Source organism: Anaerobacillus alkalidiazotrophicus (assembly GCF_001866055.1).
In genome coordinates, this window is record NZ_MLQS01000001.1 from 403,700 (window position 1) to 519,042 (window position 115,343).

Genomic DNA, 115,343 nt, shown 5'->3' on the forward strand with positions numbered 1-115,343 from the left:
TAACACGAAAGGTCATCTATTTACTTTTAGAATTTAACATCACCTTTCCAATGAAACAACTTTAATGGATATAATGATAATCTATCTCGAAAATGAATATTCTGGTGCATCGTTATCCGAAGTTAGTAAGTCTCAATCTGGGGACTTCTCATCAAGAATTTACAAGTTAACAGCGATTAACTCACCTATTCATCAACAAACAGCCTCTCAAGAAAAATTGGAAGTAAATTAACGCAAAACTAAGGCTTCCTACAATTTTGTAGAAAGCCTTAGTTTTTTCTTTGAAAGATTATACTTTAGTTGGAAAATCCAAATGAATACTTAGTTTGAGAGAAATACTTCTCGCCTTTTTCAAGCACAATGGATGGAAAATGGGGGTGGTTAATGGCGTCTGGTATTCCTTGAGTTTCTAAGCATAACCCTAAATATTTTCTAGACTGGGTTTGACCGATTTTGAAATGATCTTGTAGTTGAGTACCAGTGTACAGCACAACACACGGTTGATCTGTTTCAATGACTAGACGGCGTCCACTTTCTTCATCTATTAAAATAATTTCTTCCTTATTATTTTCATTTAATAGAAATGGGTGATCATACCCTTCCCCTGCTAGTTGATTTTGTGGATGTGAAGAATAAGAACCATCAACAATCTTTCTTCCTTCTCGGAAATCAAATGGTGTTCCTTCAACAGGTAAATGTTCACCAGTAGGTAGTAATTCATCATTTAACTCAATAAATTGATCACTCTTTAGCTGTAATTGATGATTTAATATATCGCGTTTCGCATTTCCACTTAAGTTAAAATACGTATGGTTTGTTAGATTAACGATCGTTGTTTTATCTGTTTCACCTTCATATGTAATAGTGAAAGCGTTATCCTCTGATAATGTATACGTAACTTTTACTTCTAGGTTTCCTGGATAGCCCTCTTCACTATCCTTACTTAAGTAAGTAAATATAACCGATCCTTCATGTTCATTTTCAATGACCCTTGAACTCCAAGCAACTTTATCAAAGCCTTCTATACCACCGTGCAAATGGTTATTATCTTTATTAGTTGCTAACTGATACGTCTTCCCATTTAACTCGAACTGACCTCTAGAAATTCTTCCTGCCACACGACCACATACGGCACCGAAGTATGGTGAATAATTTTGATAATCTTCTAACGTATCGAATCCTAATACGACATTTTCAATGTTTCCTTTTGCATCAGGAACCAAGATTTTAGTGATGATGCAACCATAGTCAATACAGGTTACTTCCATTCCATGGTTATTTTTTAGAGTATAAGCATAAATTGATTCGCTCTTTAATTCAGCAAATAAATGTTTTTTTATTTTCATATCTTACCTCTCCCTCTAACTATAGCATCACTAAAATTCTATAGTAAGTTGACCTTTTCCTACCGGATCTGCACTAAACAAGTCAAATAGAACTAATGTAACTGCTCCAATAGAAGTGGCGTAGTTCCCTAATTTAGAAGGAACAATTTCTGTTTTTCTTGCATCTTCTGTTAGTGCTTTTGAAGCGATAAGGCTTTGGATAGGATCTAAAATATAAGATCCTGCTTTAGAGACCCCACCACCTATGATCACTCGTTCAGGATTAATAAAGTTAACTAAATTCAATATCCCCACACCTAATGATTTACCTGTTTGAACTAAGATATCTTTAGCTACTATGTCACCTTTTTGTGCATATTGAAAAATCAGTTCACCAGTAATTTCATCTTTATTAACTACATCTTGAAGTAAAGAAGACTTGCCATTCGAAAGTTCTTCCTTTGCTTTTTCAACTAACGCTCGGCCACTTGCAACGGTTTCCAAACAACCATAGTTTCCACATGTACATTTCGTTCCATTAATATCAACAATCGTATGCCCTATTTCTCCAGCAATATTATTTTTCCCATGGTACAGTTGCCCGTTCATAACAATACCAGCACCTATACCAATTCCAACATTAATGCAGACGAGGTTTTCAAATCCGTAGCCATTTCCAAACCAGGCTTCACCTAGGGCAAATGCTCTCGCATCATTTTCTACATAAACAGGTAAATCAAACTCTTCTTCCAATTCTTTTTTTAACGGAATATTTGTTAGTTGTAAATTTGGAGCAAATAATGCTACTCCTTGATGATGATCAACCATCCCATGCATTCCAATTCCAATTCCTAATAACTTTGTTTTTTCTACTTTTGAATTTGCAATTAATGACGTAATCACATTTTTTATATTACTTAGTAGATCTTCCTTACTCAAACCTTTTTGAAAATTAATGCTAACACTTTCTTCAACTTCCGCATTTAAATCCGTTAATACTCCTCTAATTTTTTGCCCACCAATATCTAAACCAACGACATAAAAACTTTTCGAATTCATTGATAGCAAAATAGGTTTTCTTCCACCTTTCGATTCACCTACTTTGCTTTCTTTTACAAGCCCGACTTCCAATAGCTCATTCACAATATTTGTAACTGTTGGTGGTGTTAAATGAGCCTTCTTCGCTATTTCTGCTCGAGAAATTTGTTTATGCTTACGGATTAAATGCAATATTACCGAACGATTCATTGATTTCATTAATTTAAAACTACCTGTAAGCTGTGAACCCGACACATCGTTCCCCCCTTTCTCTATAATATAAGAAAAGTTCAAGCGCCTCGGCCACCTGCGACAGCTAATGATGCCCCTTTACATAAAGCGTACCCTTTAGCTTCATAATAAAGGGGCAAAGTGCCCTCGAGCGAGTAAGTCCTAAAGCTAAAAAACTTTCCAACTTCAGAATTTTTCTTATCTTTAAAGTATAAACCCTCTTATAAAATATATTAATAAATATTTTATAAGAGGGCATACCTTAATACAACAAATGCCATCAAGTTTTTTTGATTAACTACGTGATTTTCTAAAACCACATCATACTCTACCTACTAGGATGACAGTATAACTCAACGAAAGCATAATTTTAGTAACGTTATAGCTGTAATATAAACTTCCATATGGTGCGACAATACTTACACTTCAGACGCTTTCTTAATAAATTTTACAAAGGCTTCATTACCCGCTTCATCTCTCTTAAATACACCTGCATGTTCAAGAATAGTTGAGAAAATTTTACCTACCTCATCCTTTATTATTTGCTGAACATTATTTTCATTAAGATTACTATACTTTGCTTTAATTTGGTTTGCCCAATCTAGATGCTTACTAATATCTTCATGGCCCTTTATCTCATTCACGTAGTCCTCATTCAATAAAGCCTTAGCAAGAAATTGAAGCTCTTCTTTTAGTCTGCCTGGCAAAACTGCTAAACCCATAACCTCAATTAATCCAATATTTTCTTTCTTTATATGATGAACCTCTGTATATGGATGGAAAATCCCCATTGGATGTTCATCGTTCGTACGATTATTCCTTAAGACTAGATCTAGTTCAAATAGTTCTCCCCTTCTTCTAGCAATTGGTGTAATTGTATTATGAGGCGTATCCTCAGAAAAGGCATAAATATCAACATCTTCATCGGAATATTGCTTCCAAAATGAAAGAATATGGTCTGCTAACTGTACAACACTATCCTTATCCTCACTTTGAAGTCTAATTACTGACATCGGCCATTTAACAATACCAGCAGTAACATTAGGAAACTTTGAAAAACTAAATGTTTCTTGCATCTCTGCTTTAGCCATCGGGAATTCGTGGTAACCACCCTGGAAATGATCATGGCTTAATATCGATCCACCGACAATCGGTAAATCCGCATTCGAACCTAAGAAATAGTGTGGATATTGTTCAACAAATTCAAGCAATCTCGAAAATGTCTTTTTTGATATTTTCATTGGTACATGATGTTCTGAAAATAAAATAGAATGTTCATGATAGTACACATATGGCGAGTATTGTAAATACCACTGCTCATGCATAAGTGTTACTGGTATTGTACGTAAGTTTTGTCGTGCAGGATGATTTACACGTCCCAAATACCCAACATTCTCTTTACATAGTAAACATTTCGGGTATGAACTTTGTTTTAGGTGTTTTGCTGCTGCAATTGCTTTTGGGTCTTTTTCTGGCTTTGATAGGTTAATTGTTATTTCGATATCACCATATTCAGTTGGACTATACCAATGCTCATTTTTTGCAATTCGGTCAGTTCGAATATAATGACTTTGTTTTGATAATTGATAAAAATATTCCGTTGACTCTTCAGGACTATTTCGATATTTATCTTCAAAGGTTCTAATGACCTCAGAAGGTCTAGGAACAAAACACCCCATAATTTTCGTATCCAATAAATCACGATATGTGACGGTATTTTCTTGTAAACAACCATTAACAGCAGCCCAATCAAGAATTTCTTCTAAAATTTCTACGGGAGATTCAAGATTCTCACTTTCAATCTCAACATCTACTACTTCTTCAAGGCCTAATATATCTAATACCGAATTTCGGGTGTAATCTTTATCCCACTGACTTACTAAATTATTTTCAATCGCAAATTGAATTAACCTTTCGATCTGTAAGTGAATATTAACTGACATAATGACCTCAGTCCTTTCGAAAGTTAGTTTGACTGTTTTGGGTACCCACTAGGGTTTTTCTTAAACCATTCCCAAGCACTTAAAATGATTGTTTCTAAGTTTTCATATTTAGGACTCCAGCCCAGCTCTTTTATCGCTTTTTCTGATGATGCTACTAATTTCGCAGGGTCACCAGCTCTTCTAGGAGAAACAATCGCAGGAATAGGATGATTAGTCACTTTTCTCACCGCTTCAATAACTTCTTTAACACTAAATCCATTTCCATTTCCTAAATTATAAATAGCACTTGTTTCTTCTTCATTCAATTTATTTAACGCTAAAATATGGGCGTCTGCTAAATCCGTTACATGGATGTAATCTCTAATACACGTTCCATCTTCTGTATCATAGTCGTCACCGAATATTGAAATTGCCTCACGTTTTCCAAGAGCTACTTGTAAAATAATCGGAATTAAATGTGTCTCAGGGGAATGATCCTCGCCTAAAATCCCCTTCATATGCGCTCCTGCTACATTAAAATAGCGTAAAATGACATGTTTAATCCCATGAGCCTCATCAGCCCACTTTAGCATTTTTTCTACAGCCAACTTCGTTTCCCCATAAGGATTTGTAGGAATTGTTGGGTCTGGTTCTAAAATTGGAATGTTTTTTGGCTCGCCGTATGTTGCTGCTGTAGATGAAAAGACGATTTTCTTCACACCATGCTTTTCCATTACTTTCAACAGACACAGTGTCCCATAAACATTGTTATCATAATACTTTAATGGATCTGTTACACTTTCACCAACTAGTGAATCAGCCGCAAAATGAATGACTGCATCAATTTTAAATTCATTAAAAACCGTATCAAGAAACTTTTCATCTCGTAAATCACCAACGCATAATGTTGCTTTTTCTAATACAGCATCTCTATGACCATTTTGCAAATTATCAACAACGACTACATCTTCACCACGATCGAGTAATTCTGAAACTGTGTGACTTCCTATATAACCAGCACCACCACAAACTAAAATTGCCATTTTATTTTCCTCCTTAATAAGTTAATCTTATATCTTCCTTGCTCCATCACCAATTTGAACAACATAAAAATCAGCAGTTAGATTAGTTTTTTCCTTATAAATTTTACCGACATTTTCAATAAACTCATCTACTTTTTCGTCCTCAACAATGCTAATTGTACATCCACCAAAACCAGCACCTGTCATACGAGAACCTATAACCCCATTTTGTGACCATGCAGCTTCAACAAGAGTATCTAACTCAAAGCCAGTCACTTCATAATCATCTCTTAAAGAAATGTGCGATTGATTCATTAACTCACCAAAACCCTGAATATTACCATTTTTCAAGCGCTCAACCGCCTCAATTGTTCGTGCATTTTCATAAACTGCGTGTTTGGCTCTTTTTCTATCAATCTCATTTGTAATTGCAACTTTAAGTTGTTCAAATTTCTCTACTGTTAAATCTCCTAAAGAGTCAATAACGACAACTTCCTTCAATTGATTAAGAGCACGTTCACATTCTGATCGACGCTCATTATATTTTGAATCTAGTAAACCTCTTCGTTTATTTGTATTGGCAATTACTAATGAGGCTCCATCTAATTTAATAGGGCTATACGTATAATCTAACTTCTGACAGTCTAAAAGAACTGCATGATCTACTTTCCCCATACCAATTGCAAATTGATCCATAATACCGCAGCTCACACCGATAAATTCATTCTCAGCTTTTTGACTTAATTTCACCATATCCACTATGTTTATATCTAGGTCAAAAAGTTCCTTTAACATCACTGATGTTACAAGCTCAACCGATGCTGAAGAGGATAAACCTGCACCGTTCGGTATATTTCCGAACAATAGGACGTCGACTCCAGAATCAATATTTAGTCCAAATTCCTTGAATATCTTCATAACACCTTTTGGATAATTAGCCCAGTCATGTTCTTCTACATACACCAACTCTTCCACATTGAAACTAACGATGCCAATTTCCTCAAAGTTTAAAGAATACAGTTGTATATTTTTATCTGTTCGTTTTCTAGCAATTGCATAAGTTCCTACACTTAATGCACATGGAAAAGCATGTCCACCATTATAGTCTGTATGTTCACCAATTAAATTTACCCTTCCTGGAGCAAAGAAAGCTTCCAACTCCCCTCCTACCCCGAAAACCTTTTCAAATTGACTTATTAATTTTTCTTTCATCCCTTACACTCCTTTATTTATTGGTACATTCATATACTTTACTCATTCTTTATCAGTTTAATAGTAATTCAGAACAATTAAGACTTAGTTGTACGACAACCAAATACCTTAAGAAAATAGTTACTAAGTTATCATCCGCAACTTAATTAATTAATTTAATTAACTAAGTTAATTGTAATCGTTTTACTATTAATATTCAATAAGTAAATTTAAAAAATTATTGAATTAATACAAAAATCTTCTACCTATCTGTTAGTATGAAGCTAGACAGTTTCCGAGTTAGAAACTTATAAATTCTGATACTACAAAAAAACCTTAACCAAAATTGGTTAAGGAAATTTTTATGTATGGTACCGAGGGCCGGACTTGAACCGGCACGATAGTCACCTACCGCAGGATTTTAAGTCCTGTGTGTCTGCCAATTCCACCACCCCGGCAAAACTAAATAGACTTACAATAGAACTTGGAGGCGGCACCCGGATTCGAACCGGGGCTGAAGGTTTTGCAGACCCGTGCCTTACCACTTGGCTATGCCGCCTCAGTATTAAATTGGAGCGGAAGACGAGATTCGAACTCGCGACCCCCACCTTGGCAAGGTGGTGTTCTACCACTGAACTACTCCCGCAAAATGGCTGGGCTATCTGGATTCGAACCAGAGAATGACGGAGTCAAAGTCCGTTGCCTTACCACTTGGCTATAGCCCATTAATTAATAAAATGGGGCGATCGATGGGAATCGAACCCACGAATGCCGGAGCCACAATCCGGTGCGTTAACCACTTCGCCACGACCGCCATATTAACTTTGAATGGCAGGGGCAGTAGGAATCGAACCCACACTGGAGGTTTTGGAGACCTCTGTTCTACCGTTAAACTATGCCCCTATAAAATCTAAATGGTGGAGGGGGACGGATTCGAACCGCCGAACCCTAAGGAGCGGATTTACAGTCCGCCGCGTTTAGCCACTTCGCTACCCCTCCATATTATATAAATATACATATCATTAAGAAATACGTCAAGATTTACGAAGAATATAATTCAATATTACAATACACCTGGTGCCGGCCAGAGGACTCGAACCCCCAACCTACTGATTACAAGTCAGTTGCTCTACCAATTGAGCTAGGCCGGCATATATAGGTAAGTTATTTTTGCTCCACTTTAGTTACGCAAAAAAACACTGGTGGCTCGGGACGGAATCGAACCGCCGACACGAGGATTTTCAGTCCTCTGCTCTACCGACTGAGCTACCGAGCCATAGTTTTTTATTTGTTTTAAATGGCGGACCCGACCGGGATCGAACCGGCGATCTCCTGCGTGACAGGCAGGCATGTTAACCGCTACACCACGGGTCCAAGGTAATTTGGTTGCGGGAGAAGGATTTGAACCTCCGACCTTCGGGTTATGAGCCCGACGAGCTACCAGACTGCTCCATCCCGCGACAATAAAAATATAATGTTTCTATGCTTGCTTTTGATGTAACGACTCGCTCTTCCTCTACTAGTAATGCTCTGTAGCGGCTGTGTCGAGCTGCGGGGGTTATCCTTCGAAGCTATCTCATTGTGCTCCATCCCGCGATAATAAAGATATAATGTTTTGTGCTTGCTTTTGATGTAACGACTCGCTCTTCCTCTACTAGCAATGCTCTGTAGCTGTTGCGTCGAGCTGCGGGGGTTATCCTTCGAAGCTATCTCATTGTGCTCCATCCCGCAATAATAGTATGGTGGAGGATGACGGGATCGAACCGCCGACCCCCTGCTTGTAAGGCAGGTGCTCTCCCAGCTGAGCTAATCCTCCGACTCACAGGACGTGCTAGTACTTGCGTTGCAACAGGACGTTGCGATCTTAGCAAGTAGTCCTATATTGTTTTAATAAATAATGGTGACCCGTACGGGATTCGAACCCGTGTTACCGCCGTGAAAGGGCGGTGTCTTAACCGCTTGACCAACGGGCCATATAAAACGAGTGGCGGAGAGCGAGGGATTTGAACCCTCGAGACGGTTTTACACCGCCTACACGATTTCCAATCGTGCTCCTTCGGCCAACTCGGACAGCTCTCCATATGGCTCCACAGGTAGGACTCGAACCTACGACCGATCGGTTAACAGCCGATTGCTCTACCACTGAGCTACTGTGGAATAATATATAACCTAGCAACGTCCTACTCTCACAAGGGGAAGCCCCTAACTACCATCGGCGCAAAAGAGCTTAACGATCGTGTTCGGCATGGGAACGAGTGTGACCTCTTCGCTATCGCCACTAGATTATATTAAATTCAGAGATCATTCTCTGAAAACTAGATAACATACATATAAGTTTCTTGAGTGTGAATTCAATTCTTATTTTAGGATAAGTCCTCGACCGATTAGTATCTCTCAGCTCCACACGTCACCGTGCTTCCACCCGAGACCTATCAACCTCATCATCTCTAAGGGGTCTTACTGGATTAACTCCAAGGGAAATCTCATCTTGAGGGGGGCTTCATGCTTAGATGCTTTCAGCACTTATCCCTTCCATACGTAGCTTCCACCCGAGACCTATCAACCTCATCATCTCTAAGGGGTCTTACTGGATTAACTCCAAGGGAAATCTCATCTTGAGGGGGGCTTCATGCTTAGATGCTTTCAGCACTTATCCCTTCCATACGTAGCTACCCAGCTATGCTCCTGGCGGAACAACTGGTACACCAGCGGTATGTCCATCCCGGTCCTCTCGTACTAAGGACAGCTCCTCTCAAATTTCCTACGCCCGCGACGGATAGGGACCGAACTGTCTCACGACGTTCTGAACCCAGCTCGCGTACCGCTTTAATGGGCGAACAGCCCAACCCTTGGGACCTACTTCAGCCCCAGGATGCGATGAGCCGACATCGAGGTGCCAAACCTCCCCGTCGATGTGGACTCTTGGGGGAGATAAGCCTGTTATCCCCAGGGTAGCTTTTATCCGTTGAGCGATGGCCCTTCCATGCGGAACCACCGGATCACTAAGCCTATCCTGTACAAACTGTACCAAAATCCAATATCAAGCTACAGTAAAGCTCCATGGGGTCTTTCCGTCCTGTCGCGGGTAACCTGCATCTTCACAGGTAATATAATTTCACCGGGTCTCTCGTTGAGACAGTATCCAAATCGTTACACCATTCGTGCGGGTCGGAACTTACCCGACAAGGAATTTCGCTACCTTAGGACCGTTATAGTTACGGCCGCCGTTTACTGGGGCTTCAATTCAGAGCTTCTCCNNANGGATAACCCCTCCTCTTAACCTTCCAGCACCGGGCAGGTGTCAGCCCCTATACTTCGCCTTGCGGCTTCGCAGAGACCTGTGTTTTTGCTAAACAGTCGCTTGGATCTATTCACTGCGGCTCTCTCGGGCTTTAACACCCTATCAGAGCACCCCTTCTCCCGAAGTTACGGGGTCATTTTGCCGAGTTCCTTAACGAGAGTTCTCCCGAGCGTCTTAGAATTCTCTTCTCGCCTACCTGTGTCGGTTTGCGGTACGGGCACCTCTCACCTCGCTAGAGGCTTTTCTTGGCAGTGTAGGATCAGGAACTTCGCTACTTAAATTTCGCTCGCCATCACAGCTCAGCCTTCGCGAGAAGCGGATTTGCCTACTTCTCAGCCTAACTGCTTGGACGCACATATCCATCAGTGCGCTTACCCTACCTTTCTGCGTCCCCCCATTGCTCAAACGGTGAGGAGGTGGTACAGGAATTTCAACCTGTTGTCCATCGCCTACGCTTTTCAGCCTCGGCTTAGGTCCCGACTTACCCTGAGCGGACGAGCCTTCCTCAGGAAACCTTGGGCTTTCGACGGAGGGGATTCTCACCCCTCTTTTCGCTACTCATACCGGCATTCTCACTTCTAAGCGCTCCACCAGTCCTTCCGGTCTGACTTCACAGCACTTAGAACGCTCCCCTACCACTGACACCTAAGGTGTCAATCCATAGCTTCGGTGATACGTTTAGCCCCGGTACATTTTCGGCGCAGAGTCACTCGACCAGTGAGCTATTACGCACTCTTTAAATGGTGGCTGCTTCTAAGCCAACATCCTGGTTGTCTGGGCAACTCCACATCCTTCTCCACTTAACGTATACTTGGGGACCTTAGCTGATGGTCTGGGCTGTTTCCCTCTTGACTACGGATCTTAGCACTCGCAGTCTGACTCCCGAGGATAAGTATTTGGCATTCGGAGTTTGACTGAATTCGGTAATCCTGTGGGGACCCCTAGTCCAATCAGTGCTCTACCTCCAATACTCTTTCCTCGAGGCTAGCCCTAAAGCTATTTCGGGGAGAACCAGCTATCTCCGAGTTCGATTGGCATTTCACCCCTACCCACACCTCATCCCCGCACTTTTCAACGTGCGTGGGTTCGGGCCTCCATTCAGTGTTACCTGAACTTCACCCTGGACATGGGTAGATCACACGGTTTCGGGTCTACGACCACGTACTTACAAGCAATACGAAGTATTGCTACTTCGAAAGCATGTGCTTCGCCCTATTCAGACTCGCTTTCGCTGCGGCTCCGCCTCATCAGCTTAACCTTGCACGTAATCGTAACTCGCCGGTTCATTCTACAAAAGGCACGCCATCACCCGTAAATGGGCTCTGACTACTTGTAGGCACACGGTTTCAGGATCTCTTTCACTCCCCTCCCGGGGTGCTTTTCACCTTTCCCTCACGGTACTGGTTCACTATCGGTCACTAGGAAGTATTTAGCCTTGGGAGATGGTCCTCCCGGATTCCGACGGGGTTTCACGTGTCCCGCCGTACTCAGGATCCACTCTGGAGGAAACGAAGTTTCGATTACAGGGCTGTTACCTTGTTTCGCGGACCTTTCCAGATCGCTTCGTCTCTTCATCGCTCACGCGGCGTTGCTCCGTCAGACTTTCGTCCATTGCGGAAGATTCCCTACTGCTGCCTCCCGTAGGAGTCTGGGCCGTGTCTCAGTCCCAGTGTGGCCGATCACCCTCTCAGGTCGGCTACGCATCGTCGCCTTGGTAAGCCGTTACCTTACCAACTAGCTAATGCGACGCGGGCCCATCCTGTAGTGTTAGGTAAAACCCAACTTTTACTTTAGAACCATGAGGTTCCAAAGATTATCCGGTATTAGCTTCGGTTTCCCGAAGTTATCCCAGTCTACAGGGCAGGTTGCCCACGTGTTACTCACCCGTCCGCCGCTAATTTCAGGGAGCAAGCTCCCATCCATTCGCTCGACTTGCATGTATTAGGCACGCCGCCAGCGTTCGTCCTGAGCCAGGATCAAACTCTCCATAAAAGTGTTTGATAAAGCTCAAAATTTTAATCCATTGACGAGATATTTACTATCTCTTTAATTCGCTTGGCTGTGTGTTCAGTTTTCAAAGAACAATTGTTTCAAAGTTGTTTTCTACAACAAGAGTTTAAGTTTATCAAACCGAGCGTATCTTGTCAACAACTTTTTTCTCAGTAACTTCATTGCTAGATTAGCAACTTAGATAATGTACCATAGAAGCAAAGTAAATGTCAATACTTTTTTATGGTGGGCCTAAGTGGACTCGAACCACCGACCTCACGCTTATCAGGCGTGCGCTCTAACCAGCTGAGCTATAGGCCCATTGGAGCGGGTGATGAGAATCGAACTCACAACATCAGCTTGGAAGGCTGAGGTTTTACCACTAAACTACACCCGCATATAAAATCTCATGGTCGGGAAGACAGGATTTGAACCTGCGACCCCCTGGTCCCAAACCAGGTGCTCTACCAAGCTGAGCCACTTCCCGAAAAAATATAATTGATATGGCGCGCCCTGAGAGATTCGAACTCCCGACCTTTTGATTCGTAGTCAAACACTCTATCCAGCTGAGCTAAGGGCGCATGTTAAAACTTACAGTGTGATAAAATTAAATATAACCAAGTGCGGTCGAGAGGACTCGAACCTCCACGGGAGTACTCCCACTAGCCCCTCAAGCTAGCGCGTCTGCCATTCCGCCACGACCGCATATATAAACAGTAGACCTTGAAGTGAAGTTGTCCTAAAAATAAAAATGGTGCGGGTGAAGGGACTCGAACCCCCACGTCAAAGACACTAGATCCTAAGTCTAGCGCGTCTGCCAATTCCGCCACACCCGCATTTTTATCAAAACATGGCGGACCCGACCGGGATCGAACCGGCGATCTCCTGCGTGACAGGCAGGCATGTTAACCGCTACACCACGGGTCCTAAACATTTAGATGGTGGAGGATGACGGGATCGAACCGCCGACCCCCTGCTTGTAAGGCAGGTGCTCTCCCAGCTGAGCTAATCCTCCAGGTGAAACTTCTATAAGATAATCGCAACAAAAAAATGGTGACCCGTACGGGATTCGAACCCGTGTTACCGCCGTGAAAGGGCGGTGTCTTAACCGCTTGACCAACGGGCCATAAAAAATGGCGGAGAAGGAGGGATTTGAACCCTCGCGCCGCTCACACGACCTACACCCTTAGCAGGGGCGCCTCTTCAGCCACTTGAGTACTTCTCCTTATGGCTCCACAGGTAGGACTCGAACCTACGACCGATCGGTTAACAGCCGATTGCTCTACCACTGAGCTACTGTGGAATAATCACTTCCGACTTAGACTATTTTAACTTGCCCATGTCAGTTTGTCAACAATATTTTTCTTTTTAAAATTTCGCCCATCAATTTAGCGACTTTTTAAATTTACCATAGAAGACTGTTTAAAGTCAACTTGTTTTATAAGTTTTTTCTCTCCTTATTTTACCTTTACATTTCCCACATACATATTTCTTCGTATCAATCAAACGCTTCCTGTTAAACGTCGTTTTACAAGATGTACAAGTATAAACATGTAAAGTCTTACTTTGCCTTCTAGCTCCCGGAATAGAATCACAGTACATAGAGCCTCCTACTTTTGATAGAAGCTGCTGAAAATCTTTGTCTACATGACGATATCCCCTTTTTTGAATATGCAAGTGGTAATGACATAATTCATGTTTAATTATATCAATTAGCGCCTCTTTCCCAAAATGCTCTAACTGCTTCGGGTTTATTTCTATATTGTGATTCCCAAGAAGATACCTTCCACCAGTTGTACGTAATCTTGGGTTAAACGTTGCGCGATGTTTAAAAGAAATTCCAAAATACTTATTAGATATTTCCTCAACTAACAGCTGCAAGTCATGTTCATTCATGAATGTCTTTCCCCTTATTAGTTATTGTTTATTTGAAAATCAATCGTACAAGAACGAATTTAATTACTAAATTATTCTTAGCAAAAATCAAAAAAATCATCAACAATGACAACCTTCCGTTCATATACTATACATACTACCACATCATAGAATAATTCTATTATAAAAACTTTCAACTTAACATACTCGCTCTTAATCATTAAAGACTAGTCTTGTTTTTCATACACTAATAAAGGAAGGGGGACTTCCGGTGCCTGACTGGCTACAAAAGCAAATAAAAAATGCTTTCCTCGAAAAAAACACTCAACAAATCCGTTTGTTAAACCAATGCTGGTTTTACTACCATCGGAGGTATGAACCAAACAACACCCACAAAAAACAAACAAAATAGAGAGAAGAGGGGATAATGAAATCCCCTCTTCTTGTATAGGACCACTATCTAGAGGCTATAACCAGACTTTCAGTCAATTCCGATCGATAAGGTTCTACTCTACTAAATCTGTACTTTATATCTGATTTTCTGGTTTAAGCATCGTTAACGCAATACGTTGTTTCTTAATATCAACAGAATCAACCCAAACTGTAACAACATCACCCACAGAAACAACTTCCATTGGATGTTTGACAAAACGATTAGTTAATTTCGATATATGAACAAGCCCATCTTGTTTAACCCCAATATCTATGAAAGCCCCAAAGTCCACAACGTTTCTAACAGTACCTTGTAACTCCATACCACTCTTTAAATCTTCCATCTGTAAGACATCTTTCTTTAAAAGCGGTGTAGCAACCTCGTCCCTCGGGTCTCTTCTCGGTCTAATAAGTGCATCAATAATATCCTTTAATGTAGGGATCCCAATACCTAGCTCTGCCGCAACTTCTTGTAGATTAAGCTGTTTTAGCTGCTCGCTTAATTCAGCCGATCCGATTTGATCAGTCCTAGCACCTAATCGTTTCAAGATCTTCTTCGTCTCTTGATAGCTCTCAGGATGAATTCCCGTCTGATCTAGCGGCTCTTCCCCATCAGTGACTCTCAAAAACCCAATACACTGTTCATACGTTTTAGCACCTAATCGAGGAATTTTTTTCAGTTGTGTTCGATTAACAAACTTCCCTTCTTCTTCTCGCTTTTTAACAATATTATTAGCCACTGTTTTTGATAAACCAGAAACATATTGCAGTAGCGAACTCGAAGCAGTATTTACATTTACACCCACCTGATTTACAACCGTTTCAACAACAAAAGTCAAAGAATCGTTAAGCTTTGATTGAGTCACATCGTGCTGATATTGACCTACCCCAACAGATTTAGGGTCAATTTTTACTAGCTCCGCTAACGGATCCTGCAATCGCCTTGCAATCGAAATCGCACTTCGCTCTTCTACTTGTAAATCAGGGAACTCCTCTCTTCCTAACGGTGAAGCTGAGTAAACACTTGCTCCAGCTTCATTAACAATTAAATAATAAACGTCTTTATTCGTCTCTTTTATTACATCGGCAATAAACTGTTCAGTTTCCCTCGAAGCAGTTCCATTCCCGATAGCAATGACCTCTATAGAATATTTTTTTATTAAATCTTGAACAATTTGTTTCCCTTTTTCAACCTCATTCTTTGGCGGTGTAGGGTATATAACCGAAATATGTAATACCTTTCCAGTTTCATCGATAACCGCCAATTTACAACCTGTCCGATAAGCAGGGTCTACCCCTAATGCGACTCTCCCTTTTAATGGTGGTTGTAATAAAAGGTTCCTAAGATTTTCCGAAAATATGTGTATTGCTTGATCTTCTGCTTTTTCAGAAAGTTCTTTTCGAATTTCACGGTCAATTGACGGCTCAATTAGCCTTTTATAGCTATCAGCTATTGTCTCCTTGATATACGACGTTACAGGCGATTGCGAATTTTTTATATACTTCTTTTCAATCAACGTAATAATTCGATCTAATGGAGCAGATAGCGATACCTTTAATATCGCTTCTTTTTCACCTCTATTTAAAGCTAATATACGGTGCGGTACAATTTTTCCAATTTGTTCTTCATATTCGTAATACATTTCGTAAACGTTTTTTTCATCTTTTTCCTGGTCTTTTACAAGAGAGATGATTTTTCCTTCTTTATACGTCATTTGGCGTATAAGTTTTCGTATCTCTGCATCATCAGAAATCCACTCAGCAATAATATCTTGTGCTCCTGATATTACATCCTCAATTGTATGAACTTCCTTTTCCTCTGAAATATAATCTTTAGCGACCTCTTGAACATTCCCCTCAGCCGGAAATGAAAACAACCACTGAGCAAAAGGTTCGAGCCCTTTCTCCTTAGCAACAGTTGCACGAGTTCGACGCTTTTGTTTATAAGGGCGATAAAGGTCTTCCACCTCTTGTAATTTTGTGGCTTTCAAAATAGATTGCTTAAGTTCATCTGTCAGTTTATTTTGTTCCTGAATGATGCGGATAACTTCTTCTTTTCTTGTTTCTAAATTATTTATGTATGTCCACCTTTCAACAATAGTTCTAATTTGAACTTCATCTAGGGAACCTGTTAACTCTTTTCGATAACGAGCAATAAAAGGTACTGTATTACCTTCCTCTATTAAACCTATTACGCTTTCAATTGCTTTAATCGAAAACGATGTCTCTTTCGCGAGTAACTGAAGCATCTTTTGTTTTTTTTCTTCCATTTTACGCCAACTCCCTTCCTTCATATTTATCTATTTTATATAAACGATTAAAGAAAATAAAGAAAACAGCTAGACTTTTTTTACCAAGAGATACATAGTAACAAGAAAAGCGCAAGCGCCTTGGTCACGAGCAGCTGCTCCTGTGCCACTCCGTTTGCTCGTCGCAAAGCCGCTTCGAAGTAATCCAAGTAGTAGCTTCACTGGGGCGGCCTTTGACAGAAGCCGCTCTTTGGCTTCCCCGTGCTTCTGCGTCTACTAGTAAAGCTCTGAGGTAGGCTTCCTCGAAGCAGTGTTTTGTGCGGCGAGTAACCGCAGGAGCAAAGCTGCATGGAGATATTCAGAGGAGTATTTCATGTAGTAATTGAAGTCAGTTGCTTGACTGAAGTGACCGAGCTCGTAGGCTGCTTGCGCTAGACAGTTTCTAAGTTGGAAATTTTATACTTTTTTACCTTGACAAAAAAAGGATGACTTTTCATGTTAGTCACCCCCTTTAAAGAAATTCTTCACTGTTAGTTTGGCCTTGTCCATGATTAGCTTTCCGAAGCATCGGTTGGTAAGGATTTCTGTACTTTCTCCAACGCCCTTCTTTGCAAACGGGATACGTGCATTTGTGATATCCCTAACTTTTTGCCAATTTCCTTCTGACTAAGACCTTCATAATAAACACAATATAATATTTGTTTTTCCATATCATTCAACACCGAAAAGACTTTCTCAATTAATAGCTGCTGATCGGTTCTTTCATAACCAGTATCAGTTGCCCCAACTAAATCTAACAATGTCACAGTTCCACCTTCTTGATCAGTATCAATCGAACGATCGACAGAGAGGGCATGATAACTCCTTGACATTTCCATCGTCTCTAACACTTCTTCTTCTGTCACATCTAAAAAACCAGCTATTTCATAAACCTTTGGTGAACGTTGCAATTCTGTTGTTAGTTTTTCAACTGCATTCTTTATTTTTGGACCTAATTCTTTTATTCTTCTAGGCACGTGTACACTCCAGGTTTTATCTCTAATGTATCTTTTTATTTCACCTATAATTGTTGGTACAGCATACGATTCAAAACTGCGTCCATAAGATGAGTCAAACCTTCGCAAAGCTGCTAAAAGACCTATCATCCCCACTTGAATAAGGTCATCACCATAATCTTTACCTTTTGAAAACTTTCTTGCTAACATATACACTAACGCTTCATACCTTTTTACTAATATGACTTGTGTTTCTTCTGAATTCGACCGCTGAAAGTCTTTGATCAATTGTTCAATTTGATTGTCGATCTGTAGTTGTTGCTGAAAATCTTCCGACATTTTGTTCCACCTCACCTCTTTGTAGGAACTTAGTCATAACAACAATAACCCCAATATCATTTCTAATCTCAACTTTATCCATTAAGGTTTCAATTAAAAACAAACCCAGACCACCTTCTTTTAAATCAGCAATTGGTTTATTTGTATTAACTGGTCCAAAATCGCCCCTTGATTTCTCTAGAGAAAAACTCTGACCTCGGTCTGCTACCATAACTTCCAATCGGTCTGGATATACTCCGCAACCCACAGTCATTTGACCACCTTCATCGTTATATGCATGATCAACAACATTTGTACACGCTTCGGCTACCGCGATCTTAATATCTTCGATTTCATCATACGAATACCCTAACCGATTGGCTATTCCCGATATGGTTAATCGGATTACACCGACGTATTCAGGCTTCGCCGGTAATTTCATCTCTATATAATCAGATGTTTGGCTCACTTCTCTTCCTCCCTCATACTTTCATCGATGTTCATTACTTCATCTAACCCTGTAATATGAAATAATCTTCTCACTCGTTCAGTCATCCCAATGAGTTTAATAGAACTATCATGTTTGTGGGAAGATTTTAATGCTCCAATGAAAGTCCCCAATCCAATACTATCAATATAATTCACCTGAGATAAATCAATAATTATTTCATTTCCTTCTACTTCTGTTAAATGAAGGAGAGTTTCATTAAGTTTTTTCGCTGTATAAACATCTACTTCTCCATTTAGAATTAAGTACTGCTTTCCCACTTTTTCTATTTGTATAATTTCCAAATTCAATTTTGTCCCTCCTCACAATCACAATCTTTATATACCACTAATATGAATTTTTTAAACGTTTCTTCTAATAATCATTAAAGTAAAATCATCTTTCAAACTATAATTTTGGATTTTTTCTAACTCAGAATAAACGCTATCTACCATTTCTTGAGCAGATAAATGTATATATTTTTTTATTATCCTCGTAATCTCGACCCTTTCTAGAAATCCTTCATCAGTCCGGCACTCTGTGACACCATCAGAAAGAAGGATAATTAAGTCATTTTCCATTACTTCTCGTTCATACTCTATAAATTTTGCTTTTTTACTTAAACCGAGCACTACCCCCTTCGTAGTTAAGTCATAAAACTCTCCTGTTCTATGGCAATAATAAAGGCCCGGTTCATGCCCTGCACCTGAATACCGAAATACGTGTCCATTTAAGTCATACGAACCAAATACCATCGTTATAAACATATTAGAGCCAATATTCTGCTCAACAACTCTATTTAAATTTTCTAATAGAGCATTAGGTTGCAAGCGTAATTCAGGTAAACTTTCCAAAGCATATTTAATCATAGACATACAAAGGGCAGCTGGTACTCCTTTACCGATAATATCAGCAACAGCCACTCCTAGGTGCTCTTGTTCATCATGGATGAAATGATAGTAGTCACCACTAACGGCATTTGCGGCAACACTTTTAATGCCAATATCGAGTTTTGGTGTTTTAGGAACAACTTTCGGAAACAACTCTTGTTGCATCTTTGCTGCAACTGACAATTCAGAATCCAATTGTTTTTGCCGGTCTCTTAAACTTTGATGTTCTTGATAGGCTAATCCGTAACTAACCATCACTTCAAGTAGTAGGTCGTTTGTATCCACTACTTCCTTAGGTAAGTTAGGAAGTAGCTCTTTAATAACGGATACATGAAGACCCACCATATCCTCTGGCGAAACACTTTCTTTGGTTATATCGACAGAAAATTTTCGAGCTTCATGAAACGAACGTTGACTGTCTGTCTTTAAGTATTTTTCAATAATTGTTTTATAGTCCGCGCGTAGCTTCTCACTCTTTTTTTCCATAAGCTTCCCCTTTCAAATGAAGCCTTTTTTATTGATGCTATAGTTTCTCCATTCACCACAATTGTGAGCCTAATAATAAATTCAGCTGTTTCTATCATTATTTCATTTCTCGATTTAGGATGCAAAGATTTACATAGTAATTAACTCCTATTATCATCTATAACTTTTGTATCGTCAGAATACTCGGAATATTAAACGCAAATAAAAAAAGCTGCTCATTAATAGCAACTTTCCCTATCTGCATAATTCATTTATTAATGTAAAAAAATAATTAAAAATCAATTAGTCCTAAACTAATTTGTAGAGCTTCATTTACTCGGGACATCATATCATCATCTAGATGAGTAATCTTGTCTGTTAGACGTTGTTTATCGATTGTTCGAACTTGTTCCAATAGAATAACAGAGTCCCGATCAAAGCCATAGCGTTTAGCGTTTATTTCCACATGAGTTGGTAGTTTTGCCTTTTGAATCTGAGCTGTAATTGCTGCGACGATGACTGTTGGGCTAAACCGATTTCCTATATCATTTTGAATGATGAGAACTGGCCTTACTCCCCCCTGCTCTGAACCAACAACTGGTGAGAGGTCAGCAAAATAAACATCGCCACGTTTAACAATCAAAGTTTACACCCCACTTACTAAGTCAAGTGTACGCGTATGCTCCGCTTCCTCTTCGGCAAGAAATGCTTCTGAAGCAATGTTCAAATTAATTTTAGCCATTTCCATGTAACCCTGCTGCATAGTCTCTCGAATTTGACGCTTCTTTTTTTCACGAAGATACGCTTTTGTAGCTTGTGAAATAAATTCACTACGGTTTACATTTTCTCTTTTAATCAACCCATCAACCTCATTTAATAAATGTTGTGGTAAGCTAACCGTGATCCTCTTTGTGTTATCAGACACAAAAACACCTCCAACATACACCTACAACTAAATTTAGTTTATATCCATCAATAATCATAGCATTACAATTCAAGTTTTGCAAAGGTCTTTGTTATTTATCCCTAGATAAATGTTCGTCAAATTCTCGTACCATTCTTGTTATTTCTCGTATTCTTTATAAAACCTCATTATTTATTGTTACTATTTTCCTATCCTTTAAAAAGACTCTTGGAACACGGTAACTAATCATGCATGGGACCTCGTAATTAATCGTCCCAAGACGATCAGCCACTTCATCAACGGAAATTGCATCTCCCATTTGTTCTCCAATTAACGTAACTTGAGTACCGACTGGAACTTCTTTTGGCAATTTTACCATCATTTGATCCATACAAACCCTACCCACTATAGGAGCCCTTTCACCTTCGACGAGAACATAACCATTATTACTATTTTGACGTAGCCACCCATCGGCGTAGCCTACTGGTATTGTCGCAATCCATTCCTTTCCAATTGTTCTATAAGTAGCCCCATAGCTTATTCCTTCATTAGCATTAACTTCTTTTACATGAATTATTTTGCTATGAAATGAAAAAGCCTCTTTTAATAAGAAAGGAATTTCATCTTCAATTTCCTTAGACGGAGTGAGACCATACATAGAAATACCTACTCTTGTCATCGTAAACATTTTTGACGGAAATCTTATCGTTGCGGCACTGTTGCCACAATGAATGTATTGAACATTTACACCATAATCACGTAACCACTGAAGCATGTCTTCAAAAGAATTGTATTGTATTTGAAAATAATCTAAATCCTTTTCATCAGCTGTTGCAAAATGTGTATATATTCCTTCTAGATAATATTGTTTATTTTCATTTATACAATCAATAACAGCTTTTCCTTCATTTTTTGATCTTATACCAATCCTGCCCATCCCAGTGTCAATTTTCAAATGAAAAGTACAAGAAAGTTCTGAATAAAGATGTTGTTTCGCTTCTTCTAACCAGTCTGCTTGAAAAACAGTTAAGGTTATATTATGTTCTGCCGCTATATTTATATCACTCGGCCTTACCCATCCAAGGACTAAAATAGGTGCAATTATTCCCTGTTTCCTTAATGCGATCGCTTCATCTAATATAGCTACTCCTAAATAGTGGGCACCAGCTTCTAACGCAGCGCGTGCTACGTGAACTGCTCCATGACCATAGCCGTTAGCTTTAACTGCAGCCATGATTTTTACATCGTTAGGTAGGTTCCTCTTGATGCAAGTTACATTCTCACTTATTGCATCAAGATCGACTTCAACCCACGTATCTCGATAAAAACAGTTCAAGTTTTTCAAAACGTGCCCTCCTCTAACAATTAACATTTATATATGATAATAATAAAGCCATAATACAGCTTGTCAAGAATTTAAAGGAAAATTAATTATTAATTATTTTTAACTATAAATCTCCTTAGTAATCGTAATTATTTTAAAGTTAGAGGACCTTAGAACTGAAGGTAAAAACATCATTTCCTAGAAAAAATGCAGACCCCTAGTTTTGCGCTACAGAGTCTGCATTTCCTTTTTACTGTTTATCTAACTCATATTACGTAGAAAGACCAACTATAAACCTTGAGCCTCCTAGGTAAGAGACCTTTTAAAGTCAATAAAATTACTTAGAAATGAAGAGTGATTGGATACAATTTTATAAAGCTGAACTTCAATCAGTGGAGGTTTTCCTTCATCCCCCACTGATTGTTAGTTCAACTTATACCACGGGCATAAGAATAACTAATCATCAGCTTTCGCCGATGAAAGTTATTCTATATCGGACCTTTAGGGGCAGTTTATCCCCCACCTAAACTTCTCGATTTTCTTAAGTTTTGAGGTGGGGGTCTTACTTGCCCCTTAAGAGTGGGATAAAATCACAAATACTCACTGCTATCAGTTTCCTCAAAAATTGAAGTGAACTTTATTATTTTACTTCAGTTCCATAAACTGATCTCGCGATTGAAATCATTTCTTCCGTACTTAAATCCTTTGAAGCTAAGAAGAAATCTACACCGTCATAAGACCAATTAATTGATTTTGTTTGAGCTTCACTTGTAAGTGCCCCAACTGTAAACCCCAAATCTACAGGTTCTCCATCCGTAATATGCATTGGAGTACTTGCTTGCTGGACTCTGCTTTTTTGTTGAATTAACGTAAAATCTTGGTCACCGGTATATGTTAAAATTACTCTTTTCCCATCCTCAATATTTACTTCTTTTGAATCGTTTAACACCGTTCCATCTGGTACATACATCGGGAATGAAACAACTAGTGGCTCGTCACTTTCTTGGGCCATTGCTGGAAGACTTTCTAGTTGAGCCCCTGTCATATTACGATCCATATCGAAGTCACCTTCATTAAAGCTAGCATTTAGTTCGAAATCTTCAAACTCAACATTCACCAATACCTTTAACTCGACATCCATAATCTTAGCAGATACAGGTGTTAAATCTTTTTTATTTAAAGTAATTTCTTGTTGTTGTAAATTTTTATTTGTGTAATTTGTTTTAGTTTGGAATACATAGTGCTCGTCATTCGCTGTAAAGATTCGTTCCGGGTCCATTAAAATATCGTTTACAAGGGACTCATATAAGTAGACTTGACTGTTGTTTTCTGGCCAATCACTTTGGAAACGGAAACTTTTATTTAATGCTGGTGTCAAAACAAAAACACCCTCATCATTTCGTAAAATAATTTGACTTTGATCCTTGTTAGCGTTATTTAACGCTACACGATAATAATTTGGATTCTTATGCCAAATTTCAACAACATATTGCTGAGGATCTTTCCCTGTTTCAAGAGTCATCGTAGCCTCAGCTTTGTACCCTGTCATATTTTTTATATTTTCTCCTAATTCTTCGATGATATCTTCTTGTGTTTTCTCACCACAACCAGCTAACATCCCTAGAAGTACGATACACGAGAAAATAAGTGCTACCATTTTTTTCATTCATTCTCAACCCCTTTGTCTCATTTAGACGACAAGGGAGGGAATTCTATCGGTATTTGTGATAACGGTTTTGAATGCTATTCAAAACTTTCGGAATTATATTAATTAAATCAGATGCCATTACACTTAACGGGCTATAATCATGACTAATTAAATAATCCGCCGCCATACCATGAAGAAATATAGAGTTACTAATGGACGATTGCAAATCTTTTTGTTGCATAAGTAACGCAAGCACCATACCCGTTAATACATCGCCTGATCCACCCTTAGCCAAACTAGGATTTCCACTTGTATTAATGAACTGCTGTCCGCCTGGTGTTGTCACTACTGTATATGGACCTTTTAATACAAGATAAACTCCATATTTAACAGCAAAATCTCGAGAAACCTGAAAACGATTTTTCTCAACCTTAGCAATAGGCTCATTAATGAGATAAGCAAACTCACCTAAATGAGGTGTTAAAATAGTTGCACCTTTTCGTTTTGCTAAAATCGTTAAAAAGTCCTTCAAGTAAAAAAGACCATCTGCATCAATGACTATCGGTTTATCAAAATCATGTAAAAGAGTTTCTATAAACTCGCCATTATTATTTCGCCCAAGTCCAGGACCTACGGCGATTGCATCAAACCGATTCATTAATTCATTATCAAGATTTAAGCTGTTAATTTCACCGTTTATCGATGGACATAGGTGGAATGTCGACTCAATCAATTGACTTGCAACTGTGTTAATGATTGTGTCAGGTACCGCTAACGTGACTAATCCAGCTCCTAACCGATGGCATGCTTTAGCAGTCAATATTGGTGCTCCAGTCATAGTTCGAGAACCTGCAATAATAAGCCCTTTTCCATGACTTCCTTTATGTGATGATGGCTTTCTTACTGGCAAAGAACAGGCAACATTTTCTTCAGTCCAAAGAAACCGTTCACTATCAATTTGTTTAATAGCAAGCTTTGGTATGCCTATATCAACTATCGTCAAATCTCCGTAATATTCCCTGGAAGGAAAAGTGTAAGCACCAAGCTTCGGACACTGTAAAGTAATAGTACGAGATGCTTTTATTGCATCAGTAAACTCGTAATTCCCATTTGCGGGCAACCCACTAGGAAGATCGACAGAAATAATTTGACATTCTAACTGATTGACTTGTTCAATAATCTCCTTATATGGGTGACGCAAAGGACCAACTACCCCTGTCCCTAGCATTGCATCTATTACATGTGTTTTTCCCTTTAAATTTCTAACTAAATCCTCACAAGTAATTGTCTCATAGCTAGTAAACTCATATCCACACTTCTTAAACACTTCCATATGATAGCGTGCCGTGCCTTTCACCTTTTTCACGGGTGGAATTAGCCATACATCAACTTGATAGCCTTTTTCTAATAAAGACCTCGAAATAACAAAACTCACCACCATTGTTCCCTACACCAATGAGCACAGCAATTTTAGCTGTCTTTTTATTCATTAAATGTAAAATAGAACTTACGAATGCAAGACCTGCATTTTCCATTAGTAATTCTGCTTTTAATCCTATTTCTTCAATGGTATAGCGGTCAATTTGGTGCATTTCTTCACCAGTTACCACATTCAAAATAGTTCCCTCCTATCCGCACTACCACTATATGAGACTGTCCTAAACAATATGCAGACTAGCATGACAAGCTCGATAAAATTTCATATAGAAATGTAGCAAATAATATGTAAAAAGCTCTTATAACAAGCAAAGCACTTATTGAAATATTTTACAAAAAACGATTTACAACTCAATAATTACATTTGCCACGACATATTCTTTAGAATGCGAAATCGATAAATGAACTTTCCCATTTGTTTTTTCGGAAACGATAGTTGGTTTACCGCTTGTAGCCGATAAAATTTCAACATCCTTCCAAGAAAGATGTCTCCCAATACCAGTTCCAATTGCTTTTGAAAAAGCTTCTTTCGCAGCAAAACGTCCTGCTAAAAATTCTATTTTTCTTTTCTCTGTGAGTTTTTGAAAATTTTGTTCCTCTTTTTCAGTTAAGATACGTTTTATAAAATTAGGATGTCTATGTAACGTATCTTCAATTCTTTTTAACTCGACAATATCAATTCCCGTACCAATGATCATAAAATTTACATCCTTCCAATCATTTAATCATAAGCTTAGCTTCTATCGACCTTTCAGGGGCCATTGTCCCTACCTAAAAATACGTTTATTAGTGATGAGCTAAGTTCTTACTACCCTTTAAAGCAGGATTAAAAAAATTATTATTTAACCTTATTTCGCTTTTTGTAGCATTTATGAGATATTACCCAACTCGTTTTCCTAACATTTTATCACAGATAAAATCATAGAATAGAAAAAGCTTACTATTCATTTTGTCTCAATTATTACTGTAAACGCATGATTTTATGCTACAATAATGTTATTAAATCTAGGAAAAGGTGATCTACAATGTTTGTGAGAAATGAAAGTTTTCGTTCGTTCCTCAGATCCTACCCTGTTGTATCTGGAATTGTTACCCTCCATCTCATATTATTTTTATGGATGTTTTTATTTCCATCACTAGGTGGAAACCTTATATTTATTTTAGGAGTAGGACACAATTTATCAATTGCTCAAGGTGAATTATGGCGATTAGTAACACCAATTTTCATGCATATCTCACCAGCTCATTTCTTATTTAACTCATTCTCATTAGTATTATTTGGCCCTGCACTTGAAAGGTTACTTGGAAAATGGCGTTTTATTTCTATATATATATTAACTGGAATTCTCGCTAACGTTGCAACCTTTTATATTGGCGGTTTAGGATACTCACCTCACCTAGGCGCAAGCGGAGCAATATTTGGACTTTTTGGGATATACCTGTATATGGTCCTTTATAGAAAAGATTTAATCGATCAAGACAATTCTCAAGTGGTAATCACGATACTAGTAATAGGACTGATTATGACGTTTGTCAATGCACGTATTAATGTTTACGCACACATTTTCGGGCTGATTTCAGGTGCTGCTCTTGCACCAATTTTCTTATTCAAACTAAGAAGATACGTACCACAATATCGACATGTTTTTGATGAAGGCGAGATCAGTTTTAATCCTAACCGTTGGAAAAATAGACGTTTTAGCGCCGGAACAAAGAAAAAAGTATTTTGGATCATCTTTGTTTTACTTGTCATTTTAGGAGTAATTTTTAGATAGAGAAAGCCATGTCCAATTTATTTAGGACATGGCTTTTATTTATCTCGTTTAATACTTTTTCAATAAATATCGTAATGGAATAATTGAAACAAAAACAATTAATAATGCAGCAGGTGCAGCTAGGTGATAAATCGCCTCAGATGCTTCAAAATATACTCTAACCGCTAATGTATCAAAACCAGGTGGGCGTAACATTAATGTAGCTGGTAACTCCTTTATTGAGCTAACGAATACAAGTGCTCCTCCTGCTAAAACTCCCGGCAATATTGAAGGAAGTATTACCTTAAACATAACTTTCCAAGGAGGATGTCCTAGGCTTCGGGCAGCCTCATCAATGCGGGGGGATACTAGACTTAGCGAAGCTTCTCCTGCCTGCATTGCTTGTGGAAGAAATCGAACCACAAAAGCCAATGCAACCATATAAAAAGTATTATATAACATCGGGATGTGATTATTAAAGATAAACACGAAACCTAGTGCAACAATGACTCCAGGTAGAGCATATCCCGCATAACAAAGCTTATCAATAATTGTCGTAATAAAAGATGGATAACGGGTTTTTAAATAGATAATTGGTAACGCAACAAGCATACATAAGATAGCTGCTAATGCAGAAACTTTTAAGCTATTCCATGCAAAACCAAAAAATCTTCCATCTAAAGCACCCATTCGAACTCCAATATTTGACCAATATATAAGTACACTTATTGGCAAAAATACAGATACAAAAAATACAGAACTTACAAATACTAAAGCTAACGGCTTCCACTTACCTAATTTTAATATTTCTGGCTCTCGGAAAGTGTTAGAGGTTTGATAATATTTATTCTTTCTTCGTGTCCGTGCTTCAATCCACAATATTAAAACAGTTAGAACAATTAAAACTAAGCTTAGTACTGAAGCAGATTGAGTGTCAAAGCTCGCTCTCTGAAAGTAGATCGCTGCTGTGAATGTAACATATCGTAGCATCGCGATAGCACCAAAGTCAGAAAGGACATAAAGAGAAATAAGAATTGCCCCTGCACCAATGGCAGGTCGTAAAAAAGGCAAATTTACTTTCCAGAAAATCTTAGCTGTACTCATTCCTTGTGAACGAGCAACTTCTTCAAAATTACGATTCATTTTACGAAGGGAAGCACTCGTAATCAAGTAAACATACGGATACGTAAACATCGTTAAAACAAAGAATACTCCCCAAAATGAATATATATTAAGTGGGTAATTTCCAAATGTATCTACTAGCCAAGGCGTATCACGCCAAAAATTACGTATCCAACCACTTGGACCAAATACAATGATATACGTAACCGCCCCAACATAAGGCGGAATAACAAGAGGTAAAGCTAGGAGCCATTGCCAAACCTTACGTCCTGGTACATCCGTACGAACGACAATCCAAGCTAGTCCTACTCCAATTACAATGGCACAAATTGTGACAGCAACCGTAAGGGAGAATGTATTCCATAATAATTGCGGAATTCTTTCATCCAAGAGACGCATCCAACGATTAACTCCCGCAAAGAGTGAACGCCACATAACATATATAATTGGAATTGACATTACAATCGCAACAATTACTCCAAGAAGTAATAGAACTGGACCTGGAGGATTACCACGCCAAATCGCAAACCATTTTCTTCTTAAGATATGGAGAAGGGTTGGGGAAGACGTTTCCCCAACCTTAGCATTTTGATCATTATTTAATTTAGAATTTTTATCAATATCATTGTTCATAATGCCCTCTCCTATATGTTGCAAGTTATCTATAGTTATCTTAATTCTAGATCTAATCCAGATTGTTCGATTAACTCTTTTGTATCTTCAAAGTAATTACCTAACTCTTTAATTGGCATATCTTGAGCTTTTAATTCATTAAACGGAATAACATGTGGTTCTACTTCTGATGGGTAAACCGCACCATACTCTGAATTAACAAGAAGCTCTAAAGATTCACCAACAAATGCCACTTGATTTTCTGGTAATAATAACCACTCAAGAAAAGCAATTGCATTCTCTTGATTAGGTGCTCCACTTACTAAACCAACACCTGCTGCGTTAGCAACAACACCCATTTGACCTTCTTCTTGATCTAAGTAAACAAACCCTACATTGTTATCAGAAGGCTCTAATAATTGTTGGTGAAAGTAATAGTTGTTTACTAAACCAAAAGCATGCTCTCCAGCACCTACTGCACGACGAATGTCTCCGTGACCTTGATAAATACCTGCTGCATTTTCCTTAATTGCCTCAACCCATTCAGCAGTTTTTTCATCGCCCCACTCGTAACGAAGAGCTGAAACGTGACCAATCATACCACCGTTACCACCACGAGTAATTGCAAATTGATCTGCCCACTTGTCATCAAATAAATCTTCTACACTTTTTGGAACTTCTTCTTCAGAAATTAAATCTTTGTTATAAATAAATCCACGTGCACGAACTGAAAGTGCAAAGTATGCATTATCGTCTGCACGGAAATCTGCTGGAATTGTATCAATTCCTTCTGGGTTAGATGCTTCTAATAACCCTTCCATGTGTAGATATCCTAAAGCTCCTAGGTCATTTGAAATATAAATGTCTGCTTGAACATTTCCAGCTTCTTCAACAAGTTGAAGTGGTTCAGCACCATGTAAAGCTACAACTTCTACACCAGTTTCTTCTTGGAACTTGTCAAGTAATGGTTGAACAAAATTCTCGTTACGTGCTGAGTATACCACAATTTTCCCATCTAATTCTACTACTTCTTCCTCTGGTTGTTGCTCATCTTGTCCACTCTCTACTTCGTTCTCTTCTGGTTCTGCTGTCTCTTCTTGTCCACCGCATGCAGCTGCAAATAGTAGTCCGAGTGAAAGGATTGCAAAAAGAAACATTTTTAAAGATTTGTTCATTGTTATTGCCCCCTATGTATATTAAATTTAATTAGCGGAATGAAATTCATTCTCAACAACTTTCATAACATGAATTATATTGCTATTGATAATCATTGTCAATACATTTCGATGAAAAAAATTAGTGTTCACTAACCTTTCACTTTTTTTGTCAAATGTTTTGCTTATAGTCAGCACCCTAAAAGCTAAGAACATTCTTTCGTGATTTACTATCTTATTGTCGAAAAATAATGAAGCTTCATGGCGTGTTATTTTTTCCTCAAAATAAGAAAAAGTCTCCCCCATTAAGAGGGAAACTCCATCCTCAGGTTAATTACTCTACTACACAAACCAAGTCTGACTTAATATTAAATGAAACAACTGAACCTATTTCAATCTCTTGATCTATTGGCGCATAAATAACCATTGGATCTGATGAAGAATTTGATTGAAAATTTATATATAATTCTTGGTATTCGCCACTATAAGTGACTCTCTCAACTTTCCCACAATAATTCCCTGTTCCTTCGGCTACTATTTCGCAACCTTCTGGTCGAATCGAAAGTTTTACTGTTTCACATATTTCAGTTGTTTGATTTGGTAAGCATACTGTACCAATTGTTGTTGTTACATGTTTCATGTCCTTTTCTAGTTTCCCAGTAAGTAAGTTTGTTTTACCGACAAATTGTGCAACAAAGCAATTCTTAGGGCAGCGATACATCTCTCGCGGGCTAGCTACCTGCTGAATTACGCCATCTTTCATGACAACTACACGATCAGATACAGCAAATGCATCTTTTTGATCATGAGTAACAATAATAGCTGTAGTATTAGCTTTTCTTAAGATATTTGTAACATCAAAACGCATTTTTTCTCTTAATCCAGCGTCTAAATTACTAAAAGGTTCATCCATTAATACTACATGAGGACGAGGTGCTAAAGCCCTTGCCAAGGCAACACGCTGTTGCTGACCACCTGAAAGCTCACTCGGATAACGACTAGCGTAATCTGCCAAGCCTACAAGTTCTAAAACTTCGATAGCACGTAATTTTCTATCTTTTGTTTTCCATTTATTTAAACCAAACATTACATTTTTCTCAATCGTCAAATGAGGAAAAAGAGCGTAATCCTGAAATACCATACCAATTCCACGTTTTTCAGGTGGCAAAGAGCGGTGGTCATCGTACACAACTTGATCTCCAATTGATATTTTCCCCATACTCGGTTGCTCAAAGCCAGCAATCATTCTTAACGTTGTCGTTTTCCCACAACCACTGGGTCCTAATAAAGTAATAATTTCTCCTTGTTCGATCTTTAAATCCAATGCATCAACTGCTGGTTGTAATGAATTAGAAAAAAATTTCGATACTTGTTCGAGATGAATAAAGCTCACGATACTTAACCCCCTTTGACAATATGTATCTGCCTTTATCTCAAATAAACTCTGAATATAAAAGTCTAGTGATAATGATTTTCATTTTAACCCAATTATATCATAGGCTTTTTTTTAACGTCAATGTTGTTCAAGAGCTTGTCATATGTTTCGTCAACATTTCTACTGTTTTTACAAAGTGAGTGAGATACTTGTTCAGAGGCAAGGTAGTCAACTTCAAAATCCATAAATTTTCTTATAAAATATTAATCTTTATTCTGTTTATAAAGGCACAATTAACTATTTTTCATATACATATATCAAGACTTTTTAAAGCGAGGTCTCTTAATGGATAATTTGCAGTTCAACAAAAAAGATTATTCAATGTTTCATATAATAACTTTTTTCTCACTTACGGCAATTTTTATCGTTTCAAATCTTTATATCATGATACCTTTACTTGATAGTGTTTCCATTACTTTTTCAATTTCAACGACACAAGCAAGTCTTTCAATAAGTGCGTTTTCTTTTTTCTATGCTTTTGGGCTAATTTTTTTTGGGTCTTTATCTGAACGTTTTGGGTTAAAAGAAACGATCTCAGTTGGGCTTTTCATTCTTACAATTTTAATGATTGTTAGCTATTACATCAGTAACTTTTCGGCGTTTCTTATTCTTAGGGGATTTCAAGGGTTTTGGGCAGCGACGTTTGCACCTGTCTCTTTCATTTATATATTTAACGTACTTTCTTTAAAGCATCAAGGTATAACAATTGCCGTTATTAATACAGGATTCTTATCAGCTGGCGTTGTTGGACAACTGTTTAGTTCTTCTATACATCTTTTTTGGGGTTGGGAAGGAGTCTTTATTTCATTATCGTTACTTTATTTATTCCTTTTTATCTATTCATTAAAATGTTTACCTCGTCCTACAAAACCCGCTCAATCGAGGTCGGTCCATTTGCTAATTAGAACTTTATTAAAAATACCTTTTAGAAAAGACTTAAGAAAACTCTATTTTATAACATTTACAATCCTTCTAACTTTTGTAGCCTACTACACTGCATTAGAAAATTATTATTCTACTATACTTGGTTTACCCCCTGAAAATACACTGGTTATTAGGAGTTTTGGATTAACCGGGTTACTACTAACAATACTTTCAAACAAAATTAGTGGTCGAATTGGCTTTGAAAACACAATTTTCATGGGGCTAACTTTAATGTTAACAGGTGTATTATGCAGTACATCCTCAATCATTCTTTTTCTCATTTTTGGATCTGTTATTTTTGTTGCCGGAACATCAATCACCATACCTTCACTCATTTATATCATTAGTATAAAAGGTGCAGAAAATAAGAGCTTAGCAATTTCAATGTATAGCTTTATCTTATTAATTGGAGCTAGCTTCGGTAGTGGGATCACAATCATTACAAACTATTACGCAAAGCTTGCATTTTTATCGTTAATCTTACTATGTTCTCTACTATCAATATTAATGGAAAAAAGAAGTCAACTCGTTTCAGCAAGCTGAAACATCTGAAAATCCCACCTAACTACGCTTAGAGGTGGGGGTCTTTTACCCTAAAAAAAATGAGATAAATTCCTATAATGACTAGAACCTAAAGGTTAAACTTTTGTGTTCAAAGGAAGTGTTCGTATGAATGAAGATCAATTAACAGTTCTAATGATTAAGTATTTGAAAGAAAACAAAAAAAGTGCTTTTGAAAAAGTTCTTGATGAGCTCCAACCTTATGATATTGCTCAACTGTACCGTAACCTTCCTGAAAAACATCATTTAAAGTTTCTTTTATTTTTAACACCTAAAGAGATAGCGGACCTTATCCAAGAACTAGAAAGCGACTTACAAATTGAGATTATTCACCGGCTAGGTGTAGAAAAGTCATCAAAAATAATGGACTTGATGGAAAATGATAATCTGGCTGATTTGTTAAGTGAACTATCTGTTGAGAACATTCAAGAGTATTTATCAGTAATGAAAGCTGAAGATTCTACTTACATTCAGAATTTAATGAGTTACTCTGCTGATACTGCTGGCGGACTTATGACTAATCAATTTATGTCAATAAAAGATGACTATACTGTTCAGGATGCTGTGGATAAATTAAAATCATTCGCAGAAATGAATCATACCATTTACTACTTATATGTTATTAATGATGATAAACAGCTTGTAGGCGTTGTTTCATACCGCGATTTGGTATTAGCAGATACAAACGAGAGAATAAGTAATATTATGTTTAATCGTGTTATTTCTGTACCTGTAGATCTAGATCAAGAAGAAGTTGCCAACCTAATTGAAAGGTACGACTTCATAGCGCTCCCTGTTGTCGATGAAAACCATAAACTTCTTGGTATTGTTACCGTAGACGATGTCATTGACGTTGTGATCCAAGAAGCTAATGAAGATATTGAAAAATTATCAGCATCAGGAAAGGATATTGATTTCTATACAAAAGCAACCACTGCTGCTTTTCGAAGGTTACCATGGTTAATTTTACTATTATTTATCGGTTTAATATCTGGAAGTATTATTAGTGGGTTTGAAGAAACACTCGAGCAAGTAGTAGCATTAGTATTTTTCATGCCAATGATTGCTGGTATGACTGGTAACACCGGAACACAATCATTAGCCGTTGTTGTTCGTGGGCTTATCACTCATAAGTTAGATAAAAAAACGATCCTAAATCTAATTATTCGCGAGTTTGGAGTCGGAATAATCGTTGGAATTATTTGTGGATTACTCATAGCTATTATTGCTTTAGTATGGATGGGTTCAATCATCGCTCTTGTTGTTGGTATCTCATTAATACTAACTTTAATCATTGGTACACTCGCAGGAACTATCATACCGTTATTATTGTATAAATTGGGGGTCGACCCTGCTGTTGCCTCTGGCCCTTTGATCACAACATTAAATGATATCTTTTCGTTAATTGTCTATTTTAGTTTTGCAACGGCTTTTCTAGCTTATCTCTAATTAAGTTAGTATTACGGCACCCTCGAACCATTGCCTTCTATTGAATTAATTTTACGATACTACAATCAAAACATTATAAACATAATCACCTCATACTTTCGCATACAATACAACATGTCCTGTAAAATGAGGTTGATGATACATGTTTAATAAAAAAAAGTTGTTTGCTATTTTGATAGGAAGTTTTATCATAAGTCTCGGAATTAATAACTTTTTTGTTTCTTTTCATATTTTAGATGGTGGTATGATCGGTTTAGGCTTAATCTTTCACTACAAATATGATGTTAGTATTGGAATTTCTATTTTACTATTAAGTATTCCAATCTATATCGCTGCTTGGGTTTGGTACCGCGAATTTTTCTATAATAGTATTGTCGGTGTTGTTGTCTCTTCATTATTTATTGATATCTTTCATTGGCTTACTTTTAATACAGACGATGTATCTCCACTCGTCGCGGCTTTAAGCGGCGGTGCGCTTCTCGGTATAGGAGTAGGTATCATGTTTCTATATGATGTAAGTACAGGTGGCCTAGATTTATTTGGTCAGATGATAGCAGACATTACTAAAGTTAATGTAGGTATTATGATTTTCGTCATAGACTTACTCGTAGTCGTTGCAGGTGTTACAATTATTACATTTGATGAAATCATCCTATCAACAATTGCTGTTGCAGCTACAGGTGTAACAACGACAGCAATCGTCATGTTTAAGGAATCTACTTGGTAATATCCGACAATATATTTCCCAGGAAAACACAATTCAGCTAAAAATGAAAAAAATCGAGTACATAACTACTCGATTTTTTTTATTAATCAATTTTAAATTTGTTTACCTGGCCTTGTAGTTCTTTCGCCATTTCTAAAAGTTGTTCGGAAAATGCTGTAATTTCATTTAAGGATGTTGATTGTTGACTAACTGATGCGGCAACTTCATTAACTTGACCTGCTGCTTTCCTTGCAATATTAGCCATTTCCTCAAAGGATGCATTTACTTCCTCTGTACTTGCCGACATTTCTTCAGCTGTTGAAGTAAATAAGTCAACCTGATCTACTACATAACTAGCCGACTCCTTTATTTTTTCAAAGGCTTCACCAGATCGTTGAATTACAGTTACACCCGTATCTACCTCAGTAGTTACTTGATTCATTGCTTCTACCGTCCGCGAAGTTTCTGTCTGGATTTTTTGAACAAGTTCAGATATCCCCTCTAACGAGTCACTTGTTTGTTCCGCTAACTTTCTTACCTCGTCGGCAACTACTGCAAAACCACGTCCTTCTTCGCCAGCCCTAGCTGCTTCAATAGCAGCATTTAAAGCAAGTAAATTCGTTTGAGATGCAATTGCTGAAATGACCTCTATGATTTTACCAATTTCATTTGAATAATGATCCAACTTTTGAACTAGTTTCGTCGAATTGTTTACTGATTGGTGAATAGAATTCATTTGGTTAGATACAAGTTCTACCGTATTGATCCCACTCTTTGAATCTCCCACTGTAGTATGTGTTGCATCAGATACTTGTAAAGCAGTCTCTACAATATATTGTACACCTTGGGTTAAATCATCTATTGCCTGTGCACTTTCTTCAGAACTTCTAACAGTTGTTTTAGCCCCTTCACTAACTCCGTTCATCTCACTAATAATTCGCTTGTTATTTACACTCGCCTCATGGAAGCTATTAAACAATCTTTCTGATGTTTCAAAAAGCATATTTGTGTTTTTATTGATACTATAAATCATACTATTCATTTCGTTCACCATATGTTGAAATGCTTGACCTAAGTTACCAATTTCATCTTTACGATCGACGGAAAAATTTACTGTTAAATCGCCAGCCTTCACCTGATCGACTTGCTTCGTTAATTGTCTTAAAGGCGCAACCAAAAATCTAGTCATAAGGGCTAATACTACTACACTTATGAGCGATACCGCCATTGTTATCCACACGGCTCTTTTTCTACCATTCTCTAGATTTTCAGCTATATAAGTAGCATCAAAATCTGCACCCACAATCCCAATCACTTCTCCTGATGTATTTACTATTGGAGAGTATGCATATATTATTGAACCATATTCTTCGCTATTAACTAACTCTCCAACCATAGCTTGACCACTTTTAAATACCTCTTTAATTATAGGGTAATCTTCTATATCTTCTATATCACCAAGATTTGACGCATCTTCATCACCTATTGGAAACCCATCTACGACATAATAATACTCATCCGCTTCATTACTTTTAGCCATTGTGTAAAGGAATAAAAGACCATTTGTTTCGCGAATTTGATCTAGCCTCTCACGCAAATAATAATAGTAATCTGTTTCACCTTCTATTAATATCTCTCCAAACTTACGAGCATCAATGATTTTAGCAGTGCTTTCAGCCATTAATTTCGCTTGATTTCCTACTGATGATTCTACAATATTTTTTGCGTTGATAAACATTATTAATCCAACAAAAGAAACTGTTAAAATAAAAAAGATAGAAAAGAACACGATTATTTTTCCTTGAATACTTTTCACATTTCACCCTACTCCCATTATGTTCTAAAAGAATTTACCAATCTGCTCATCAAAACCATAGCCAAATTTACCCATGCGAAAATCACTAAAATAACAACATTATACATCAATAGCCCCAAAAATGGTACAAAAAATAAAGAGAAAGTGCAGACCTTTCCTTTTTATAGCCAAATTTACTCATTCATTCCTCTCAACATACTCAAATAAAAAAGATTGTCCATTCCTGTAAAAGCGCGGATCATAAATCCCTAACTTATCATCCTCATCAACTATAACAACAAACGGGGACCATTTATACAATGTTTTGGCTTCTGGTTTCTGTGAAAACAAATCGTTTAAGTCTGCTTGATCGTGGCTATATAGCACAACTTCTATTGCTTTTTCTGACCATAGATTAACTTTTGATATTTCAACCTGGCTTTCATTCTTTCCAATTAGCGTAAAGTTCCAAGGAATAAAGCTAGCAGACAACGCCTGTTGCTCGTAATGTTCATTTGTTTGTTGGTAGATAATATAACCTTGTCCAGTTTGTAAAGCAACGTGTATAAGAATTGCCATCCAAACAATACGGTAAACTTTAAACGACTGAAAATTCACCTTTTTAGCAAGGATAAAACCAAGTAAAATTATTATCCATATAACAAAATCTACTATTGGTATAGTACCAAAAGTAATTCTAGCGTTTGAGATAGGTTCGAAATACCCCGTACCCCAGGCATTAAATAAATCACTTGTATTATGGATAAACACAGATAAAGCACCCATTAAGAAAATACGGCGATCTTTAACTCGCCAAAATAAATAACATAGTAGAGTCAATACAATTGCCCATACTGGAACCAGAAATATTGAATGAGTAATACCGCGATGCCACATTTGATATTGACCTTCGGTGTCCCAAAGCCTTGATATAACATCGATGTCAGGAATTTGGCTACCGACAACAGTCGTAAAAAGTAACGCACGCTTTTTTTCTTTGGAAAATTTTCGTTTATCTACTGCTCCATATAAAGTTAAACCGAATAATGTGTGTGTAATTGTATCCATCCAGGTTACACCAACTCTTTTTTCTATATTTTATAATGAGAATAACCTCTTTTCATCAAGAGGTAGCTATTTGTTGATACTACTAATTTCGTTTCATATGTAAATAATACCAATTTTACTTTTTCATTTACAACTTTAATGAAAAAAAGCTTTCTCCTATTATCGAGAAAGAGCTTTAATTTTTATTTATTCATTGACTTAAGCGAATTTCATAATGTCCAAAAAAGAGCTGCAAAAAGCTATATCTAGTTATGAACATTTCAACGCAACTAGCTACAGCACATTACCTTAATGGAGTGAATAATGAATCCTGAAATTCATTATTTAAAACAAACAGAAATTTACGATCAATATGGTGAAAAACCAGTGGGATTATAGCCGCCCACTGGTTTTTAGACTAAACTATTGAATAAAGTTAATATAATTCGGAATTGGTACTAACTCCTTAACTTGATAGGGGCCAATTCGATCAATGTTTATGCCTTTGAATTGTACATATGAATGACCAAAATCTCTTACTGTAAACATGATCGCTTCTAACATCATTAAATTATCAATCGTATCTTCTATTATAGCGCCTTCTGAAAATGTAATTATGACAATATCACCATCTTCTTCTATTTCTTCGATAGCAACATCTTCTCGTATTGGAGCACTTAACCCAATTTCTAAATCATTTTGCTTCATCATTTCAAGTATCTCTGGCAAACTTTTATGTCCTTGATGTTCATGGTTTCCTGGTACTAAAAATTTATGATCCGTATTGCTATGAAAAACATAGTACCCTCGATTTGGTTGTTGTAATTTTATTTCATAAAGAGGTCCATATGGCCCCCAATTTACACCAGGTTTACCATCAGAAGTAAAATGAATTTCCGAAAATCGATGTTGGGAGAAAGTTTCCTTTAGTACTAACCTATACATTTCTGACTCTAGTGACGATAAGCTTTCTAAACTTTTTTCAGGGATATCAATGTTTACAATGCCATCATTTTCGATAGTAACAGTGTTGATTGGAATGGGCGGAAAACTTCCTATACCCCATCGCTCACCCCAAAATGTTTCCTTCGCTGCTAAAAATCTCTCCGAAAAAGATTTTTCATTAACCATTAATGTGATTGGAACAATCATTTCTCCTGACGGTAAGTGAGTTACTACCGCTATTGTTACAAGTTGATCATTAAATCTGTCTTCGTCATATGGTGTAACGGCACCTACATATCCCAGCTCATCTAATTCATTAGCTAAGTCTATTTCAAAGGTTTTTTCTGTTGTATCTATTCCGGTTTCTTCATCTGCCCTACCGTTCATCTCCATCATTATCTCAGCTTCATCATGGATTTCAGGGAAATCTGTTGTCAATTCTTGCTCATTGAAAAAGGGTGGTATCAAAAGCATCAATAAAAAGACAACAGAAGCAGTAGCAATAGTAGGAATAAACCAGCTCTTCTTTTTTCTTTGTATCATTTCATTTTCATGAATTTTTTCTTGAATTTTTTCTTGAATTTTTTCAAAAAGAGCTTCTTTTGTTTGTCTATCCTCAATTTTAGGTAATTTTTTCAGTTGGTTTTCTATAGTCTTTTCATCCCATTTAGAGGATCGCTTCATCTTCCCACCTCCCTTATTTGTGATTGATCGTTGACATGCAAAAGTTCTTTTAACACTTTTATCGCTCTATGTTGAGTTGTTTTCACTTTACTTTCTGTCCACCCTAAAACCGTTGCAGTTTCAGTAATAGAAAGAGATTCAATATATCTTAATATAATGACTTGTTGTTGGTCTAACGTACATTTTCCTAACATCATATAAACTTCTTTCATCTCTTCTTGTCCAACAATAATCTCTTCAGGTAAAGGATCTTCATCTCTTATTTGGTATTCCTTTTCTGAAAGAGAAAATAGTCCAAGAAACTTTCTCTTTTTTCGATTTTGGCTTCGAATCCAATCTACTCCTACATGCCTAGCTATAGAATATAACCATGTTTTTTCACTACTGTCTCCTTTAAAAGAAGAGTACGATTTAAAAACCTTTAAATATACTTCTTGTACCAGCTCTTCAGCTATTTGTCTATTGCGGACCATGTAAAATAGAAATTGAAATAATGAATGGTGGTAAGTCTCGTACAATCGCTCGAATTCATTATCCACTTCTGCTTTCCCCCCTCACAAACTAGTCGTCTTTTTTTAAAAAAGGTTACACCACAACTTTTTCAACAAAGATTAATAGTATTAAATAAAATATCTTAAGTGGAATTCATAAATCTAACTATCATTATAACTGTTTCAAGTGAATTTTTTTGCATAAAAAAATAAGAGCCTACTTTGGCTCTTGTTTTGGTACAATATCAAATATTTTACCTGTTTCAAATAATGAGATAACTTCGTCTAACCATGTATAATAAGCTTCAGCCTGACTGAGCTTTTTTAAGTCGCTTTTAATCAATTTCTTTACATTATCGCTAGTAGTTTGCTCTTGTAACTCCTCAAGCATTCCCTTCGTTTCTTCAATGGCAGTTGTATTTTCTACCGTCGCATTTCGCCAACGGTTAATAAATACATTAGAAAACGATTTATACCAATCATCCTCTGTTTTGTACAAATCTTTTCTAATTCCTTTTTCCCACACTCTCTCTACCATATCTGCTTCTAGCAAAGCCCTAATTCCGGTACTCATGCTAGTTTTGCTCATTCCTAAGGCTTCACTCATATCATCTAGTGTCATTGGTTCCTCAGCAAAAAATACAGTTCCATATAAACGCCCTACTGAGTGGGAAATGTCATATAAATAAATATTTTTTGCCACTTCACTAACAAAGTGCTCTCTCGCTTTTTTCAACTCATTTAAATCTTCTAATTCTTTTGTTTCTTTCCCTTTGTTTTCCATCCTACCTCCTCCGAACACGATTATTTATTACTGCTAGTTTAACAAAGCAAAAAAAAAGTTAAAAGTTTACAGTTGAAATGAAAAAAAGAGGATAGGAAAGTATTTTTAAGTATTTCCAAAGTATTTTATGTACAGTTTTTTCTGTACGTACTTTTTGTTTATTTTTTAAAGAATATACAGTTTGTGTAGAAAATAAAAAAAGAATATAGTATACCTTAGTTATCATATGATGCGGACTTAATTTAGAACTTGTAGATAAGTCATTTATCTAAAAAGAAACTGAGGTGGACAATGTGGAAAAAATAAAAGTTGAAAACTTAACCAAAGTGTTCGGGAAAAAACCTAAAAAAGCGATTGACTTATTAAAAAATAATTTATCAAAAGATGAAATCTTAAAACAAACGGGGATGACTATAGGGGTCAACCAAGCAAACTTTGAAGTAAAAAATGGTGAGATCTTTGTCATCATGGGACTATCAGGAAGTGGAAAATCAACACTAGTACGTTTACTTAACAGATTAATCGACCCTACTACTGGTAGTGTATGGATTGATGGTGTTGATTTAGCCGCTATGGATGATAAAGAGTTAAGAGAAGTTCGCAGAAAAAAGTTAAGTATGGTTTTTCAAAAATTCGGCTTATTTCCTTTCCGAACTGTCCTTGAAAACGTCGAATACGGTCTTGAGATACAAGGTATAGAGAAAGAGGAACGAAGAAAGAAAGCACAGTCTTCCCTGGAATTAGTTGGCCTTGAAGGCTACGAAGATAAATACCCAAGCGAACTTTCAGGTGGTATGCAACAAAGAGTGGGATTAGCACGTGCATTAGCGAATGACCCGGACGTACTCCTTATGGATGAAGCTTTCTCGGCATTAGATCCGTTAATTCGAAAAGATATGCAAGACGAATTACTAGATTTACAAGAAAAGATGCAAAAAACAATTATCTTTATTACCCATGATTTAGATGAAGCTCTAAGAATAGGTGATCGAATTACAATCATGAAAGATGGCTCTATTGTTCAAATCGGAACACCTGAGGAGATTTTAACTAACCCGGAAAATGAATATGTTGAAAGGTTTGTAGAGGATGTTGATCGTTCGAAGGTATTTACCGCTAGACATGTAATGAAACGTCCAGAAACAGTAAATGCCGAAAAGGATGGTCCGCGTGTAGCTATGCAGCGTATGAAAGATACCGGTATATCAAGTATCTATGTGACAAACCGTAAAAAAGAGTTACTTGGTGTGATTAGTGCCGAGAAGGCGTCTGAAGCTGTGAAGGATAAAAATTCTAGTTTACTAGACATTATGGAAAAAAACGTTCCTACTGTACATCCTGATACACCATTACACGACTTATTTGATATTGTTTCTACCTCACAAATTCCAGTAGCTGTTATAGAAAACGGCTTATTAAAAGGAATTATCATTCGTGGTGCTGTTCTTGCAGCCCTATCATCAGGTCTGGAGGTGAAATATGATGAATCTACTACCAAAGCTTCCGCTAGCTGATGGAATTGATGCAATTGTTAATTGGTTAAAAAGTATAGACGGTTTGTTCGATGTCCCAAAAGCTATTATCGGTTTTTTAGTTGAGTATATCAGTATTGGCTTAAGTGCAATCCCTGAATGGTTATTTATTCTTTTGGTCACAGCACTAGCATGGTTTGCTACAAAGAAAAAAGTAGGCTTACCGATCTTTGTTTTCCTAGGTTTATTTCTTATAGAAAACTTAGGTTATTGGAATGACATGCTATTAACGCTATCACTAGTACTAACATCTGCAGGGGTTTCTGTTCTCTTTGGTGTTCCCATTGGAATTTGGATGGCAAAAAGCAAAACGACAGAAAACATTATTACACCAATTTTAGACTTTATGCAGACGATGCCAGCTTTTGTATACTTAATTCCTGCTGTTGTTTTCTTTGGAATAGGAATGGTTCCTGGTGTCATCGCTTCGGTTATTTTTGCTATGCCACCTACAGTAAGACTTACTAATTTAGGTATACGCCAAGTATCTACGGAGTTGATTGAAGCCTCTGATGCGTTTGGGTCTACTCCATTACAAAAATTAGTGAAAGTTCAATTACCAATGGCAAAGAAAACGATTATGGCCGGAGTCAACCAAAGTATCATGTTAGCTTTATCAATGGTTGTTATTGCTTCCATGATTGGCGCATCAGGGTTAGGTACAAAAGTCTACTACGCTGTGGGTCGTAACGATGCAGGTGGTGGTTTTGAAGCTGGTATTGCTTTAGTTATCTTAGCCATTATTTTGGACCGCATTACCCAAAGCTTTAACCGCCAAAAAGGTGCTGCATAAGCCGATTACATAAACATCCTAATAATTGCAGCTAATAATTTTCTTACTTAGTTAGAGGTAGATTAATAAGTTTTTCACTCTTTTTTGAAAAAGAGACTATATAAAAATATATAAATGAGGAGTGGGTCAAGATATGAAAAAATACGTAACAAAGCTAGGTGTCGCAGCAGGATTATCACTTACTTTACTAGCTACAGGTTGTGGAAGTGACACAACTAGCGGTGGAGACGGTTCAGTAGGAGATCAATTAAACTACACAATCACTGGAATCGATGCTGGTGCTGGAATCATGGCAGCAACAGAAGAAGCTATTGAAGCTTATGGATTAGAGGATTACACACTTCAAACTAGTTCCTCTGCAGCTATGACTGCGGCTTTAGCAGCTGCTTATGAAAATGAAGAGCCAATCGTAGTTACTGGTTGGACACCACATTGGAAGTTTGCTAAATATGATCTTAAATATTTAGAAGATCCTCAAGGTATTTTTGGTGAGTCAGAAGTTATTCATACAATTGCACGCCTTGGACTTGATGAAGATCATCCATCTGCATTTGAAGTATTAGATAATTTCTACTGGGAACAAGCTGATATGGGAGAAATTATGATTGCAGTTAATGAAGGCGCAGATCCTGAAGATGCAGCTAGTGAGTGGGTAGCTAACAACCAAGAAAAAGTGTCAGAATGGACAAATGGTGTTGCCCCTGTCGATGGAGACAAACTAACTCTAGCATTGGTTGCATGGGATTCGGAAATTGCTTCTACCCACATGATCGGAAAAGTTTTAGAAGATATCGGTTATGACGTTGAATTATTATCACTTGAAGCTGCTGGTATGTGGACTGCTGTAGCAACTGGAAGTGCAGATGCTATTGTAGCTGCTTGGTTACCAGGTACACACGCTGCTTATTATGAAGACTATAAAGAAGACTTCATTGATTTAGGAGTTAATCTAGAAGGTGCTGGAATTGGGTTAGTAGTACCTACTTATATGGATATTGATTCAATTGAAGATTTAAATAATTAATTCGAAAAAGGGACTGGGAACAGTCCCTTTTTTTGAACTATTTTCCTTTGTGATTAATAAATACATATTTTTTATGATATTCTAGTAACAAACCTAATTACTTATCGACTAATCATATGAAAAGAATAAACTTTAAAGGACGGTGGTAAAAATGAATAAATGGATATCCATATTCCTAACATTTACATTATTACTAGTAGTTTCTGCATGTGGACAAGGCGCTGGTACCCCAAACGAAAAAGAAACTAACTTAGGTTCAGACGAAGAGCAATACGAAGATCAAGAAGATGTAGTAGAAGACTCTGACCAGCTCGAAGAAGAAGCAATAGAAGAAAAAGAAATAACTGATGCTCCTACTCCTGAAGAATCTACTAAGGACGAAACAAATGAAACAGAAAGTTTAGATACTCTTAACTTATACTTTGCTGATGCAGAATTAATGAGTATTTATCGTGTTAAAAGAGATGTAGAATATCCTAAAGATGAAGAAGGTATTCAAAAAGCCTTACAACTTTGGGTTGCTGGCCCAGTTGAAGAAGGATTACAGGGGCTTGTTCCTGAAAACGTAATAGTTCAGTCTGTAAATATAGACAACGATATTGTTTTTGTATCTTTCTCAGAAGAACTATTAAACGTAAACGTAGGATCTTCTGGAGAGTTATTTATTACCGAGCAAATTGCCATGGTAGTAGAACAGTTTGGGTATGAACAAGTATTTATTTTAATTAATGGTAGTGAGATAGATACACTTTCAGGCCATATAGATTTTAATGAGCCATTTACAGCCCGATCTCCGAAAGATTTTGAGCCATATAACAAATAATTTTAAGCTTAACTTTCATCAGCAGAAGATTTGCCCTCGCTAATTGAAGTTTTACTTATCAGCCTTAAGACCGGCACTTCCCCACTATACTAAGAGTTGAGGTGTCTGATCTATTTTCCCTTAATAGTGAGTGAAAGGAATTAGGTGACTTTTCCCAAAGTCGCCCTTTTTTATGTATGCAATAGCAGTAAAATTCTTCTATACTAATTAGGTGAGTGAATTTCATAATTACCAAAACCGAGTTACATAAATCCATATCTAGTTACAAATAGCCCAACACAACTAGATATAGCATCTTAGTGACGCGAATATTTAGTTATGAAATACATTATATTAGTAAATAAATACTCTAGAAAAGGTGACGCTTATGTTAAAAAGTACAAACGAAACCGTTCTTCATTGTTATCCAGGTTTAATTGCTGTAGTTACAGCCGAGTGGAATGGAACAAAAAATATCATGGCTGCTGGTTGGCATTCATACATGTCCTACGCTCCGCCCATTTACGGTGTAGCAATAGCGGAAGAACGTTTTACACATCATTTAGTTAAAAACTCAGGAGAGTTCGCTATTCACTTTTTACCAGCTGAATTTGCTCACTATATTGAGGGTTCAGGTAAATTATCTGGGAAAGATGGAGATAAACTAGAAGTTTTAAATATCCCTTATAAAAAAGGCGAGACAGTAAACTCTCCTATTCTAACTGATGCTTATGTCGTTTATGAGTGTAAAGTTAAAGACATCCAAAAGTTTGGAGACCATGACTGGATTGTAGGGGAAATTACAAAATTCCATAAAGATGAAACTTGCTTTGACGGCTTTCTCCCTAACTGGGACAAGCTAGAAATCCCACTCTATATTGGTCAATCACAATATGCAATTGCAAATAAAGAAACGAAAAAGATAACTGTTGAATTGAAAAATAACGATTAATAAAGCTGAACTTCAATCAGTGGGGGTTTTCCTTCATCCCCCACTGATTGTTAGTTCAACTTATCGGACCTTTAGGGGCAGTTTATCCCCCACCTAAACTTCTCGATTTTCTTAAGTTTTGAGCTGGGGGTCTTACTTGCCCCTTAAGAGTGGGATAAAGGGGCTGTTATTCAGCCTCTTTTTGTAATTTCATATAAAAAGCTTTCTTTTCCTGTTGTTGGAAACGATCTTCATCCAACAACATTTAGTATCAGAGTAGCGTAAATAAGCAATTATGAAATTCATTAAACTTGCTACGTTTTTCAATCTAGAAATTTTGTTAGATCACCTTACAACAAAGCAATAATTTCGCTAAATATAATTTTAAATCTAGTATTAATTTGTTACTATATTATATAGTAACAGCTTTTTATTACTTAAGTGAGTGAATTTCATCATTACCTAATTGGAGCTACATAAGTCTAAATGTTGTTGGAAACGATCTTCATCCAACAACATTTAGTATCAGAGTAGCATAAATAAACAATTATGAAATTCTTAAAGTATCAAACCCAAACTATGTATCATCTGTAACACTAAGGAGTTATCGTTATGGATCAAATAAATTTATTTCCATTATTTTTATCTTTAAGAGTTGCACTAACCGCAACTCTTTTCACAATTATTATTGGCTTACCTGTAGCCTATTATTTAAGTATGGCTAAGGGGAAGTTTACTGATTTTATAGATACCGTGATAACTCTCCCAATTGTGCTTCCCCCAACAGTGTTGGGCTATTATTTATTAGTACTTTTAGGGAGGCAAAGTCCACTAGGAATTTTTCTTGAAGAACGTTTGAACATTATGATTGTGTTCACGCCTACTGGGGCTGTTATTGCTGCAATGGTCGTTTCCATCCCTTTTTTAATTAAATCCGCTAAGGCAGCTTTCGCCAATATTGACCCTAACATCATAAATGCAGCAAGAGTTTTAGGGAGGACAGAATTTAATATTTTCCTTACGATTATTATTCCGCTAGCATGGAGAGGAATTGTAGCAGGAATTACACTGAGTTTCGCACGAGCATTAGGAGATTTTGGGACAACTTTAATGGTCGCAGGAAGCATACCTAATAGAACTATGACAATGCCAATTGCTATTTATGATGCTCTTCTAGCTGGAAATCGCGATTTAGCGAATATACTTGTACTCATCATGACTATTGTTTCTCTTACTGTACTTTACACAATTAACCGCCTTGAAAAACGAGTTTCGAAGGGGGGAAATTAATGATGTTAGAAGTGAAAATTAACAAGGCTTTCGGTAATTTTAATCTAAATGTCGACTTTCGTGTCGAAAAAGGGATTATCGGTATCCTTGGACCTTCAGGTTGTGGCAAAAGCTTGACTCTTCAAGCAATAGCAGGACTACTAAAGCCTGATAAAGGAAAAATTGCCATTGGTGGTAGGACCCTCTTTGATACTGAAAATAACACCAACGTACCGACACGCAAAAGAAAGGTAGGTTATGTGTTTCAAAACTATGCACTATTTCCTCACCTTACTGTGTTAGAAAATGTTAACTTCGGACTAGAGCACCTTTCCAAACAGGAAAAAAAGGAGAAAGTAGCTGCAATTATTAATACTGTTCAATTACAAGGACTAGAAAATCGCTTTCCTATTCAATTATCAGGAGGCCAGCAGCAACGAGTTGCATTAGCAAGAACGCTTGTCACAGAACCGGAAATACTTCTATTGGATGAACCCTTCTCAGCGCTAGATCAACACGTAAAAAAAAGATTGGAACTAGAGCTACTAGATATCATAAAACAAAATTTCACAGGCGTTGTACTCTTTGTTACCCACAATATCGAAGAAGCCTACCGTCTTTGTGACTATATATGTTTATATGACAAAGGAACTAATATTCAATTCGGAGAAAAAAGCGAGGTATTACAACGCCCGACAAGTAAAGCGAGCGCCCAAATTGTAGGTTGTGAGAATATCTTTGAGATTAATCAGGCAGAAAAAAGCTCTATAGTCGCAAATGGCCTTAAACTTCAAGTAAATAGTGTAATTCAAACTGAAAAGAAATATGTTGGTATTCATAGTCATGACGCCATTTTCACTTCAAATAAATATGAAGATAATACGTATCAATATAAGCTCAATAGCATTGTAAACAGTATCGACCGTTCGATAGTTTCTGTCTCCATTAATGAGCTAGATTTTAAAGTAAACGTGCCAAAGTCTCAAGTAACCAAGATTTTAAACGAAAATTCATATTTGTATTTACCACCGGATAAATTATTTCTCATGCACTAGTTATGGAAAACAACTTTACTAGAAAAGCGCAAGGCGCCCGCCTATCGGCGACAAACACTGGAAGACCTACTCGTTTCGGTCGGTTTTTGACCGAAAGAGTAGGGCTGAAGTGGTCGAGCCGATGGCGCCAGGAGCTAGACCGTTTCTAAGTTAGAAATTTTATACTTTCATATCTTATTAAAAAAACTCTCTACTACCATTTTCTAATAATTTTTTTGTGGTATCAGACTTATATTGGGTATAATGAGGTTAGAAGTGAATATGACAAAGCGGTGATTAGAAATGTTAAACGATACGGGGGAAAGATTGATCCCCAATAATATGAAGCCTTTAAATAGCTCGTTATTAGAACACGTGGCAAGATATTATTTTTCGACCCCTTATGTAACTGGTCGTGTCCTTGATATTGCTTGTGGTTCTGGATACGGTGGACTTATGGTAGCCAAAGAACGGAAACATGAAATTGAAGAAATAATTGGTGTAGATATTGATAAAGATGCTCTCAAATATGCAAAAGGCCAATATTATCATCCCCTATTAACCTTCAAACAAGGCGATGTTCTAGATCCTATGCTTCCTGAAAAGCTAGGTACATTCGATACAATTTTAAGCTTTGAAACAATTGAGCATGTCGACGACGACGAACTATTTATGAAGAATATGTACAATCTCCTTAAACCAGGTGGGAAGTTAATTATTTCTACTCCATTTGGGGAAGGTAGAGGAATCCCGTCCGGACAACCCTTCCATACTCATCAACTAACAAAGGAAGAATTCCAAGGGTTATTTAAGAAGTTTTCTAAAGTAGAAATTTATTATCAACGCGGAGTGACCATTGAACCACCTAGAGAAGGTGTGTATTATCCGATCGGGGTTGCGGTATGTGAGAAATAATGGATTTTCACTAAGGAAAATCTACACATTTCATAATGGGTGTATCTTAAATACACCCATTCTATTTTTTTGTAAAATTAATTAAACGTTTAATTAATTTTTTGTACAACTGAGGGTTTATAATAAAGTAACCCTTATATTCAAAACACTAAAACTATTAAACTTTAAATTTCTTTACTTCAACTTGCAATTCTTGAGCTAGTTGCCTTAAACTATTAGCAGAAGTTTGGATCTCTACCATTGCTGCTAACTGTTGCTCACTACCTTTCATCACTGATTTGAAGCGATCGGAAGTTTCAACCGTAACCTCAGCCATATCTTCTACTGAAGCATTAACCTCCTCAGTGCTAGCTGACATTTCCTCTGCAACTGCTGTAACTTCTTGAATTTGTATAGAAACATTTTGTATCGACGTTACTATTTTTTCAAATATAGAACTTGTTTCTCCTACTACATTAATTCCTTTGTGAACCTCTTTTGTACCACTATCCATTGTATCAACAGCAACTGCTGTGTCTGCTTGAATTTCACGAATAACAGACGAAATTTTTTCTGCAGATTTCCGAGATTCTTCAGCTAGTTTTCTAACTTCATCTGCAACTACTGCAAAACCTTTACCATGTTCTCCTGCTCTAGCTGCTTCAATTGCTGCATTTAATGCTAAAAGATTTGTTTGATCAGATATATCAGTGATCACACCTAAAATACTGCCAATTTCTTTTGAGCGCTCACCTAACCTACCAATGATCACTGTAGCGTCTTTAACCCCTTTACTAATCGAATACATTTGCTCAATAACTTTTCGTAATGAATGCTTGCCATTTTCCGCTTCTTGGGTTGCTTCTAAAGAGCTTTCTGAAACGATAGAAGAGGATTCAGCAATTCTTTGAATACCAACAGTCATTTCTTCCATAGCACGTGCACACTCCTTCGCACTATTTACGGTTAGTTCAGCCCCTTGAGATACTTCCTGAATTGTCGCTACAATCTGATTATTAGCTACTGTTGTTTGTTCAGAGCTAGAAGTGAGTTCTTCCGATGCTGCCACAACATGATCTGACGTTTCAACTGTTTTTGAAAGGAGATTTCTTAAACTAGTAGCCATTTGATTAATAGAAGCCGTCAACCGACCAATCTCGTCTTTCGTACGAACTCCTATTTCTTTTTTAGAAAGATCACCTTTCGCTACTTGTTCAACCCTTTCTACAACTGCTTTAATTGGTGAAATAATTTTTTTCGCTACTACAAGAGCAACAACAAAAGTTAAAATAATACCAATGACGATAACAACAATATTATAAGTAACAGCCGTTCTCCCATGTTCAGCCATATCATTCCTAATTTCAATAATTTTTGTTTGTCCAAGTCCAGATAAGTTTCGATATCCTACAACAATTTCATCTGCTAACGGGTCGATGTAACGTTGAAAACTCTCAAGAGCGGTCTCTCGATCATTTTTTTCGTACACAACAAAAATCTCTTCTGTGATCATACGGTCCCAAGTATGACTCTCTTTAATTAACTCTTTGAGCTGGTAATTGTCATTTAACTTTAATATTTCCTCTTCGAGTACTTTGCTTTCCTCTCTTAGATTCATGTAGCGCTCTTTGTGAGTACTATTATTTAATAAAATATATCTATTGGCTGCATCAAGTCTCTGTTCTGTATTATACGCTAAGTCTTCACTTATCCTTAATATTTGTAAATATTCTTGAAGTGTTTGTTCTACTGTTGTATTAATTTTATATACATTGAATAAGTTATACGTCGACATAATCATTAGCAATAGCAGAATAATTGAGAAACCACCAATAATCTTTCCGCGTATACTTTTCATTCATTCCCTCCTTGCTCGCCACTACTAGCTTAGTCGGTAAACATAACCTACATACTAAAAATTAATCATATAGTAATAAACTAATACTGATTATCACAATTTCAAAGAAGCTTTGAAAAACTTCATCACCATAATTCATATCCAGCTTCTGTGAGGATTTTGTACCATTGTTCTCTTGTCATCTGTATACCACCTATTGAATTTAAGGCTCGCATAATACGCTCTCTATTTCCAGTACCTAATACAATTACTGGATCTGACGAATGTTTAAGAAGCCATTTATATATCACTTCGTCAATATTCTCTAGGTGAAGTTCTTGCCTAATACTTTCTAATACATTCTTCATATTTTCTTCAAAGGCATTTTTAGGATTGAAAATTCTCCCCCCCGCTAATGGCGACCAAAACATCGGGTGAATTCCTTCCTTTAAACAATGAGTCATTGTTCCATTTTTATAATTTTCGATTCCAAGAGGGTGGAGCATAAATTGATGGGTAACAAATTTTACATCTACATATTTTTGCAGTGTATCAAATTCCAATGGATTATGGTTCGATAAACCAAAGTATTTAACTTTTCCTTCATCCTTCAATTGTTTAAGGGTACCATTTAATTCTTTCGGGTTAACTAGTAAGTCATGCATATGAATAAGTAGCAAATCAATGTATTCACATTGGAGTTTTTCTAAAGAGTTATTTACCTGTTTGAATATGTAATCTCTATCCGTATTAAAATATCTCGTTTTTATATTTGGATTTTCATCATTAGGTACACATATCGAACATTTTGTAATAATCTCTATTTTTTCTCTTAACTCGGGCTTCATTTGGAGAACTTCTCCAAATAATGCTTCATTATGGTGATTGCCTCCATAAATATCAGCATGATCGAATGTGGTAATTCCTTGATCAATACACCATTCAACAAAGTCAGTCCTTTGCTGCAAATTCAATCCAAATTCATGCATTCTCATACATCCAATAACTATTTTTGAGATTGAAAAATTTCCATGCAAATATACTTTCAGAATAAATCCCTCCTAACAATGACCGTCGTCTACATTTACATACTGTAATCCTCTTATTCTAATTAACTAATTGTATGAATCTTCACATTCTTACTATAGATGCTCTGGGTTAAAAGTATATAATTTCCTCATCGAAAAGAGCGACCACTGGTGACATTTCATCTTTAAATATTCGTATCAAGTCTTTATTAACGACTTGTTGAAAAAACTACAATATCTCCTCAAGTGTTGGAATGGCAGAAATCGCGCCTACTTTTGTACAAACTAATGCACCTACTTTATTACTAAAGGAAATGATATTTTTGAGTTGCTCAAAATTTTCCGTAACCTTTTTAGGTTCTTCTTCTTTCGCTAATTGGTAAAGTGTAGCTCCTACAAACGCATCACCGGCCCCTGTTGAATCAATGGAAGCAACTGGAATACTAGGGATAATTTCATTTATTTTTCCATTTGAGATAAAAGTCCCTTTTTTCCCTAATGTTACTGCTACAATTTTTGCTCCAAGTTGGTGAAGTACTTGAACACCTCTTACTAAGTCATCAACACCTGAGATTATTTTTAATTCTTCATCACTAACTTTAACAAAGTTAGCAAGTGAAACCCCTTGTTTTACTAACTCAACAAAAGTGGTTTCTCTTTCTTTCCAAAGATCAGACCGGAAATTAGGGTCAAAAGAAATAAATTTTCCTGCTTCTTTTGCTGATCTCATTGTATTGATATACGTCGTTTGAAAGGGGTCTTCTAATAGTGCTGTCGCTGAACCAAAATGTAAAATGCTAGCGTTGTTTATTTTTTCCTCATCTAGGTCACCTTCCGATAAAAAAGCATCCGCACCTCGATGAAAAACAAAATCCCTTTCTCCATTTTTCTTTAATGATACAAATGCTAATGTCGTAGGATTTTTATCATCTAAAACGAGCATCGATGTATCAACCTTTATTTCATCTAGAGTATTTTTTAAAAAATGACCAAATGGATCATTCCCCACTTTTCCACTAAACGTTGCATTTCCACCTAATTTCACAATCGTTGCACACACATTGGCCGGTGCCCCACCTGCCTGCTTTTCAAAGCTTTTACCTTCAACTAAGTCAATGTCCACTTCTTTACAGAAAAAATCAATTAATAATTCTCCAATACAAATAATGGATGAATTCATACTCATGTAATCTCTCAACCTTTCTTTTTCTATTTACAAATAAATAATGCATTTCAGCCAATTTTCTAGACAATAAATAACTGAAAAGCTCTAACCGTTCGATTAGAGCTTTTCAGATGATGAAATATTACTTATTCCAAATCGACGCTAGATCGGTAATTTTTAATTGAGTCGCATTTGTATTTCCTTCATTTGAAAATAAAGTAAGATGTTCTGATACCTTACTCGGGAAGATTAAACTAGTAACAGCAACCTCACCTTCATTGGCAAACACTTCAATCGATGAAGTATCGATAAAGATTTGAAGTTTAAGCCGACTATTTTTCATCCTCAAAGGAGCTTCTTGAACTGCTGCGAAGGATTCTGAAAAACTATTATCACCAGAATTCGTTCGATCAACTAGCAACATTTCCCTCTCAACATCATAAGTAACAACTGTCTTTTCTCCTTCAGAATTTTCAATAAAGAGACCAAAAGAGGTAGCGTTTTGTTTCTCAAATTCAACCGAAACTTCTGTTAAATCACTGATGTTGCATGAAAAGTTATTTTCTTCAATAGCTAGGTCTTTGTACACTTCCATACCTTTACGAATTGAATCGATTTCCACTACTGGTTTCTGGGCAATACGAACTCCCTCTTCACTGGAAGTTAACGATAACTCTCTCGGTAACGTCATTGAGCTGCGCCACCCTTCTGTCGGCACTTGATTTGCATAACGCCAGTTACTCATCCAACCAATATAAATTCGTCTGCCATCCTGTACATCTGACCAACTGACACCTGCATAATTATCACGACCATGATCTAACCAAAGAACCGTTTCGTCTGAATTATCGTTGATAAAAGTAGTTCCATCAAAGTCACCAATAAAATATTGTGTTCTCGATCCTTCTTTCAATTGTGGATTATCGCCAATACTCAAAAGCATTACCCATTTTGGGTTATTTTCATCACCATCTACTGGTAATTTAAACAAATCAGGACATTCCCAAACACCGTCATGCGAACCAGCTGTATTTCCAAATTCACTTGCAAATTCCCAATCTTTTAAATTTTTGGATGTATAAATGGTGACTGATTGTCCGGTCGCTAACACCATCACCCATTTGTTTGTTTCACTATGCCAAAATACTTTTGGATCACGGTAATCAGTAATATTCACATCAGAAAGGACAGGGTTCCCCTCATACGTTACCCATGTTCTTCCATTGTCATTGCTGTATGCTAAACTTTGCCGTTGACGAGATCTATCCGAATCTGGATAGTTATCCGTGCTCGTATAAATAGCCACTAATCCTGGCCCCTCATCAAAAAATCCAGATGAATTATTCCAATCTACAACTGCACTCCCAGAGAAAATAACACCGTGTTCATCAGGGTATAACGCGATCGGAAGCTCTTCCCAATGAATTAAATCGCAACTCACCGCATGGCCCCAGTGCATAGGCCCCCATGTAGTACCATGTGGATGGTATTGATAAAAGAGGTGATACTCATCGTTGAAATATACCATTCCATTTGGGTCATTCATCCATTTTTCCTCTGGTGAAAAATGATATTGTAGACGATGTTTCTCATTATATTTAACAGTCATTACTATTCTCTCCTTTAAAAGCAAGGTGCCAGACACCACCCTATAACATCGACAAAATTCGTCATATTCCGGGTAGTGACAAGCACCTTATTAATTTTTAGTTTGTCGCACGATCATATCCGGCTTGTTTAATTTCTAACCATTCTTTATAACTTAGACGTTCTAATTCTGTTAAATAGTCAGCCCATTCTTCTTCCACTTTTCCATTTGTAATCCATTCTGCTCTTTTTCTCTCTACATAAGGAATTAAATCAGCTTCAATAGTAGAAAGTCTGTCTAATTCTTCTATGGAGAAAAATACTTTAGGATAAATGTTTTCTGCTAACATGTCAGGAACCATTACTTCTTTCATTAAATTTAATCTCCAAGCAGCATCGTCGGGTTTCGTCGTCACCACACCATAATAGCTGTCTAAAATCGCTAACGGACCACCAACAAACGTTCTTTGTCTTAATTCCCATGGTGATGTGTCGCCTAACGGCAAATGCTTTAACATTCCTGTTGCATCATCTAGTTCAAAAATATTTTCTCCTTTGTCATCGCCATACGTACCCCAGTTGTTTTGTACTGATTGAGTTGGTTCATATAACTGATCAATCCACTTTGCAGTTAATTCAAGATTTTTATTTGCACTTGTAATGACCATTCGGTTTCTGTCAAAGCCCATACCATTTGTTCTAGTTACATTTTTATGTCCATCCGGGCCTTCCAAAGCACCCATAAGGTCATATGTGTCATTCGCCCCTGTAATATTTCCTTTATCCCATGTGAAATACAACCCATAGCGATGTTCTTTTCCTTTTGCAACATACGTGTTCCAATCCTGTTCAAATGCTTCAATATCCATTAGTCCTTCTTGATATAACTCATTTAAAAACTTAATCCCTTCCTTATAACCTTCATCGGCTACTGTAAATATTACTTCTCCATCATTACTTACAACGGTATGATCCCAGTTATCGCCTAAACCAAATGAACCAAATAGGAATGCTAAATCTTCTCCTCCGTGATTAATCATAAAGGACATTGGAATTGTTCTACCTTCCCCTGCTGGGTCATTATCTCTAAAAGCAATTAATACTTCTTTTAATTCTTCTGTTGTTTTTGGCATATCTAAACCTAATTGATCTAACCATTCCACGTTTATCCATGGAAAAACATCTACAGAGTGAATACTTTCTTTGCCTGAACCCAATTCTTCAATCCATGGAAATGTGTAAATATGTCCATCTGGAGCCGTCATCATTGCCCGGTACTCAGGTGCTTCCTCAAGAACTTTTTGTAGGTTTGGCATATATTGCTCAATTAAATCTTCAACTGGAATAATAACTCCGTCTCTTGCATTTCTTAATACCTCATAGTCACTTAATCCAGCATCTAAGATGGCATCAGGAAGTTCCCCACTGGCAATTGCTAAATTTCTTCTCTCATTAAATGTATCCCATGTATAATTCTTCCACTTAATTTCAACACCTGTTTTTTCTTCTAATCGCTGATAAATTAATTTATCATTTGGATCAGATGGTGCAAGAGGAGAACTTTGTGTCATAATGTTCAATGTTACTTTCTCTTCTAATGGGAACGAAATATCTGAAAGTCCATAATCCGAAGAAGAAGCGCTTTCGCTAGTATTACTGCCACATCCCGTAGCAACTAACATTCCTGAAAGAAGCAACGCAGACATTGTTTTCGTAAAGATTTTTTTCATGTAGACCCCTCACTTTTCATTTTTATTTTAATGATCCTACCATAACACCTTTTTCAAAGTACTTTTGGAAGAATGGATACATTATTAACAATGGTAAACTTGAAAGTACGATAGATGAGTATTTAATCATTTCTGAGACCCTCTGTAGCTCAGCCATCGCAAGTTGATCGCTAATCATTCCAGGCTGAACTTCATTCTGGATGAGTATTGAGCGTAAAATCAACTGCAACGGATAAAGATCTCGATCTTCTAGATATATCATTGCGTCAAAATAAGCATTCCATTGCCCGATGAACGCATATAAAGCGATTACAAAAATAATTGGTTTAGCCAAAGGCAATACAATTTTAAGGAAGATTTTGAATTCGGATGCACCATCAATTCTTGCTGCTTCCTTCAATTCATTTGGTATTGCTTTAAAGTACGTTCTTGATAAAATGATAAACCAAACAGAAATCGCATTGGGAAGGATAATCGCCCAAATCGTGTTAAGCATCCCTAAATCTCGGACAACTAAATATGTCGGGATTAATCCACCGTTAAAAAACATGGTAATTAAAAAGAAGATCATAAATATTTTTCGGCCAACTAGACCATCTGCAGAAAGCGTATATCCTGCAAGTATAGAGACTGTTACTGTCACAATCGTAAATGCAGTAGAATACAGAATGGAGTTGAAGAATCCTCTCATGATTGAGCCATCACTTAATATTCGTCTGTAACCTTCTAAAGTCCAATCAGAAGCATTAAATGAAAATCCTTTTGTAAGCAAAATACTAGGTTGTAAAAAAGAAGATAATAATACATATAAAAGTGGGGAAACAACAACTAAAATAATAACGCCCAATAAAATTTTATTAATGAGTAGCAGCAATCGATCCCCTTTTGAGTTGTTCATCCTTTTTCCTCCTTTCTTATAAAAGACCTTCGCCTTCATTTAATTTTTTTACTACTTGGTTAACAAAAACGAGTAAAAACACATTAATAACTGCATTAAATAACCCTACAGCGGTAGCAAATGAATAATCTCCTGCTAGTAGACCGCGTTTATATACATAGGTTGGAATAATTTCTGAAGTAGTTATATTCATCGATGTTTGCAATAAATAGGCTTTTTCAAAACCGATAGCCATGATTCCGCCAGCTGCTAAAATAAACAGCACAGCCATAACTGGTTTCAATGTTGGCAAATCAATATGTCTAATTCGTTGTAAAAGTGATGCCCCGTCTATCGTTGCTGCGTCATGTAGTTGGGGATCAACGTTTGCGAGCGCTGCCACATAAATAATCGATGCCCAACCAGCCCCTTGCCATACTCCAGACACAATATAAATGGTTCGAAATGCATCAGGATCAGACATAAACGAAACTGGCTTATCTAAGAAAATTGAAAGTAGAGCATTAATAGGTCCTGCTGGAGATAGAAAGAGAAATACCATTCCCGAAACGACAACGATTGAAATAAAATGAGGAGCATAAAGAACTAATTGAATATTCTTTTTAAATTTTGCTCTTCTCACCTGGTTTAACATGAGTGCCAAAATGATTGGAATAGGAAAACCAATAAGTAGTTCAAACGAACTTAATTTAAGCGTATTCATAAAGATTTGTAAAAAATTTGGTGATGATAAGAAGTTCTCAAAATGTTTTAATCCAACCCAATCACTACCCACGATCCCTTTTAATGGATTAAAGTCTTTAAATGCAATCGTCGCTCCATAAATGGGTACATACTTAAAAATAATTGTCAATATAACAGCCGGTGCAATGAGTAAATAAAGCACATAGTTTTTCTTGATATAATCGATGTTTCTTTTTAATTTTGATGCTGTTTTCTTTTCAGTTTTGATCTGGACAGCCGTTTCTTGGTTAGCTTTTATTAATTCTCGCATTCTCTTAACCTCCTTTTTTGAAGCTAATATACTAATTAGAAATTCCAAAGTCAGAGAACTCTTTCATAATACTTAGGTACAATTGCAAGTTTTTTTATCAGTCCTAGTAGAACTAAAAACTATGATCAACCTTCTTTTTCCCCCTTCATTTATTTTGTGTTCTCTATTTGTATTTTTACTATAACAAAATAGTTATTAAGAAGATTTCAATATCTTTGGTTTGTGACTTTTAATATTTTCAGAGGTTTGTAATCGTTTACGCAAAAAGGTGTCAGCATCTTCACATTATGCTGACACCTTTTAATTGTATTATTAAGATATCTATAATCGTATTATCATACACATGAGGAATACTCGAAGTTTTCTAGAATCCTATTTACCAGAAACTCTGACGCTAATACTCTTTTCTACTAAATTGTTTAAGTCTGTTATGATAACTTGTGTCGTTCCCTCTTTTTTTCCCCTTATAGTCGCATTCATACCATCCAGAGATAATTCTATTATTTCTGGATCTTCGACAGACCAAACTAAGTCCTCTCCTTTTATACGTAGCCAGTCAGGTTTTACTTGTGCTTGGAGTTTCTCTTCTTCATCAATGGTAATATGAACCCTTTCTTCATTGACAACAATTTGTGATATTTTATTATTAGGTGGTTGGTTTCGCCATGTCGAGTGAAGATGATAGAAGTTTAGTGATTCAATATCGATACTGCCCCCCTTTGTATAAAGTTCAATTCCGTTATTGGTCGGTTTTGTATATATCAAATTCGTGAACACGATTTCCCCATCATTTACAAATAACTCTACGGACGATTCATCGACAAACCCCCGCAGTTTTATATTTTTTTGTTTTGTTGGATAATCCGTTTCATAAAGAGAGCCAAAATCAAAAAAAGACCCATTTCGATCAATTAATCTTTGAAGTCCAGAATTTGTACGGTCAACAAAAACCTTCTCCGTTTTAGTATTAATTCCAATCACAGTTTCCTCATCATCTGCTTGACGAACTCGAATACCAAATTCCTCAACATCTTCCCATGTTATGGTTGCTTCAAATTCAAATGTTGTACCTGAAAAATCATCGATTCTGTGATTTCCTTCAAGATGAAAATTATTGATAGAATACTCTGTAGCCCTCAAGCTTTCTATTTCAGAGATCGGCTCTTGGAATAGCCTGATCTTACCGTCTTCAACAGTTCTTAACGATAATTCACGGGGAATAGACATGGCACCCTTCCAAGGATCTGTTGGACTTTGATAAGGATAGCGCCAATTAGCCATCCAGGCTAACCAAATTTTACGTCCGTCTTTTACTGGAATATCAGAGAATGATTGAGCCGCATAAAAATCTTGCCCATAATCCGTAATTAAGATATGATCGGCTGGGTATTCATTAATAAACTCCTTACCATCAAACTCGCCAATAAAATATTGGGCAGTTGATCCATTTGTCTCATTATTGTCTCCTACACTAACGTGAAGTACCCATTTCTCATTGCCATCTTCACCATTAACCGGTAAGCGAAATAAATCAGGGCACTCCCAAACAGCTACTTGCAAACCTTGACCATCGCCAAATCGGCTTAAGTATTCCCACTCAATTAAATTATCAGAGTTAAAAAATGTTACACTTTTATCAGTAGATACCACCATTACCCATTTTTCCGTTTCGTCATGCCAGAATACTTTCGGGTCTCGAAAATCTTTTATTCCTGGGTTTTTAATCACTGGATTGCCCTCATAACGTTCCCAAGTTCTTCCTCTATCACTACTAAAAGCAATACTTTGTGCTTCTCCCCCTGCTGTATTCGTGTAAATAGCTACCAAACCTGCTTTACCATTAAAGAATCCGGTGGTATCATTCCAATCAACAACAGCGCTTCCTGATAAAGCTTGACCTAGATCATCATGATCCAAGGCAATAGGTTGATGACTCCAATGTATCAAATCCTTACTAATTGCATGAGCCCAATGTCCATTTTTTTGATGAAACAAATGATATTCCCCTTTAAAGTAAATCAATCCATTTGGATCTGCTAAATTCCCAACTGGTGTGGAAAAGTGATACTGAGGCCGATATAATTCCGTATAGTACTCATCACTAGCATCATGTTCTAATTTTATCGTATTGGTACATCCCACAATTCCGATCATTGCAATACCTATCCCAAAAATAAATTTTTTAGCAGAATAAATCATACGTCTCTCCCTTCTTATAGGTTAATAGTTTTCCAACGTTTTGATACATGTTCTTTCATTGATTAGTGAAAGAGAAACAAGCAAATACCCTTACACCAGAAGGCGCTTTCTATTTTTGTGTCTTATCCCCCTCTCACCTTTTTTGAAAAACAAAGCTTACCATATAATGGTGAGCTTTGTTTTTCTTGTACTATAAACCTTTTATAATCCTTTCTTAAAGTGTAACAAAAAGACCAAAAGTAGGATTTCAATATTTTTGGCTAAGAACATTTAAAATTATTAGGATATAAATAGAAAAGGTAAAGATTTTTAGATTCTAACTTATTTCTAAGTCGAAAGTCATGCAACTTAAATGTAAAAAATCCCTAGTTACAAAACTAGAGGATTACTTATTTATCACTTCTGTATACCTTTTAAACTTGCATTTATTTTTTCCACCGCTTCATCTGCTGCTACTTTCACATTTTTTCCAGAAATCCCAACTTCCTCAAATAATACCTTAATAGCATCGCTTACAACTGGATATGCGGGAGTTACAGGGCGGTTCTTTGAGTTATTTTGTCCTTGTTGAAAAAATATATTTTTGGGGTACTTATTCATTTCGAGAATGGCAGTAGCTACTGAATATCTCGCCGGAATTTCACCGGTGACCTCAACATACCTTTTANTTCCCTCAAAACTTGTTATAAATTTAATAAATTCCCATGCTTCATCTGGATATTTCGATTTTGATGAAATTCCAAGTGCCCATCCCCCATTTGGCGCAACTTGATATTTAGCCTTTGGCAACGGAGCAATTCCGAAATCTTCTCCTAATACAAAGTTAGGGAAACTTTCTAATTCTGTTACATGCCACGAACCCAATACAGTCATAGCAAGCATTCCGGATTGAAAAGCATCCGGGGGCAATTCAACTGAAGCTACACGATGTTTGTGATATAAATCTTGATAAAATTGCAATGCTTCCAATGCTTCTTCTGAATTTAAATAACCTTCTGCTGTTGTCGCATCTGAACTTAAAATTTCTACTCCGAATTGCCATAAGAGAGGCATTTTAAAATATGCAGGACCTTCTCCGTCACCAAATCCTTGTGCTGGATCAATCCCATACACTCCCTTTTCTGGATTATAGACTTTTTTGGCTATCTCTAATACCTCATCCCATGTCATTGGCTTAGTTGGATCTTCAGAAGGATAAGGAATACCCGCCTCCTTAAATAAGTGCTTATTATAAAATAAGGCAATACTAGATTCGATGATAGGGGCGAGAAAAATTTCACCCTGATAGGTTAATCCGTGTAATGTTGGTTCAAGGATATCACCTATATTACCTTCCTTTTTCATGTAATGATCTAAGGATAGTAATACTCCAGCATTTGCATAAAGAGCTAAGTTGGGACTGTCGATCGTGATAATATCAGGAGAATTTCCTGCAGCTATTTCTGTACGCAACCTTAATTCAAAGTCTTGAGCCCAATGCGTTGATTGCATATTAATCACAATATTCGGATGTGAAGCCTCAAAAGCAGAAACTAATTCATCATATGCTTTATTAAACTCTGGGTTCCCTAAATTCCGTAAGAATGTCAATTCTATTTTATCTACATCATTCTTTTCACCAACATGATTTTCACGATCACTAACCGATATGTTAAAAAAAGAGAGTAAATAGCCAGCAAAAATGATTACAATTATTGAAATAATAATGAAAGCTACCTTTTTATTCATGATACTTCCTTTCTTTCGCTATCCTAATATTGGCCCAATTATAATATCGGTCAGCTTTTATAGCTAATTTATCGTCTCTGAATCCCCCTTAGACTTGCATCAATTTTTTCAACCGCTGCATCGGCTGCTTCGTTTACATCTCTTCCAGCGATACCAATATCCTCAAATAATGCCCTAACTGCATCACTTACGACAGGATATGCAGAAGTTACAGGGCGGTTCTTTGAATTATTTTGTGCTTGGTGGACAAATATATTTTTGGGATACTCACTAAGTTCAGAAAATTCCTTGGCTACTGAGTATCTTGCAGGGATATCACCTGTAATTTCAACATACTTTTTCGCTCCTTCAAAACTTGTCACATATTTAATGAATTCCCAGGCTTCATCAGGATATTGAGATTTTGAAGAGATTCCAAGCGCCCAACCACCGTTTGGAACAATTTGATTTTTCCCCTTTGGCAAGGGAGCAATCCCAAAATCCTCTCCTAATACAAAGTCAGATAAACTTTTCAATTCTGTTAAGTGCCAAGAACCTAATATAGTCATTGCCAAATTTCCAGATTGAAAGGGATTTGTAGGCAATTCAACGGCAGCTACACGGTATTTGTGATATAAATCCTGATAAAATTGTAGGGCCTCCAATGCTTCTTTTGAATTTAAATAGCCATCAGCTGTTGATGCATCTGGACTTAAAACTTCCGCTCCGAACTGCCAAAGGAGTGGCATTTTAAAATAAGCGGCACTTTCCCCGTCAGCAAATCCTTGTGCTGGATCAATCCCATACACTCCCTTTTCTGGATTATAGACTTTTTTAGCTATCTCTAATACCCCATCCCATGTCATTGGTTTAGTTGGATCTTCAGAAGGATAAGGAATACCCGCCTCTTCAAAAAGGTGCATATTATAAAACAGAGCCAGCCCAGACTCTATTATAGGCGCAAGATAAATTTCACCTTTATAGATCAGTCCCCGTAGAGTCGTATCTGGAATATCTTCAATAGCCCCTTCTTTTTTCATGTATTCATCTATCGATAAGAGCGATCCTGAGTTTGCATATAGAGCCAAATTTGGAGTGTCAATTGATAAAATATCTGGGGGATTTCCTACTGCAATTGCCGTTCGCAATCTCATTTCATAATCACCGTAAGGAATAAAAACCATGTTTACTTCAATTGTAGGGTGAGCTAATTCAAAAGCAGAAATTAACTCCTTATAAGCGTTATTTTCTGATAGCGTCCCATAACTTCGCCAAAATGTTAGTTGAATTTTATCGACACCATTGCTGCGGCCCTCAACATGGTCTTTCTTGTTATAGAATGGCTCGAAAACAGACAGCGTATATCCCACTAAAATAATTGGAATCATTGAAATAATAATAAATGCTATTTTCTTTTTCATACTGTCCCACTTCTTCCGTCAATTTTTATTGACTAAAATTTAGAGACTTACGGTACTCAACAGGTGTTTTTCCAAACTGTTTTTTAAAGACTGTACTAAAATAACCTGAGTTTGAAAAACCAACAAGGTGAGCAACGTCGATGATTTTAAGCTGTTGATCTTTCAAAAAATGTTGAGCTTTATCCATTCTCAATTTAATAAGATAGTCACTAAAATTTTGTCCAACATGGTTTTTAAAAATTTCAGATAAATAAGCACTGTTGATATGAAATTGTTCTGCCAATGTCGTAAGTGAAATTTCACTTGCATAATGCTTTTCCAAATACCGGCGAACATTTTCTACGATCATCGCCCCGTTTGACGAGCAACGAGCTTCATTTACCCTTTCAATAATTGATTGTGCTAAATGAATAAGCTGCTCAATGACTCTGTTTTGAGAATTAAGCTCCCAAATACTCTGTTGGCAATTCCAGATTGTATTATTTATATCGTTTGTATCTAAATCATATTTTCGTGCTAAAGAGCCTAACAAAAATAACACTCGGTTGGAAGAAAATGAGAAGGTCATGATTGATTGGTTATTCGTTCCACCTAAAAGAGAATAAATATTAGTTTTAAATGCATCATGATTCATATTTTCAATGGCATTAATTAACCTTTTTTCGAAATCGGGTGAATATTCGAACATCTCTTTACTAAATGTCCCATCGATAACCTGAGATTGAGAACCCAACTGACTTTGACTCCAAGAAAGCAACGCTGAAATAAAGCCAGACTTAAATTCTTTCAGACCAGTAACAACTTTTCCGATCCCAATCACTGTTTCAACATTTATCAATTCTTTTACTTGTCGCTGCACTGTTTGAATAAAACTGGAATTTTGTTTTAAAGGTTCTAAATCTACTCGATGTATAAAGTGAATGATATTAGCGTAACTTGCATCATAAAAAGAATAAGTTCCTTCATACCCTTCTGCTAATTCCCTGCACATCATACGAAAAGGCAACCATAGTTCCTTTAGGTTCATTCGATTACGATTTGAGGTCCTCATTTCAACCGTAACAAACTGAACTTCTACGTTTTCATTTGCAAAGGCTTCTAACTGCAGCTGGTACAATCTCTCAATAGCAATCGTGGGCTCTGACCAATCTTCCTTTACTAAATGCAGTAAATACTGTTCGCGAATTTCTTCTAACTGGTTATGAAAAACACGGCTCATCCGTTCAGATTCAATTTGCTTTTTCTTTTCTTCTTTACCTTCTCTCTTAATCCTTCTTAACACATCGACTAATTCATCCGGGGCTACTGGCTTTAATAAATAATCCTTTACTCCTTCGATTAGTGAAGATCTTACATACTCAAAATCAGAATAGCCAGATAAAACGATCACTTTTATGTGGGGATGTTCAAGATTACATCGCTTTACAAATTCGATGCCGTCCATGATAGGCATTCTGACATCTGTAATGACGATATCGACGTCAGTCACTTTTATTTTTTCGAGGGCTTCTTGTCCATTTGAAGCTTCTCCGACAATTTGAAAACCTTCTTTTTCCCAGTCAACTTTCATACGTAACCCTTTTCGAATTTGGACCTCATCATCAGTGATTAATACGTTCATGGTGTATATCCTCCTTTTCCACCTTTATACACAATGTAATCCTTGTTCCTACATTCTTTTCAGATTGAATCTTATAAGAAAAATTTTGCCCATAATATAATCTTAATCGGCCCAGGACATTTTTTAGGCCAATGCTTGTCCCCTTACTATCCAATACATTCCGTATTTCATTATTTTCTTCAGTATTATTAAGGTCTGAAATGCTTTCTTCCGAAATGCCGACTCCACTATCCTCCACAATAATAAATATTTGATCGCCGCTCTTTTTGGTTTTGATCTTTATGACTGCATGTGTATTTCCGATAAAGCTATATTTAACTGAATTTTCAACAAGCGGCTGAATGATAAATTTTATAATTGGAAAAGACTTCGTTTCCGGATCTTCCTCAATCTCAATATCAATGTAATCTTCAAATCTTACCTTTAAAATGTCAGTAAAATTTCTTATATAATTGATCTCTTCACCTAATTGTACGACATCACTATTTGTATTCAAAGAATACCTCATCATTCGCCCTAAATGAATGCTTACATTCATAACCTCTTTATTTTTTCCTTGTATGGCTAACCCTCCAATGATTTCAAGCGTATTATTCAGAAAATGGGGATTGATTTGGAGTAATAGGGCTTTATATTCCGCATCTTTTCTACGGATATTTGCTTCATACTCTGTTTTTATTAAATGGCTTAACCGATCAATCGTCTGACCAAAAACTTTTATCAATAGCCCCACTTCATCGTTATGCGATTTTATTGTCGGCATATAACGTTTCGCGCCATTAAAGTCACCTCGTTCAATAAAGCTCATTGCTTTAGAGAGTTTTCCTAAAGGACTTACGATATTGGAAGAAAGTAAAAATGAAGCAATAATTGTTAAGATAAAAATGAGTGCACTAATTAAAAATAATTTTTTTTGTATCTGATTTATCTTTAAGAACAATTCAGATTTGGTAATTTCACTAAATAGAATCCACTTACCTATTGATAACTTATGAAAAAATACGAGATAATCTTCGCCAAGATAGTTAGTTTCTATTAATCCTTTCTCTTGATGACTATTTAATATTTTTTCTAGGCTTTGTTCTAGTACAAAGTTGGGCGTATTAATATCTCCCGACAATATATTCCCTCTATGAGGATCTAATAAATAAACTCGACCACTTTCACCAAGTTTAATTTTACTTAACGCAGTTTCGAGCAATGACGATGGGAAATTAACTTTTATAATGCCATAATATTTAAATGTTTGCATATCATACAGTGGAATAAGAAAGCTATTAATATTGATTTCACGCATTTCTTGGTATTGTTGAAAAGGATCTGTATGTGATTTCACCCACCGTAGATCATTTTTAAAAAAATCTTTGAACCACTTCATACTTTTTAGTGAAGGATGATTTCCCCAAGTTCCAGTACCATCGTCAAGAAATACAGTTATCGACATTCCGTTTGAATTATTTATCATTATTGAAGATAATTGTGCTCTTAGGCGATTTCTCATCATCAGGCGCTCAGCGTCTGTCGTAACGCTAGCTTCATTTTCTAACTTGATCCATTGTTGCGTCGTTTCATTTATTAGTACCTGTTTCCCTATATCCTCTGCCTGCGTAGTAATTGAATCAACGTACAGTGAATATTGATCCATCATCTCTATCGTTAAATCTTGAGTCTGTTCTTTAATAATGGATGTAAACCAACTTGGAATAATGATAGATAAAATAATGAACGGGACTGTTAGTAATAATGTAAAAATTAAAAATAAACGATTTCGTAATGAAAAAAGCATTTAACACCTCCAAAACACAAAAGAAAACCCTTACAAAACCAACTACTACCTTTTCTAAATTTAAATTATATCATTTATGATGATATTTTTCATCTTTAGCATGTTACCATTAGTCGTTTTTTAGCATCTTGAAAAAGCCTGTTTATGTAAACATTAATGCTATTGAACCGTTTTTTGAACAATAGCATTCCGTCTTCAACAAAAAATTGAATCTATTAGTTAAATAATCATTTGATTAAATCATATATAGATCATAAGCTTACCATTGTGTCATTATTCAAATAAGAAATTTTGAGAATTTTGCTAACAGCATAGGCAATCTATTTAAGGAAACGCTCTGGTTATTTTTCTTATTCAACATAATTATTTTCTTGTTTATTTGATCTATTCGTTTTTTTCCCCATTCATACACCATCTCAACAATTGGTAGTAATGTCATCCCAAGCTCAGTCATTGAATATTCGACTTTTGGAGGAATTTCCGGAAACACTTCTCTATGAACGATTCCATCTTCTATCAGTTCACGTAATTGGTTTGTTAATACCTTATGAGATATTCCAGAGAATAGTCTTTGGAGTTCGCTGAAGCGATGTGCCCTTCTACACCTAAATGCCACAAAATAACAATTTTCTACTAATAATCGATAAGGTAAGTTCTTTTTCACAATGATATTCATGATTTACTATTCTTTTTAAGTTCTTCTCTCAATGTATTTGACATAGGGAGTTAGCTCCTTTTTGTATGAAAAACTTTTCGTTTAGAAGGCCATATTAAATAAGCCCCCAGTTCCTGATTTTTTTTGAAGGGGGATGATGTAGAGTTTTTTTAATTACAATGAAAGTGTTTAAGCAGTTTGCTGAGAGTTTTCGATTGTATAGCATTTCCTTTTTAAGTATTCAATCATTTTTAATTCTTTGTTCTTTTCTTTCTCTTTGAGGTAATCTGGGCCTAGTTCCTGATAGGGTTCACCTGTTTTTAAAATGTTGTAAGCGATGGTTAAAATTAAATGAGCGGAAGCAATTCGTCCCTTCATTTTTCCTTGACGCTTAGTAATCCTTTTCCTATGCGATGCAATTCGATTGTGTTGCCTTGAAGTAGCCAGGACACATTCGACGGCCATCGTTTTTAATGCTTTATTGCCTTGTGTGGATTTACTTGTTTTTTTTACCGGCGCTTTCGTGATTTCCGGGACAGACACCAGCCCATGATGCAAGATGTTTGGAAGACTTAAATACAGACATATCCACCCCCATCTCGGCAATAAATGTGGCTGCGGCAGCCTTATTTACACCTGGGATACCGTCTAGTAATTCTACCTGTTTACGATATGGGGACAGGAGATTGTCAATTTGTTCTTCCAATTCTTCAATCTTCTTTTCTAAATAACACATGTGATCCCAATGGTAGCTCAACATATCACGGTGATGACGTCGCATCCGGCCATTGATGGCACTTGCAATATCTGCAATACTTGCTTTTGTTCGCTTATCTACCAGTTCGTGCAGTTGCTTGGTTTCGATTTTTTCACCGTTGATGGTCGCCTCAAGAATACGACGTCCTGAAACACCGAAAATGTTTGATAGAACCGAAGTAAGCTTGATGTTGGCATCCTGAAGAATTTTGTGAATGCGATTTCGCTCCGAGGTACGATTATGAATTAATTTTTTTCGATAGCGAGTAAGATCACGTAAATCGCGAATATCCTCTGGTGGAACAAACGTGCTTTCAATAAGACCGCATCGTAAAAGTTGGGCCAGCCATTCGGCATCTTTTACATCGGTTTTGCGTCCTGGAACATTTTTAACGTGTCTTGCATTGGCAAGGATCAATTCGATAGTATCTTCGAGGATATTCTCCATACTGGTTTCCAGTAGATCCCGGTACTTTCCATCACCACATCCGTTACATCAAGTTCAGATAACCAATCACTTAGAGATAATAGACCGGTTGTAGTGGTTTCAAACGTTTCAATCGTTTTTTCTGGCTTTCTGTCTAACCGTCCAAATAATACACAAGCTACCACGGTTTCTTGGTGTACATCTAGGCCTGCACACCGTTCAATCATCGCTTCCATAGGAGAGTCACCTCAAAGATTAAATTAACAATACATATGACAGTAGTAATGATGCAAAAATTTTGTATACGTACTATTCGTACAGTAGATGGTCCTTCAATACTGTCACAACCAGTTTCTTATACAGGGTATCTTCTTGGAAGATCCACCAAAAAAGCATTCAGCCTGGTTGTATTGTTACTATCATTATGGACAGTGGATTTAGGGGTTAGACTTTATTTAGGGGAGGGAGATGAATTTTTTCATGGTAGATGGTGGCGGCGTAAAACGCCGCCATGGGAGTTTCTTATAAGAGTAACCGTTCGGTAACCCTTGCACAAAAAAGTGCATTCTTCACAATATAGAAAACCGTCGGTAGAATGAAATAGTCTTAAATACAAATCTTTTTCTAGTTTAGGAGGCAAATGGTTATGGGTAAAATGCGTTATTAATTATGCCACCAGAACGAAGGGGTGGCTCCTTTTTCACTTTTTAAGTAAAAAGAAAATTACGATTAGCTAGTGGTTTACTAAGTTCTTTCCCTGGCCCTCAGAACCTCATTGTTCAAATTATGGTGTTGTTGACAGCCACCATTATTTTAGGGATGGGAGTTTCGATTTACCTATAGGCAAAAATTTTCTGTAAACCCAAGGATCGGTTAATGGAGGTAATCCATGAAAGATTCGGATTCAGCATACGAACCGCAAAATTAATTGCGGAAATTTTTGCACTCACTCTTGCATTTTTATCCAATGGCGCAATTAGAATGGCGACCGTTCTTGTTGCCTTCACTACGGGATATTTCATTCAGTTTTTTTATCTGAAAATTTAATTCTTATTCAATAATACTCGTCAGGTGTTGTTCAAGAGTGAGTTTACTCTGTCTTTCGTTAAACTTAGATCTAAAAAAAAATACGCCTCTCAAAACGTGAGAGGCTTGCTTGTCATTACTAGCTTATTAAAAATAACTCTTTAAAAAAGCAGTTGCAAAATCAAACTAAACTTTTCTGTATCCAAAGTATTTTCTCTTTTTCTTTTGTAGGCAAAGACATCCTGAACTTTGTCTTCAATACATTGACATTTGAACTAATGAATCCTACTTTCTTATTAGGTTTACTATTTAAATTAGTAATTCCATCAAAATGAAGGGTCATTTTGAAAAGTAAATGACCCTCTTTTGAAATGACAGCTCGATACTTCCAATATATTCTCCATCTGCATATGTCCTTTTATTTTTCCTATCCAGATGCTCATTAGATTCATCACCCTGAAATAAGTAGAGACTTATCCTTCCATAGCCAATTAACTTCTTAAAATGTCAAAGTCTTCTCTCTTTCCATAAATCGGACACTTACCCGGATTCTATAGAATGACCTTGGGAATTAGACAGTTTCCAATAATGACCCTTCTTTTCCATTAATTCATTATGAGTCCCCTTTTCAATAATTCTACCATTTTCAATATACAAAATTTTGGTAGCGTTCTTAATAGTAGAAAGACGGTGTGCAATAATAAAGGATGTTCTTCCAGAAAGCAACGTCTCCAATCCTTTTTGTAAGGCAAGCTCCGTTTCCGTATCGATGCTTGATGTTGCTTCATCCAAAATCAAAATTTTCGGGTCAGCGAGTAATGCTCTAGCAAAGGAGATCAGCTGCCTTTGCCCAGAAGAAAGTCTTGTGCCTCTTTCATTTACTTCTGTAAAATACCCACCCTCTAAACCATCGATAAAGTCATGGGCTTGCACAGCCTTAGCTGTCCGAATCACTTCTTCATCCGTTGCACCGAGTCGACCATAACGAATGTTATCCATGATCGTACCAGAAAAAACAAATGGATCCTGAAGCATAATTCCCATTTGCTCTCTCAAAGAGGCAAGCGTAACCGTTTTAATATCGGTCCCGTCAATTTTAATTTGTCCGCTTTTCACGTCATAAAAGCGGCTAATTAAATTGACAATCGTTGTTTTCCCCGAACCGGTTGCACCAACAAGCGCAATCGTATCGCCTGGATTCACCTTGAAATTGATGTGATCGAGAATTCGTTCCTCTGTTTCATATCCAAAGACCACCTGGTCAAACTCTACTTTCCCTTTAATGGGCGGAAGCATAGCAGCATGAGGATCACTTTTTACAGTTGGTTTTTCATCAATGGTTTCAAAGATTCGTTCCAAGTAAGCCATTGCAGTAATAATTGCATTATAGAAATTCCCAATATTCGCTAACGGTGCCCAAAACATCCAAATGTACCCAGTAAATGCAATCAACGCTCCTGCTGTCATTCCACCATCTCCAATTGAAGCGATCCCAACCACATAAATAAACGATACGGTAAGAACAGAGATATTATCAATCGACGGCGATAAAAGAAATTGAATTCTTACCGCCTTCATCCATGAGCTTCGGTAGCTACCAGAGACATCCCTAAAAATTTTCTTGTTTTCTTCTTCCCTCACAAATGACTGCGTAATTTTGATCCCATTAATGCTTTCGTGAATATACGCATTTAAGTTTGATTGCTTGTTGCTCAGTCTCTGCCAACCCCTTCGTTGCGCATTTTTTAAAATAAATATAATGGTTGCTAGAACAGGAAGCCCAGCTAAGGTCAGAATTGTTAGCTGCACATCAATGTAGAGCATGAAACCGACAATGACCGCAATACTGAAAAGATCTGTAATGAGATTAATAATCCCATTTGACAGCAAATCACTCAATGAATTAACATAATTCACAACTCGAGCTAAAATCTTGCCATGAGGCCGGCTGTCATAATAAGAAAAGGAAAGCTTTTGCAAGTGGGTAAACAGGTCCTTGCGAATATGTTGGATCACACTCTGACCAATCCAGGCCATAATGCGAATCCTGTATTTCATACAAACCCCAGTGACAATGACAGCGATTAAATAAATGCCTGCCAACATGACAATTCCTCCTGTATTGCCACTTGGAATCTCTACATCAATCGCTTGTTTAATCAAATATGGACCAATTAAATTAGCCAAGCTTGCAACGAGCATCAAGAAAACAGTCAGAGCCATTAGTTTTTTGTATGGCTTTACATAACCTAACAATCGTTTAAAATGAACGAGTCGGAAAGGTGACTCTAATTCTTCATCGACATCAAATTTATTGCGTGCCATATCCGATCACTTCCTTACTATTATGCTTTTCATCAACATTTCCATATTGGTTTTTACAAAGGGTATAATAGTACCCTTTGTTAGCAAGCAATCTTTCATGTGTTCCTCTTTCAATAACCCTGCCTTTTTTCATAACGAGAATAAGATCGGCTTCTTTTACTGAAGAAATTCGATGGGCAATCATGAAGCATGTTTTGCCCTGACTAAAGGTTTTCAACGTCTTTTGAATACGAAGTTCCGTTTCCATATCCACACTCGATGTTGTATCATCAAGAATGAGAATAGACGGATTTTTCAGCAACGCTTGTGCTAGAGCAATCCTTTGTTTTTGCCCTCCAGAAAGGCCTACTCCTCTTTCTCCAACAATCGTGTCGTAGCCCTCAGGCAATTGCGTGATGAAGTCATGAGCCTCTGCCATCTTAGCCGCTGCTTGAATTGACTCAAGCGAAGCATCAGGAACTCCGTAAGCAATGTTTCCTGCGATCGTGTCTGAAAAAAGGAAAATATCCTGCATGACTACTGCTGTGTTTTCCCGTAAACTCCGAATATCCCACTTCTTTATGTTCTGTTTGCCAACTCGCACTTCTCCACTATCAGCATCATAATACCTGCAAAGAAGGTTGATGACTGTCGTTTTACCTGCACCCGTCGGCCCAATCAACGCGATAGTTTGTCCGGGCTTTGCACGAAAACTAATGTCTTTTAACACCTGCTCCTCACCGTAGCTAAAGCTTACATGACTAAATTCGACTACACCAGGCGAATCACTTCCTTTTTGGGACTGAACAGGACTGATAATGGTCGGCTCTGTGTTTAGCAAGTCTTCAATTTTCTCGGCGGAAGCAATAAATCTTTGGACATCATTAATCAACCAACCAGCCATTCTCATCGGATTGTTCAAGGCCCAGATAAGGGAGTTGAAGATAACGAGCTCACCAAAAGAAAGCGAACCGCCAATCACCATAATTCCACCAACTAAGATCATCAAAACCATAAGTAACCCGGCAAGTGAATCCAAAATCGGCAAATACTTTTCCCATACTTTCGCAGATTGAAGGTTTTTCTCCTTAAATGCCTCATTTTCCACAGAAAATTTATCAATCTCATACTTTTCCTTGGAAAACGCTTTGACGACCCGGTTTCCACTAATATTTTCCTGGACAACCGAGTTTAATCTTGCAAACTGCCCTCGAATCGCTGAAAATGTCGGTTTTACATCGTAGGATAATTTGTACGCAACAAATCCAATGATCGGCGTAACCGTTAACAGCGTGATCGTTAAAGGAGGATGAATATAAAACATAAATGCAATCGCAAAAAGGAGAATCGTACTATTTTCAAAGATTATATAAATTGACCATGCGGTAAAGTGCCGTACCGCTTCCATATCCCCTGTCATCCGAGCCATAATATCCCCCGTTTTCGTCTTATCATAAAAACGGAAATCCAACTGATGCAGCCTATTATACAGCTGCTCTCTTATCTTGAAAATGACACTTTGCGAAAGACTCTCAAACATCAATTGATACCCATAACGGATCACCGATTTGAAAAACATGACACCAATCATCAACCCCAATAATGGCCATAACAAGCTTTCTCTCTGTCCAAATATCACCTCATCAACAATTTGACCCGCAAAATAAGGGTTCAGCAAATTTAAACCAGAAACAAACAACGCAAGTAAAAGCCCAATTGCATATTTTCCTCGGAATCTTTTAATATATCCCCAGATCCATCGCAAGCTTTGCATCCTTTTATACCTCCATCCATTTACAACAACGTTAATATATCGTGATGATTTTTCATCAATAAGTTGGAATGAATTCATAAACAATGAATAGTGTAACGTACAAATTGGAACAAATTCATGGATGCGCTTTAACATTGAAATACGTTAAGTCTAATGAACGATCATTCCCTAATCAAATCGAAAACATAATCTTTAGAGAAGTAGTTGTTGTAGTTGTTGTAGTCATTTTCTAATAGTATAAATAAAATCTATCCTTCGACTTTCAAATATACTCTTTCATCACCAAATTATTCCGGTTTTCGAATGACTGATTTAGAATCCCCCGCTGCTATTGACTGCCTTTTGGGAACTACTTTTCTTTTAGAATTTGAACTGAATTCTTTTTACAACCGGTTAAATTCAAGCTCTAGGTCATCACAAAAGATACCCCTCTTAACAAGAGAGACTAGTGAGAAAGGTGAAAACTAACATTTTTCACTAGCCTCTTTCATTTCAACATTCTTTTCTGGAACTCTAACCTTTGTTTCGCAATGCCTTTAATGATGATGTCTACTCCACTATCAATATGTTTATCAACACTTTCACCATTTATCACTTTCTTTACGGTTTCAACGCTTAAATAGCCCATATCAAAAGGATTCTGTGCTATGGTCCCAGGTAGCTCTCTTTCTTCTATCAATTCAATCATTTCGTTCGTTCCATCTGTTCCTATAATTGGCATGTTCAGCCCATACGCTTCCATCACCTCAAAAGCAATTAATGATAGCGTGTCATTGGTAGCGATAATCCCTTTCACTTTAGGATGGGTTTCTATATTTTTTTCAATCTCCTCTTTGATTTTCAAAGGTTCAGAGTATATATTTACTTTTTCTACAACAATTTCGATTCCTACAGCCTCTAAGCTTAGTGCAGCTCTGAACCGAGTAGCGCACCTGCTCTTCTACCTAAAGCAACATTATCCGTACCGATATAAGTTGTTTTATTATCCCATTGATGATAGGTATCTAATAAAAAAACAGGAATATCCTTTTCAATAAACCGTTCTAAAGTAGGAATAGTATAATGTGGATACATAGGGTAGATTATTAAGATATCAGGATTTTCTATTAGAACACGCCCTAACATATCAACCTGCTCTAAAAATAATAAGTTAGTGGGAGCAATAATTTCACCCTCTATATCCAAATCCTCAAATCCTTTTCTCAAACCCGCTTCAACAATCCTCCAATATTCCGAATCTAAATCTTTTTATCCAACGACTACTGTAGGTTTTTCATCAATTGATTTAAAAATAAAAGACAATGCAACAATAACTAGAGGCAGAACGAATAACCTTTTTACCATTTGATACCCCGTCATTTCATATTTCTAGGCAATGCTGTTTCATTAATAAGGAAAAAATTATAACCATAAACACCTTTACCTGTTAATTAATTTTTAGAAAATATAACGCTTAAGTTCTATTCTTGTCTTGTTTTTCAATATAACAAAAGTGCTAGAGGGGAGATTTCAATATCTTTAGATGTAAACATTTAAAATATTCGGGAGTTAAAATCGATTATAATTTTAGAGGAAAGACCCTTTCTCTAAGCTCGCAGCACCACGTAAGCCTAAAAAATATCCCCTAGTTGCGTAACTAGAGTAATTCCTTATGGCTACCTTATTTCTTCTAACCTTGTACTTATTTTCTCAACTACTTCCTTCGCCGAAGCCTCTACATCTTCCCCCTTATGCCAAATTCTTCAAATAATGTTTTAATTGCATCACTTATAACAGGATAAGCTGGTGTAACCGGTCGGTTCTCGGAGTATGTTTGTGCTTGTTGGATAAAAATATTTCTGGGATATTCATTAAGTTCCGAAATCATTTGCCACAAAGAAATCTAGCTGGAATATCGCCTGTTAATTATATATAGTTCTTCATCCCTTCATAACTTAGAATATAAAGGATAAACTTCTAATCTTCGTCTGGGTATTTAGTCTTTGATGATATTCAGAGCGACCACCCTCCGTTTGGTACAACCTGATAGTGTGCGGATATAATCCGTATTTAAACTAACAAAAAAATAAAAGTATAAGAGCAAATAAAATTCCCATTGCAATTAATAATTTTTTGTTTGTTTTCTTTACTAATTCCATTACAATCCTCTCCTTTCAAGACGAGCGAGTTAAAGGAAATTTATAATACTTCAGATAACACTAGCCTTGTATAAATATTGTCATAATTTTCAGTTTAATTAATTTATTTGTTTAGAGCCAAAAAAATTAATACCCAACTAAAGATGGCTCCATCCATTTGGAAATTTATTTACAATTAGACTGGTGCAACGACGACAAATTGCGTATTAAGGGAGGGCTTTCCCTTCAATCTTTCGAAGCCAGATATGCGATGGTTTCCACAAAGCAGCCTTTAAATAACGGCTAATTTGCAATGTTTTTCGCTTACTTTTTGTTTCCATCTGTGCAAGTACATGCAGGCAAAAAACAATAAGTGCGATAAACACTTGATTTTGAATAGCCCATTCGCTTTGACCATAGAACTTTTTGATGTTGAGATGTTGCTTGATCCATTTGAAAAACAGTTCTATTGCCCATCGTGACTTATACATCTCTGAAATTTCTTCTGCACTTAAGTCAAAACGGTTTGTGATGAGATGAAGGATATTTCCTTTTGAATCTATCACTTTTAAAAGGCGAAAGTAATTTTCAGCATGGTTTTGAGTCGTACCAATTAACACCATTTGATCCGACAAAACAGACGAATTCTCAGGTAGCTTAAAATCATAAACTTCCCGTACGATAGCGTTTTTCCTTAGCCTAGAGAGAAAAAAGTAGCGATCAAAGCGCTCGTAATCTAAATAGCCACGGTCAAACACATACATGCATTCTTTGTCATCGACCATGATTTCAAGCTGGCCACGATCATGTTCTTTTGCGGTTGTCATGATGGCTTTTTCTGGATAGGAAATCCCTTTTTCCATAAACACAAGGCGTACATGCAATTTCACTCCCGCTTTTGTTTTGCGGAATTTTGCCCACCTATGGTTGGTTAAATTAAGTGGCAATGTGCTCGAATCAATGATTTTTAAAGGCATGATCAGTTTTGTATAGTGCGTTTTGACATGAATTTGTGAGACTAAATCAAGGAATAGACGTTGAAATAGATCTGGGTTCATACCATTTAAGCGCCGTGACAGCTGTGAAATACTGATTGAATCAAGGTCAATCGCCTTTTGAAGTTGGTCATCAAAAAGACAATCACTTAGCGCATGGAGACTCTCGACTTCTTGTAACTGGGCATAAAGCAATAATTTTAAAAATGATTCAGTCGTTAATTTTTTCGTATAAAAATCTAATTTCAGTGTTTTCACCTGTTCTCCAAATAATTCAAGATTTATTGGTGAAAACCATTGTCCAAATGAAGTTTTTCGTGTAATCTTGTCCATGAGATGTGTCCTTTATTAGTGGATTTGGACGGGTTACCACCTGACTTATCCATTATAAAGGACTTTTTCTTTGCATAAAATAACTTATTGAAGATTTTGAATGTTTTTAATAGTTAAACTGAATTAGTGCAACACTAGTGTTCAGATAAAAATATTTAAAACATGTTTTAAATATTTTGACCCGTTTAAAAGCGCTCCTGCTGCTATTACAGGAACGTACCCGTTGATGATGAAATTTATAAATTCGTCTCCACGGATTCAAAAGAATTTGGAACATTATGTATTAAATAAAGCCAGGTAGAATGCTTTACAAAATCGTCACTCATAATATTGGCAGGTGCCAACAGTTATCTTCGTCGACACTCAAGCTCATTCAACCTTATTATACAAAAATAACCAGAAAAATGTAAAAGATTAGAAAAGGGTATTTTGATATTTTGTAGAAATAAGTAATACAAGGGGAACGGATTAACAAATCTAACAAAAGAGGGTGACTAGTATGTTCAATTGGGTGCCGAATAATGAGCAAGATGTGTGTGAAAGAAGGCTTCGAAAGGTTATGAAACGCTTAAAGGTTGAAAACTTCAATTTCAACTACGATCGCAGCAGCTGTTACATTGATTTTCACTACCAGAATAAAATATACAGGCTGGAACACTCCATTGACAAAGCAAAGGATAGAGGATTGATCATGTTAAGAAACGGATTAGATTGTCTCTCTGAGCTGATCGACTCCCTTGAAGATCTCTGTCAAATCATTCAAAGAGGAACGTATAATCTTGAAACGTGGATAGCGGGTATGACGCAGTCAGCTTCTGTAGATAAGATCTCAGAAGATGTAGAAGAACTACATATCCGATATAAGCCAATAGGAAGACAAAAAAACGGCGAATACGACCGTCATGAAGAGAGGACGAATATTACTCCTGAGTCCTATCTCGAGGATTTGAGTCGGAATCAAATATTGCAGCGGATTCGAGGGAAGTAGAGACTGGTTAGAAACAGTTCAAAAATGGAATGTGCGTCAATAACGATATATATAAATATATATGTGTAAAAAGTCGATCTCCTAAACAGAATCGACTTTTTTCCTTATTATAAAGGAGTGGGCCAACTGCTCACCGTTGAACTCCACTCCTCTTTTGCAGTTACATTACAGGTTTGCAGTACCTTCCTGCAGCACAAGATCATGATGAAGAACTTCCCTCTCCATTAATGCCCATATTACCATAAAAACAAAAACAGGAGTTTAGATATTAACACTCCTGTTTTTTATATCCTTAAATCTAACATCTTAATTTAAAAAAGACACGCTCTTAATTAAATCATTTATAGTTATTTATTCCACTTTCACACTTTTGGCAAGTTTTCTTGGCTTGTCTACATCGCAACTTCTGAAGTGCTGCGTAGTATGCAATTAAATTCATTTCTTGTGCTTTCGCTGAATCTACAGCAAGTAAAGATAATACAGCCATTTGCGCTGTATAAGCCTTGGTAGAGGTAACATCAATTTCAGGTCCACCACACGTATGAAGTTTGTAATCTACCCCACGTGATAACGTTGAACCTGGTACGTTTGTGATTGTTAACGCAGGGTAACCTAACTTCTTCACAGCTACTAAAACTCCGCGGCTATCTGCAGTTTCACCGCTCTGTGAGCTTTGGGTCTGATCCTTTTTGCTTCTTATTTAATATGCGCTTCTCATTCTCCATACATTCATTTTCTTCACTTCAGATTCTCCTTCTGTAAATAACTCTAGATAGAGAGAATCTTCTCTTGATGGGTAGACGCGTGTCGTTAAACTGTTTACGCCATTGATATAAGCTTCAACCATGGAGCGGTCAAGAAAGATACGGATGCGTAAAAGATCATCTTCAATCTCAACTTTACCTCCTTGAATTCCTTTTTCTACATTGTCTGAAAGACTAGAACGCTCGCGGTCTACATTCATCGTTTGTTCGTCAAAATCATAGAACAAGAGCGTTTCTTCCTGTTGATCTGGTGATTGACGAACTTTTATGCCGACTTTTTGAGCCTCTTTTCTTTCAATTTCTAATTCAATTTCAAGCATGTCTCCACTGAGGTCTGCTATTTGTTGGTTCACGTCTTCGATCGTAGAAGGATTATCCAGGTTAAAAAGAAGTTCTTCCCGTAAACGTTCTACTTCCTGAACAGGTTCCACTCCTAGTCGGTGATTGTCACGAAGCGAAAGGACGATTGGTAAGCCGGCATTGTGAGCCCATCCGGCATTGTACCGACTTTCTTCAGTTCTTCTATCCTGTGTAATCGAAAAAATAATGGCTCGGCCTTTATCATCGACCATTCCACTTGGTCCTGTAAAGTGTTCGCCGACATCTAGCAACTGCGGATCCTCTTGATCAGGGATAAACTGATAGGTTTCATCATCCCACGAGCCGATCCAATACCAGACATATTTCACCGCATATTCACTATTACCGTCAAACCATGGATTAATGAGAAAAACGTATTTTTCTTCGCCGTGATCATCGTGCCCAATCGGTAAGAAAACAGGAAGCTCCCACACATCACCTGTTTTAGGATAGGTGTGGACATCTCCGATCATAAGAGGATGTTCATATTGCCAATCGATTAAATTATCTGATGTGTATACGAGTGCCGTTCCTCCAACGGATTCCTCGCCGTCTTTGATTCCAGAACCGACGAGCTGAACCCACTTATCTCCAGATTGAAAGACAAACGGATCTCGAAACTGACCATACCAAACGGTTCCTTTTTCTGTTTGAATGTGTTCATCTTGAAGCGTTACGGGTTCTGGATGCTTAATCCAATCAACTAAATCATGATTGTGATCATCTAAAAACCTACTTCTAGCTAGACCCGTCATCTGATTTGGCGTCATACTATCATTTCCTGCCGTAAAGAACAACGCAGGATTGCCATGTTCATCGATAATCGAATCTCCAGACCAAGAACCATCAGGATCGACTTCGTATGCTTCTGGGGCTAAGGCAATCGGTAAGTCTCTCCAATGAATCAGATCATCACTAACGGCATGACCCCAGTGTATCCCGCCCCAATAAGGTCCTGCTGGATTAAATTGATAAAATAAATGGTACTGACCATTAAAGTATAGTGGCGCATGTGGTTCGTTCATCCAATGCTCAGGAGGTGTAAAATGGTACTCGGGTCGATGACGATCCCCATCATATCTGCTTCTGTCCCAGGCAAGTTCTGAGCTAGGATTTGGAATTTCTCCATCAAAAGATTGATGAAATCGCTCTTCAATTTCAGGATGTTCATGGGCTGTTCTGTACACGGTCACCTCATCAATTAATCCATTAAACATACTTGCATCGAAGGTATCGCTAATGAAAGCGGGAAAATTGTTTTTGCCTATACGAAGTTCTTGATCTGGCAAGGCGATGGTAGTATGTGAAGGGATCTCGATATGCCCAGCTTGTTCGCCATTACGATAAAGGACGACTTCGCTTCTTTCTTTCGAAAAAACAGCGACAAGATGGGACCATTCATTTCGAGGGAGACGATACGCCTCATCTGCCCATACTTCAAACCATTCTTCCCCTGTTCCAAATTGGAAGGACCACGTTCCGTGACGAAACACTCCTAATTGAAATCCTTTCTTTTCTTCTTTGTTGTGATAACTAAGGATGGAAGAGAGTTTCCCTTCATTTCCCCATTCAAACGCACGAGGCGCAACCCAAGCTTCGAGTGTCATCGCATCTTCTCGGAAAGCCAGTGTCGATGCATCAGCTGACACCCACGTTGAGTAGCCATCAAACAGCAAAGCATGGCCAGAAATCCCTTGCCTCCAAAGGGGATCGCTGATCGGTTTATCTACCGCTTCATTAAATACATAATGAATGTGATGTTCTTGATTGGAGCGTGCTTCAACGGTCATCGTACCGGTTCCTTCATCAAATGTCCATAAGGCAGCCACATCCTCTAAAGATTCAACTTCTTGTTGAGGTTGTTCAAGAGGCTCCTCTTCAACTTGTTCGTGCTCGTCATTTTCTCCTTTTGTAGCAGTCCAAATGATTAGTGCTGCAACAATGATAATAAAGATTAAGAAATAACGTTTCATGATGCTCCTCGCTTTCTTAAATGAAAAATAGATGAAAGTAGCCTCTCACTTTAACTATAAGAGGTTACTCATGATTATTATTTAATTACACCTTGTCCTATGTCGCAATATGCGTATGGTCATGTTTAAAGCAATTTATAGAGATGAGCAGGCATCCCACCAAAACATTCAAATTGATACTCAGGAGTTGGAAGACCAACGTCTGCAATCGTTTTGTCTCCAAGGTCAGTAAAGTCTACAAAGCTAATGATCGTTCAAACCTTACAATATTTTCTTTACCACTAATAACAGTAATAATTCTTGAGCAATATCTTTCGGTTCTTTCCATTCGTCTTTTTTGTTCATCTTCCACCTTGAATTTATTAATTAAAGAAAATTCATCCGTTTGCACATTGATGATCAAATAAATAATAACTAAAAGGTAACAATGCACAATGGCGCTCAGTAAAAAAACTGAACGCCATTGCTTGTCCTTTACGTCAAAATCTGATAAATCTTGCTATCCATCAGTGGGGGTTGAAGAATAACCCACTGATGCAAGTCTCACTTTATCTAAAAAATCCTTGCTTCTTTTCATGAAGGATCTTTGTTCCATTACGTGTTATAGATATTTTTAATGAAGGTGCCAGCATTCCACCGAAATGTTCGATCTGATATTCTGGTGATTGCTCACCAATTTCATAAATATCTTTACCATCCACATCAACATAATTTACAAAACTTATTACAGTACCATTCGACATAACCATCCAAGAATATGCTTGATACGGATTATCGGTTGGATTTGCAATTACTAACCCACTTTCATTCAACGGTTGATAGCCTCCAAAAAGTGAGTCTGAAGAAAACCCATATAACCCTTCCGGTGCATTAAGACCGGAGGCAAATTTTTCACTGTGCGTCTTTACAAAAAGATAATATTTGTTTCCTTTTACAATGACACTTGGTCTCTCCAGTTCATCATTTACATAGTTCGCTTCTAGCAATGGGGGCAGCAAATTAAATTTAGACAAACTTTGATTCGTTGCTTTTGCAATGCCAACACTGCCATTAAACGCTTTTGATCCATCAGGGATAACATGGTTTTGACGAAATGCTGCGGAACCAATATATTCATGTTTATATGATCTGTCTTCAAGCTTCCCAGCAGAGTTTCCTTCAAACAAAAGATATTCTTCCCCAGTCTTTGGATCCTGGAAAAAATACGGGTCACGGAATGCATATGAAGATTCTACTGGACCTGTTTGTTCATTTGTTTGATAATATTCTCCATCAGCTTCAAGAATAATTTCATGTGTTGACCAATCCTCAAATGTCACACTATTGTTCGTTGTTTTTATATTTGCCGTTGCGGTTGCGATTCGCTGATCATAGCCTAGTTGAGTTTCACCTTTCTTACCTGTTGCAGTGTAAAAAATTTGTAATTTCCCATCTTTGTGAACAATCGAAGATCCAGCCCATTGTCTTGAACCTAATGCTTCTCCATCTTTGAAAACAGGGCCACCGGATTCCCAGCTCATACCATCCTTTGAAAAGAAATAATGAATTTCAGCTGTATCATGTCGCTTACCAGGAAGGACATCATTAGGCACTGACAAAGCAAAAATAATTTTAAAACCGTTTACTACAGCTTGATGGCCATTCTTTTCTTGCAATGGCCAAGTATCCCAAATATAAGAGTCTAATGTGATTTGAATAAGCTCGTCTTTATTAATAGTAGGTGCAGTATTATGAGCATTCATTGAAAGATTACTAACATCTTCACGAGTCCAATTATAAGTATCAATAGTTTCTTTGGCAGATACACCAGTGCTTACAATAGGAGCCAATATAGCAGAAAGGCCTACCAGCGCTGCTAAAAAAATTTTACCCTTCTTATCTCTTTTGCGTACCATTTATGTTCCCCCTTTATCTAAAGAGAAAGCAGCCTCTCAGTTTAATCATGAGAGGCTGATTCATTATCATTATCTGATTGCACCTTGTTTTAACTCTGTCACAATATGCGTACGATCTTGATTCAATGCAATTTTTAAAGATGGTGCTTGCATTCCACCAAAATGTTCAAATTGAAACTCATGAGATTGGTGACCAATGTCACCGATCGTTAAGTCTCCTAGATCGGTAAAGTGAACAAAGCTAATAACCGTTCCATTTGGTAAAACCAACCATGAGTAAGCTTGGTATGGATTTTCTGGAGGATTAGCGATGACGAGACCACTACCATTTAGTGGTTTATAATCTCCAAATAAATCGTCTGAAACAAACCCATATAAACCTTCTGGTCCTGTAATACCAGGAGCATATTTGTCAAAATGAGTGTCTGTGAATAGATAATAATTATTTCCCTTCACAATAATATGCGGTCGTTCTAGTTCTTGATTGACACAATTTGCTTCTAGTAAAGGTGGGAGCAATTCAAACTCTGTATAATCTTCATTTGTAGCTTTTGCGATCCCGATGCTTCCATTAAATAATACTGATACTTCTGGAACATCGTGGTTTTCAGCGAATTCAGGTGAACCGATGTGTTCTGGCAAGCATGCACGGTCAGCAGGCGCTCCACTAGAGTTCCCTTCAAAGATAATGTACTCTTCACCAGATTTAGGATCCTTAAAGAATTCAGGGTCACGGAAAGCATAGGCAATATCCCCTTGACTTCCTTGTTCTTGAGTTTGATAGTATTCTCCATCCGCTTCAAGGATAATTTGATGATCGGACCAATTTTCAAAAGAAATTCCAGCTCTAGAAGCAACTACATCAGCAGAAGCTTTTGCAAAGCGTTGCTCGTACGTAATATGTTCTTCTCCTTTTCTTCCAGTAGCTGTATAGAAAAAGTGAAGTTGATCATCTTCGTCAATCATGGCTGATCCTGCCCATTGTCGTGAACCCAATGCGTCCCCATCTTCAAAAACAGGGCCGCCATTAGTCCAATCTTTGCCGTTTTTTGAGTAAAAATAACGAACTTCTGCAATGTCATGGACTTGTCCAGGTAATACATGACTTGGGGCTGAAAGAGCAAAAATGATTTGATACCCTCTTACAACGGCGATAGAGCCATCTTTATTTTTTAGAGGCCATGAATCCCAAGTATGATAGTCTTCATCAAATTTTTCTAATTCATCCATGTTAATGACAGGAGCGGTGTTACGATCAGTTAGCTCGATATTCGTTACGTGTTCACGCGTCCAATTGGATACAGTATAATTGTTAGTTGCACCTACTGTTACCAGTGGGGAAAGGATAGCAGAAAGTCCGATAATCGTTGTCGCTAATAACAAACTTCTTTTCTTCTTTTTCATGTTCTTACCTCCTGTTTTTATTATTTCTTGATTTTAATGACTTTCGTAATCCATCATTATCGCCACTAAGATACTATATCTAGTTACGTTAAACTGTTCGTAACTAGATATAGGTTTATGTGGCTCGGTTTTTGTAATTATGAATTCACTCAATTAAAAGCGTATTAACTGTGCTCTTTTCTTTTTGAAAGAGTTATACCTTAATTTCTTTGTACTTATTATTTACCGTAACGATCTACCGTAAGGGCCGAACGGTTTAATTTCTCCAGCTCCCATTTCTTTCACTATTTTTGTTGTGTCACCGTCAAAGGATACCTTTAGCGTAGGTGCAAAGGTTCCACCAAATTGGACCTGACCATTCTCGTCTAAAGGTTCATTAATGAAGCTGATGACCTGACCATCCGGTGCCGCCCACCAAGAATAAGCTTGAAACGGTTTTTCCGCCGGGTTGGCAACAACTAGACCAGTACCGTTGACTGGCTTATAATCTGTACGCAAGCCTCCCTCGCCGACAAATCCGTACAATCCATCCGGACCTGTCAACCCTGGTGCAAACGTAAATTCATGACTGATCGTAAGCAGGTAGTAAGTATCGCCTTTCACCACGACATGTGGACGTTCCAACTGATGGTTTACCCCAACCGACTCGAGAAGTGGTGGCAACATTTCAAGTTCGGTTACGTCGTTGTCAAGCACTTTCGCAATACCTATATTGCCGTTGTAAAATTCCGCGCGTTCCGGAACATTATGAGTTTCGCGGTATTCTGCATCACCGATATTTTCCGGTTTAATATAATCTCTGTTCGTGCCTGCCTGACCTTCCCAAATAATGTATTCTTCGCCTGTATTCGGATCTTTGAAGAAAAACGGATCGCGGAACCCAGTGATGATATTTCCGTGTTCTTGAAACTGTTCGATCGTTTCATAATGTTCGCCGTCCGCTTCAAGAAGGATTTGGTGATCAGCTTCATTAGTAAGATGCACGCCATTTCTATCTGCACTGATATCAAATGTCGTCTTGGCGAGGCGTTGCTCAGCTCTTCGCACCCAATCGTGTTTATTAAATTCCTTACCACCATCAGCATTCATATCAGTGGTTGCCGTATAGAAGAAATGCACTTTTCCTTGCTCGTCCAACATAGCAGAACCAGCCCATTGCATGTGTCCTAACGCTTTGTCATAGTCATACGGAATTCCGGCATAAGTCCAATCCTTACCGTTTTTAGAGTAAAACATGCCGATTCTTGCTTCAGTATGGCGGTCATGCCAAGTATAAGTACGCGGTGCAACCAAGGCAAATGCGATTCTGTAGCCTTTTACGATCGAAAGTGAACCGTCTCTGTCCTGGAGGGGCCACGTATCCCAGACCCACACATCCGGAGCTACGTCTTCAAAGTCCAAATCAATGATTGGGGCTGTAGTCTCTTCCGTCAGAGCAACATTCTCTGCTTGCTGCCTGGACCAGGTCGCAGTGTAGTCATCCTCAATATCCCATTTAAAGCTCGCAGCAACGCTAACGCTCATCAGACTGCTCGCTAAAATCGCAGTACACAAAACTAATTTTCCTACTTTTTCACGAAATTTGATTTTCATTTGTATCTTCCTCCCATTAATTGATTATATTTTTTCTTTTACAAACAACTATTTTTTCACTCTTACCTCCTCTTTTTGTTTGGTGGGATAAACAGACCTAAAAGGTTCAAGGATTCCCGTAACAGTACGGTTAGTCTTATACATTTTAGGTTTTACTGTAGAAAAACAGTAACAATCCGACATATTTCGTTTACATATTACATTATAATTAAATCTATCTTTTTGAAATACGGTTTATATTGAGGATAATTTAGTCTTAAATTGATACGTATAATATCTTAAGGAATTTGGAAGAATGAATTTTATGTAATTGACTTCACGTCTAACCGACACCCAGTGATCAGCACGATTTTAGTATCACATTAGGAAGGCGTCCCAAATTGGTTTATATTATTCGAAGCGTTGAAACGAAGGAAACCCGTACCATTGGACTGTAACGAGTTATATTAAGAAGGATGGCATTAACTAACTTTATATGGAAATTTAATTGTATTTATCCATTGACGAAAGGAATATGATCGAGCATTTCCTACTACTTTTGGGGTCGAATATCATTTCAAAGGAGAAATTTTGTAAGATGGTGCTTGATTGACGCGTAATTCATCTTCTTTTGTACCTTCTCGCGCTCAAACTAAATCTCTTAATGCTCCGTCTTCTTTTGTCGGGATATTTACTGGTACCAATTCCCTTGCACATTAAAGTTTGGGGATAGTTGGCCCTCCCCGGCCAATTCTCCCCAAACTGGGTGGTCGGATGTATAAAGTGGCTCACTTTTAAAGTGATCACTATGGCTCAAATTATTGAAAAAAACACTTGATATTATTACAGAAGAAACCCACCCATTTTGAAAAAGAGATTGATCAAAATACGTGGTTTTGGATTTTAGATAGATCTATTTTTTTATCAAAAAAGGACCTAAAAAAAACACCCCTTTAGATAATCATATCCAAAGGAGTACTTCTTCGCAATTTTTTATAAACATTACGACTTTATTTTAAATATCGTATCTTTTTTAAAAACATCTCAACTTTATTCAAAGCCACAATGAACCCTCTAAAATAAAATATTCTATTCCACTGTCACACTCTTCGCAAGGTTTCTTGGCTTATCTACATCGCAACCTCTATGAAGTGCTGCATAATATGCAATTAATTGCATTGGGATCACGGTTACTAGTGGAGTTAAATATTCGTGTACTTTTGGCACGACAAATTGATCATCTTCAAAATTAAGCCCTTCTAGACTAATGATACAAGGGGTAGCACCACGAGCAGCTACTTCCTTCACGTTACCACGAATACTTAAGTTAACGTGCTCCTGTGTTGCCAATGCAAAGACTGGTGTACCTTTCTCAATTAATGCAATTGTCCCATGCTTTAATTCTCCACCAGCAAATCCTTCAGCTTGAATATATGAAATTTCCTTTAATTTCAGGGCACCCTCTAATACAACATAGTAGTCGGATGCACGACCGATAAAGAAACAATTACGCGTGACACTTAAATAGTCGCGAGCAATCTTTTCTAAAGCCTCTTTTTGATCACAAAGAGTTTCCATAACTGTTGCTACAATACTTAACTCTTTAATAGGGTCAAAATCTAATTCGAACCCTTGTGCTTTAGCTGAATCTACAGCAAGTAAAGATAGAACAGCCATTTGCGCTGTATAAGCCTTTGTAGAAGCAACAGCGATTTCAGGACCACCATACGTATGAAGTGTGTAATCTGCCTCACGTGATAACGTTGATCCTGGTACGTTTGTGATGGTTAACGCAGGGTATCCTAACTTCTTCACAGCTACTAAAACTCCGCGGCTATCTGCAGTTTCACCGCTCTGTGAAATAAAAATAAAGAGTGGGTTTTTTGAGATTAACGGCATATTGTATAAGAATTCACTCGCAATATGCGTCTCTACAGGTTTTTTAGCAATGTTTTCAATCAACTGCTTACCAACTAGACCAGCATTATAACTTGTTCCAGCTGCAATAATATAAATTCGGTCAGCAGCATTTACTGCATTACGAATATTCTCGTCTAACTTTACCTCACCGTTTTCGTCTTGATATTTTGAAATGATATTACGAATAACAAGAGGCTGTTCGTCTATTTCTTTTAACATATAATGTGGGTACGTACCCTTTTCAATATCGCTTGCATCTAATTCGGCGATATACGATTCTCTTGAAATTGAAACACCCGCTAAATTTTTAATTGTAACGGAATCACGTGTAACAATAACAATTTCTTGATCCATTAACTCTACAAATTCATTTGTTGTTTTTATCATTGCCATTGCGTCACTAGCAATAACATTAACACCGTCTCCTAAACCAACTAGTAATGGACTTTTATTCTTTCCAACATAAATCTTATCTGGATCTGTTTCATCGATTAATGCGATCGCATACGAACCCTTTAATAACGAAAGAGTTTGTCTAAATGCTTTTTCAACAGTATTTCCTTCGTCCATAAAGCGTTCTACAAGCTGAACGATCACCTCTGTATCCGTTTCACTAACGAATGGTACCTCTTGTAAATGATCAGCTTTTATTTCTTCATAATTTTCAATAACTCCATTATGAACGAGTGTAAATCTATGAGAAGTACTTTGGTGTGGATGAGCATTAACACGGCTTGGTGGTCCATGAGTTGCCCATCTTGTATGACCGATACCTGCTGTACCGTCTATATTACTATCAACAATATTTCTCAATGCGGCAATACGACCTTTTTCTTTAAAGAGATGAACACCTTTTTCATTGACAATTGCAATTCCTGCAGAGTCATAACCTCTATATTCTAACTTTTCTAATCCACTTAGTAATATTTCCTTTGCATCTTTATTACCAATATATCCAACTATTCCGCACATATTTTTAGTCCTCCCTCGGTGGGGCAAGAAAGCATGCGTTAGCTTAGCTTTGTTACTTAGCATATACTTTTCAAAAAAGCATATGCACAATAATAAAGCATAATCAAACTAGGGGCCTTTTGCCCCACTCTTTACATTTTTTAATTGCAGAGCACCAATACTTTAGTTTTTGTTCAAGAAGTCACCTTCTTGTTTTTTACCAAAGCTTGCGGTTGTGGTGTGGCAACCGAGAGGCATCCGCCGATGTTTTCGATAAAACCTCTTCCTCGTCAACTATTCTTGTTTCCGTCCATTAGAATAGTTCAGGCGCTTTTTAACATAAATGAGCCGATCCACCTTTCTCTTTTTGAATCAAACTAATCATACTAGTTTTTACAGAAAACGTCAATCACCTTTATACACCATAATTTACCATAACCTCACAAAAAATTTGTTTGGCTATACTATAAAAATATGCACAGAGCACTTTATTCGTGCATCTGTGCATATAACATATATATTATAGTGAACCTAATTCTTGCTTAACTACATCAACAATTTCTTGGACGTATTGATCACAAAGGTCTTGGGTAGGTGCCTCTGCCATTACGCGAACGAGTGGCTCTGTTCCAGAAGGCCTTACAAGGATTCTTCCATTACCATTCATTGTTTGTTCTACGCGACGGATTTCTTCATTTATAACATTATTAGTCATTAAATCCTGTTTGTTCGCCACCTTCACATTAACAAGCTTTTGTGGGTACTTTTTAATTTCTGATGCAAGTTCAGAAAGAGATTTTTGAGTTACTTTCATAATATTAACTAACTGTAACGCTGACAACATACCATCACCCGTCGTATTATAATCTAAGAAAATGATATGACCGGATTGCTCACCGCCTAGGTTATAACCACCCTTTCTCATCTCTTCCATCACATAACGATCACCTACAGCCGTTTGCTGTGCGGCAATACCTATCGCTTCAACTGCCTTATAAAATCCTAAATTACTCATAACTGTCGAAACGACAGTTTGATGCTTTAATCTACCTTTTTCCTTAAAATACTTTGCACAGATATACATGATCTGGTCACCATCTACTATGTTCCCATTTTCGTCTACTGCAATTAAACGGTCTGCATCTCCATCAAACGCTAACCCTATATCTGCCCTTTTATCCAAAACAAACTTTGCTAATGTCTCTGGATGAGTCGATCCTACACCGTCATTAATATTTAAGCCATTAGGATTTGTTCCTAAAGTTGATATATCAGCCTCTAAATCTGCGAAAAGATGCGGCGCAAGAGATGATGCTGCTCCGTGTGCACAATCAAGAGCAATGTGAATACCTGAAAAGTCCTCATCAACAGTCTGCTTTAAAAACTGTAAATATTTCTGCCCACCTTCAAAGTAATCGTTCAGTTGACCGACATTTCCCCCAGTTGGTCTTGGTAATTGATCATCTACTTGATCTAATAACTTTTCAATTTCTAATTCTTGATCGTCTAATAATTTAAAACCATCTGGCCCAAAAAACTTAATCCCATTATCTTCAACAGGATTGTGTGAAGCAGAGATCATAACCCCTGCATGGGCACTTAATGCTTTTGTTAAGTAAGCAACACCTGGAGTTGAAATAACGCCAAGACGCATAACCTCTGCTCCTATTGATAACAGACCTGCTACTAAAGCACCTTCTAGCATGTGCCCTGAAATACGAGTATCTCTACCAATTAATACTTTAGGTTTCTCTGTATTTTTAGTTAAAACAAAACCACCGTACCTTCCAAGCTTAAATGCTAGTTCTGGGGTTAATTCGGTATTTGCTACCCCTCGAACTCCATCTGTACCAAAATATTTTCCCATTTTCTAAATCTCTCCTTAGGTTAACATCCTTAATTTTCTACGTTTCAGTCAATTCATCATTATTTTCATTAATCTCTTCAGTTGCATTAGTTTCAATTTCTTCTTCAATACTCAACACTTCGGAAATAATAATTTCTATTTCATCAAACGGCAGATCAAATGAAATATTTTGAGGTCCACTAACTTGAATTGGTACTGAATGTTCACCAACCGCTAGCTCATTCAAATCAATATAAACTTTCACGTCATCTTTTTGAATTTTTTCGATTGCCGCCGGTGAACCTTTTACAATTAAACTAATGATTTTATGGTTTGGATTTGAGAATTCAGCATCCATTCTCTCAGATAGGCCAATCACTTCTAAAGGTATCTCTTCTATTTCTAGTGTTTCTTCTATATCTACTTCAACAATTATTTTTACAGTAGAAGGTGATACCTTCTCAACCCCTGGTGGCACTGGAAGCTCAAGTTCCATTACTGTATTTTCAGTAATTGTTAAGAGATTGACTTCCACTCCCTCTAAGTGGGATATTCCATCTATAACATCTTGCGGTCCAAAGATCGTTACTTCTTTTGGATCCGTAACAATTGAACGGATACTTAAACCTTCTGGCAGTTCACCAATTCGGGTTATTTTAAGTGGAACATCTTTGTTAGGACTTGTTACGGGTATTTTTACATCTACAACCGATGGACTAACATCAATCGCCAGTTCATTACCTTGCTGATCATAAACTTTAACCGGAATACCCTTTTCCACCGTTTTATTAACATCTTTTATATCAACAAACCCTTTAACAAATGCTACGTGTTGGATGACACTCTCCGCAGCAGTTATTTCTACATTTACTGGATTAACGATTGGCGTACCAACTGTATAACCTTCTGGTACTTCAGCTTTATTAATTAAATCAATCTCAACAGGCAACGATATTGTTCTTTTTTCCTCAATAGTAACTCTAATCGTTTCCGGTACAATATTAACCGTTAATTCACTTGGGAAATTTCGATATTGAACATTTACATGATGTGTACCTGGTTCTAAATTACGTAAATCAACAAATACATCATAGGACGGCCTAGCAATTTGGAAATAAGTCAATACATTTTGTGGTCCTCTTAAATTTACTTGTACGTTTTCAACGATTTCTGTGATCGCTAATTCATCTTCATTATAATAAACATTTAAAGGGACTTCCGGAATTGTATAGGAACCGTTTGTTACGACTGGTATTCCACCTGGTTGATTATTTGGATTATCAAAGTTCACAACTGCAAACAGTAATAGGGCAATTAAAAAAGAAATCGCCTTAACAAACCATGGGTTTTTGTATAATTTATCCATTCTTCTTCCCTCCCCACTGCCAAAGAGAAGTTGAATTCGTCTTCGTACTTGTAACTAACTCTTGTATTAATAACTCTTTTAATGCTTCTTCATCTAAATTCCGATGTAACTCACCGTTTTTAGTAACCGAAATATTCCCCGTTTCTTCTGAGACAGCTAAGGTTATCGCATCAGTAACTTCACTAATCCCTAGGGCAGCTCGGTGTCTTGTCCCTAACTCTTTTGATATAAAGGGATCTTCCGACAATGGTAAATAGCAGCCTGCTGCCATAATTTGATGGCTCTTGATAATCACAGCTCCATCGTGTAATGGTGTATTAGGAATAAAAATATTAATAAGTAATTCAGATGTTAATTTACCTTTCACAGCTATTCCAGTTTCAATATAATCGTTCATTCCCGTTTCTCTCTCAATGGAGATTAATGCTCCAATGCGACGTTTCCCCATATAGATTGACGCCTTTACTATTTCTTCAATTGACTTCTCCATTTCCTGATCGTCAATTGAGTTTGATCTCGATAAAAATTTTCCTCGACCTAATTGTTCTAAAGCTCTACGCAATTCAGGTTGAAAAATGATAATAATCGCTAGTAAACCATAAATTACAGCTTGAGACATGATCCATCTAAGCGTATGTAATCCTAAACTACCACTTAAAAACCATACAGCTAAAATTACAATAATTCCTTTAAATAATTGAACAGCTCTTGTGCCACGGACAATCATAATAAGTTTATATATAACAAATGTAACAAGTAGTATATCTACTGCTATTCTTAATACATCAATAAGTTGAATATCACCTAGTATCATTACTTCCCCTCCATATAACAATTCTTACTTACGAGGTACATAACTTTTTAATTATACCATAACATTATTAGCATAACAGTATGTGACACTTGGTATAACCTGTAAACCTAAGTATTATTATATCTATTAAGTTTTCTAATATAGATCATACAGAAAAGGTGATACATATAATAATGTACCACCTTTTTATTCGTTTGATTTTTTTCCATCAAATACATTTACTGCATCAGAGAGAAAAGATTTTATATTGTACCATATCCACTCTAAACCTTTATCAATTTCTTCAATATTGCCAGTTACATTCCCTACTGACGCCCTATAATTTTGACCGTTAATAATCGTCACATTCCCATTCACTTGTCCATCTATTTGTAAGCTGCCATTCCTTACAATAAGATCACCTTCAACAATTTCCCCTTCTGGAATAACCACAACATTTCTATCTTTATCAATTATCAGATTGGCTTGGCCTGAAACAGACAACTCATCTCCACTGTCTAACCAAAAAGAGAAAACACTTGTTGACATTAAAATAATAAATACTGAAGCGGCTACTAGAAAAGGATTTTTTTTCATCCACCGCTTCCAATTGTTTGACCGTTTTGGTTGTGGTAATTGTTTCATTACAAGATCTGTAAAATTTGGTGGAGCAACAATATGAGAAGAGCTCTGTACAAATGCAATTGATTTTTTTAATTCATTAAAATGATTACGACAATGATTACACTCATTCAAATGTTGTTTTAGTTGCTTATTCTCTGTTTCAGTTATTTCTTCATCGAAATACTTATGAATTAAGGAGACTATATCTTTCCTGCATTCCATTTGTAAATCTCTCCTTTTTATACATTACTCAATCTTTTTCTAAGTGCTTCTCTACCCCTATGAATTCTTGTTTTCACAGTAGCAATTGGAAGATCTAAAATCTCACTTATTTCTTTCAAAGATAAGTCCTCAATATACTTTAAGATGATAGCAGAGCGATATTTTGGGGGTAAGTTAAGTATTTCTCCTTGTATCCAATCTTGTAACTCATAAGTTATTACTTGATCCTCTGGTAATTCATCTGTTGCAGCTATTTGTGAAGCCAAAGTAAGTCCTTCAGTACCATCAACTTCTTGATCCAAGTAGAAGTCTGGTTTCTTCTTTCTTAACCGATCAATAGATAGGTTTGTAACAATTCGAAATAACCAAGTTGAAAATTTCCTATCCAAATCATAAGTATCAATATTCATATAAGCACGTAAGAAAGCTTCTTGAGCTATGTCTTGTGCCTCGTGAACGTTCCCGACCATTCGATAAGAGATTTGATAAACTTTATCTTTATAAAGTTCGACTAATTCAGCAAAAGCTTCCTGATCACCTTTTTTTACATCAATAATAATTCTTTTTACTAATGTCTCCATTCTCCTCTATACCTCCGCTCTATGCGGTTACTTTATTTACGTATTTATAATAAATAAGTTTCAAATAATTTTATTTTATCATGAAAAAAATGAAATTCTACTATTTTTAAAATATACGTTTTTCTTTTTTTATTCTGGGTATATAATAGTTAAAAGGGAGGGAATTTTATGCATAGAGATTTAAAAAACAAAAAAATGCTTGAGGAAATTGAAACCGCCAGAAAAAAAATGATCCAATTAGCTTATGAAAACCCCCTAAATTCTAAAGAGGTCGTTGATGCTAGCACAAAATTGGACAAGCTATTAAATGTTTATAATAACATCGATATAAGTAAGAAAGCTAAAACCCTAGTCCATAGCTAAAATGCTGATTTGTACTAATTAAAGTAAACACACTTAAAAATAAAAATAAACCCTATTTTATATAGGGTTTTTCATTATGTATTGGTGGAGCCTAGCGGGATCGAACCGCTGACCTCCTGCGTGCAAGGCAGGCGCTCTCCCAGCTGAGCTAAGGCCCCAAGTGGAGCGGGTGATGAGAATCGAACTCACGACATCAGCTTGGAAGGCTGAGGTTTTACCATTAAACTACACCCGCATTTCATTTAATTATATCATAAGTTAATTATTTACGCAATACACTTTCACCTTGATATGTTTACGTTCTTATTGGAGCGGAAGACGAGATTCGAACTCGCGACCCCCACCTTGGCAAGGTGGTGTTCTACCACTGAACTACTCCCGCAAACAATGGTGAGCCATGAAGGATTCGAACCTTCGACCCTCTGATTAAAAGTCAGATGCTCTACCGACTGAGCTAATGGCTCGAAATATGGCTGGGCTATCTGGATTCGAACCAGAGGAATGACGGAGTCAAAGTCCGTTGCCTTACCGCTTGGCTATAGCCCAATAATAAATGGTGGAGGGGGACGGATTCGAACCGCCGAACCCTAAGGAGCGGATTTACAGTCCGCCGCGTTTAGCCACTTCGCTACCCCTCCAGATTATAATTAAGAGTGCCGGCCAGAGGACTTGAACCCCCAACCTACTGATTACAAGTCAGTTGCTCTACCAATTGAGCTAGGCCGGCAAATATAGGTGAGTTATTTTCGCTCCAATTTGTTACGCAAAAAAAACTCTGGTGGAGGATGACGGGATCGAACCGCCGACCCCCTGCTTGTAAGGCAGGTGCTCTCCCAGCTGAGCTAATCCTCCGAGGTAATGCATGTTTTTAAGTAGTTGGTGACCCGTACGGGATTCGAACCCGTGTTACCGCCGTGAAAGGGCGGTGTCTTAACCGCTTGACCAACGGGCCATTAAAGTAAAAATGGAGCTTCCAACCGGATTTGAACCGACGACCCCTTCCTTACCATGGAAGTGCTCTACCTACTGAGCTATGGAAGCATGGCTCCACAGGTAGGACTCGAACCTACGACCGATCGGTTAACAGCCGATTGCTCTACCACTGAGCTACTGTGGAATGATAATTTAATCCAATATCAGAATAAGTAGAAAAAACATTTACTATCATGAAACTATTATATAAATCATTTTAGTATTTTAATTAGTTTGGCAACGTCCTACTCTCACAAGGGGAAGCCCCTAACTACCATCGGCGCTGAAGAGCTTAACGATCGTGTTCGGCATGGGAACGAGTGTGACCTCTTCGCTATCGCCACCAAACTTATCAAAACACAAAGACAATAATTATTTTATATCACTCTTGATCAAAAGTCAACACTTTTTTCACACTAGTGAATAATCATTCTCTGAAAACTAGATAACATACATATAAGTTTCTTGAGTGTGAATTCAATTCTTATTTTAGGATAAGTCCTCGACCGATTAGTATCTCTCAGCTCCACACGTCACCGTGCTTCCACCCGAGACCTATCAACCTCATCATCTCTAAGGGGTCTTACTGGATTAACTCCAAGGGAAATCTCATCTTGAGGGGGGCTTCATGCTTAGATGCTTTCAGCACTTATCCCTTCCATACGTAGCTACCCACCAGGAGCATAGCTGGGTAGCTACGTATGGAAGGGATAAGTGCTGAAAGCATCTAAGCATGAAGCCCCCCTCAAGATGAGATTTCCCTTGGAGTTAATCCAGTAAGACCCCTTAGAGATGATGAGGTTGATAGGTCTCGGGTGGAAGCACGGTGACGTGTGGAGCTGAGAGATACTAATCGGTCGAGGACTTATCCTAAAATAAGAATTGAATTCACACTCAAGAAACTTATATGTATGTTATCTAGTTTTGAAAGAATGATTTCTTTCAATTAAATAATATCTAGTGGCGATAGCGAAGAGGTCACACTCGTTCCCATGCCGAACACGATCGTTAAGCTCTTTTGCGCCGATGGTAGTTAGGGGCTTCCCCTTGTGAGAGTAGGACGTTGCTAGGTAAAATGAAAAACACATTCCGATGGGATGTGTTTTTTTGTGTTTTCGGAAATTGAGTATTTGCGTTAAGTGGTGCTGCATCTGCTAGTATCGCTTTGAAGTAAGTTTCCTCGATGCAAAGCAGCACGTAGTAAATTCAAAGAAGCAACTCATGAAGTGATTGAAATTAGTAGCTTTTCTGCGTCTGCTAGTATCACTTAGAAGTAGGCTTCCTCGATGCAAAGAAGCATGTAGATAATTCGATGAAGTAACTCAAAATGAGGCTGAAGTCAGTGGCTTTCTTGTGTCTATTGGTAATGTTTGGGGAAGTGGGAGATGGTAGTTTTTCACTGGACTTTACTTTCTGTAGAACCTGTATAATAAGTTTTAGTTTTATAATTTTCTCGAAAATAGTTCTTATTATTAGTTTTTTTGAATAGATGTACAAACTATAGAAGGATTATTTAGCATCAATAGACAAGTATATATAATGTAAAAAATAAATGCATATAGTAATAAACAGTTAAGAAATGTTTTTTTGAAAGGCATGTCTTTTTGTAAGTTAATAATGTATAAAATTTCTAACTTAGAAACTGTCTAGCTTCATTGCCTACGAGCTCGGTCACTTCAGTTAAACAACTGACTTCAATTACCTCTTGGAATCTTCGAAGCGGCTTTTGTCAAAGGCCTTCCAGTGTTTGTCGCCGATAGGAGGGCGCCTTGCGCTTTTCTTAATACACCGATTGTTAGCACTATACATAGAGAGTATATAAATTCGATAAGGGGGATGATAATGGAGATTTTCAATTCAATAATAGCTTCAGATGCAACTATAATGATGCTTCGATTAGTGGTAGCCGCAATCTTAGGCGGTATCATTGGGGTTGAAAGAGAATATCATAAACACCCTGCAGGATTTAGAACACATTTGCTCGTATGTGTTGGTGCATGTTTAATTATGTTATTAGCTATGTTTGGATTTCAAGGTTATATGGAAGAAAACATTCAATATGTTAATTTTGACCCATCTCGTTTGGCGGCATATGTTGTTAGTGGTATAGGTTTTTTAGGTGCAGGCACAATTTTAGTCCAAGGTTATACAGTAAGAGGATTAACGACAGCTGCTTCCATCTGGGTTGTAGCCGGTATAGGATTATCTGTCGGGGTGGGTATGTATTTTGCAGCAATATTTACAACTGGAATTGTAATATTAAGTTTGATGTTTTTAAATAAAGTAGATGAATCATTCTCAAGAAAAAAGAAAGAAACGGAAGCAATTGTTATTCATGCTGAACCGAGAGATACAACGTTACTTTCAATTATTAACATTTTTGAAGAAAATAAAATAAATGTAAAAAAGGTAATGGTAGAAAGAGATAAAACATCCGAAAAAATCGAACTTTTAAGGTATCAACTAAAAGTTGTGTATCCTAATGAAACAGTGAAATTAACGGCAATTGACCTTTTGTATAAATTACCACAAGTTCATAAAGTATATTCTTTATAGGGTTTAAATAAGCATATGTGGAAATAATGGAAGCAACATAGTTGATAATTTTAAAGAATTGGATATAATATAATCAAAGTCAAATATAGTCAAAGTCAAACACTTTTTTCCGAGAGGAGGAGTTTGGTGAAAAATGTATCAGACATTATTGAAAATTATTTAAAAAGCATTTTAACCCAAAGTGATAATGATTTAATTGAAGTTAAGCGAAGCGAGTTAGCAGAGCAATTTCAATGCGTTCCTTCTCAAATAAATTATGTGATTAGTACCAGATTTACCATCGAAAAAGGATACTTAGTTGAGAGCAAAAGAGGTGGAGGTGGCTTTATAAGAATTATTAAAGTAAAAGCCCATAATAAAGCCGAGCTCTATGATCATATGCTATCTCTTCTAGGTGAAAAAATCACCCAAAGTGGTGGTGAGGACATCATTTATCGACTTTATGAAGAGGAAGCGATAACGAAAAGAGAAGCGAAACTTTTACAAAGTGCTATTGATAGATCTGTCTTGAATTTACATTTACCGTACCGTGATCATTTGCGATCAGATTTGTTAAGAGCTATGATAACTACTTTAAAACATAAATAAATAGGAGGGGGAGTTACCGTGTTATGCCATGAATGTAATGAAAGGGAAGCAACGTTGCATTTTACAAAAATACTTAACGGTAAAAAAACTGAAATTCATTTATGTGACCACTGTGCAAAAGATAAGGGTGAGTATATACCCGGTACCAATGGTTTTTCTATTCACCAATTATTATCAGGATTATTAAATTTTGAACAACCGATACCGAGCTCTCCCAATCGATCGTTACAAAATGAACAACAGTGTGGTAAATGTGGGATGACCTACCATCAATTTGCACGGGCAGGTAGATTTGGTTGTGCTGAGTGCTATCACACTTTTAACTCTAAACTAGATCCGATGTTGCGAAGAGTTCATAGTGGTAATACAAGTCATATAGGTAAAATACCAAAAAGAATTGGTACAGGAATTAAATTACACAGACAAATTGAACAATTAAAACAGGAATTAAGGCATCATATATCGAAAGAAGAATTTGAAGAAGCAGCAAGGTTAAGAGATGAAATCCGCGCTTTGGAAAAAAAAGTTCAGCAGAGTAGGGGGGATAATTGATGTCACTAGAGAAATTTATTAGTGAGGCGATTAGCCCTTGGATGAAAAATGAAGGATACGAATCTGAAATTGTACTAAGTAGTCGTATTCGTCTAGCCAGAAACTTAAAGGATTATTCATTTCCTATTATTTCAACTACCGACGAAGCTCATTTAGTTGTTAAACAAGTAAAAGAACATTTTGAAGGTAAAGATTATGACAGATATGGTCCCTTTGAACTTTTAGAAATGGATGAAATGAAACCTAACGAAAAAAGGATACTAGTCGAAAAGCATCTGATCAGTCCTCAACTTGCGGATGAATCAAAAAAAGGCGCAGTTTTACTAAGTAGTGATGAAGCGATTAGTATTATGGTAAATGAAGAAGATCATTTACGTATACAATGTCTCTTTCCTGGATTTCAACTAAATGAAGGTTTAGTACTTGCGAGTGGAATTGATGATTGGATTGAAGAGAAGTTACATTATGCTTTTGATGAGAAAAAGGGGTACTTGACTAGTTGTCCGACAAATGTAGGAACAGGTCTAAGAGCTTCGGTAATGATGCATTTACCAGCTTTGGTTTTAACAAAACAATTAAATAAAATATTACCCGCTATAAATCAATTAGGGTTAGTTGTAAGAGGCATTTATGGTGAAGGTAGCGAAGCTTTAGGTAACTTATTTCAAATCTCTAATCAAATTACTCTTGGTAAATCTGAACAGGACATCGTTGAGGACCTTAGAGGAGTAGTGTTACAACTAATTCATCAAGAAAGAGCAGCAAGAGAATTGTTATTACAATCTTCTAAGCTACAATTAGAGGATAGAATATATCGTTCATATGGAGTTCTCGCATATGCTAGAACCATTGATACAAAAGAAGCTTCACAAATGTTATCAGATGTTCGTTTGGGTATTGATTTAAAAATCCTTACAGGGATTTCTGCGATTATTTTAAATGAGTTAATGATTTTAACTCAACCTGGCTTTTTACAGCAATACGCGGGAGATATTTTATCTGCTGACAAAAGAGATGAACGAAGAGCAAAATTGATAAGAGAAAGACTCAAATTAGAAATAGATAAAAACTAACTAATATTTGGAGGTGGAGTTTATTATGATGTTTGGTAGATTTACCGAAAGAGCACAAAAGGTATTAGCATTAGCACAAGAGGAAGCAATTCGCTTAGGGCATAATAATATTGGTACAGAACATGTATTATTAGGATTAATTCGTGAAGGTGAAGGAATTGCTGCAAAAGCCCTTTTAGGTTTAGGTTTGGGTTCTGATAAAATTCAAAATGAAGTTGAAACTTTGATTGGTAAAGGGCAAGATGGTGCAAAAACCATTCATTACACACCGAGAGCAAAAAAAGTTATTGAATTATCAATGGATGAAGCAAGAAAATTAGGTCATTCTTATGTAGGAACTGAACATATCTTATTAGGTTTAATTCGTGAGGGTGAAGGTGTCGCAGCTAGAGTGTTAAATAACCTAGGAGTAAGCTTAAATAAAGCCCGCCAACAAGTGTTACAATTATTAGGAAGTAATGAAACATCTAGTAGTAGTCAACAAGGTGGTGCGGCAGCTAACGTCAACACACCAACATTAGATAGTCTTGCAAGAGATTTAACCGCTATGGCTAAAGAGGAAGGTTTAGACCCTGTAATTGGTCGTAGTAAAGAAATAGAGAGGGTTATTCAAGTATTAAGTCGACGAACAAAAAATAATCCAGTATTAATTGGTGAACCTGGTGTTGGTAAAACAGCCATTGCTGAAGGATTAGCGCAACAAATCGTTGCAAACGAAGTTCCAGAGACTCTCCGTGGAAAAAGAGTTATGACGCTTGATATGGGAACTGTTGTTGCAGGTACGAAATATCGTGGTGAATTTGAAGACCGTCTTAAAAAAGTAATGGATGAAATCCGCCAAGCTCAAAATGTTATTTTATTTATTGATGAGTTGCACACATTAATTGGTGCAGGTGGTGCAGAAGGGGCAATTGATGCATCAAACATCTTAAAGCCTTCCCTAGCACGTGGTGAGTTACAATGTATTGGTGCAACTACCCTTGATGAGTATCGAAAATATATTGAAAAAGATGCGGCTTTAGAAAGACGTTTTCAACCGATTCAAGTTGATGAACCATCCATAGAAGAATCAATTTTAATCTTAAAAGGGTTAAGAGATCGCTATGAAGCTCACCATCGTGTAACGATTACCGATGAGGCAATTGAGGAATCTGTAAAGCTTTCAGATCGCTATATTTCTGATCGTTTCTTACCGGATAAAGCAATTGACTTAGTTGATGAAGCAGCTTCAAAGGTTCGCCTAAGATCTTATACAATTCCGCCAAACTTAAAAGAGCTTGAAAATAAATTAGAGGAAACAAGGAAAGAAAAAGATGCCTCAGTACAAAGTCAAGAGTTTGAAAAAGCTGCATCACTAAGGGATAGTGAACAAAGATTAAGAGAAGAGCTTGAAACATTAAAGAAAGAATGGAAAGAAAAACAAGGGCAAGAAAATACAGAGGTTACAACCGAAGATATTGCTCAAGTTGTATCTAGTTGGACTGGAGTTCCTGTTTCGAAGCTAGCTGAAGAAGAAACAGAGAGGCTATTAAAGATGGAAGAAATTCTACATCAACGTGTAATTGGCCAAGAAGAAGCCGTTAAAGCTATTTCAAAAGCTGTCCGTCGTGCTAGAGCGGGTTTAAAAGATCCAAAACGTCCAATTGGTTCATTTATTTTCTTAGGACCTACTGGTGTAGGTAAAACCGAGTTAGCGAGGGCTGTCGCTGAAACGCTTTTCGGAGATGAAGATGCTGTCATTCGAATTGATATGTCAGAATATATGGAAAAACATGCAACATCTCGATTAGTAGGTTCACCACCTGGTTATGTCGGTCATGATGACGGTGGACAACTAACAGAAAAAGTTAGAAGAAAGCCTTACTCCGTTATTCTATTTGATGAGATTGAAAAAGCACACCCTGAAGTATTTAACATCTTACTACAAGTGCTAGAAGATGGTCGTCTCACAGACTCTAAAGGACGTACAGTGGACTTTAGAAATACAGCGGTAATTATGACTTCTAACGTAGGTGCAAGTGAATTAAAGCGAAATAAATATCTTGGATTTACGACTCAATCAGAGGGTCGAGAGTATAAAGATATGAAAGAGAAAGTAATGGGTGAGTTAAAGAAGAGCTTCCGCCCAGAATTTTTAAACCGTATTGATGAAATTATTGTCTTCCACTCATTAGATAAAACGCATATTCAACAAATCGTATCATTAATGGCAGATACATTAAAGAAGCGTTTATTGGAGCATGATATTGAGTTCGAACTAACAGATGCGGCTTTAGCAAAGATTGCGGATGAAGGGTATGATCCTGAATACGGAGCTCGTCCTCTTCGTAGAGCCTTACAAAAGCATGTAGAAGATCGATTATCAGAAGAATTATTAAGAGGTACAATCCAAAAAGGTCAAAAGGTAAAGTTAGATGTAGTTGATAATGAGTTTGTAGTAGAATCTGCTGTCAAAACTACTACATCTTAATAAGAATAGCCGGGAAGGTTTCCCGGCTATTTGTTTTTAACAAGGTAAGAAAGTATAAAAATTCTATCTTAGCAACTGTCTAGCGCAAGCAGCCTACGAGCTCGGTCACTTCAGTCAAGCAACTGACTTCAATTACGTCTTGAAATTCTTCGTTGATTAGCTTCATGCAGCTTTGCTCCTGCGGTTACTCGTCGCACAAAACACTGCTTCGAGGAAGCTTACTACGAAGCAGTACTTGAAGACGCAGAAGCACGTAAGAAGCCAAAGAGCGGCTTCCGTCAAAGGCCGCCCCATTGAAGCTACTACTTGGATTACTTCGAAGCGGCTTTACTCTTGAGCAAACGGAGTGGCACAGGAGCAGCCGCTTGTGACCAAGGCGCTTACGCTTTTCTTGAAGATATATAACTTATTCGTCTAGTGAGCACTAACGCTTGCTAAAAAAAATGAGAAACTAAGTGTTTTACGTTGGACAATATATGGTTAATTATATATATAATTAAGTAGTGATACTCGATATTTAATGGAAAAATTAATGGGATTTTATGTTAAAATATACATGTGTTTCTTAGAAAGGGATTAGTATGGCAAAGCGAAAAACAAAATTTGTATGTCAAGAGTGTGGTTACGAATCAAAAAAATGGATGGGGAAATGTCCCGGATGCCAAAGTTGGAATTCAATGACTGAAGAGTTTGAAGAACAGGATAATAAAGTAAGGGGCTTTGTTACATCTGTGAACTCGACTAACAAAAAGCCACAGTCAATAACAACTATCGAAAGAGATTTAGAACAAAGATTAAGTACCAATATGATTGAACTTGATCGAGTTTTAGGTGGAGGAATTGTTCCCGGTTCATTGGTACTTGTTGGGGGAGATCCTGGGATAGGAAAATCGACGTTATTATTACAAGTTTCCTCGAAATTGGCAAATAATAATCACAAGGTCCTATATATATCAGGTGAAGAATCAGTCAAACAAACAAAAATACGAGCAGATCGTTTAGATATTACTTCAGATCAGCTTTTTGTTCTTGCGGAAACTGATCTAGAATATATTGAAAAGTCAATTGAGGAAATTAACCCTGCGTTAGTAATTATTGACTCTATTCAAACGGTTTATATATCAGATATTACTTCAGCGCCAGGAAGTGTTTCGCAAGTACGAGAGTGTACAGCCGCTTTAATGAGAATTGCTAAAACAAAAGGAATAGCCATTTTTATTGTTGGTCATGTTACGAAACAAGGCGCAATTGCTGGCCCAAGGTTATTAGAGCATATGGTTGACTCTGTTTTATATTTTGAAGGAGAGAGGCATCATACATACCGAATCTTAAGAGCTGTGAAAAACCGTTTTGGTTCAACAAATGAAATAGGGATTTTTGAAATGAAAGAGGTTGGACTTGAAGAGGTTCTTAATCCTTCTGAAATATTTTTAGAAGAGCGTTCTCAAGGTGCTTCTGGTTCTATTGTCGTAGCTTCTCTCGAAGGCACAAGAACCGTTTTAGTTGAGCTACAAGCACTTGTCTCCCCTACTACATTTGGAAATCCAAGGCGCATGGCTACGGGTATTGACCATAATAGAGTTTCATTACTAATGGCGGTATTAGAAAAACGAGTAGGTCTTCTACTCCAAAATCAAGATGCCTATTTAAATGTAGCTGGCGGGGTGCGCTTAGATGAACCTGCTGTAGACTTAGGTATTGCTATTTGTATCGCCTCAAGTTTTAGAGATCAGCCGACAAGTCCAACTGATGTGGCAATTGGAGAAATTGGTTTAACAGGAGAGGTACGAAGAGTCTCGCGGATTGAACAACGAGTTTTAGAAGCAGCAAAGTTGGGCTTTAAAAGAGTGATTATTCCTGAAAAGAATATGGGGGGATGGAATGTTCCAGAAGGAATAAAAGTAATAGGAGTTTCAACAGTAAAAGAGGCATTAGATACCTTAATGGGAGGGTAATGAATTTGGATCTTATGAATAAAACGGCTTTTATTGATGATGTTTTAAAGATAGTAGCCCCGGGTTCTCCATTACGAGAGGGGATCGATAATGTTTTAAGGGCAAAAACAGGTGGGTTAATTGTATTAGGTTATAATAATGAAATGATGAATATTGTAGATGGAGGATTTTTTATTAATTGTGAATTCTCTCCAGCCTATTTATATGAACTAGCAAAAATGGATGGTGCAATTATTTTGAGTGAAGAAGGCGATCGAATATTATATGCAAACACTCAATTAGTACCAAATCCTACAATCCCATCAACTGAAACGGGGATCCGACATCGTACTGCTGAGAGAGTAGCGCGACAAACAGGGAATTTAGTCATATCGATCTCACAAAGAAGAAATGTCATTACTCTCTATCAAGGTGAATCACGTTACTCATTAAAAGATATTGGTGTTATATTAACAAAGGCAAATCAAGCAATTCAGACACTTGAGAAATATAAATCAGTACTTGATCAAGGGATTACCAATTTAGGTGCTTTGGAGTTTGAAGAACTAGTTACATTTCAGGAAGTATCACAAGTAATCCATCGAGTTGAAATGGTACTACGTATAAAAAGTGAAATATTAAATTATGTAAATGAATTAGGGGATGAAGGAAGACTCATTTCAATGCAGTTAGAAGAACTAGTTTCTAATATTGAAAAAGAGGCTGGTTTGTTATTAAAAGATTATATTAAGGATCAAAACCAAGACGAACAGCACATACTAAAACAATTGAAGAAATTATCAAATGAAGAATTATTAGAAGATCAAATCATTGTTAAGTTGCTCGGGTATTCTAAAAATATAAATTTATCGGAGCATACGATTACCCCACGTGGTTATCGAATTCTTCATAAAATACCAAGAATACCACCACTTGTAGTCGAAAATTTAATAGACAAGTTTGAAAATATTACACAAATTATGAGAGCTTCTATTGAGGAACTTGATGAAGTAGAAGGAATTGGTGAAGCAAGGGCAAGAAAGATAAAAGAGGGTTTAACAAGAATTCAAGAACAACTTTTTATAGATCGTCACATATAAAGATGTTGACTGCGTTTTCAATTAAAGTTATAATGGGGTATTTATTCATGAAAATTGACAACACTTTGCCGCTTTGTTATTTTAAACTTATGATTAATTTGAAACGTAATAGTGTATATAATAAAATAATAAAAATTTGTATAATAATGTTTCAAATTTTTCAGAATGTCTATAATGGTAAAGGAGGTGGAATCGATGGTGAGATGGATAGTTAAGCTTTTCTTTGTTATTTTAGGTGGAACATTGGGATTTCTATTTGTACCAGACGTAATAGAAATTTTGAATTTTGGTGGTTTGCCTAATTGGGTTACAAATTCTTATTCTGGTGCTGTAATTGGTGCAATTATATTATATTTATCTTCATTTTGGATTACAGATTATATTGTTGGGTTAATTCGTTTAGTAGAGGAAAAGTTAGTGAAGGCTCCGGCAACAGATGTTCTTTTTGGAACAATGGGAATTATTTTTGGATTAATTGTTGCATTTTTAATTGTATTACCTTTGAATACAATCCCTGTTGTTAGTACAGTTTTACCTATCTTCCTAACTTTATTATTAGGATATTTAGGTTTTCAAGTTGGATTTAAGAAGCGGGATGAACTTATTCATTTGTTTTCAAGAAAAAGTGATAAAAAGAAGGATGTTGATGAAGTAGTAAAAGAAAGACATGGTGTTGAGCTTAAAATACTAGATACGAGTGTTATAATAGATGGACGTATTGCTGATATTTGCCAAACAGGGTTTTTAGAAGGGACTTTAGTTATTCCGCAGTTTGTACTTGAAGAACTTCAGCATATTGCAGATTCATCTGATGTATTAAAGAGAAACCGTGGTCGCCGAGGATTAGATATATTAAATAAAATACAAAAAGAACTATCGATTAATGTTGAAATTTACGAAGGTGACTTTGAAGACATTCAAGAGGTTGATAGTAAGTTAGTTAAACTAGCAAAGCTTGTTTCTGGACTTGTTGTGACGAATGATTTTAATTTAAATAAAGTGTGTGATCTTCAAGGGGTTCCGGTATTAAACATTAATGACTTAGCAAATGCGGTAAAGCCAATTGTTTTACCTGGTGAAGAGTTACATGTCCAAGTGATAAAAGATGGTAAAGAGCATAATCAAGGTATTGCTTATTTAGACGATGGCACAATGATTGTTGTTGAAGGTGGTCGTGATCACATTGGAAAGCATATTGATGTAATAGTTACTAGTGTACTTCAAACATCAGCCGGTAGAATGATATTTGCTAAACCAAAATTATTAGAAAAGGCATTATAAATATTTTATAGAAAACGTTAGGTCAACATTTGTTGTCTTGACGTTTCCTTTTTTTCTCTAGTTCGCTATAATAATCATAGTTTAAGATTATACTTTTGAATGGAGAAGCTCTTTAATGAAATATTCTGTAGTGATTCCTGCAGCAGGGCAAGGAAAAAGAATGAAACTTAATAAAAACAAACAGTTTCTACTCTTAGAAGATAAGCCTGTCATCGTACATACATTAAACACTTTTCAAAATGATAACTGGTGTGAAGAAATTATTATAGTGGCAAACAAGGATGAAATTGAACAAATAACTCAACTGACAAATATATATAAAATTTCAAAAGTTTCAAAAGTAGTTTCTGGGGGCACAGAAAGGCAACATAGCGTTCGAAATGGATTGAAAGAATTGGGTGGAGATAAGATCGTGTTAATACACGATGGCGCTCGTCCATTTGTAAAGGAAGAGCATATTCACCGTCTAGTTGAAGAAACAGAAAAAACAGAAGCTGCAATACTCGCTGTGCCGATTAAAGACACCGTAAAAATGAGTGAAGGTGAATTTGTATCACATACAGTAGATCGATCTAGTTTATGGTCAGTTCAAACACCTCAAGCGTTTCGTTTACAAGCTATTCTTTCTGCTCATGAATGGGCTGAGAAAAATAATTTTTTAGGAACTGATGATGCTAGTTTAATGGAAAAGCTAGATAAACCTGTATCAATTGTTACAGGAGACTACTTCAATATTAAACTCACTACTCGAGAGGATATCGTGTTTGCATCGTTTATTTTGCGAGTGAGACGAGGAGAATTAGTATGATAAGAATAGGACAAGGGTATGATGTACATCAATTAGTCGAAGGAAGAAAATTAATCATAGGTGGAATTGAAATACCTCATGAAATGGGGCTATTAGGTCATTCTGATGCTGATGTTTTACTCCACACAGTTGCTGATGCCTGTTTAGGTGCAATTGGTGAGGGAGATATCGGAAAGCACTTCCCAGATACGGACCCTAATTTTAAAGACGCAGATTCGGCAAAACTTCTTTCGCACGTTTGGGAAATTGTCAAAGAAAAAGGGTATACTTTAGGAAATATTGATTGCACGATTATTGCACAAAGGCCAAAGATGGCTCCTTATATCCCTGAAATGAGACGTAGGATTAGTGAATTATTAGAAGCTGATTTAGATCAAGTAAATGTTAAAGCAACAACAACCGAAAAATTAGGTTTTTGTGGTAGAGAAGAAGGTATAGCATCTCAAGCAGTTGTGTTATTAGTGAAAAATAATCGTTAATTACTTTAAAATTATAGTCTTGAACACTTTTTCTGAAAATAGAATTATGAAAGAAATGGATGGTGTTAAACATGTCAAAACAAGTGAGAGTTCGTTTTGCCCCAAGTCCAACAGGACATTTACATATAGGAGGAGCGAGGTCTGCTCTATTTAATTATTTATTTGCCCGTAACCAAGGTGGAAAGTTTATCGTACGAATTGAGGATACAGATCAAGCAAGAAATGTAGAAACAGCTCAAGAAAAATTATTGGAAAGTATGAAGTGGTTAGGAATTGAGTGGGATGAAAGTGTCGATGTTGGTGGGGAGTTTGGGCCATATAGCTGTATGGAACGATTAAATATATACAAAAAGTATATTCAAGAACTTATAGACCAAGGAAAAGCATACTATTGCTATATGACAGAGGAAGAAAGCGAAAGAGAACGAGAGGAACAATTAGCACGCGGTGAAACTCCTAAATATAGCGGACGTGACCGAGACTTAACAGTTGAGAAACGTACCGCTTATGAAAATGAAGGTAGAAAACCGGTTGTTCGCTTTCGCGTTCCAGAAGGAAAGCTAGTAATTGTAGATGACGCTGTTAGAGGAAAAGTAGAATTTGAAGCAGAGGGTATCGGTGATTTCATTATTGCAAGGCGAGACGGAATTCCAATGTATAACTTTGCTGTTGTTGTTGATGATCATTTAATGGAGATCTCTCATATTATTCGCGGTGAAGAACACTTATCAAATGCACCACGCCAAGTTTTATTATACGAAGCTTTTGGGTGGGAAACGCCAAAGTTTGCTCATGCTTCATTAATATTAAACCAGGACCGTCAAAAGATGAGTAAACGTGACGAATCGATTATTCAATTTGTTGAACAATATCGAGATTTAGGGTACTTACCAGAAGCGATTGTTAACTTTTTAGCTTTACTTGGTTGGTCTCCTGTTGGAGAAGAAGAAATATTTACAAAAGAAGAACTCATTGAACAATTTAGTTTAGAGAGAGTTTCAAAAGCTCCTGCTGTATTTGATACACAAAAACTTGAGTGGATGAATAATCAATATATGAAAAAGGCTGATGGTGATCGAGTAGTTGAGTTAGCACTCCCTCACCTGGTAAAGGCTGGAAGGTTATCTGGAGCTATGACTCTAGAAAAGAAACAATGGGCAAGAGACTTAATCTTATTGCATCAGGAAAAAATGAGCTATGGTGGAGAAATTGTTGAACTAACAGAGTTGTTCTTTAAGACTGAAATTGAGTATAATGAAGAGGCAAAAGAAATTTTAAATGAAGAACAAGTTCCTGCAGTGTTAAAAGAATTTAAAACTCAATTAGAAGCTTTAGAAACATTTACAGCTGAAGAAATTAAAGCAGCTACAAAAGCTACCCAGAAAGCAACAGGGTATAAAGGTAAGCAGTTATTTATGCCGATCCGTGTAGCGACAACGGGTCAAACACATGGTCCCGACTTACCACAAGCAATAAGTTTATTAGGTAAAGAAATCGTGTTAAATCGTTTAACCGGATTATTGTAAAGCGTAGAAGAGGATAAGTAAAAGGACTATTTCTTATTTAGAGAGAGCTGCCAAGGCTGAAAGTAGCTTAAGAAATATCCTTTGAATTGCCCCTCTGAGTCTAATACTAAAATGTTTTTGATAACAAAGTAAGTATTGGCGGCACTCTCCGTTAAAAGAGTTAAGAGGAGTATAATACCATACTCAAACAGAGTGGAACCGCGCTAAAAAGCGTCTCTGTGCACATTATGCACAGAGGCGCTTTTTTATATGAGGTTAAAAACTTAGTTATCGATAAAGACATAGCAATAATTTATACAATTTAATGAATTTCATATTATAGTTATTAAATGCCTATTTGGTACGTTTATTTAGTTGATGCCGCTCGAAATGAAACTTTGAAATTCACTCGATTTAAAGATTTTACCGTAATAAAGCTTAATTTGTTAACTGTTATTTTAATATCTATAGAAATACGATTTTCGGTGTATGTTGTATCTAGAAGGGGGAGAAATGGTTGTTTAAAACGTTAAGAAACGATATTGATGTAGTGTTTGAACAAGATCCAGCCGCGAGAAGTAAAATTGAAGTGATTTTTACTTACTCAGGCCTTCATGCAATTTGGGCACATAGGTTTGCTCATTTCTTATGGAAAAAAAGATTGTTTTTTCTTGCTAGGTTTATATCTCAAGTTTCGCGTTTTATCACGGGGATAGAAATTCATCCTGGTGCAGTAATTGGCCAACGTTTATTTATTGACCATGGTATGGGTGTCGTAATTGGAGAAACGTGTGAAATTGGAGATAATGTAACTATCTATCAAGGTGTTACATTAGGTGGTACAGGGAAAGAGAAAGGTAAACGACATCCCACAATTGAAGATAATGTATTGATAGCATCAGGAGCAAAAGTATTAGGTTCAATGAAAATAGGGAAAAACTCACGTATTGGTGCGGGATCTGTAGTACTTAATGAAGTTCCACCCAATTCTACGGTTGTAGGGATACCTGGACGGGTCGTTATGCAAGATGGTGTGAAAATTAGAAGAGACTTAGATCATATAAATTTACCAGACCCAGTTGCAGATAAATTTAAAGAGCTTGAAGCTGAGATAAATCGTCTTAAAGATGAGCTAGCAAAATTAAAACAACCGTAAATGTATCTCAACTTAAATGAAATTAACAATACAGGTTTTACAACGCCAAATTATAGATCGAGTTGAATAGTGCCTTGGTAACTTAAATCTAAATTGGTGTGATTGAATTAATGCAATGATGGGCTTCACTCAACAAAATTTCAAATTATATTAAATGAAGGAGTGTAAAATAATGTCGATTAAAGTATATAACACGTTGTCAAGACAAAAAGAACTATTTCAACCAATAGAAGAAAGCAAAGTCAAAATGTATGTGTGTGGACCGACGGTTTACAATTATATTCATATTGGTAATGCAAGACCGGCGATAATTTTTGATATGGTTCGAAGGTACTTAGAGTTCCGAGGCTATGACGTAACATATGTATCTAACTTTACTGATGTTGACGATAAACTTATAAAAGCAGCAAAAGAATTAGGTGAAGATGTACCAACAATTGCCGAGCGATTTATTAAAGCGTATTTTGATGATGTAGCTGCTTTAGGTGTACGTTGTGCAGACGTTCATCCTCGTGTTACAGAAACAATGGTAGAAATTATTGATTTTATTAAAGGTCTTGTCGATAAAGGATTTGCCTATGAAGTTAATGGAGATGTATATTTCAGTACGAGGAAATTCAAAGGATATGGAAAGCTTTCGCAACAATCAATTGATGACCTACAATCAGGAGCCAGAATTGAAGTCGAGCAGCAAAAAGTAGACCCTTTAGATTTTGTTCTTTGGAAAGCTGCGAAACCAGGGGAAATATCATGGGCTAGTCCATGGGGAGAAGGAAGACCAGGGTGGCATATTGAATGTTCAGCCATGGTGAAGAAATATTTAGGAGACACGATTGATATTCATGCAGGGGGGCAGGACCTTTCATTCCCACACCATGAAAATGAAATTGCTCAATCAGAAGCAATGACCGGTAAACCGATGGCTAACTATTGGCTTCATAATGGGTATATTAATATTGATAATGAGAAAATGTCGAAGTCGTTAGGAAACTTTATTTTGGTTCACGATATTATTAAAAAATATGAACCTGAAATTATACGTTTCTTTATGCTTATGGCCCACTACAGAAGTCCGATAAATTTTAGTGACGAATTGTTAAATAGTGCTAAGAGTAGTTTTGATCGTTTAAAAACGGCAGTCAGAAACCTTCAGTATCGCCTAGAAGAGAGTGCTAACTTAGGTGAAAATGAGAACGATTGGATCGGAAAAATAAATGTAGAGAAAGAAAAGTTTATCAAAGAAATGGATGATGATTTTAACAGCGCCAATGCAATTGCAACACTGTTTGATTTAGCAAAAAAAGCAAATCTTTATTTGCGTGAGGATCATTCATCAAAAAAAGTACTTGAGTACTTTTTAAAAACATTTGAGGAATTATCTGGTGTGCTTGGTTTTGATCTTTCGTCAGCAAAAGAGCTGCTAGATGAGGAAATTGATAAATTAATTGAACAAAGGAATGAAGCAAGAAAAAATAAAGATTTTGCACTTGCGGATAAAATTAGAGACGATTTGAAAAATATGAATATTATTTTAGAGGATACGCCACAAGGAGTGCGTTGGAAGAGGGAATAACCATAATGATGAAACTAACAGAACCAAAAATTGATTTAAAACAACTAAATGCGTTGGCTTTAGCATATATGGGTGATACTGTTCTTGATACGTATGTCCGGTATCGGCTAATTGCTTCAGGAAAGGTAAGACCTAACGAACTTCATAAAAAAGCAACAAGTTACGTGTCTGCAAAAGCTCAAGCAATAGTTATTAACAGGTTGCTTTCGACAGATTTTTTAAGTAGAGAGGAAATTGATGTTGTAATGCGTGGCAGAAATGCCAAACCTGGCAATGTTCGAAAAAGTACAGACTTACAAACTTACCGACAGAGTACGGCTTTTGAAGCTTTATTAGGTTACTTATATTTATTAAATGAATACGAGAGACTTGACTGTGTTATTGAGAAAACATTTAAAATTTTGGAAGAAGAAGGAGGGAGTGTGAAAAATGGGAAGTGAATTTATTATCGGTAGAAATCCTGTTTTAGAAGCAATACGTTCTGGCCACCCGATTAATAAAATTTGGATTGGAGAAGGCTCTCAAAAAGGTCAAGTAAATCAAGTGATTGATCTAGCAAAAGCAAATGGAATTCAGTATCAATTTGTACCTAAAAAGAAAATAGAATCTTTGATCGATTCTCAAAACCACCAAGGGATTGTAGCTTCGGTTGCTGCGTATGAGTATGCACAGTTAGAAGACTTGTTTAAAAAGGCCGAAGAAAAAGGTGAGGATCCGTTTTTTCTTATTTTAGATGAAATTGAGGATCCCCATAACTTAGGTTCGATTATTCGAACTGCTGATGCTAGTGGAGCGCATGGAGTAATTATTCCCAAAAGAAGAGCAGTAGGACTAACCGCAACAGTAGCTAAAGCTTCTACTGGAGCGATTGAGTATGTTCCGGTCGTACGTGTTACAAACCTAGCAAGAACGATGGACGAATTAAAAAAACGTGGGCTATGGTTTGCCGGGACAGACGCTAAGGGTGATACAGATTTCAGACAGGCAAGTTTTGATTTGCCTATCGGTCTAGTAATAGGTAGCGAAGGAAAAGGAATGAGTCGTTTAGTTAAGGAGAAGTGCGATTTTCTACTCAGTATACCCATGCAAGGAAAGGTGACTTCCTTAAATGCTTCTGTAGCAGCAAGTCTTTTAATGTATGAGGTTTTAAGGAAGCGTAACACAATAGGATTGAAATAAAATGGACAATATACTACTCGTAGACGGCTATAACATTATTGGGGATTGGAAGGAACTAAAAGCATTAAAAAAGGATAATTTAGAAGGTGCGAGAGACGAGTTAGTTGAGAAAATGGCTGAGTATCAAGCTTATAGTGGTATGAAAGTCATTATTGTCTTTGATGCCCATATGGTACCTGGTATAGGGAAAAAATATAGTAATTACAGGCTAGAAATTGTATACACAAGAGAAAACGAGACTGCCGATGAACGTATTGAAAAATTAGTCCATGAATTAAAAACAATAAATACGCAAGTATACGTTGCTACTTCTGATTTTGTGGAACAATCAATTACATTCGGAAGAGGAGCCTTACGAAAATCTGCTAGAGAATTACGTACTGAAATGGCTATTATAGAAAAGGGAATAGAGAAAGAAGTCAAAAAGTCGAAAAAAGTAAGAAAAACGGCGAAAATAGCGATTTCTGACGAATTGGCAGAAATTTTTGAAAAATGGCGTCGAGGCAACATGTGAGTGGTTGACGCTTGTTAAATCAATGCTATATAATACTCCTATATTTATACAATTCTTTTTTGGGAAAAAGGAAAGCGGTTAATATTTTTTCGTAATCGTTGGTCATAAAAGGGGATTAAGTAATAGATTATCAGTTGCCATGTAATTGTTTTGTCATTGCTACTTGATTGTAAATATTCACCTTTTTATACGTAATACAATTCATCGAAGGTCGGGGGGGATTATGGTGAGCATAGGCCTCAAAGAAATCAAAAATGCTAACTTTGAGCAAATGGAAGATGAATACTTAGTTGAATACGTTAGGCAAGGAGATAGTGGTGCTTTGGAGTATCTTATTAATAAATATAAGAACTTCGTTAGAGCGAAATCAAGGTCTTACTTCTTAATAGGTGCAGATCATGAGGATATTGTTCAAGAAGGAATGATAGGACTCTACAAAGCGATTAGGGATTTTAAAGGAGACAAGCTATCCTCGTTTAAGGCATTTGCAGAACTTTGTATAACTAGGCAAATTATTACTGCGATTAAAACGGCAACTAGACAAAAACACATCCCATTAAATTCTTATGTATCACTAGATCGTCCCATTTATGATGAAGAAAGTGATCGTACCCTTCTTGATGTAATTTGTGGCAGTCGTGTAACCGATCCAGAAGAATTACTCATTAATCAAGAAGAGTTCGATGATATTGAACTGAAAATGGGTGAAATCTTAAGTGAACTTGAGAGGAAAGTATTAATGCTTTATTTAGACGGAAGATCTTACCAGGAAATTTCCGTCGACTTAAACAGGCATGTTAAATCTATTGACAACGCATTGCAGAGAGTAAAAAGGA

General features: G+C 36.8%; 90 protein-coding genes, 37 tRNA genes, 3 rRNA genes, 3 pseudogenes and 3 other annotated features (1 of these 136 cut by a window edge). Of the genes and pseudogenes, 34 read left to right on the forward strand and 99 right to left on the reverse strand.

Going from position 1 to position 115,343, the window contains the following annotated elements; genetic code table 11:
* Positions 1–64 precede the first annotated feature (64 nt).
* Positions 65–232 (forward strand): hypothetical protein, encoded by a 168-nt coding sequence (locus BKP45_RS22345; RefSeq protein ID WP_169824045.1) that lies wholly within the window; start codon positions 65–67, stop codon positions 230–232.
* Between the two features lie 64 nt (positions 233–296).
* On the opposite strand, the gene BKP45_RS01805 is transcribed toward BKP45_RS22345, so the two are convergent.
* The 33 genes from BKP45_RS01805 to BKP45_RS01970 form a co-directional block, all read right to left on the reverse strand.
* Positions 297–1,346, reverse strand: a complete 1,050-nt coding sequence (locus tag BKP45_RS01805; protein WP_071388139.1) for an aldose epimerase family protein — start codon at positions 1,344–1,346, stop codon at positions 297–299.
* Positions 1,347–1,376: 30 nt separating this feature from the next.
* Positions 1,377–2,618: an ROK family transcriptional regulator gene (locus BKP45_RS01810; RefSeq protein ID WP_245747360.1), complete on the reverse strand. Its 1,242-nt coding sequence runs from the start codon at positions 2,616–2,618 to the stop codon at positions 1,377–1,379.
* Positions 2,619–3,013: 395 nt separating this feature from the next.
* On the reverse strand, positions 3,014–4,537 hold the full coding sequence (gene galT / locus BKP45_RS01815) for a UDP-glucose--hexose-1-phosphate uridylyltransferase (RefSeq protein WP_071388140.1): 1,524 nt from the start codon (positions 4,535–4,537) through the stop codon (positions 3,014–3,016).
* 23 nt (positions 4,538–4,560) lie between these two features.
* Positions 4,561–5,559 (reverse strand): UDP-glucose 4-epimerase GalE, encoded by a 999-nt coding sequence (gene galE / locus BKP45_RS01820; RefSeq protein ID WP_071388141.1) that lies wholly within the window; start codon positions 5,557–5,559, stop codon positions 4,561–4,563.
* A 27-nt stretch (positions 5,560–5,586) separates the two neighbouring features.
* Positions 5,587–6,750 (reverse strand): galactokinase, encoded by a 1,164-nt coding sequence (locus BKP45_RS01825; RefSeq protein ID WP_071388142.1) that lies wholly within the window; start codon positions 6,748–6,750, stop codon positions 5,587–5,589.
* A gap of 348 nt (positions 6,751–7,098) precedes the next feature.
* Positions 7,099–7,187: transfer RNA gene (locus BKP45_RS01830), tRNA-Leu, on the reverse strand.
* 27 nt (positions 7,188–7,214) lie between these two features.
* Positions 7,215–7,288 (reverse strand) — tRNA-Cys (locus BKP45_RS01835).
* 12 nt (positions 7,289–7,300) lie between these two features.
* A tRNA-Gly gene (locus BKP45_RS01840) sits at positions 7,301–7,375 on the reverse strand.
* A 4-nt stretch (positions 7,376–7,379) separates the two neighbouring features.
* Positions 7,380–7,454: transfer RNA gene (locus BKP45_RS01845), tRNA-Gln, on the reverse strand.
* A 13-nt stretch (positions 7,455–7,467) separates the two neighbouring features.
* Positions 7,468–7,543 (reverse strand) — tRNA-His (locus tag BKP45_RS01850).
* A 15-nt stretch (positions 7,544–7,558) separates the two neighbouring features.
* Positions 7,559–7,632: transfer RNA gene (locus tag BKP45_RS01855), tRNA-Trp, on the reverse strand.
* 12 nt (positions 7,633–7,644) lie between these two features.
* Positions 7,645–7,728 (reverse strand) — tRNA-Tyr (locus BKP45_RS01860).
* 76 nt (positions 7,729–7,804) lie between these two features.
* Positions 7,805–7,880: transfer RNA gene (locus tag BKP45_RS01865), tRNA-Thr, on the reverse strand.
* A 49-nt stretch (positions 7,881–7,929) separates the two neighbouring features.
* Positions 7,930–8,005: transfer RNA gene (locus BKP45_RS01870), tRNA-Phe, on the reverse strand.
* 22 nt (positions 8,006–8,027) lie between these two features.
* A tRNA-Asp gene (locus BKP45_RS01875) sits at positions 8,028–8,103 on the reverse strand.
* Between the two features lie 9 nt (positions 8,104–8,112).
* Positions 8,113–8,189 (reverse strand) — tRNA-Met (locus BKP45_RS01880).
* Between the two features lie 280 nt (positions 8,190–8,469).
* Positions 8,470–8,545, reverse strand: a tRNA-Val gene (locus tag BKP45_RS01885).
* Between the two features lie 82 nt (positions 8,546–8,627).
* Positions 8,628–8,702: transfer RNA gene (locus tag BKP45_RS01890), tRNA-Glu, on the reverse strand.
* Positions 8,703–8,714: 12 nt separating this feature from the next.
* Positions 8,715–8,808, reverse strand: a tRNA-Ser gene (locus BKP45_RS01895).
* A 3-nt stretch (positions 8,809–8,811) separates the two neighbouring features.
* A tRNA-Asn gene (locus BKP45_RS01900) sits at positions 8,812–8,886 on the reverse strand.
* Between the two features lie 10 nt (positions 8,887–8,896).
* Positions 8,897–9,012 (reverse strand): 5S ribosomal RNA (rrf, locus tag BKP45_RS01905).
* 81 nt (positions 9,013–9,093) lie between these two features.
* Positions 9,094–12,014, reverse strand: a sequence feature (most likely nonfunctional fraction of RNA operon).
* A gap of 249 nt (positions 12,015–12,263) precedes the next feature.
* Positions 12,264–12,340, reverse strand: a tRNA-Ile gene (locus BKP45_RS01915).
* A 2-nt stretch (positions 12,341–12,342) separates the two neighbouring features.
* Positions 12,343–12,416: transfer RNA gene (locus tag BKP45_RS01920), tRNA-Gly, on the reverse strand.
* A gap of 13 nt (positions 12,417–12,429) precedes the next feature.
* A tRNA-Pro gene (locus tag BKP45_RS01925) sits at positions 12,430–12,506 on the reverse strand.
* A gap of 17 nt (positions 12,507–12,523) precedes the next feature.
* A tRNA-Arg gene (locus tag BKP45_RS01930) sits at positions 12,524–12,600 on the reverse strand.
* A gap of 41 nt (positions 12,601–12,641) precedes the next feature.
* Positions 12,642–12,724 (reverse strand) — tRNA-Leu (locus BKP45_RS01935).
* A gap of 47 nt (positions 12,725–12,771) precedes the next feature.
* Positions 12,772–12,855 (reverse strand) — tRNA-Leu (locus BKP45_RS01940).
* 15 nt (positions 12,856–12,870) lie between these two features.
* Positions 12,871–12,946, reverse strand: a tRNA-Asp gene (locus BKP45_RS01945).
* 12 nt (positions 12,947–12,958) lie between these two features.
* Positions 12,959–13,034: transfer RNA gene (locus tag BKP45_RS01950), tRNA-Val, on the reverse strand.
* A gap of 36 nt (positions 13,035–13,070) precedes the next feature.
* Positions 13,071–13,145 (reverse strand) — tRNA-Glu (locus BKP45_RS01955).
* An 8-nt stretch (positions 13,146–13,153) separates the two neighbouring features.
* A tRNA-Ser gene (locus BKP45_RS01960) sits at positions 13,154–13,244 on the reverse strand.
* 3 nt (positions 13,245–13,247) lie between these two features.
* A tRNA-Asn gene (locus BKP45_RS01965) sits at positions 13,248–13,322 on the reverse strand.
* 125 nt (positions 13,323–13,447) lie between these two features.
* Positions 13,448–13,915 carry a SprT family protein gene (locus BKP45_RS01970; protein ID WP_071388143.1) on the reverse strand — a complete coding sequence of 156 codons (468 nt, stop codon included), beginning with the start codon at positions 13,913–13,915 and terminating at the stop codon, positions 13,448–13,450.
* Positions 13,916–14,165: 250 nt separating this feature from the next.
* Between BKP45_RS01970 and cmpA the strand changes: the two genes are divergently transcribed.
* On the forward strand, positions 14,166–14,306 hold the full coding sequence (gene cmpA, locus BKP45_RS21950) for a cortex morphogenetic protein CmpA (RefSeq protein ID WP_139193078.1): 141 nt from the start codon (positions 14,166–14,168) through the stop codon (positions 14,304–14,306).
* A 115-nt stretch (positions 14,307–14,421) separates the two neighbouring features.
* On the opposite strand, the gene BKP45_RS01975 is transcribed toward cmpA, so the two are convergent.
* The 13 genes from BKP45_RS01975 to acpS form a co-directional block, all read right to left on the reverse strand.
* Positions 14,422–16,596 carry a Tex family protein gene (locus tag BKP45_RS01975; RefSeq protein WP_071388144.1) on the reverse strand — a complete coding sequence of 725 codons (2,175 nt, stop codon included), beginning with the start codon at positions 16,594–16,596 and terminating at the stop codon, positions 14,422–14,424.
* Between the two features lie 69 nt (positions 16,597–16,665).
* Entirely contained in the window at positions 16,666–16,797 is a 132-nt protein-coding gene (locus BKP45_RS23210) for a hypothetical protein (RefSeq protein WP_281243114.1), read from the reverse strand.
* 329 nt (positions 16,798–17,126) lie between these two features.
* Positions 17,127–17,909: an RNA polymerase sigma factor SigB gene (sigB, locus tag BKP45_RS01980; protein ID WP_071388145.1), complete on the reverse strand. Its 783-nt coding sequence runs from the start codon at positions 17,907–17,909 to the stop codon at positions 17,127–17,129.
* Positions 17,863–18,330 carry an anti-sigma B factor RsbW gene (gene rsbW / locus BKP45_RS01985; RefSeq protein WP_071389014.1) on the reverse strand — a complete coding sequence of 156 codons (468 nt, stop codon included), beginning with the start codon at positions 18,328–18,330 and terminating at the stop codon, positions 17,863–17,865. Before rsbW ends, sigB begins: the two co-directional genes overlap by 47 nt.
* 23 nt (positions 18,331–18,353) lie before the next feature.
* Positions 18,354–18,686 (reverse strand): STAS domain-containing protein, encoded by a 333-nt coding sequence (locus BKP45_RS01990; protein ID WP_071388146.1) that lies wholly within the window; start codon positions 18,684–18,686, stop codon positions 18,354–18,356.
* 51 nt (positions 18,687–18,737) lie between these two features.
* Positions 18,738–19,751: a PP2C family protein-serine/threonine phosphatase gene (locus BKP45_RS01995; protein WP_071388147.1), complete on the reverse strand. Its 1,014-nt coding sequence runs from the start codon at positions 19,749–19,751 to the stop codon at positions 18,738–18,740.
* 271 nt (positions 19,752–20,022) lie between these two features.
* On the reverse strand, positions 20,023–20,373 hold the full coding sequence (locus tag BKP45_RS02000) for a type II toxin-antitoxin system PemK/MazF family toxin (protein ID WP_071308844.1): 351 nt from the start codon (positions 20,371–20,373) through the stop codon (positions 20,023–20,025).
* Positions 20,374–20,376: 3 nt separating this feature from the next.
* Positions 20,377–20,655 (reverse strand): CopG family ribbon-helix-helix protein, encoded by a 279-nt coding sequence (locus tag BKP45_RS02005; RefSeq protein WP_169823089.1) that lies wholly within the window; start codon positions 20,653–20,655, stop codon positions 20,377–20,379.
* 154 nt (positions 20,656–20,809) lie between these two features.
* Entirely contained in the window at positions 20,810–21,970 is a 1,161-nt protein-coding gene (alr, locus tag BKP45_RS02010) for an alanine racemase (protein WP_245747398.1), read from the reverse strand.
* A 628-nt stretch (positions 21,971–22,598) separates the two neighbouring features.
* A complete protein-coding gene (locus tag BKP45_RS02015) occupies positions 22,599–23,624 on the reverse strand; it encodes a LolA family protein (protein WP_071388149.1) in 1,026 nt (341 codons plus the stop codon).
* A 46-nt stretch (positions 23,625–23,670) separates the two neighbouring features.
* Positions 23,671–25,047, reverse strand: coding sequence for an NAD(P)H-hydrate dehydratase (locus tag BKP45_RS02020; RefSeq protein WP_245747361.1), 1,377 nt, complete (start codon positions 25,045–25,047; stop codon positions 23,671–23,673).
* Entirely contained in the window at positions 24,992–25,216 is a 225-nt protein-coding gene (locus BKP45_RS22860; RefSeq protein ID WP_407639580.1) for an NAD(P)H-hydrate epimerase, read from the reverse strand. The genes BKP45_RS02020 and BKP45_RS22860 overlap by 56 nt, the downstream gene beginning before the upstream one ends.
* A gap of 171 nt (positions 25,217–25,387) precedes the next feature.
* The gene (gene acpS, locus BKP45_RS02025; RefSeq protein WP_071388150.1) at positions 25,388–25,741 is read right to left on the reverse strand and encodes a holo-ACP synthase; all 354 of its coding nucleotides are present in this window, start codon (positions 25,739–25,741) and stop codon (positions 25,388–25,390) included.
* A 327-nt stretch (positions 25,742–26,068) separates the two neighbouring features.
* Here acpS and BKP45_RS02030 point away from each other — a divergent pair, with 327 nt between their 5' ends.
* Complete coding sequence (locus BKP45_RS02030) at positions 26,069–26,818, forward strand: rhomboid family intramembrane serine protease (protein WP_071388151.1); 750 nt, start codon at positions 26,069–26,071, stop codon at positions 26,816–26,818.
* 48 nt (positions 26,819–26,866) lie between these two features.
* Here BKP45_RS02030 and BKP45_RS02035 read toward each other — a convergent pair whose 3' ends face one another.
* The 3 genes from BKP45_RS02035 to BKP45_RS02050 all read right to left on the reverse strand — a co-directional run bounded on the left by BKP45_RS02035 (position 26,867) and on the right by BKP45_RS02050 (position 31,078).
* On the reverse strand, positions 26,867–28,552 hold the full coding sequence (locus BKP45_RS02035) for an ABC transporter permease (RefSeq protein ID WP_071388152.1): 1,686 nt from the start codon (positions 28,550–28,552) through the stop codon (positions 26,867–26,869).
* Between the two features lie 35 nt (positions 28,553–28,587).
* The gene (locus BKP45_RS02040; protein WP_071388153.1) at positions 28,588–29,706 is read right to left on the reverse strand and encodes an extracellular solute-binding protein; all 1,119 of its coding nucleotides are present in this window, start codon (positions 29,704–29,706) and stop codon (positions 28,588–28,590) included.
* Positions 29,707–30,019: 313 nt separating this feature from the next.
* Positions 30,020–31,078, reverse strand: coding sequence for an ABC transporter ATP-binding protein (locus BKP45_RS02050; RefSeq protein ID WP_071388155.1), 1,059 nt, complete (start codon positions 31,076–31,078; stop codon positions 30,020–30,022).
* Positions 31,079–31,405: 327 nt separating this feature from the next.
* Between BKP45_RS02050 and BKP45_RS02055 the strand changes: the two genes are divergently transcribed.
* From BKP45_RS02055 to BKP45_RS02065, 3 genes are all read left to right on the forward strand, one after another.
* A complete protein-coding gene (locus BKP45_RS02055; protein ID WP_071388156.1) occupies positions 31,406–32,587 on the forward strand; it encodes an MFS transporter in 1,182 nt (393 codons plus the stop codon).
* Positions 32,588–32,713: 126 nt separating this feature from the next.
* The gene (mgtE, locus tag BKP45_RS02060; protein ID WP_071388157.1) at positions 32,714–34,054 is read left to right on the forward strand and encodes a magnesium transporter; all 1,341 of its coding nucleotides are present in this window, start codon (positions 32,714–32,716) and stop codon (positions 34,052–34,054) included.
* A gap of 142 nt (positions 34,055–34,196) precedes the next feature.
* Entirely contained in the window at positions 34,197–34,781 is a 585-nt protein-coding gene (locus BKP45_RS02065) for a YitT family protein (protein ID WP_071388158.1), read from the forward strand.
* Positions 34,782–34,863: 82 nt separating this feature from the next.
* Here the strand turns inward: BKP45_RS02065 and BKP45_RS02070 are convergent, their stop codons facing one another.
* The 5 genes from BKP45_RS02070 to BKP45_RS02090 form a co-directional block, all read right to left on the reverse strand.
* Positions 34,864–36,576 (reverse strand): methyl-accepting chemotaxis protein, encoded by a 1,713-nt coding sequence (locus tag BKP45_RS02070; RefSeq protein ID WP_071388159.1) that lies wholly within the window; start codon positions 36,574–36,576, stop codon positions 34,864–34,866.
* A 177-nt stretch (positions 36,577–36,753) separates the two neighbouring features.
* A complete protein-coding gene (locus BKP45_RS02075; protein WP_071388160.1) occupies positions 36,754–37,623 on the reverse strand; it encodes a metal-dependent hydrolase in 870 nt (289 codons plus the stop codon).
* Between the two features lie 402 nt (positions 37,624–38,025).
* Positions 38,026–39,231 carry a GerMN domain-containing protein gene (locus tag BKP45_RS02080; protein WP_071388161.1) on the reverse strand — a complete coding sequence of 402 codons (1,206 nt, stop codon included), beginning with the start codon at positions 39,229–39,231 and terminating at the stop codon, positions 38,026–38,028.
* Complete coding sequence (sigX, locus tag BKP45_RS02085) at positions 39,228–39,770, reverse strand: RNA polymerase sigma factor SigX (RefSeq protein WP_071388162.1); 543 nt, start codon at positions 39,768–39,770, stop codon at positions 39,228–39,230. Before sigX ends, BKP45_RS02080 begins: the two co-directional genes overlap by 4 nt.
* Before the next feature lie 169 nt (positions 39,771–39,939).
* Positions 39,940–40,506: a GbsR/MarR family transcriptional regulator gene (locus tag BKP45_RS02090; protein WP_071388163.1), complete on the reverse strand. Its 567-nt coding sequence runs from the start codon at positions 40,504–40,506 to the stop codon at positions 39,940–39,942.
* 293 nt (positions 40,507–40,799) lie between these two features.
* Here BKP45_RS02090 and BKP45_RS02095 point away from each other — a divergent pair, with 293 nt between their 5' ends.
* From BKP45_RS02095 to BKP45_RS02130, 8 genes are all read left to right on the forward strand, one after another.
* On the forward strand, positions 40,800–42,020 hold the full coding sequence (locus BKP45_RS02095; protein ID WP_071388164.1) for a quaternary amine ABC transporter ATP-binding protein: 1,221 nt from the start codon (positions 40,800–40,802) through the stop codon (positions 42,018–42,020).
* Positions 41,989–42,831 (forward strand): ABC transporter permease, encoded by an 843-nt coding sequence (locus BKP45_RS02100; protein ID WP_071389015.1) that lies wholly within the window; start codon positions 41,989–41,991, stop codon positions 42,829–42,831. The genes BKP45_RS02095 and BKP45_RS02100 overlap by 32 nt, the downstream gene beginning before the upstream one ends.
* Positions 42,832–42,964: 133 nt before the next feature.
* Positions 42,965–43,855 (forward strand): glycine betaine ABC transporter substrate-binding protein, encoded by an 891-nt coding sequence (locus tag BKP45_RS02105; RefSeq protein ID WP_071388165.1) that lies wholly within the window; start codon positions 42,965–42,967, stop codon positions 43,853–43,855.
* Positions 43,856–44,006: 151 nt separating this feature from the next.
* Positions 44,007–44,678, forward strand: coding sequence for a GerMN domain-containing protein (locus tag BKP45_RS02110; RefSeq protein ID WP_071388166.1), 672 nt, complete (start codon positions 44,007–44,009; stop codon positions 44,676–44,678).
* Between the two features lie 367 nt (positions 44,679–45,045).
* On the forward strand, positions 45,046–45,609 hold the full coding sequence (locus BKP45_RS02115; RefSeq protein ID WP_071388167.1) for a flavin reductase family protein: 564 nt from the start codon (positions 45,046–45,048) through the stop codon (positions 45,607–45,609).
* 591 nt (positions 45,610–46,200) lie between these two features.
* Positions 46,201–46,878 carry a molybdate ABC transporter permease subunit gene (modB, locus tag BKP45_RS02120; protein WP_071388168.1) on the forward strand — a complete coding sequence of 226 codons (678 nt, stop codon included), beginning with the start codon at positions 46,201–46,203 and terminating at the stop codon, positions 46,876–46,878.
* Positions 46,878–47,912: a sulfate/molybdate ABC transporter ATP-binding protein gene (locus BKP45_RS02125; protein ID WP_071388169.1), complete on the forward strand. Its 1,035-nt coding sequence runs from the start codon at positions 46,878–46,880 to the stop codon at positions 47,910–47,912. The genes modB and BKP45_RS02125 overlap by 1 nt, the downstream gene beginning before the upstream one ends.
* A gap of 282 nt (positions 47,913–48,194) precedes the next feature.
* Positions 48,195–48,806, forward strand: a complete 612-nt coding sequence (locus BKP45_RS02130) for a class I SAM-dependent methyltransferase (RefSeq protein ID WP_071388170.1) — start codon at positions 48,195–48,197, stop codon at positions 48,804–48,806.
* Between the two features lie 157 nt (positions 48,807–48,963).
* On the opposite strand, the gene BKP45_RS02135 is transcribed toward BKP45_RS02130, so the two are convergent.
* From BKP45_RS02135 to BKP45_RS02230, 21 genes and pseudogenes are all read right to left on the reverse strand, one after another.
* Positions 48,964–50,643 carry a methyl-accepting chemotaxis protein gene (locus BKP45_RS02135; protein WP_071388171.1) on the reverse strand — a complete coding sequence of 560 codons (1,680 nt, stop codon included), beginning with the start codon at positions 50,641–50,643 and terminating at the stop codon, positions 48,964–48,966.
* Positions 50,644–50,768: 125 nt separating this feature from the next.
* Entirely contained in the window at positions 50,769–51,659 is an 891-nt protein-coding gene (locus BKP45_RS02140; RefSeq protein ID WP_084787527.1) for an aldo/keto reductase, read from the reverse strand.
* Between the two features lie 220 nt (positions 51,660–51,879).
* Positions 51,880–52,836, reverse strand: coding sequence for a carbohydrate kinase family protein (locus tag BKP45_RS02145; protein WP_139193720.1), 957 nt, complete (start codon positions 52,834–52,836; stop codon positions 51,880–51,882).
* A 121-nt stretch (positions 52,837–52,957) separates the two neighbouring features.
* A complete protein-coding gene (locus BKP45_RS02150) occupies positions 52,958–54,424 on the reverse strand; it encodes a glycoside hydrolase family 32 protein (RefSeq protein WP_071388173.1) in 1,467 nt (488 codons plus the stop codon).
* A 97-nt stretch (positions 54,425–54,521) separates the two neighbouring features.
* Positions 54,522–56,132, reverse strand: a complete 1,611-nt coding sequence (locus BKP45_RS02155; protein ID WP_071388174.1) for an ABC transporter substrate-binding protein — start codon at positions 56,130–56,132, stop codon at positions 54,522–54,524.
* 22 nt (positions 56,133–56,154) lie between these two features.
* Complete coding sequence (locus BKP45_RS02160) at positions 56,155–57,030, reverse strand: carbohydrate ABC transporter permease (RefSeq protein ID WP_071388175.1); 876 nt, start codon at positions 57,028–57,030, stop codon at positions 56,155–56,157.
* 16 nt (positions 57,031–57,046) lie between these two features.
* Positions 57,047–58,024 carry an ABC transporter permease gene (locus BKP45_RS02165; protein ID WP_071388176.1) on the reverse strand — a complete coding sequence of 326 codons (978 nt, stop codon included), beginning with the start codon at positions 58,022–58,024 and terminating at the stop codon, positions 57,047–57,049.
* Between the two features lie 372 nt (positions 58,025–58,396).
* Positions 58,397–60,223: a GH32 C-terminal domain-containing protein gene (locus tag BKP45_RS02170; RefSeq protein WP_084787529.1), complete on the reverse strand. Its 1,827-nt coding sequence runs from the start codon at positions 60,221–60,223 to the stop codon at positions 58,397–58,399.
* Positions 60,224–60,619: 396 nt separating this feature from the next.
* The gene (locus tag BKP45_RS02175) at positions 60,620–61,951 is read right to left on the reverse strand and encodes an ABC transporter substrate-binding protein (RefSeq protein ID WP_071388177.1); all 1,332 of its coding nucleotides are present in this window, start codon (positions 61,949–61,951) and stop codon (positions 60,620–60,622) included.
* A 68-nt stretch (positions 61,952–62,019) separates the two neighbouring features.
* On the reverse strand, positions 62,020–63,351 hold the full coding sequence (locus tag BKP45_RS02180) for an ABC transporter substrate-binding protein (RefSeq protein ID WP_071388178.1): 1,332 nt from the start codon (positions 63,349–63,351) through the stop codon (positions 62,020–62,022).
* Between the two features lie 25 nt (positions 63,352–63,376).
* A complete protein-coding gene (locus tag BKP45_RS02185) occupies positions 63,377–64,972 on the reverse strand; it encodes a response regulator transcription factor (protein WP_071388179.1) in 1,596 nt (531 codons plus the stop codon).
* On the reverse strand, positions 64,953–66,758 hold the full coding sequence (locus BKP45_RS02190) for a sensor histidine kinase (protein WP_071388180.1): 1,806 nt from the start codon (positions 66,756–66,758) through the stop codon (positions 64,953–64,955). Before BKP45_RS02190 ends, BKP45_RS02185 begins: the two co-directional genes overlap by 20 nt.
* 277 nt (positions 66,759–67,035) lie before the next feature.
* Positions 67,036–67,478 (reverse strand): annotated as a pseudogene (locus BKP45_RS02195) (winged helix-turn-helix transcriptional regulator).
* A gap of 124 nt (positions 67,479–67,602) precedes the next feature.
* Entirely contained in the window at positions 67,603–67,878 is a 276-nt protein-coding gene (locus BKP45_RS22865; protein WP_245747363.1) for a hypothetical protein, read from the reverse strand.
* A 31-nt stretch (positions 67,879–67,909) separates the two neighbouring features.
* The gene (locus tag BKP45_RS22870; protein ID WP_245747364.1) at positions 67,910–68,617 is read right to left on the reverse strand and encodes an IS110 family RNA-guided transposase; all 708 of its coding nucleotides are present in this window, start codon (positions 68,615–68,617) and stop codon (positions 67,910–67,912) included.
* The gene (locus BKP45_RS22875) at positions 68,584–68,832 is read right to left on the reverse strand and encodes an IS110 family transposase (protein ID WP_245747365.1); all 249 of its coding nucleotides are present in this window, start codon (positions 68,830–68,832) and stop codon (positions 68,584–68,586) included. Before BKP45_RS22875 ends, BKP45_RS22870 begins: the two co-directional genes overlap by 34 nt.
* A gap of 1,330 nt (positions 68,833–70,162) precedes the next feature.
* Positions 70,163–71,947, reverse strand: a complete 1,785-nt coding sequence (locus tag BKP45_RS02210) for an ABC transporter ATP-binding protein (RefSeq protein ID WP_071388182.1) — start codon at positions 71,945–71,947, stop codon at positions 70,163–70,165.
* Positions 71,934–73,700 carry an ABC transporter ATP-binding protein gene (locus BKP45_RS02215; protein WP_071388183.1) on the reverse strand — a complete coding sequence of 589 codons (1,767 nt, stop codon included), beginning with the start codon at positions 73,698–73,700 and terminating at the stop codon, positions 71,934–71,936. Before BKP45_RS02215 ends, BKP45_RS02210 begins: the two co-directional genes overlap by 14 nt.
* Before the next feature lie 487 nt (positions 73,701–74,187).
* On the reverse strand, positions 74,188–74,586 hold the full coding sequence (locus tag BKP45_RS23490; RefSeq protein ID WP_084787531.1) for a sugar ABC transporter substrate-binding protein: 399 nt from the start codon (positions 74,584–74,586) through the stop codon (positions 74,188–74,190).
* Positions 74,587–74,603: 17 nt separating this feature from the next.
* Positions 74,604–74,933: pseudogene (locus BKP45_RS23495) on the reverse strand (substrate-binding domain-containing protein); the annotation flags it as partial.
* A gap of 1,111 nt (positions 74,934–76,044) precedes the next feature.
* A complete protein-coding gene (locus tag BKP45_RS02230; protein WP_071388186.1) occupies positions 76,045–77,145 on the reverse strand; it encodes an IS4 family transposase in 1,101 nt (366 codons plus the stop codon).
* 691 nt (positions 77,146–77,836) lie between these two features.
* Here BKP45_RS02230 and BKP45_RS22885 point away from each other — a divergent pair.
* Complete coding sequence (locus tag BKP45_RS22885) at positions 77,837–78,133, forward strand: hypothetical protein (protein ID WP_245747366.1); 297 nt, start codon at positions 77,837–77,839, stop codon at positions 78,131–78,133.
* Between the two features lie 430 nt (positions 78,134–78,563).
* On the opposite strand, the pseudogene BKP45_RS22890 reads toward BKP45_RS22885, so the two are convergent.
* From BKP45_RS22890 to sigW, 12 genes and pseudogenes are all read right to left on the reverse strand, one after another.
* A pseudogene (locus BKP45_RS22890) lies at positions 78,564–78,803 on the reverse strand (SIS domain-containing protein); the annotation flags it as partial.
* Positions 78,804–78,833: 30 nt separating this feature from the next.
* Positions 78,834–81,230, reverse strand: coding sequence for a GH32 C-terminal domain-containing protein (locus tag BKP45_RS02245; protein ID WP_084787537.1), 2,397 nt, complete (start codon positions 81,228–81,230; stop codon positions 78,834–78,836).
* Positions 81,231–81,465: 235 nt separating this feature from the next.
* Positions 81,466–81,663: a hypothetical protein gene (locus tag BKP45_RS21955; RefSeq protein ID WP_139193721.1), complete on the reverse strand. Its 198-nt coding sequence runs from the start codon at positions 81,661–81,663 to the stop codon at positions 81,466–81,468.
* 115 nt (positions 81,664–81,778) lie between these two features.
* On the reverse strand, positions 81,779–83,125 hold the full coding sequence (locus tag BKP45_RS02250; protein WP_071388189.1) for a glycoside hydrolase family 68 protein: 1,347 nt from the start codon (positions 83,123–83,125) through the stop codon (positions 81,779–81,781).
* 69 nt (positions 83,126–83,194) lie between these two features.
* On the reverse strand, positions 83,195–84,529 hold the full coding sequence (locus BKP45_RS02255) for a glycoside hydrolase family 68 protein (protein WP_071388190.1): 1,335 nt from the start codon (positions 84,527–84,529) through the stop codon (positions 83,195–83,197).
* 222 nt (positions 84,530–84,751) lie between these two features.
* A complete protein-coding gene (locus BKP45_RS02260) occupies positions 84,752–86,122 on the reverse strand; it encodes a glycoside hydrolase family 68 protein (RefSeq protein ID WP_071388191.1) in 1,371 nt (456 codons plus the stop codon).
* Positions 86,123–87,190: 1,068 nt separating this feature from the next.
* Positions 87,191–88,993 (reverse strand): glutamine--fructose-6-phosphate transaminase (isomerizing), encoded by a 1,803-nt coding sequence (glmS, locus tag BKP45_RS02265; RefSeq protein ID WP_071388192.1) that lies wholly within the window; start codon positions 88,991–88,993, stop codon positions 87,191–87,193.
* 499 nt (positions 88,994–89,492) lie between these two features.
* The gene (gene glmM, locus BKP45_RS02270; RefSeq protein ID WP_071388193.1) at positions 89,493–90,839 is read right to left on the reverse strand and encodes a phosphoglucosamine mutase; all 1,347 of its coding nucleotides are present in this window, start codon (positions 90,837–90,839) and stop codon (positions 89,493–89,495) included.
* A gap of 37 nt (positions 90,840–90,876) precedes the next feature.
* Positions 90,877–92,184 carry a CdaR family protein gene (locus BKP45_RS02275; RefSeq protein ID WP_071388194.1) on the reverse strand — a complete coding sequence of 436 codons (1,308 nt, stop codon included), beginning with the start codon at positions 92,182–92,184 and terminating at the stop codon, positions 90,877–90,879.
* Positions 92,177–92,998 (reverse strand): diadenylate cyclase CdaA, encoded by an 822-nt coding sequence (cdaA, locus tag BKP45_RS02280; RefSeq protein WP_071308881.1) that lies wholly within the window; start codon positions 92,996–92,998, stop codon positions 92,177–92,179. Before cdaA ends, BKP45_RS02275 begins: the two co-directional genes overlap by 8 nt.
* Before the next feature lie 186 nt (positions 92,999–93,184).
* Complete coding sequence (locus BKP45_RS02285; RefSeq protein ID WP_071388195.1) at positions 93,185–93,823, reverse strand: zf-HC2 domain-containing protein; 639 nt, start codon at positions 93,821–93,823, stop codon at positions 93,185–93,187.
* Between the two features lie 17 nt (positions 93,824–93,840).
* Entirely contained in the window at positions 93,841–94,404 is a 564-nt protein-coding gene (gene sigW, locus BKP45_RS02290; protein WP_071388196.1) for an RNA polymerase sigma factor SigW, read from the reverse strand.
* Between the two features lie 168 nt (positions 94,405–94,572).
* Between sigW and BKP45_RS02295 the strand changes: the two genes are divergently transcribed.
* A complete protein-coding gene (locus BKP45_RS02295) occupies positions 94,573–94,767 on the forward strand; it encodes an aspartyl-phosphate phosphatase Spo0E family protein (RefSeq protein WP_071388197.1) in 195 nt (64 codons plus the stop codon).
* Between the two features lie 82 nt (positions 94,768–94,849).
* On the opposite strand, the gene BKP45_RS02300 is transcribed toward BKP45_RS02295, so the two are convergent.
* The 12 genes from BKP45_RS02300 to rrf (BKP45_RS02355) form a co-directional block, all read right to left on the reverse strand.
* Positions 94,850–94,925, reverse strand: a tRNA-Ala gene (locus tag BKP45_RS02300).
* A gap of 3 nt (positions 94,926–94,928) precedes the next feature.
* Positions 94,929–95,002 (reverse strand) — tRNA-Gly (locus BKP45_RS02305).
* Between the two features lie 72 nt (positions 95,003–95,074).
* Positions 95,075–95,149 (reverse strand) — tRNA-Gly (locus BKP45_RS02310).
* 6 nt (positions 95,150–95,155) lie between these two features.
* Positions 95,156–95,231: transfer RNA gene (locus tag BKP45_RS02315), tRNA-Lys, on the reverse strand.
* A gap of 6 nt (positions 95,232–95,237) precedes the next feature.
* Positions 95,238–95,313: transfer RNA gene (locus BKP45_RS02320), tRNA-Gln, on the reverse strand.
* Between the two features lie 8 nt (positions 95,314–95,321).
* Positions 95,322–95,405: transfer RNA gene (locus BKP45_RS02325), tRNA-Tyr, on the reverse strand.
* A 16-nt stretch (positions 95,406–95,421) separates the two neighbouring features.
* Positions 95,422–95,494 (reverse strand) — tRNA-Thr (locus tag BKP45_RS02330).
* A gap of 49 nt (positions 95,495–95,543) precedes the next feature.
* A tRNA-Val gene (locus BKP45_RS02335) sits at positions 95,544–95,619 on the reverse strand.
* A 25-nt stretch (positions 95,620–95,644) separates the two neighbouring features.
* A tRNA-Glu gene (locus BKP45_RS02340) sits at positions 95,645–95,719 on the reverse strand.
* Positions 95,720–95,732: 13 nt separating this feature from the next.
* Positions 95,733–95,808: transfer RNA gene (locus BKP45_RS02345), tRNA-Thr, on the reverse strand.
* Between the two features lies 1 nt (position 95,809).
* Positions 95,810–95,884: transfer RNA gene (locus BKP45_RS02350), tRNA-Asn, on the reverse strand.
* Between the two features lie 87 nt (positions 95,885–95,971).
* A 5S ribosomal RNA gene (rrf, locus tag BKP45_RS02355) occupies positions 95,972–96,087 on the reverse strand.
* Positions 96,088–96,241: 154 nt separating this feature from the next.
* Positions 96,242–96,600 (reverse strand) — a sequence feature (most likely nonfunctional fraction of RNA operon).
* A 95-nt stretch (positions 96,601–96,695) separates the two neighbouring features.
* On the opposite strand from rrf (BKP45_RS02355), the gene rrf (BKP45_RS02360) reads away from it, so the two are divergent.
* From rrf (BKP45_RS02360) to sigH, 18 genes are all read left to right on the forward strand, one after another.
* A 5S ribosomal RNA gene (gene rrf / locus BKP45_RS02360) occupies positions 96,696–96,811 on the forward strand.
* A gap of 770 nt (positions 96,812–97,581) precedes the next feature.
* Positions 97,582–98,295 (forward strand): MgtC/SapB family protein, encoded by a 714-nt coding sequence (locus BKP45_RS02365; RefSeq protein ID WP_071388198.1) that lies wholly within the window; start codon positions 97,582–97,584, stop codon positions 98,293–98,295.
* A 126-nt stretch (positions 98,296–98,421) separates the two neighbouring features.
* Positions 98,422–98,883, forward strand: coding sequence for a CtsR family transcriptional regulator (locus BKP45_RS02370; protein ID WP_071388199.1), 462 nt, complete (start codon positions 98,422–98,424; stop codon positions 98,881–98,883).
* An 18-nt stretch (positions 98,884–98,901) separates the two neighbouring features.
* Complete coding sequence (locus tag BKP45_RS02375) at positions 98,902–99,435, forward strand: UvrB/UvrC motif-containing protein (RefSeq protein WP_071388200.1); 534 nt, start codon at positions 98,902–98,904, stop codon at positions 99,433–99,435.
* Complete coding sequence (locus tag BKP45_RS02380) at positions 99,435–100,508, forward strand: protein arginine kinase (protein WP_071388201.1); 1,074 nt, start codon at positions 99,435–99,437, stop codon at positions 100,506–100,508. Before BKP45_RS02375 ends, BKP45_RS02380 begins: the two co-directional genes overlap by 1 nt.
* 25 nt (positions 100,509–100,533) lie before the next feature.
* Positions 100,534–102,978 (forward strand): ATP-dependent protease ATP-binding subunit ClpC, encoded by a 2,445-nt coding sequence (clpC, locus tag BKP45_RS02385; protein ID WP_071388202.1) that lies wholly within the window; start codon positions 100,534–100,536, stop codon positions 102,976–102,978.
* A 581-nt stretch (positions 102,979–103,559) separates the two neighbouring features.
* Positions 103,560–104,933, forward strand: a complete 1,374-nt coding sequence (radA, locus tag BKP45_RS02390) for a DNA repair protein RadA (RefSeq protein WP_071388203.1) — start codon at positions 103,560–103,562, stop codon at positions 104,931–104,933.
* Entirely contained in the window at positions 104,933–106,012 is a 1,080-nt protein-coding gene (disA, locus tag BKP45_RS02395) for a DNA integrity scanning diadenylate cyclase DisA (protein ID WP_245747367.1), read from the forward strand. Before radA ends, disA begins: the two co-directional genes overlap by 1 nt.
* Positions 106,013–106,207: 195 nt before the next feature.
* Positions 106,208–107,293 carry a PIN/TRAM domain-containing protein gene (locus tag BKP45_RS02400; RefSeq protein ID WP_071388204.1) on the forward strand — a complete coding sequence of 362 codons (1,086 nt, stop codon included), beginning with the start codon at positions 106,208–106,210 and terminating at the stop codon, positions 107,291–107,293.
* A 115-nt stretch (positions 107,294–107,408) separates the two neighbouring features.
* Positions 107,409–108,101, forward strand: coding sequence for a 2-C-methyl-D-erythritol 4-phosphate cytidylyltransferase (gene ispD / locus BKP45_RS02405; RefSeq protein WP_071388205.1), 693 nt, complete (start codon positions 107,409–107,411; stop codon positions 108,099–108,101).
* The gene (gene ispF / locus BKP45_RS02410; RefSeq protein WP_071388206.1) at positions 108,098–108,580 is read left to right on the forward strand and encodes a 2-C-methyl-D-erythritol 2,4-cyclodiphosphate synthase; all 483 of its coding nucleotides are present in this window, start codon (positions 108,098–108,100) and stop codon (positions 108,578–108,580) included. The genes ispD and ispF overlap by 4 nt, the downstream gene beginning before the upstream one ends.
* Positions 108,581–108,651: 71 nt before the next feature.
* Positions 108,652–110,106, forward strand: a complete 1,455-nt coding sequence (gene gltX, locus BKP45_RS02415; RefSeq protein ID WP_071388207.1) for a glutamate--tRNA ligase — start codon at positions 108,652–108,654, stop codon at positions 110,104–110,106.
* Positions 110,102–110,327: a binding site (T-box leader), on the forward strand. Its footprint overlaps the gene before it by 5 nt.
* A 275-nt stretch (positions 110,328–110,602) precedes the next feature.
* Complete coding sequence (gene cysE, locus BKP45_RS02420) at positions 110,603–111,241, forward strand: serine O-acetyltransferase (RefSeq protein WP_071388208.1); 639 nt, start codon at positions 110,603–110,605, stop codon at positions 111,239–111,241.
* Positions 111,242–111,413: 172 nt separating this feature from the next.
* Positions 111,414–112,814 carry a cysteine--tRNA ligase gene (cysS, locus tag BKP45_RS02425; RefSeq protein WP_139193722.1) on the forward strand — a complete coding sequence of 467 codons (1,401 nt, stop codon included), beginning with the start codon at positions 111,414–111,416 and terminating at the stop codon, positions 112,812–112,814.
* Between the two features lie 8 nt (positions 112,815–112,822).
* Positions 112,823–113,254, forward strand: coding sequence for a Mini-ribonuclease 3 (locus tag BKP45_RS02430; RefSeq protein WP_071389021.1), 432 nt, complete (start codon positions 112,823–112,825; stop codon positions 113,252–113,254).
* Complete coding sequence (gene rlmB / locus BKP45_RS02435) at positions 113,244–113,993, forward strand: 23S rRNA (guanosine(2251)-2'-O)-methyltransferase RlmB (protein ID WP_071388209.1); 750 nt, start codon at positions 113,244–113,246, stop codon at positions 113,991–113,993. The genes BKP45_RS02430 and rlmB overlap by 11 nt, the downstream gene beginning before the upstream one ends.
* Before the next feature lies 1 nt (position 113,994).
* Positions 113,995–114,507, forward strand: a complete 513-nt coding sequence (locus tag BKP45_RS02440; RefSeq protein WP_071388210.1) for an NYN domain-containing protein — start codon at positions 113,995–113,997, stop codon at positions 114,505–114,507.
* Between the two features lie 223 nt (positions 114,508–114,730).
* On the forward strand, positions 114,731–115,343 hold the 5' portion of the coding sequence (gene sigH / locus BKP45_RS02445; RefSeq protein WP_407639570.1) for an RNA polymerase sporulation sigma factor SigH. The gene runs 41 nt beyond the window's last position; only the first 613 of its 654 coding nucleotides appear in the window; it begins with the start codon at positions 114,731–114,733; its stop codon lies off the right edge, out of view.

What these genes read in the sequence shown, in the direction of transcription:
- BKP45_RS22345 (WP_169824045.1), top strand. Translation starts at nt 65, where the DNA reads ATGGATATAATGATAATCTATCTCGAAAATGAATATTCTGGTGCATCG.
- BKP45_RS01805 (WP_071388139.1), bottom strand. Translation starts at nt 1,346, where the DNA reads ATGAAAATAAAAAAACATTTATTTGCTGAATTAAAGAGCGAATCAATT.
- galT (WP_071388140.1), bottom strand. Translation starts at nt 4,537, where the DNA reads ATGTCAGTTAATATTCACTTACAGATCGAAAGGTTAATTCAATTTGCG.
- galE (WP_071388141.1), bottom strand. Translation starts at nt 5,559, where the DNA reads ATGGCAATTTTAGTTTGTGGTGGTGCTGGTTATATAGGAAGTCACACA.
- BKP45_RS01825 (WP_071388142.1), bottom strand. Translation starts at nt 6,750, where the DNA reads ATGAAAGAAAAATTAATAAGTCAATTTGAAAAGGTTTTCGGGGTAGGA.
- BKP45_RS01970 (WP_071388143.1), bottom strand. Translation starts at nt 13,915, where the DNA reads ATGAATGAACATGACTTGCAGCTGTTAGTTGAGGAAATATCTAATAAG.
- BKP45_RS01975 (WP_071388144.1), bottom strand. Translation starts at nt 16,596, where the DNA reads ATGGAAGAAAAAAAACAAAAGATGCTTCAGTTACTCGCGAAAGAGACA.
- sigB (WP_071388145.1), bottom strand. Translation starts at nt 17,909, where the DNA reads ATGTCGGAAGATTTTCAGCAACAACTACAGATCGACAATCAAATTGAA.
- rsbW (WP_071389014.1), bottom strand. Translation starts at nt 18,330, where the DNA reads ATGAAATTACCGGCGAAGCCTGAATACGTCGGTGTAATCCGATTAACC.
- BKP45_RS01995 (WP_071388147.1), bottom strand. Translation starts at nt 19,751, where the DNA reads ATGGAAAAAAAGAGTGAGAAGCTACGCGCGGACTATAAAACAATTATT.
- BKP45_RS02015 (WP_071388149.1), bottom strand. Translation starts at nt 23,624, where the DNA reads ATGAAAAAAATGGTAGCACTTATTTTCTCGTGTATCGTACTTCTAGGG.
- BKP45_RS02020 (WP_245747361.1), bottom strand. Translation starts at nt 25,047, where the DNA reads ATGGTGGTGAGTTTTGTTATTTCGAGGTCTTTATTAGAAAAAGGCTAT.
- acpS (WP_071388150.1), bottom strand. Translation starts at nt 25,741, where the DNA reads ATGATCATTGGTACGGGAATTGATATTGTCGAGTTAAAAAGAATTGAA.
- BKP45_RS02030 (WP_071388151.1), top strand. Translation starts at nt 26,069, where the DNA reads ATGTTTGTGAGAAATGAAAGTTTTCGTTCGTTCCTCAGATCCTACCCT.
- BKP45_RS02035 (WP_071388152.1), bottom strand. Translation starts at nt 28,552, where the DNA reads ATGAACAATGATATTGATAAAAATTCTAAATTAAATAATGATCAAAAT.
- BKP45_RS02040 (WP_071388153.1), bottom strand. Translation starts at nt 29,706, where the DNA reads ATGAACAAATCTTTAAAAATGTTTCTTTTTGCAATCCTTTCACTCGGA.
- BKP45_RS02055 (WP_071388156.1), top strand. Translation starts at nt 31,406, where the DNA reads ATGGATAATTTGCAGTTCAACAAAAAAGATTATTCAATGTTTCATATA.
- mgtE (WP_071388157.1), top strand. Translation starts at nt 32,714, where the DNA reads ATGAATGAAGATCAATTAACAGTTCTAATGATTAAGTATTTGAAAGAA.
- BKP45_RS02065 (WP_071388158.1), top strand. Translation starts at nt 34,197, where the DNA reads ATGTTTAATAAAAAAAAGTTGTTTGCTATTTTGATAGGAAGTTTTATC.
- BKP45_RS02075 (WP_071388160.1), bottom strand. Translation starts at nt 37,623, where the DNA reads ATGGATACAATTACACACACATTATTCGGTTTAACTTTATATGGAGCA.
- BKP45_RS02080 (WP_071388161.1), bottom strand. Translation starts at nt 39,231, where the DNA reads ATGAAGCGATCCTCTAAATGGGATGAAAAGACTATAGAAAACCAACTG.
- BKP45_RS02090 (WP_071388163.1), bottom strand. Translation starts at nt 40,506, where the DNA reads ATGGAAAACAAAGGGAAAGAAACAAAAGAATTAGAAGATTTAAATGAG.
- BKP45_RS02100 (WP_071389015.1), top strand. Translation starts at nt 41,989, where the DNA reads ATGAATCTACTACCAAAGCTTCCGCTAGCTGATGGAATTGATGCAATT.
- BKP45_RS02105 (WP_071388165.1), top strand. Translation starts at nt 42,965, where the DNA reads ATGAAAAAATACGTAACAAAGCTAGGTGTCGCAGCAGGATTATCACTT.
- BKP45_RS02110 (WP_071388166.1), top strand. Translation starts at nt 44,007, where the DNA reads ATGAATAAATGGATATCCATATTCCTAACATTTACATTATTACTAGTA.
- BKP45_RS02115 (WP_071388167.1), top strand. Translation starts at nt 45,046, where the DNA reads ATGTTAAAAAGTACAAACGAAACCGTTCTTCATTGTTATCCAGGTTTA.
- modB (WP_071388168.1), top strand. Translation starts at nt 46,201, where the DNA reads ATGGATCAAATAAATTTATTTCCATTATTTTTATCTTTAAGAGTTGCA.
- BKP45_RS02125 (WP_071388169.1), top strand. Translation starts at nt 46,878, where the DNA reads ATGATGTTAGAAGTGAAAATTAACAAGGCTTTCGGTAATTTTAATCTA.
- BKP45_RS02130 (WP_071388170.1), top strand. Translation starts at nt 48,195, where the DNA reads ATGTTAAACGATACGGGGGAAAGATTGATCCCCAATAATATGAAGCCT.
- BKP45_RS02135 (WP_071388171.1), bottom strand. Translation starts at nt 50,643, where the DNA reads ATGAAAAGTATACGCGGAAAGATTATTGGTGGTTTCTCAATTATTCTG.
- BKP45_RS02145 (WP_139193720.1), bottom strand. Translation starts at nt 52,836, where the DNA reads ATGAGTATGAATTCATCCATTATTTGTATTGGAGAATTATTAATTGAT.
- BKP45_RS02150 (WP_071388173.1), bottom strand. Translation starts at nt 54,424, where the DNA reads ATGACTGTTAAATATAATGAGAAACATCGTCTACAATATCATTTTTCA.
- BKP45_RS02155 (WP_071388174.1), bottom strand. Translation starts at nt 56,132, where the DNA reads ATGAAAAAAATCTTTACGAAAACAATGTCTGCGTTGCTTCTTTCAGGA.
- BKP45_RS02160 (WP_071388175.1), bottom strand. Translation starts at nt 57,030, where the DNA reads ATGAACAACTCAAAAGGGGATCGATTGCTGCTACTCATTAATAAAATT.
- BKP45_RS02165 (WP_071388176.1), bottom strand. Translation starts at nt 58,024, where the DNA reads ATGCGAGAATTAATAAAAGCTAACCAAGAAACGGCTGTCCAGATCAAA.
- BKP45_RS02170 (WP_084787529.1), bottom strand. Translation starts at nt 60,223, where the DNA reads ATGATTTATTCTGCTAAAAAATTTATTTTTGGGATAGGTATTGCAATG.
- BKP45_RS02180 (WP_071388178.1), bottom strand. Translation starts at nt 63,351, where the DNA reads ATGAAAAAGAAAATAGCATTTATTATTATTTCAATGATTCCAATTATT.
- BKP45_RS02185 (WP_071388179.1), bottom strand. Translation starts at nt 64,972, where the DNA reads ATGAACGTATTAATCACTGATGATGAGGTCCAAATTCGAAAAGGGTTA.
- BKP45_RS02190 (WP_071388180.1), bottom strand. Translation starts at nt 66,758, where the DNA reads ATGCTTTTTTCATTACGAAATCGTTTATTTTTAATTTTTACATTATTA.
- BKP45_RS22865 (WP_245747363.1), bottom strand. Translation starts at nt 67,878, where the DNA reads ATGGCCGTCGAATGTGTCCTGGCTACTTCAAGGCAACACAATCGAATT.
- BKP45_RS22870 (WP_245747364.1), bottom strand. Translation starts at nt 68,617, where the DNA reads ATGGAGAATATCCTCGAAGATACTATCGAATTGATCCTTGCCAATGCA.
- BKP45_RS22875 (WP_245747365.1), bottom strand. Translation starts at nt 68,832, where the DNA reads ATGGAAGCGATGATTGAACGGTGTGCAGGCCTAGATGTACACCAAGAA.
- BKP45_RS02210 (WP_071388182.1), bottom strand. Translation starts at nt 71,947, where the DNA reads ATGGCACGCAATAAATTTGATGTCGATGAAGAATTAGAGTCACCTTTC.
- BKP45_RS02215 (WP_071388183.1), bottom strand. Translation starts at nt 73,700, where the DNA reads ATGCAAAGCTTGCGATGGATCTGGGGATATATTAAAAGATTCCGAGGA.
- BKP45_RS02230 (WP_071388186.1), bottom strand. Translation starts at nt 77,145, where the DNA reads ATGGACAAGATTACACGAAAAACTTCATTTGGACAATGGTTTTCACCA.
- BKP45_RS22885 (WP_245747366.1), top strand. Translation starts at nt 77,837, where the DNA reads ATGTTAAGAAACGGATTAGATTGTCTCTCTGAGCTGATCGACTCCCTT.
- BKP45_RS02245 (WP_084787537.1), bottom strand. Translation starts at nt 81,230, where the DNA reads ATGAAACGTTATTTCTTAATCTTTATTATCATTGTTGCAGCACTAATC.
- BKP45_RS02250 (WP_071388189.1), bottom strand. Translation starts at nt 83,125, where the DNA reads ATGGTACGCAAAAGAGATAAGAAGGGTAAAATTTTTTTAGCAGCGCTG.
- BKP45_RS02255 (WP_071388190.1), bottom strand. Translation starts at nt 84,529, where the DNA reads ATGAAAAAGAAGAAAAGAAGTTTGTTATTAGCGACAACGATTATCGGA.
- BKP45_RS02260 (WP_071388191.1), bottom strand. Translation starts at nt 86,122, where the DNA reads ATGAAAATCAAATTTCGTGAAAAAGTAGGAAAATTAGTTTTGTGTACT.
- glmS (WP_071388192.1), bottom strand. Translation starts at nt 88,993, where the DNA reads ATGTGCGGAATAGTTGGATATATTGGTAATAAAGATGCAAAGGAAATA.
- glmM (WP_071388193.1), bottom strand. Translation starts at nt 90,839, where the DNA reads ATGGGAAAATATTTTGGTACAGATGGAGTTCGAGGGGTAGCAAATACC.
- BKP45_RS02275 (WP_071388194.1), bottom strand. Translation starts at nt 92,184, where the DNA reads ATGGATAAATTATACAAAAACCCATGGTTTGTTAAGGCGATTTCTTTT.
- cdaA (WP_071308881.1), bottom strand. Translation starts at nt 92,998, where the DNA reads ATGATACTAGGTGATATTCAACTTATTGATGTATTAAGAATAGCAGTA.
- BKP45_RS02285 (WP_071388195.1), bottom strand. Translation starts at nt 93,823, where the DNA reads ATGGAATGCAGGAAAGATATAGTCTCCTTAATTCATAAGTATTTCGAT.
- sigW (WP_071388196.1), bottom strand. Translation starts at nt 94,404, where the DNA reads ATGGAGACATTAGTAAAAAGAATTATTATTGATGTAAAAAAAGGTGAT.
- BKP45_RS02295 (WP_071388197.1), top strand. Translation starts at nt 94,573, where the DNA reads ATGCATAGAGATTTAAAAAACAAAAAAATGCTTGAGGAAATTGAAACC.
- BKP45_RS02365 (WP_071388198.1), top strand. Translation starts at nt 97,582, where the DNA reads ATGGAGATTTTCAATTCAATAATAGCTTCAGATGCAACTATAATGATG.
- BKP45_RS02380 (WP_071388201.1), top strand. Translation starts at nt 99,435, where the DNA reads ATGTCACTAGAGAAATTTATTAGTGAGGCGATTAGCCCTTGGATGAAA.
- clpC (WP_071388202.1), top strand. Translation starts at nt 100,534, where the DNA reads ATGATGTTTGGTAGATTTACCGAAAGAGCACAAAAGGTATTAGCATTA.
- radA (WP_071388203.1), top strand. Translation starts at nt 103,560, where the DNA reads ATGGCAAAGCGAAAAACAAAATTTGTATGTCAAGAGTGTGGTTACGAA.
- disA (WP_245747367.1), top strand. Translation starts at nt 104,933, where the DNA reads ATGAATTTGGATCTTATGAATAAAACGGCTTTTATTGATGATGTTTTA.
- BKP45_RS02400 (WP_071388204.1), top strand. Translation starts at nt 106,208, where the DNA reads ATGGTGAGATGGATAGTTAAGCTTTTCTTTGTTATTTTAGGTGGAACA.
- ispD (WP_071388205.1), top strand. Translation starts at nt 107,409, where the DNA reads ATGAAATATTCTGTAGTGATTCCTGCAGCAGGGCAAGGAAAAAGAATG.
- ispF (WP_071388206.1), top strand. Translation starts at nt 108,098, where the DNA reads ATGATAAGAATAGGACAAGGGTATGATGTACATCAATTAGTCGAAGGA.
- gltX (WP_071388207.1), top strand. Translation starts at nt 108,652, where the DNA reads ATGTCAAAACAAGTGAGAGTTCGTTTTGCCCCAAGTCCAACAGGACAT.
- cysS (WP_139193722.1), top strand. Translation starts at nt 111,414, where the DNA reads ATGTCGATTAAAGTATATAACACGTTGTCAAGACAAAAAGAACTATTT.
- BKP45_RS02430 (WP_071389021.1), top strand. Translation starts at nt 112,823, where the DNA reads ATGAAACTAACAGAACCAAAAATTGATTTAAAACAACTAAATGCGTTG.
- rlmB (WP_071388209.1), top strand. Translation starts at nt 113,244, where the DNA reads ATGGGAAGTGAATTTATTATCGGTAGAAATCCTGTTTTAGAAGCAATA.
- BKP45_RS02440 (WP_071388210.1), top strand. Translation starts at nt 113,995, where the DNA reads ATGGACAATATACTACTCGTAGACGGCTATAACATTATTGGGGATTGG.